Raw genomic sequence first — 103,693 nt, 5'->3', positions numbered from 1 at the left:
ACCCGTGGCTTCTCCGAGGCCGCCTTTGTGGAGGTTGCGGACATCATTGCCGAAACCCTCATCGCAGGTACCCAGGACAACCATGAGGCAGCCCTGGCCGCCTTGAAGGATCGTGTGACGGCCCTGGCCAACGCACACCCGCTCTACCCGAACCTCGCCCCGATTGGAGCCTAAGACCATGGTTGACATCCTCCCCGAGCACCCAGATTTCCTCTGGCGCAACCCCGAGCCCAAGTCCTCCTACGACGCCGTGATCGTGGGCGGCGGCGGGCACGGCCTGGCCACCGCCTACTACCTGGCCAAGAACCACGGCATGACAAACATCGCCGTGCTCGAGCGCGGCTGGCTGGCCGGCGGCAACATGGCCCGCAATACCACCATCATCCGTTCCAACTACCTCTGGGACGAATCCGCAGGCATCTACGAGCACTCCCTGAAGCTCTGGGAGCAGCTGCCCGAGGAACTTGAATACGACTTCCTCTTCTCCCAGCGCGGGGTCATGAACCTCGCCCACACCCTGGGAGACGTGCGTGAATCAATGCGTCGCGTCGGGGCAAACCAGCTCAACGGCGTCGATGCCGAATGGATCACCCCCGAGCAGGTCAAGGAACTGTGCCCGATCATCAATATCGGGGATGACATCCGCTACCCGGTCATGGGCGCGACTTATCAGCCGCGTGCCGGCATCGCCAAGCACGACCACGTCGCCTGGGCCTTCGCCCGCAAGTGCGACGAGATGGGCGTGGACATCATCCAGAACTGTGAGGTCACCGGCTTCATCAAGGACGGCAACCGGGTCACCGGCGTGAAGACCAACCGCGGCACCATCAATGCAGGCAAGGTCGCGTTGTGCGGTGCCGGACACTCCTCGGTACTCGCCGAACAGGCCGGATTCGATCTGCCAATCCAGTCTCACCCGCTGCAGGCACTGGTCTCCGAACTGCACGAGCCCGTGCACCCGACGGTCGTCATGTCCAACCACGTGCACGTCTATGTTTCCCAAGCCCACAAGGGCGAATTGGTCATGGGTGCGGGCATCGACAGCTACAACGGCTACGGCCAGCGCGGCGCCTTCCACGTCATCGAGGAACAAATGGCGGCTGCAGTGGAGCTGTTCCCCATCTTCGGCCGGGCACACGTCCTGCGGACCTGGGGCGGCATCGTGGATACCACCATGGATGCCTCACCGATCGTCGCCAAAACGCCCATCGACCAGCTCTATGTGAACTGCGGCTGGGGAACCGGCGGGTTCAAGGGCACCCCGGGTGCCGGCTACACCTTCGCCCACACCATCGCCAACGACGAGCCGCACCCACTGAATGCGGGCTTTAACATTGAACGCTTTGAAACCGGCCATCTCATCGACGAACACGGCGCCGCAGCCGTGGCCCACTAGAAAGGGATCCACACAACCATGATGCTCATCGACTGCCCCTGGTGCGGACCCCGCAACGAGACCGAATACGGCTACGGCGGCGAAGCCCACGTCGCCTACCCGGCCGACCCCTCGGCACTGAATGACAACGAATGGGCCAAGTTCCTGTTCTACCGCAAAAACCCCAAGGGGCTCTTTGCCGAACGTTGGGTCCACGCCGCCGGCTGCCGCCGCTGGTTCAACGCGGTACGTGACACCGTCACCTATGAATTCAAGGCAACCTATAAACCCGGCGAAACCCAACCCATTAAGACGACCAACGCCCCGCCAACCAACGCCTCAGCACCGGGAGGAACCAAATGAGCACCCCGTCTCCACAGCGACTGAGCGCAGAAGCCAGCGCATCCGCCCGGATCGATCGCAGCAAACCAATTTCCTTCAGCGTTGATGGAAAGCAATACTCGGGTTTTATTGGCGACTCTGTGGCCTCGGCAATGCTCGGTGCCGGGCTCAAGGCCTGCGGCCCCTCGCTGTACCTGCAGCGCCCGCGCGGCATCATGAGCGCCGGCGTTGAAGAATCAAACGCGCTCATTAAAGTCGGCGCCCGCTATGCCGGGCACGTGAATGAATCGATGCTCCCGGCCCCGGCAGTGGAACTGACCGAGGGCATGGACGTGACACTGCTTTCGGGCCTGGGCCAGCTTGACCCACGCACCGATGAGGCAATTTACGATCGCAAACACGTACACACCGACGTGCTCATCGTTGGCGCCGGACCCGCCGGCCTGGCCGCGGCCCGCGAGGCCGCCAAGTCCGGTGCCCGGGTGATCCTGATTGACGAGCAGCCCGAGGCCGGCGGCTCGCTGCTTTCGGCCTCCACCGAGAGCATTGACGGCAAGAGTGCAGCCGAATGGATCGCAGAAACCCGTGCGGCACTGGAATCGGCTGCAGAATTCACCTATCTTTCACGCACCACGGCCTTTGGCAGCTACGACGCAAACTACGTTGTTGCGGTCCAACGCCGCACCGACCACCTGGCCGGCGAGCTGGGCGCGGGAGTATCCCGCGAACGCATCTGGCATATCCGTGCCAACCAGGTAGTGCTGGCCACCGGTGCACACGAACGCCCGCTGGTCTTTGAGAACAACGATCGCCCGGGCATCATGCTCGCGGCGGCCGCACGCTCCTACCTGAACCGCTACGGCGTCCTGGTCGGGAACAACATCGTCGTGGCAACCACCAATGATTCGGCCTACGCACTGGTTGAAGATCTTGAGGCTGCCGGTCATTTGGTTGCTGCGGTCATCGATGCCCGCGAAGAGCCCTCGGTGCGTGCCACCGAGCTCTCGGCCCGTGGCATTCGCGTCATCCTGGGATCGGTGGTTGCCAATACAGCTGCCGGATCCGATGGCGCGCTGGCCTCGGTCATCCTCAGCGGCATCGATGCGCAGGGGCAGCTGAGCGGGGAGACCGAGACACTGGATGCAGATGTGCTTGCGGTATCCGGGGGCTGGAACCCGGTGGTACACCTGCACTCGCAGCGCGAACGCCGGCTGGGCTGGAACGAGTCGCTCTCCGCATTCGTCCCGGCACACCCGGTACCCAACCAGCAGACCACCGGTGCCATGAACGGTCGTCTGGAGCTTGCCTCCGCTTTGGCAGAGGGTGCCCGCGCCGGTGCCGATGCGGCAACCGCCGCTGGATTCAGCACCACCGCCGCGGTGCCCAGCGCACCGGTGGAACAACCCTCCCCAACCCGCGCACTGTGGCTGGTGCCCTCGCTTGACGGGGAAGGCGCCGACTACAAGAACCACTTTGTTGACTTCCAGCGCGACCAGACCGTTGCCGACGTTTTACGTTCGGTCGGCGCGGGCATGCGCTCGGTGGAGCACGTGAAGCGCTACACCTCCATCTCCACAGCCAATGACCAGGGCAAGACATCAGGGGTCAACGCCATTGGCGTGATCGCCGCGGCACTGGATATCAATGATGTTGCGGGCATCGGCACCACCGCGTTCCGCGCCCCCTACACCCCGGTGGCCTTCGCCGCATTAGCCGGGCGCCAGCGCGGGGAGCTCTTTGACCCGGCCCGGCTAACCTCCATCCACCCGTGGCACGTGGAACGCGGTGCGCTCTTCGAGGACGTGGGCCAGTGGAAGCGCCCCTGGTACTACCCACAGGCGGGCGAGGACATGGATACAGCTGTCTACCGCGAGTCCAAGGCCGTGCGCGACTCGGTGGGATTCATGGATGCCTCAACGTTGGGCAAGATCGAGATCCGCGGCAAGGATGCCGGAGAGTTCCTGAACCGCATGTACACCAACGCGTTCAAGAAGCTGAAGCCCGGACTGGCCCGCTACGGGCTGATGTGCAAGGCCGACGGGATGATCTTCGATGACGGGGTGACGCTGCGCCTAGATGAGGACAGGTTCTTCATGACCACCACCACCGGTGGCGCCGCGGGCGTGCTGGACTGGTTGGAGGAATGGCTGCAGACCGAATGGCCGGAACTCGACGTCAAGTGCACCTCGGTCACCGAGCAGTACTCGACCGTCGCGGTCGTGGGGCCCAAGTCCCGCGCCGTGCTGGCCAAGGTCGCACCGGAACTTGACTTGGATAATGAGACCTTCCCATTCATGGCTTTCAAGGAAACCACGCTGGCCTCGGGCATTGAGGCGCGGGTTTGCCGCATCTCCTTCTCCGGGGAGCTGGCGTACGAGATCAACGTGCCGGCTTGGTACGGACTCAAGGTCTGGGAAGACGTGGCGGAGGCCGGGGAAGAATTCAATATCACCCCGTATGGCACCGAAACCATGCACGTGCTGCGTGCCGAGAAGGGCTTCATCATCGTCGGGCAGGACACCGACGGCACCGTGACCCCGCAGGACGCCTCGATGGAATGGGTCGTCTCCAAGGTCAAGGACTTTATTGGCAAGCGGTCCTTTGACCGGGTGGATAACAAGCGCGAGGACCGTAAGCAGCTGGTCACGGTCTTGCCAACGGATAAGACCCTGCGTTTGCCGGAGGGAACCCAGCTGGTGAATAAGGGTACCGAGCTGACCCAGTCAGTTTCCCCGGTGCCCATGCAGGGCTTCGTAACTTCCAGTTATGACTCCCCCGCTTTGGGGCGCACCTTTGGCATGGCAATGATTGCCAATGGCCGAGCACGGGTTGGCGAAGAACTCTCTGCCTTTGTCGACGGCCGGCTCGTCGATGTCGTGGTGGGCGAAACCGTACTATTTGATTCCGAAGGGAGCCGTCGAGATGGCTGAGCAAGTTTTGAACGATATTTCAACGTTGCGCACCAGTCCGCTGGCGCATCTTCAATCCGCGCTTGAGCAAGGCTCGGTTTCCGGCGAGCGCGGGGTGAAAGTACGCGAGATCGCCTTCACCACGCAAATTGGGGTGCGTGCCGAACCAGGTTCTGCGGCACATGCGGCAATTGCCGCGGAGCTTGGAATCGCGCTTCCAGAAGGTGTTGGAAGCGTCTGTGGTACAACAGATGGCATCGCCGTGTTGTGGTTGGGACCCGATGAGTTCTTGGCCGTGGCCCCGGAAGGCACCGAAATGGCCGATAGGTTGGTTCGGGCGCTCGGGGACGAACCAGGTCAGGTCGTTGACCTTTCTGCCAACCGGAGCGTGATTGAACTTTCGGGTCCAAGTGCCCGTGCGGTCCTGGAGAAGGGCTGCCCGGCGGATCTTCATCCACGGTCTTTGGCCACAGGCAGTGCAATCACCACGACGCTGGGCCCTGTGCCGTTGCTGTTGTGGAAGACCGGGGAAGAAACTTTCCGGTTACTTCCGCGGGCATCTTTCGCCGATTACACGGCACGTTGGTTGCTGGATGGCATGTTGGAGTTTGCTTCGGCACCCATCGACTAGCAGCGCTAGCTAGACCCATAGCCACCGCGGGCGAGCAGCATTCTTCTCTTGAATAAGAGTCGTTTACTGCTCGCCCGCGGTACGTGGCAAAACTATGCCCCCGATTCCATGGCAACCATATGGCGTCCGGGGGTGCAGTACCTAAGATGAATCAACCTATAGTGCGATTCCTTCATTTCATTTTGCAACGGAGCGATGAATCATGGATACAACTCACCCAGAAGTCGAACACGTCCTGACCATCTCTTGTCCCGAGCGGCCCGGCATCGTTCATGCGGTCACCGGCTTCCTGCTGGAGCAAGGCCGGGACATCGTTGAGCTCAAGCATTTTGGGGATCGGAGAGCCGGGCAGTTCTTCATGCGCATTGATGTTGCCGGAGCCGCTGCCGACCAGCTGACCGCTTCCATGTGCGCCGCTTTTACGCCGTTGGCCGATGAGTATGGCATGAGTTGGACGTTGGAGCCCAAGGGCACCAAGCGTCGGGTGTTGATCATGGTCTCCAAGTTTGATCACTGCCTCAATGATCTCTTACACCGGGCCCGGCTGGGCGAGCTACCCATCGATGTGGTTGCGGTGGTTTCAAACCATTTGGACCATCAGTCCTTGGCTCAATGGCATAAAATCCCGTTCTTCCATGTGCCGGTCACCGCGGACACCAAGCCTGCCGCCGAGGCGAAACTGCTGGAACTGATCGATGAGTTTGATGTGGAATTGGTGGTCCTTGCCCGCTATATGCAGGTACTGAGTGATGATCTCAGCCAAAAACTCAGTGGCAAGACCATCAACATTCATCACTCTTTCCTTCCCTCGTTTAAGGGCGCCAAGCCATATCATCAGGCGTGGGATCGCGGCGTGAAAACCGTTGGAGCTACCGCACACTATGTCAATGCCGAGCTCGACGAGGGACCGATCATCTCCCAGCAGGTGCAGGACGTTGACCACACCTACTCCCCCGAGGATCTGGTGGCCGCCGGACGGGATACCGAATGCAAGGCACTTTCTAATGCAGTGAAGTGGCATTGCGAGGGGCGCGTATTCCTCTATGGGAACCGCACCGTGGTCTTGCGCTAAATCCTTCAGGCAAGTACTAATTTCAGGGCACCGCCGGCACGGATCATCAAGAATCCTCGCTGGCGGTGCCCTTGTCATGTCAAACGAGTTTGTGAAACGTGACCCAACGCCTTGCCTTATACCCCTACCGGGTATAGGTTGCCAGTATGAGCAATCCTCAGCACCATTCAACGCCAGCACCTGAGTCAGGAAGTGACCATGCCCATGACCACGCGGCCATGGGGCTCACCGTCACTGACCACTCGGAAATGGATCACGCCACCATGGGTCATGGCGAACACGGCGGGCACGATGACCACGCAGGGCACGGCGGACACGAAGGCCACGTAGCAATCTTCCGTCGCCTGTTTTGGATCATGCTGGGCATTTCCATCCCGGTACTTGCGTTCAACTCGATGTTCATGTCGCTAATCGGTATCACCTTGCCGCACAACTCCTGGCTTCCATGGATCTCCCCACTGCTGGGCACCCTGATGTACGTATGGGGCGGACGGCCGTTCCTCACCGGTGCACGCGATGAAATCAAGGCCCGCAAGCCCGGAATGATGCTACTGATCTCCCTAGGACTCACCGTTGCACTCCTCTCCTCCTGGGGAGCAAGCCTTGGGATCCTGCACCACGGACTAGATTTCTGGTGGGAACTAGCCCTACTGGTAGTCATCATGTTGCTGGGCCACTGGATTGAAATGCGCTCGCTGGCCCAAACCACCTCCGCGCTGGACTCCCTCGCGGCCCTGCTGCCGGATACCGCCGAACGCATCATTGATGGTGTCGCCGAAGAAATCGCACCGGCTGACCTTGAACTCGATAACATTGTCATCGTGCGCCCCGGCGGCCGAGTCCCGGCCGACGGAGTCATCACCCAGGGCACCGCCGAAATTGACGAATCAATGATCACCGGCGAATCACGCACCGTATCCCGCGGGCCCAATTCCCCCGTCGTCGCCGGAACTGTCTCCACCGACACGGCAATCCGCGTACGAGTTACCGCCATCGGCGCAGACACCGCACTTGCAGGAGTTCAACGTTTGGTCTCCGATGCCCAAGCCTCAAGCTCCCGCGCCCAACGCGTCGCAGACACCGCCGCCGGATGGCTCTTCTGGTTCGCACTCGGTGCCGCAATCATCACAGCAACCGCCTGGACACTACTCGGAGACCCGGACTCTGCGGTCATCCGCACTATCACCGTCTTGGTCATCGCCTGCCCGCACGCACTAGGCCTTGCCATCCCACTGGTGGTTTCGATTGCCACCGAACGTGCCGCCAAGGCCGGAGTACTCATCAAGGACCGCCTAGCACTCGAAGGCATGCGCCAGGTCACCTCGGTACTTTTCGATAAAACCGGTACGCTCACCGTTGGCGAACCAGTAGTTACGCACATCGCTACCATCCCCGGCCACAGCGAAGAACAGGTACTCGCCCTGGCCGCGGCAGCGGAATCCGACTCCGAACATCCCCTGGCCCGCGCCATTCTCCGCGCCGCCAAGGATCGTTCACTCGCCTTTTCCCCCGCCGCCGACTTCCACTCGGCAGCAGCAGAGGGCGTCCGAGCAATGGTTAATGGCATCAAGGTGGGAGTCGGTGGACCGCATATGCTGGCCAACCACAGCCTAGAACCCCTAGCCGCCAGCGAGGCTTGGAAAGCCAGCGGGGCAACCATCCTGCACGTGATAGCCGCGGGAAAGATCATTGGTGCACTGGCGCTGGCCGATGAAATTCGTCCAGAATCCCGTACCGCTGTTGATGCCCTGCACGCCAGAGGCATAGAGGTTGTCATGATCACCGGTGACGCGGCTGAGGTTGCCGAATCGGTGGCACACGAGCTTGGCATCGATAGGGTTTTTGCTTCGGTTCGTCCGGAAAACAAGGCAGCCCAGGTTGCCGCGCTGCAGGCCGAAGGCCAGAAGGTGGCAATGGTTGGTGATGGCGTCAATGACGCACCGGCACTGGCACAGGCCGATATTGGAATTGCCATTGGTGCCGGTACCGATGTTGCTATTGCTTCGGCCGGGGTGATTCTGGCCAGCGATGATCCACGATCGGTGCTCTCGGTCATCGATCTCTCCACCGCAAGCTACCGCAAGATGAAGCAAAATCTGTGGTGGGCAGCGGGCTATAACTTGCTCTCGGTTCCGCTGGCCGCCGGTGTCTTGGCAGGTGTTGGATTTATTCTGCCAATGTCGGTCGGTGCGGTGCTGATGTCGATCTCCACGGTGGTCGTGGCGCTCAATGCGCAGCTGCTGCGTCGATTGGATCTGCGCCCGGAGGTTGTTACCCGCAAAAACAGCGGGAACTAAGCAACATACTCGCTGGCACCTACTCCTCGTGACTGGAGTAGGTGCCAGTGGTGTTTAACTTTGCACTCTTGACCTTGACGTTACGTCAAGAATTATTGTTGAGGCCATGGAGCATTCAATTCAAGAGGTGGCCCGGCTAACCGGCACCACAAGCCGTACGCTGCGGCATTATGCCCAAATCGGACTGCTCGAACCGCACCGCATCGGGCACAACGGTTACCGGTATTACAACACGGAAAATCTGATCCGGCTTCAGCGCATCCTGCTCCTACGTGAACTCGGGCTTGGGTTGCCACAGATCGCTCAGATCCTTGCCAGCCAGGCCCATGAGGCAACGGCACTGGAAACACATCTTGCGCTGCTGCGGGAGGAACAAGATCGAATTTCCCGGCAAATCACCGCTGTACAACACACTATTATTTCACTTCAAGGAAGCGTTAAACTCATGGCACAGAACATGTTTGACGGATTCGACCACACCATTCACCAAGAAGAGGTCGAAGAACGTTGGGGCAAGGACGCCTATGCGCGTTCCGACACCTGGTGGCGCAGACTCGGTGACGAGGGACAAACATCAATGAAAGAACGACTCAAGGAGCTCAATGCTCGCTGGATTCAAGCCGCACATGACCCCTCCGTGACACCCGATTCGCTGCCTGCCCAGGACTTAGCCCAACGCCACGTTGGGTGGCTCACCAGCGTTCCGGGTACCCCCGCGGCAGACCCGGCCGTGGATACCGCCGGCTACATTATTGGCCTTGCCCAAATGTATGTTGCAGATGAACGTTTTGCCGCTAATTACGGCGGAGTCAAGGGGGCAAAGTTTGTCCGCGATGCACTCACACACTATGTTGCATCTCTGAAGTAGGGTGTTGCCCATGGCGATCCAAACACATACCTTGCACTACGACGGCAATATTTTTGGGCTCACCGAGGCCGACCACAAGAAACTGACAAAGATCTATAAGTCGGGGCTTGCCATCAGCGGTGTCCTGTTTTATTTCATTCCCGTAGGCGAAGACTCGGAAGTGGCAATATCCGTGGGCAGCGGGGCTCCCCTGCTGATCCGCAAAACCACCGCGGAATAGGCAACAAGGAGCGCATCGCATCGGTGAAGTATTCCACCGATGCGATGCGCTCCTTGTACTACGCCCGAGCCAGTCGTTTCTTTACAGGTGCGTTGGGGCAAACATTTTCAGCAAGGTTTGCACCACCACCACATTGGGCCCTTCAGCGGCGAAGGATTCGCGCAGGGCGGTTTCCACGTCCTCGGGCTCTACAAGGCGTGCCGGAATACCGAAGGATTCGGCGAGCGCCACGAAGTCCGGGCGGGCCAGCTCGGTGGCAGTTGCCTTGCCGAAGGCACCTTCCATGTATTCGCGCAGGATCCCGTAGCCACCATCATCAACGATCAGCCAGGTGACCGGTGCATTGTGCTGTTTGGCTGTGGCAAGTTCTGCGATCGAGTACATGGACGAACCGTCTCCGGAGACCGCCAATACTCGTTCCTTCAGGCCCAGCGCACCACCGATAGCTGCGGGGAACCCGTAGCCCAGTCCGCCGGCGCCCTGAGCGGAATGGAACTGACCGCTTTTGGCATCCCAGCAGCTCCAGCCCCAGTAGGCGGCAATTGTCATGTCCCAGAAGGTCTGCATGGATTCGGGCACCGCGGCGCGGATATCTGCCATGAATTTTCGTTCCTTGGCAAGATCTTGCGAGTCGAGGCGCGCGGTGATCTTTTCAAGTGTTTCGCTCACTACCTGCGCGGGGCCTTGCCCGTGCCAGTCGGCTTTCACTCCACCTTCGAGGCCGACTAGGGCATCGCGTAGGTAGGCAAGGGCAGCCCTGGCATCGGCGCGGATACCCAAGGCCGGACGATTTGATTCAAGCACTCGTGGTTCGGCATCGATCTGAATCAGGTGACCGCGCGGCTCCAAGGTGAAGTAATTGCTGGTGACCTCGCCCAGCGAAGATCCGACAACAATGAGTACATCAGCATCTTCGAGCAGCTCGGTTGCATACCGGTCCTCGACCCAGGACTGCAAGGAGAGCTCGTGATTCCAGGGGAAGGCACCGTTACCGCCGGGTGAACAGATCACCGGTGCACCAAGGGTTTGTGCAACTGCCAAGAGCTCGGCCTCGGCTCCGGCGCGGCGTACCCCGCCGCCGGCAACAATGACCGGGCGCCTAGCATCCGAAAGCCAACGCACGGCTTCTTCGATAAGTTCAACACGCGGTGGGTGCTCATAGGCTTCGGCCAGCGCATCGACTACGGGTGGAACAAAGACTTCGGCGAGTAATACATCTTGAGGCACCTCAACCCAGACCGGCCCCTGGGGGACAGTGATGGCATCGGCCCATGCGTCTTGGATGGCCGAGGGAATTCCCGAGGCATGGTGAACGGTGCGTTGGGATTTGGTGACGTTGGCTGCCGAGGCCTTCTGGTCATCGAGCTGGTGCAGCATGCCCTTGCGCCGAGCACCGAGTCCGTCCAGTGGGATCTGGCTGGCTACAACAACCATCGGAACGCTCGTTGCGTAGGCTTCCTGCAGCCCGGCCAGTGAGGTCAGTGCGCCGGGGCCGGTGGAGAGGAAGAGGACGCCAACTTCTGAAGTGGCACGCGAGTATCCGTCCGCGGCAAATGCCGAGTTGTTTTCCACGCGGGACGAAACGAAATGAAGATTCGAGCGGGAGAGCGCGTCAAAAAGACCCAGGGCGTGCTGTCCAGGAATACCGAAAACCGTTTTGGCACCGAGTGCCTCAAGGGTTTCAACGACGAGGTCGCCACCATTGCGTTTTGCCGTAGCTGTATTTTCTTGCTGGCTCATGACTGGTCCGCCGCATCGCTTGCACGCTTGTCTGCGATCAGTGAGATCAGGTCGTAGGCGACATGTGAGGCCGCTACACCGGTAATTTCGGCGTGGTCGTAGGCCGGAGCTACTTCGACGATGTCGGCACCGACAATGTTCATTCCGCGCAGGCCACGAATGATTTCAAGCAGTTCGCGGCTGGTAATGCCGCCGGCCTCGGGGGTTCCGGTGCCCGGTGCATGAGCCGGGTCAAGCACGTCGATGTCAACTGAAATATACAGCGGGCGGTTGCCAATGCGATCGCGCAGTTTTTCTACCACCTCGCGCACGCCTTGGTAGTAGACATCCGAGCTGGTCACGATGCCGAAGCCAAAACGTTTGTCTTCTTCAAGGTCTTTCTTGCCGTAGAGCGGTCCACGGGTGCCCACGTGGGAGATCGCCTCGGTGTCGAGGATGCCTTCTTCTACGGCGCGACGGAACGGGGTTCCGTGGGTGTATTCGGCGCCAAAGTAGGTGTCCCAGGTATCCAGGTGCGCGTCGAAGTGCAGCATTGCCACGGGTGCGCCCGCGCGCTCGGAGGCCGCACGCAGAAGTGGCAAGGCGATTGTATGGTCCCCACCCAGAGTGACGAGGGAAGAGCCATCGGCGGTGAGATCCAGTGCGTTCTGCTGGATGGTTTCAATGGCTTCATTGATGTTGAACGGGTTCACTGCCATATCCCCGGCGTCCGCAACCTGAGTTAGCGCGAAAGGGGAGACGTTGAGTGCCGGGTTGTACGGGCGAATCAATCGTGAGGACTCGCGGATGTGGGTCGAGCCAAAGCGTGCACCAGGACGGTAAGAAACACCCGAATCAAAAGGAACACCAATCAGCTTGATATCTGCCGACGGAACTTGGTCTAAACGAGGTAGTCGCGCGTAGGTTCCAAGACCCGCGAAACGAGGGATCTGTGAGGCATCAATCGGCCCGATGTTCCCGTTTTCTTCGATACGGATTTCTTTCAAAACATTCCTCCACGACCGCGCGCTGCCTCCGGTGAAGGTGGCATGCCGCTCAACAATAGTTGCCTAATATGAAACATAGGTTGACCCCCATGCTATTTGCGGTGCGCGTCACAGTCAAGGGGGCTGGCGTGCGAAAGGGCGCCTAATCCCGTGAGTCGAGCATCTGCCGCAGTGCGGCAACATGACCTACATAGGCAATACGACCGTCGCGGGTCAGTGACACGCGCGTATGACTACGGCCAAGTTTGGAAAATTTGTCGATAGAAACATATCCTGCATCACCCAGCTGCTTCAGGTGCTTACTCAACACCGAATCCGCAACTCCCAGGGCATCGCGCAGTTGCGCGAACTCCACCCACTGGACAGGGCCGAGGCTTGCGCAGATCCGCAGCCGTACCGGTGCGTGAATGAGCTCATCAAAGCGCGCTGCGTTAGCTGACCCGCTCATGCGACTCCCTCGCCCGCGCTTCCATTTCGGCGCCGCTCATCCGCACCATCAGAAAAGCTAACACCAGAAATAGCGCAATACCTTTGAGCGCTACCAGCCAAACACTCGCCGGGACCCACCATGCAGATGCCTGCATAACCGCCACCATCAGCAGCGCCCAGCCCATGTACTTCAGCGATTTTCTGGCCAGCGCTCGATTTTTTGGGCGCTGCCGCTTGAGTAAGAAATAGGTGACGGTCAGCGGAATGAACAACGACGCCAGCCACAAGGTCAGGCCCCAGGGCACAACATTGAAAGATGTGAAGACAATGGCAACCACTGCGACAAAACTCAGCAAGAACCATCTGGGAACTTCCGCCCGCTGCGTCATCTCCATGGTGGCACGTTCAATCTCAGCCAGCCCGTCACTCGACCGGTTACCTGCATGCTGCGAATCAGTCATGAGCCAGCCACCACCTTTCCGGGCAACATTGATACGGATAAAGATTTTTGGGGTGTATTAGTGCGCTTGTTCATTTGCATCCTTAATGCGCCAGAGCCGCTCCGCAACCAGCATCTTGTTCATAATGAACCCCAAAACCAGCACGAGCAGCACAAATTTCAACCCAACCTGCCACCACGTGTCGGCGTGCCAGAAATTGGCAAACTGAGTTATCAGCAGAAGGAGTAAAAACCACCATCCATAGGCGGCCGATTGCCCTAACGAGGTTCGCGGCTTGGATGCTCGAGGATACAAATAGAACCAAGTACCAACGCAAAGCACTACCGTGATTAGCCCCAAAGGCACCCAGATCGGAGTTACATGAAAAAGTGCTTGGGCCCCCGAGAAGACGAGAACAATGATTCGCGCGAACCACCGCGGCCCTGCGACCTGCCGCACGCTTTGATTGGCCGCGGCCTCAATATTCTCCAGCGCTATTTTGGCATCTCGCTGTGCATCACTTGGTTGACTCATCAGCATTCAAGACTTTCCATGATGGAAAGTCTTGTCTTTCCGCAGTGGAAAGTCAAGAGCTATGCGGTGACTGGCTTGGCGAACTTTGAGTAGAGGGAGCGATCAGCACCGTAAATTGCCACGGAGAGTCCCACCGAAACCGCTATCGCTTTAATGATAATTTCTTGAGGATTCGCGGGCAGGAAGAATACCTGCGCCGGGCCAGCCAGATAAATAAGGGCAGCCGTCCACAACACATACCAAATGCTCACCGGTGGTCGCAGAGCCTCTGGATGTTTCTTCCGGCGAAGAATCGTTGCTACACCCACGAAGATAACCAGCACGGCAAGAGTGAGCGCACCGGGAATCACTGCGTCCTTGTAGGCCCGCAGAAACGTCAAAGAAATTCCCGAGACGACCCCAAGAATGGTGGCCAACCACCACGGTGCCCACAACTTTTTGGGGTTACCCGCATAGGTGGTCCGGTCATCGGGCTGGGGAATCACAAGTATCGTCCTTCTCGGGCGGGAAAGTCAGGAGATCAAGTTCTCCAATGTTCCGCTACAAAAATAGTTGCTTTTCTGGCAGGTAATGTCAAAGTGGAGCTTGTTAGGCGTATCACAAAAAAATATTTGTTGCGCTGTGGATCAAAGCGGCCCCATAGAGAGTAGCGTTCTCACTCGTGAAGAAACAGATTCGTTCCACAGGACTGGCAAAGCCTGCCCCGAGCAAGGCGCAGGCCTCTAGACTTTCGCGCTGGCTCGGCGACACACAGATCGGCCACGAGAGCACCGTGGATAGCGCGGGCAAGCCGGTAGGCAATAAATGGTGGCAGGTCATGTGTCTCTCGGGGTTGGACTACTTCTCAACCCTCGGTTACCAGCCCGCGATTGCCGCGCTCGCGGCTGGAGCGCTTGCTCCACTTGCAACGCTGATCTTGGTTGCTGTCACCCTTGGTGCAGCGCTGCCCGTATACCGAAGGGTTGCACGCGAGTCACCGCACGGGCAAGGTTCTATAGCCATGCTTGAACGCCTCCTTCCGCATTGGAAGGGCAAGCTCTTTGTCTTGGCCTTGCTTGGCTTTGCAGCAACAGACTTCATGATCACCATTACGCTCTCTTCCGCGGATGCCACTGCTCACATCATCGAAAACCCCATTACCCCCGAGTGGTTTCATGGGCAGCAGGTAATCATTACGCTCATTTTGATTCTGCTTTTAGGCGCCCTCTTCCTGCGCGGATTCCACGAGGTTATCTGGTTGGCGGTAGGCCTTGTAGCAACATATCTGGCACTGAACGTGGTGGTGATAGCTACGGCATTCGTCTCACTGATCCAGAACCCGGCCCCGGTTGATCATTGGTGGCTCAACCTGACAGCAGAGCACAGTAATCCCTGGATGATGATTGCCATTGCCCTATTGGTCTTTCCAAAGCTTGCGCTAGGTCTTTCCGGTTTCGAAACAGGCGTTGCTGTCATGCCGCAGATCCGTTCACGTGCCGGAGATACCGAAACAAATCCACTGGGCAGAATCGCCGGGGCAAAAAAGCTGCTTCTCACCGCAGCACTGACCATGAGTGTTTTCTTGGTGACCTCCTCGATAGTGACCACCATGTTAATTCCGGCACCGGAATTCCAGCCCGGCGGTGCGGCCAATGGACGGGCATTATCGTTCCTTGCCCACAATATTTTGGGTGAAGGTTTCGGCAGTATCTACGACATTTCAACGATCCTGATCCTCTGGTTTGCCGGAGCCTCCGCCATGGCAGGCATGCTCAACCTCATCCCCCGTTATCTTCCACGCTTTGGCATGGCTCCGGAATGGGCAAGAGCAATTCGTCCACTGATCCTTGTGCTCATTGGCGTTGCAGTAGTTATCACTTTGGTCTTTGACGCAAGCGTCGACGCTCAGGGCGCTGCCTATGCGACGGGCGTCTTGGTGCTCATGACCTCGGCAGCGGTCGCCGTGTGTATCTCAGCCAAACGCAAGGGACAACGCTGGCAGGCCATAGGCTTTGGCGCAATTTCGGTGATCTTCCTCTACACGACGGGAGCCAACGTCGTCGAGCGACCCGACGGTATCCGCATTGCCGGCCTGTTCATCGTGGGAATCGTTCTTGTTTCATTGATCTCACGATTCCGCAGGTCCACCGAGCTACGCGCAACATCTGTGTCCTTCGACGAAGCGGCACTCCAGCTCGTGCGTGAGTCTGCGGAAGGGTCGGTACTGCGTGTCATTGCCCATGAACCGGTTCGCATGTCTGCGGCACGTTACCGGCACAAATTAGATCACGCCCGGGTTGCAAGTCATTTGCCCGAAAAATCCAGCGTTGTCTTTATCGAAATCAAGGTTTCCGACTTTTCTGATTTTGCGCAAGACATCTTGGTTACCGGAATCACCCGGCACGGATTCCCAATCCTGCAGGCCAGTGCGCCATCGATCCCCACGGCCATTGCGGCTATAGCCATAGCAATCCGTGATCAGAGCGGGATCATGCCGCATATTTACTTCCGCTGGACCGAGGGTGACCCGGTGCGTAACCTCATGCGCTTCATCTTCTTGGGCCAAGGTGAAATAGCGCCGCTGACCCGCGAGGTATTGCGCGAAGCCGAGCCAGCCGTTGGCAAACGGCCTTGGGTTCATGTGGGCTAGAGAGCTTTAATGGGCCTAGCGCGAGGCAGCCGGGACCAGAGTCCAGGTAACCACTGCGGGCTCGTCGGTGGGATTGATCCAACTATGCGGTTCCCGGCCCGGGAATGTCACGGTATCCCCCGCGTCCAATTCGAAGCTTTCATTGGCAAAAATGAGTACGAATTTTCCGGAAATGACGTGTAAGACTTCAACTTCACAGTCAACCGAATAAAGTTCTTTCTCGCCCTCGCCATGTGGTTCGATGACAGCGCGAATGACCTGTAAACGACGTTCGGAGCGTGCCGTCACCAATTGTTCGACGATTCCCTCGCCGCCCAAGGAGATGCGTGGGGCTTCCGTCAGTCGCACCACATGAGTGTCCGGTTGGCTAAAAAGTTCCCCCACTTCTAGGGAGAGGACCTGGCACAGCGTGACAAGGGATGCGACGGACGGGCTTGTCAGATCGCGTTCCACGCGGGAGAGAAAACCCTTGGTTAGTCCGCTGAGTTCGGCCACCTGATCAATGGTCAGCCGTTGGGCTTGACGAACACTGCGAATACGCGAACCAATGGCTAAGGCAGCATTGCTGGGTTCAACGGGCAATGCTTTCATGGGCACTGTACTCCAAAGATCAAGAACAATTCGGATTTTCCTAGCCTAGTGCAATTGACGTGTTACTCCCCTCACATTAGTCTGTGAGACAACAAATGTTTACTAGCAGGCATCTATTACTTTCTTCCTGCGTCCGTTCCTCCCCAAAGGTCGACCCCTCATGGAATACATCAACGGCAGCATCGTTGCCCTTTATTTGGCAGCAATGCTCATCTTCGGCTGGTGGGGGAAATCCCGCACCAAGAACAGCAGCGACTACCTCGTTGCGGGACGACGCCTTGGCCCCTTCCTCTACACAGGAACCATGGCAGCCGTCGTGCTTGGCGGTGCGGCAACAGTGGGGGGTGTGGGGCTTGGCTACAAGTGGGGAATTTCCGGCATGTGGCTGGTGGTTGCCATCGGTATTGGGGTCATCCTCCTTTCCCTCGTTTTTGCGCCAACACTACAGAAGCTCAAGGTCTTCACTGTCTCTCAGATGTTGACCTTGCGGTACGGAAGCAAGTCTGCAACCAACACCTCGGGCATTGTCATGCTTGCCTACACCCTGATGTTGTGCGCAACCTCAACCAGCGCCTACGCAACGATTTTTGTTGTGCTCTTTGGTTGGGAACGCTGGGTGGCAATCGCTGTGGGCGGTGTCATTGTTGTCATCTACTCAACCATCGGCGGCATGTGGTCAATCACCCTTGCAGACCAAGTTCAGTTTGTCATCAAAACCATCGGTATTTTTGCCTTGATGCTGCCATTCGCGCTGAACGCCGCGGGCGGCATGGATGGAATCCGTGATCGCCTCGGTGAACAGTTCTTCACCTGGAACGGCATTGGCACCCAGACCATCATCACCTACTTTGTGGTTTACACATTGGGCCTGTTGATTGGTCAGGATATCTGGCAGCGTGTCTTCACCGCCAAGACCCCGACCGTTGCCCGCTGGGGCGGTACCGCAGCAGGCATTTACAGCGTGCTTTACGGCGTCGCTGGCGCCATCATTGGCATGGCTGCCAAGGTAGCTTTGCCGGATATTATCGGGGCGGATTCCAATAAGGACGTCGTTTACGCCGAGGTAGCCACACAGCTCCTGCCAGTCGCCGTGGGTGGGTTGGTCCTCGCCGCCGCCGTTGCCGCAATGATGTCCACCGCGTCCGGCGCCCTGATTGCTGCGGCAACCGTTGCACGCACTGACGTCACCCCGTTTGTTGCTAGCTGGTTTGGCAAGGACATCAAGGTCAACAGCAACGAAAATCCGGAACACGATGTGCGGGCAAACCGGATCTGGGTTCTACTCTTGGGACTTGTCACCATCTCGCTAGCCATCATGGTTTCCGATGTCGTTGCGGCACTGACCATTGCCTACGACATCTTAGTTGGCGGCCTGCTTGTAGCAATCCTGGGTGGGCTGCTCTGGAAGCGCGGTAATGGTGTGGGTGCAGCCGCCTCCATGGCCGCCGGAACACTAGTCACCTTGGGCACCATGATCACCCTAGAAATTCGGGCCGAAAACCGTTTTGACGGTGTGTATGCAAATGAGCCAATCTACTTTGGCCTTGTTGCTTCACTGCTTGTTTACGTGGTGGTTTCACTGCTCACCCGACCAACAGACCGAAACGTTATTGCGCATTGGAACGACCGCGTTGCAGGACGCATCGATGTTGAGGGCGCAACCTTTGAAGACGTTGAAGCAGTCTCTTCAACAACACGGTCCCACAAAGCCAAGAATAACTAATAGGTAGCTTGTGGGGGGCAGGGGCGGGGGTCTTTCACACACCACGTGGTGTGTGAAAGACCCCCGCCCCTGCTTTAATCACGAATTTCCTAGCGCAGCTTGCTCAAACGCTCCTAAGCTGAAGCCCATGGACGAATTGAAGAACCAGCTGCACAGTTATCTCACCGCATCACGTGAGGCGGTGCTGTGGAAGGCAGAAGCACTCAGCGATTACCACCTGTCCCGTCCCTTGGTACCCAGCGGAAGTAATATCTTGGGCATCATTCAGCATCTGGCCTGTGTTGAATTCGGTTACTTCGTTGAATGCTTCGGACAGCAGGCCAACGAGCCGCTGCTGACCCAGATCGATGGCAGCGATGACATGGATGCGGATATGTGGGTACCAACGCATATTCCCACCGACGAAATCCTCCAGTTCTACCGCAGAGCCATCAGCCGCGCCAATGAAAACATTCTGGCGCTGGACTTAGACGCCCCGGCAACAGTTTCTTGGTGGGCGGAGGAAAAACGCAACACCACGCTGGGCAGATTGCTGATTCACATGAATGTTGAGACCGCACGCCATGCCGGGCAGATGGATATTATCCGCGAGCTCGTCGATGGGAGCATTGGAGATCGTAAAATTTCACCTAATCTTCCACCCCATGATTCACAAGGCTGGGTAACGTTGCTGCAAAAAATCCAAAAAGCCGCAGATTCGCGGTAACGTAGAACACAGCTTCACGAGATGCGGCGCCAAGCTCCGACTGGCCGCGCACCAACCCCAGGTTCATGGGTGGTTCGGATGAAGAAGCGGTCTTACGTCAATTGGCGTGGACAAGAGCTAGTGAAAGGCCACGTGCCCACGCCATGGATTCTTCCTACCCGGTCCTTCCCCTCCTTGACTTCAACCGTGCAGTCATTGAATTATGTCTAAATAAAACGTGGCGCAGTTTCCACGTCGCCGATCCTCGAGCGGTCAAGCGGGCCCTCGAAAACTCGGTGGGACGCCCATGCTGGAACGAAACAAATAAGTCGCTGCTGGTGCGCACCCCAGAACACGGAAATTCCACCGGATGTACACATTCTTTTAGCCTCATCGAATTCTCCGAAGCACGTCAAGACGCTAAAGTGGTGCGCTGAAGGGGAGTAGTTCCAACCCTCACCAAATATTTGGTGGGAGCGGTGCGTCGACATACTGGCCACAACGTTGTGGCCCGGCAATCCACCTTGCAGACATAGCGTTGTAAGGCGAACGAGACCTTCGGCCCACCCACGGTGGCCCGAGGTTCAACGCACCCAAAATTATTGCTTGATCCTCCCCATCGCGTGGCCTCACGGCCACGAACATCAACAGAGGACGAGATATGACGCTCCAAGCGCCACACCCCACTCCCGCCCAAATCAAACGCTGGCGTAAATATTTGGCCGATGAAATCGCTGAAGGTGCCGTCTACCGCGAGCTAGCAAATAAGCGTACCGGCGAAGAACGCCTGATTCTTTTGGGTCTTGCTGATGCAGAAACCCGTCACGAAGAACACTGGCGCATGCTCTTAGGCGAACACGCTGCCAAGGCTGCACGACCCTCACTGCGCCGCGTCATGCTCCGCTTCCTGGCCCGCCACTTTGGTTCGGTGTTCGTGTTGGCGCTGGCTCAGCGTGCCGAGGGAGACTCCCCCTATGCTGCAGATACCGATGCAACCCGCCAAATGGCAGCCGATGAATTGGTCCATGAAGAAGTGGTGCGCGGTCTGGCAACCCGCGGACGCAACCGACTCTCCGGCAACTTCCGTGCGGCTGTCTTTGGTGCCAACGATGGGCTCGTCTCAAACCTCGCTTTGGTGATGGGCATTGGCGCCACCGGCGTGGCAAGCTCCATGGTGCTCTTCTCCGGCATCGCGGGTCTGCTAGCAGGCGCATTATCGATGGCTGCCGGTGAATTTGTTTCGGTCCGCTCCCAGCTAGAGCTGCTTTCTGCTTCCAAGCCCACCCAGGTCACCCTGGCAGCCGCACCGGACTTGGATCTGGATGCCAACGAACTGGTGCTGGTCTATAAGGCCCGCGGCATGAACGATGAGGATGCGGCACACCGCGCCGCCGAGCGCATGGGAATCTATTCCTGCGACTGCAACCCTTCGTTGTCGTTGTGGCCAGAACGCGAGGAATCCGAACAGGAACGCGAACATGAGGAGATTGGCTCGGCCATGGGCGCGGCTTCTTCCTCATTCTGCTTCTTTGCTTCGGGCGCAGTGATCCCCATCTTGCCGTTCATCTTTGGCATGAGCGGCACCCCGGCCATCATGCTGGCCGCGGCACTTGTAGGTATTGCCCTGCTGCTCACCGGTGGCGTGGTGGGTCTACTTTCCGGTGCCTCGCCGACAAAACGCGGTCTGCGTCAGCTGGCCATTGGTTTGGGCGCGGCGGGAATCACCTACGCGTTGGGGCTGCTTTTCGGAGGAAGCGTAGCCTAGCAAAACTGCTAGCTAGCGGGTCCGATACATTTCTATGTATCGGACCCGCTAGTTAAAAGGAACTAATGGTCCATAAAAGTCCGGCGAGCAAGTTCGGCAGCCCCAATCAGCCCTGCATCCGGACCCAGCTCGGTACCCAACACCCGAGCAAACGGACGGTACCCCCGGCCGCTGAGCGATGCTCTAAACGTTTGTTCGGCTGTCTGCAGTAGTAGCGGTGAGGACGCTCCCAGTCCCCCACCAATCACCATGATTCCAGGGTCTAAGACCGCCGCAAGATTCGCTAACCCCAAGCCCAACCATTGGCCGGCCTCAATGACCAGCTCGCTGCATGCAGCGTCCCCCGCGGTAGCCAACGCACACACCATTTCACCACTCAGCGCATGTGGGTCATTACCGCAGGCCTCACGCAATTGATGACCCACAGCTCCATGCACCGCAAGTAAAGCCCTACCCTCACGTTCCAATGCCCTGCCCGAGGCGTACTGCTCCCAACAGCCCCGGTTGCCGCAGGCACAACGGTGTCCGCCGGGCACCATAACCTGGTGACCAAATTCTCCGGCCATCCCAAAACGCCCGCGCTGCAACTTGCCCTCGAGTACCAAGGAACCACCAATCCCGGTACCCAGATTCACGCACACCATATTTTCTTCACCGCGCGCGGCACCAAAGCAATATTCTGCCCACCCTGCAGCATCAGCATCATTACTCAGCAGTACCCTGCGTCCCAGCGTAAGTTCAAGATTGGCGCGCAACGGCTCTTCGCGCCAGGACAAATGTGGCGAGAACGCGACGGTGCTGCCGGAAAGATCCATCCATCCCGCGGCACCGACACCAACCACCGTGTTTTTTCCCACGGCTCCCAACTGGGCAATGAGTGTGGACACGGTTTCAAGAACCGCGGCCGGGTCAAACCCGGGAGTGGGCAGCTGTCCACGCACCAACACCTGCCCCTTGGAATCGACGAGCCCAGCAGCTATCTTGCTTCCACCGATGTCGATACCAATCGCATAGTCACTCATGCTAGGCCCCGCACACCGGATACTCGTCCGTCGTTGAGGTCAACCAGAATGCTCACCGCCTCGGCAGGATCATCAACGAGATATACGTACTTTTCCATACTCCTGCCACGGGCAAGTTTCTGAAGTAATGGGTAGGCGGGAAGCGTCTCGGTCCAGTGTTCGACTCCCACAAGAACCATGGGGCTAATGCTCCCCTGAGAACCATAGTAATTTTCGCAAGCATCCTGGAAGATTTCTTGTACCGTGCCCGCAGCACCGGGCAAGAAAACGATTCCTCCCGAGGACTTTTCCAACAACACAGCTTCACGTGTTGCATTGGCAAAGTATTTGGCAATGTGGGTGGCAAACATATTTGGTGGCTCATGCCCATAGAACCAGGTTGGGATGCCTAGATTGGGGCTTCCTTGCGGCCAATTGGCCCTGACTTTGGCCGCGGCTCGGGCCCATCCGGTGATAGAAATATCAACGGTTGGTGCCTCGGCAAGAATTTCTAGGGCCTGATCTAATGTTGCCAAGGGCAACGAGGAAAGATAAGCACCGAGGTTTGCAGCCTCCATGGCGCCAGGTCCACCACCGGTGGCTACGGTAAAGCCGGAACCGGCAAGCTCATGGCCAAGCCGTGCAGCGGTTCTAAACCCTTCGCTGCCCCGTTGTTGGGCGTGCCCGCCCATCACCCCAACAATTGGTGCGTGGGACAGATCCCCGGTACTAATCTGTGAATCCAAACGAACCCCAATTGCATGATCATGCAGCGTACTAGCGAGGGCGGCGTTCAGGGCATCATGAGCACCTGCACCATACCTATGCGAAGTCCAGGCGTAAATTCTGGCATCGGGAACCGATTCATAGGAGTTCTGCATGATTCCGGCATAAAGTTCATCCCACGCATAAAGCTCTCCGCGATACGGGTCAAAGGGCAGACCAGGAATTTCGGGGAAGACCAGTGCCCCGCCGCCGCGCATCCTCCGCTCGGTTTTACCTTCAATATCACAACCAAGAAATACCGAGCCCGCCGGGCGCAACTTTTCCAGCACCGCGCTTCTACCGCGCAGGTCAACCGACTGTACGTGCCAGCCATGCATTGATGCGGCAAGCCGTCCCTGCTCCACGGCAAGCACCATTGCGACGCACCTATCAAACTGTTCCAGAGAAGATATTTCAAGAACTCTGGGTAGTGGGCTCAGCGATGGGGTGGTGGTCATGAAACTAACCTAGGCCATTGGTGAGTGCGATTAGGACTAGCAACCCGAATTTTATGCGGTGAGCTGCGCCCCGGTTCGCCGTGGAGCCCCTGCCCATGAAACGATAGGAGGATGACCGATTCTGCTTTCCCCATGATCGATGCGCGAGAAATCCTGCGTGTTGTTGGTGGTTCTGCTTTTACCCGTGGCAAGGATATTGCCACAGATGATTCATTGAGCGAAGTCACGTGGGACCCCGACTCAATGTTGCTCTCTGGCAAATCTAGCGATGCTGAGGCACCCACGTATTCGGTTCATGTCACTCTGGCACACAAAAAAGATGCCTTGGTCATTGATGAGGGAAGCTGCCCTTGTGGGGATGCGCCGAAGTGTAAGCACGTTGCTGCGCTGTTGATTTATTCAAATACCCTGCATTTGCGTGCCAAGGATGTTGTTTTTCATAACACCGCTGCAGTAGTTCCGGCATGGCAGCAGTCTTTACAGACTCTGTTGGCTCCGGCCGCAACCAAGTCGCGCAGGACCTTGGGCACCGTCAGTGCCAAAAATCCATTGGCTCATATGGGTCTGCAATTTGATTTGCAGGACACCACACTCAGCGCTCATCAGCAGTGGGCACCAGGTTCCGGTGTGGGACAGCAAAAGGCAGCCGATCGACGCTGGCGCCTGGGTGTGCGGCCCATGGTACGTACCGGTGCCGAGCGTTGGGTACGCGGAAATTTGCGCTGGAACACCATTAGCTTCAAGACCTTTGGTTTGAATCTTGATGCCGAGCAGCACCGTTGGTTCTGCCAATTCGTTCCCCTGTACAGGGCGAATGGAGAACTGTACTTTGGCGAGGACAACGACTGGTTGTATCTTGATAGCTTCTCTTCTGCTTTGTTGTGGCCGTTGCTACTCGAAGCCAAGAAACTTGGTATTGCCCTGATTGGTATGCGTAGCACCACCCGTGTCACGTTGTTGGATCCGGCCGAAGTTTCAATGGCCGCACTCAACGCGAATGATGCCATCGAGCTGACCCCAAGTCTGCTCATTGGGGATGTTCGAATCCTATTGGATGCCGAATCTGCGGCGGGTTCCATCGGGGATCATGGCGTGTATGCGGCTAATGAGGAACACACCCAAATATTCTTGGGCCGGGTTCCCGGTGGGCTTTCGTCTACCGAACTTCGGATGTTGCATGAACCCGAGCCGGTCATGGTTCCAAAGAAAGAATCCGAGGAATTTTTCGCGCGGGTTTATCCACGACTTGCCCGAAAGATGCGGGTGACAAGCCCCGACACTAGTGTTGAGCTTCCTGCTGTGCTGCCTCCCACGCTCATCTCAAGAATCCGTTATGGATCCAGAGATAACGTCGAGTTAGATTGGGTCTTTGATTACAACGGCTTAGTTGTTGAGGCCGAAGACCGCGACTCGGTGGTAGAAAACGCCTTGGAATCCACGGTTCTGGAGATCCTCAATGATTTTGAGGCGCTGGAGTCCTCCGTACTGAGTCCCAAGCACCTGCAGGGCCTTGATGTTATTGATTTTGTGCGCCGAGTGCTGCCGCAGCTTGAGGAGATTGAAGGGCTGGTCCTTGAAGAAAAGGGGGTCCGCCCGATCTTCCATGAACTCACCGAGGCTCCCGAACTGATTATCACTACCGTGGAATCGGATCGACGCGACTGGTTCGATTTGGGTTTGCTGATCTCCATTGGGGAACGACAGATTCCTTTCGCCGATGTTTTGCGGGCCTTGGCCCGCGGGCAAACCAAGTTGTTGATGCCAGATAAGACCTATTTCTCCTTGGATAACCCGCTCTTTGAGAAGTTGCGTGCGTTGGTTGCCGAGGCCGGTACCCTCCGGGATATGAAGGATCAGGAAGCTGATCTTTCAATCACCCAATATCAGCTTTCCATGTGGGAAGAACTCGATGCGTTGGCAACCCATATTGAAGGGCCCGACGCATGGGCCAGCTCGTTGGGTTCACTAGTTAAGTTGCAGGATGCAGATCCGGCAATTTTGCCATCCGCACTCGAGGCAACGCTACGCCCCTACCAGATTGAGGGCTTCGGCTGGCTCAGCACCCTGTGGAGCAATGGCCTAGGCGGCGTGCTCGCAGATGATATGGGTCTGGGTAAGACCCTACAGACCCTGGCGATGATTTTGCATGCGCACCAGGTGTGGGCGCATCCCGAAGCACATCCAACGCTTCCAGCAGATGCCAAGGTGCGGGCTCCCTTCTTGGTGGTGGCTCCAACATCCGTGGTTTCTAACTGGAAGGATGAGGCCAAACGATTCGCGCCGAGCCTCAAGGTGGCGGCAATCACCGATACCGAGACTCGTGCTATGGCTTCCCTGGCTCAGCTGGCCAAGGATTACGACATCGTTGTCACCTCATATACGCTTCTGCGTCTTGATGCTGACTCGTACGCGGAGATTTCTTGGGCCGGGCTGATTCTTGATGAGGCCCAGTTTGTAAAAAACAAGGCGACCAAGGCGCACCATGTGGCAAGGGATATGCCCGCACGCTTCAAGCTTGCGATCACCGGTACCCCTATGGAAAACAATTTGATGGAACTATGGTCGATCTTCGCCATCGTTTCCCCAGGGTTGTTCCCTTCCGCCGTGCGTTTTGCCGAGAATTATCAACGTCCCATTGAACGTCAGGGCCTCGATGAGCCGCTCTCCCGTTTGCGTCGACGTATCCGTCCCTTCATGTTGCGCCGTACCAAGGATGCGGTGGTTACCGATCTGCCGCCGAAGCAGGAACAGGTGCTGCAGATTGAACTGTCACCTGAGCACCGCAGGATTTATGAGACGCATCTGAACCGTGAACGTCAGAAGGTGTTGCGCCTCGTCGATGACATGGACAAAAACCGCTTCACGATCTTCCAATCACTAACCCTGTTGCGTATGCTTTCGCTTGATGCCTCGCTGGTCGATGAGGAGTACGCGAACGTCCCGAGCGCCAAGCTCGATGTGCTCTTTGAACAGCTTGAGGATGTCATTGCCGAGGGTCACCGCGCGCTGATCTTCTCGCAGTTCACTTCCTTCCTGAAGAAGGCGGCCGAGCGTTTAGATGCGGCTGGAGTTCCGTACGCCTATCTTGATGGGTCCACACGTAAGCGTGCCGAGGTCATTGACTCGTTCAAGTCGGGTCAGGCACCGGTGTTCTTAATTTCGCTGAAGGCTGGCGGGTTTGGATTGAACCTCACCGAGGCGGATTATTGCTTCCTGCTTGACCCTTGGTGGAACCCTGCCGCCGAATCGCAGGCGGTTGACCGTGCCCACCGTATTGGTCAGACCCGTAACGTGATGGTCTATCGGATGGTCGCTAAGAACACCATCGAAGAGAAGGTTGTTGCCCTGCAAGATTCGAAGCGTCAGTTGATTTCTTCGGTCATGGATGAAGGTGCCGGGTTCGGTAAGGTGCTCAGCGCAGACGACATTCGCGAGCTACTGCGCTAGATCCTAGGATCTAGTCCGCGTTACAAAGGGGTGTAGTTGTTTGAGAGGAAATATCTCAAACAACTACACCCCTTTGTGCTATCTGGCTAGGGAACTAACATGACTTTAATGGCTTTGCGTTCATCCATCGCCTTGTAGGCCTCTGCGGCCTGCTCCAACGGCATCACTGCATCAAACACCAAGCCGGGGTTGATGGTGCCGTCCAAGACGTCCTCAAGCAGTTCTGGCAGGTAGGCACGCGTGCTCGCTGCTCCGCCCGCTACCGAAATGTTCTTGGAGAACAAAAGCCCCAGCGACAAGCCCTCCTTCCCGTGTGGGACACCCACAAATCCCAAGGAGCCACCGGGACGAACACACGCTAAGGCTTGTTCCATTGATTCTGCGGTACCCACGCATTCAAGTACCGAATCGGCAAGCACTCCTCCAAGTAGTTCACGCACTTTCTGGGCGGCTTCGGCTCCGCGTTCGGCGACAATGTCTGTGGCGCCAAATTCTTTGGCCAACTCAGCGCGATCCGCATGCCGAGACATAGCAATGATGCGTGTGGCACCCAAGCGTTTGGCTGCCAGCACCCCGCTAAGTCCAACGGCTCCATCACCAACGACCACCACGCTGCGTCCCGGCTCTACCCGGGCACTAACCGCAGCATGATACCCGGTTCCACAGACGTCAGAGAGCGCAAGCAGGGACTTGGATAGTTCTTCATCGGGGTCACTGATACCGGGTACCACCACGAGTGTCCCATCTGCGTTGGGAACGCGCACGAACTCGCCCTGAGCACCGTCAACAGGCAAACCGTTCTCATCTTTGCCTCCCCACGGGGCACGATGTTCACACGCTACCTGTACCCCGTGACGGCAGGGTGGGCACTGCCCACAGCTGTTGGCCCAGGGAGCCACAACAAAATCGCCGCTCTTCAAACTGGCGACTGCCGAACCAATCTGAGTAACAACACCGATGAACTCGTGTCCCATACGTCGGGGCTCGTTGACTTGGTTGACGCCACGATAGGGCCACAAATCCGAGCCGCACACACAGGCAGCACTAACCTTCACAATGACATCCGTGTCAGCTAAAAGCGACGGGTCCGGGGCGTCCTGCACGCGGATGTCCTTAGTTCCGTAAATGAATGTGGCGCGCATAATTCCTCCGCAATATCGGCTTAAATATTCTCCTCCAGACTACGCTCAAGTGATGACTGAACACCCAGTGCCTACGTTGCTAGCCAGCTTCACAACAAGCCAAGTAAACGCCGTCTTCAGCACAATTCACAGGTGCGGTTCAGCGCACTAGATTGGGCTTCTGTTTCTTCCTGATCGACGACGCTGTCCATCGGTAAAGACGAGAAAACCCAACAGAAGATTTCACGATGCAATAATCATTTTTCAAAACCCCACTTGCGAGACTTCCGTCACATTGCTAGTCTCCTAATCACGCCCTAGGCGTCCTGGATCAGCAGACAGGCATAACTGAGCTGGCATTTATCTCTCCTCAACGGAAGGAATGTCAGTCATGAAACCCACGACTGCACTTTGGATCAAAAACCCCCAAGGAATCCTCAGCGATTCGGACGCCGGCAACGGCATGGTCATCAGCGGCGGTGAAATCATCGAGCTCGTCCCAACGGGAACCGAGCCAACCACCGCCTATACCGAGTCCTTCGACGCCTCAAACCACGTGGTAACCCCGGGGCTCATCAACACCCACCATCACTTCTACCAAACTCTCACCCGTGCCTGGGGCCCGGCGGCCAATGCTCCTCTCTTCCCCTGGCTGCAAAACCTCTACAAGGTTTGGGCACGGCTCACACCCGAGGCCTTGGACTCTGCGGTGCGTGTGGCCTTGGCCGAGCTGCTGCTCTCCGGCTGCACCACCGCAGCCGACCACCATTACCTGTTCCCCGAGGGCATGGATGATTCGATCGACATCGAAGTCGCTGCGGTGCGTGACTTCGGGATGCGCGCCATGCTGACCCGTGGCTCCATGACCCTTGGAGAAAAGGACGGCGGGCTGCCCCCACAATCCACGGTCCAGGACCTAGACACCGTATTGGCCGATAGCCAACGACTCATCGAGCGTTACCACGAGCGTGGAGCCGGGGCCCAGATTCAAATAGCTCTGGCGCCCTGCTCACCTTTCTCCGTCACCAGCCAGGCCATGAGCGAAAGTGCCGCACTTGCCGCGGCACACGATGTCAGGCTGCACACCCACCTAGCCGAGACCCTCGACGAGGAAGCCTTCTGCCTTTCCACCTTCGGACTCCGCCCGCTCGACTATCTAGAAAGCGTCGGATGGCTCGGCCCGCAGACGTGGCTTGGCCATGGCATCCATTTCAACGATGCGGAGATCAAACAACTCGGCGCGGCCGGCACGGCCGTCGCACACTGTGCCACCTCAAACATGCGACTTTCCTCGGGGATCGCCCGCGTCTTGGAACTTGAGGCAGCCGGGGTTCCGGTGGGGCTGGGCGTCGACGGGTCCGCATCAAATGATGGATCAAATATGATTCTCGAGGCTCGGCAGGCCCTCTACCTGCAACGGCTGCGCTACGGTGCCGATGTACCAGTGGAACGTGCGCTGGGCTGGGCCACTCGAGGTTCGGCCCGTGTGCTGGGCCGTGAAGATATCGGTGTGATCGCGGTGGGCATGCAGGCGGACCTAGCCTTTTTCAAGACAGATGAACTGCGTTTCTCCGGCAGCCACGATCCGTTGGCCTCGCTATTGCTGTGCGGGGCCGACAAGGCCGACCGGGTTATGGTCGCTGGCCATTGGCGCGTGATTGATGGAGCTATCCCGGGGCTCGATCTACCGGAACTCATCCATCGTCACCGAGCTCATGCTCGTACCCTGGTCGATGTTTCGGCGCCCATCCCCTCGTTCAGCTAGTCAGACTTTGGAGGTTTCACCATGTCAACCATGCGTAATTCAGCTTCGACTCGAGAAAAAACACGATCCACACGACCCGAGGATGAACGACTCCCCCTGCTGCAGAACCTCGGGTACGGGCTGCAACATGTACTGACAATGTACGGCGGCATTATCGCTCCGCCGCTGATCATCGGCACCGCGGCGGGCCTCTCCGAAGCGGAAATCGGCGTCTTGATTGCTTCGTGCTTGTTCATTGGCGGGCTTGCCACCATCTTGCAAACCGTTGGAATTCCCTTCTTCGGCTCCCAGCTTCCATTAGTCCAAGGCGTCTCCTTCGCCGGGGTAGCAACCATGATCTCGATCTTGGAGGGCGGCGGAAATATTCGAACAATCTTCGGCGCCGTGATTGCGGCTTCGGTGATAGGCCTGCTGATCACCCCGATCTTCTCGCGTATCATCAGGTTCTTCCCTCCCGTGGTTGCCGGTACCGTCATTACAACCATCGGTTTAACGCTGATGCCGGTGGCAGCCGGGTGGACGATGGGTGGAAATGCTAAGGCTGCCGACCATGGCTCGGTCGCCAACCTCGGTTTGGCCGCGCTCACGCTGCTCTTCGTTCTGGTCTTCTCAAAAATCCCGGTGGCCGCAATCTCCCGGCTATCGATCTTGCTGGCCATGGTCGCCGGAACCGTTGTCGCCGCACTGACCGGCATGGCCGATTTCAGTTCCGTATTCTCCGGTCAGATCTTCGCCGTCCCTACGCCATTCGCGTTTGGTATGCCCGAATTCCAGTTCGCAGCTATCGCCTCGATGGTGATCGTCATCCTGGTCACCTTGACCGAAACGTCCGCCGATATCATTGCGGTCGGTGAAATCGTGGAGACTAAAACCGATGCCAAACGCATTGGTGACGGCCTGCGGGCGGACATGATTTCCAGCGCTATCTCACCAATATTCAATTCATTCACGCAAAGTGCCTTCGCACAAAACGTTGGACTCGTAGCCATCACCGGCGTCAAGAGTCGATTCGTTGTCACCGCAGGTGGCGGGATCCTGATCGTCCTAGGACTCTTGCCAATTCTGGGTCGCTTCGTCGCTGCCATCCCCACTCCGGTGTTGGGCGGTGCCGGAATTGTGCTTTTTGGAACTGTAGCTGCGTCGGGGATCCGCACTCTTTCTACGGTTAAATACGAAGGCAATATGAACCTTGTCATCGTCGCCACCGCCATCGGTTTCGGCATGTTTCCGATCGTCGCACCCAATATCTACGATCAGTTCCCCAGCTGGTTCATCACGATCTTTCACTCCGGGATCAGCTCGTCGGCAATCATGGCCATCTTGCTAAACCTATTGTTCAATCACCTGAAACTCGGCAAGAACAAGCCAGTTTCAGTGATGGCCGAGGCCAGCTCCCGCAGGGTCTCTTCCCTCTTGTTGGAGTCCTTGCACGATGGCGACCATATGGCGGACGGAAAGCTGTTCGATGGTAAGGATCGGGAGGTTCAGTGCGATAAATAGCAGGTGCCGACAATGGCCGGAAGCACCGCCGGGTTCATGACATCGTGTGTCGAACACCCCGGCGGTGCCTTGCCTCAACGAACACAGTTCATCTAGGCTTGCAGATAGCTTCACGAATTCTGACTGCCGCAAGGCAAGGCTCCGACCAGTCAGGTACCAACCCCATAGTTGCACGGTGGGTGGTTCGGATGACGAAGCGGCCTATTGGACGATTCTGTTCGGTGGGCAAGGACAACGCTTCAAAGGACGTGTGCACATTATGTACAGCCCCACCATCAATACAATTTCCGCCAATCCGCTTCCACGCTTTACCGGTGACTGGATCACCGCATGGATCAATCTGGATCCGACCTCCGGCTTGCTGCATATCGGAGCCGGACCCGAAGAATGGTTGCTAGAAGCCATTGCCCCGGACAAGCTTGAGGCTGCCTTGAGATCTTCGGGAGCCAGCGAAGCCGAGTTCAATCCCGAGCTTTTGGTGCTCATGATCCCCGGAGCGCACGAGCAAGCAGGTAGCTCGTTCTTCCGGCTGCGTGGTTAGCCCACACCACCGTTTTAACGACCGATGGCGGCCGTCCCTTGCTACCTAAGTAACAAATAACGGCCGCCATCGGCGGTGCGCTCTAAAGATTTAGAGAGCTGCGAAAACTTCGCGAAGCAGTGCTGCGGTTTCGGACGGGGTCTTGCCGACCTTGACGCCTGCGGCTTCGAGTGCTTCCTGCTTGGCCTGTGCGGTACCCGAGGAACCGGAGACGATGGCGCCAGCGTGGCCCATGGTCTTGCCCTCGGGAGCGGTGAAGCCAGCCACGTAGCCAACAACCGGCTTGGTGACGTGTGCCTTGATGTACTCGGCTGCACGCTCTTCGGCGTCGCCGCCGATTTCACCGATCATGACGATGGCCTTGGTTTCCGGATCCGCTTCGAATGCCTCGAGGGCGTCGATGTGGGTGGTACCGATGACCGGGTCGCCGCCGATGCCGATGGCGGTGGAGAAGCCCAGATCGCGCAGTTCGTACATCATCTGGTAGGTCAGGGTGCCGGACTTGGAGACCAAGCCAATCGGGCCCTTCTGGGTGATGTTGGCTGGGGTAATACCAACCAATGCTTCACCCGGGGTGATGATGCCTGGGCAGTTCGGGCCGATCACGCGGGTGATCTGCTTGCCGTTTGCATCAACCTTGGACTGGGCAAGTGCCCAGAACTCGGCCGAATCCTGTACCGGCATGCCTTCGGTGATGACTACAACGAGGCCGATTTCGGCTTCGATGGCTTCAACAACTGCATCCTTGGTGAACTTCGGTGGTACGAAGACGATTGAAACGTCTGCACCGGTCTCGGCCATGGCTTCCGCCACGGTGCCGTAAACCTTGATTTCCGTCTCACCGTGGGTCACGGTGGTGCCGGCCTTGCGGGCGTTAACGCCGCCAACAATGTTGGTGCCAGCCTTGAGCATCAGGGCGGTGTGCTTGGTGCCTTCGCCGCCGGTGATGCCCTGAACGATGACCTTTGAGTCCTTGTTAAGGTAAATGCTCATTTTCGCGTATCCCTCTACTTCGCTGAGTTGGCGAGCTCGGCAGCCTTGTCGGCGCCTTCGTCCATGGTTGCTGCCAGGGTGACCAGCGGGTGGTTGGCTGCTGCAAGAATGCGGCGACCTTCCTCCACGTTGTTGCCGTCAAGGCGAACAACGAGCGGCTTGTTTGCAGCGTCGCCCAGGGTGTTCAGTGCGCCAACGATGCCGTTTGCCACTGCGTCACACGCGGTGATGCCACCGAAGACGTTGACGAACACGGACTTGACCTGCGGGTCGTTCAGGATGACGTCAAGGCCGGAAGCCATGACCTCGGCCGAAGCGCCGCCGCCAATGTCAAGGAAGTTAGCCGGCTTCACGTTGCCGTGGTTTTCGCCAGCGTAAGCAACAACGTCAAGGGTCGACATAACCAGGCCGGCACCGTTGCCGATGACGCCAACTTCGCCGTCAAGCTTCACGTAGTTCAGGCCAGCAGCAGCTGCCTTGGCTTCGAGCGGGTCGGTATTTTCCTTGTCGTCGAGCTCTTCGTGGTGCGGGTGGCGGATCTCGGAGGCGCTGTCGTCAAGGGTGACCTTGCCGTCAAGTGCAACGATGTCGCCGCCGCCGGTGAGAACCAGCGGGTTGACCTCTACCAGGGTTGCGTCTTCCTTCTTGAAGACGTCCCAGAGCTTGAGGATTGCCGAAGCTACCTGAGCGGTCAGTTCCGGTGCGAAACCGGCAGCTGCAACGATTTCGTCGGCCTTGGCCTGATCGATGCCAACGGCCGGGTCAACGGCGATACGGGCTAGAGCCTCGGGACGCTCAACAGCGAGTTCCTCGATCTCCATGCCACCTTCTACCGAGCACATGGCCAGGTAGTTGCGGTTTGCGCGATCTAGCAGTACCGAGAAGTAGAACTCCTCGGCGATGTCTGCACCCTGAGCGATCATGACCTTGTTCACGGTGTGGCCCTTGATGTCCATACCGAGAATGTTGGTTGCGTACTCAAATGCCTCATCGGCGGTCTTTGCGACCTTAACGCCACCGGCCTTGCCGCGGCCACCGACCTTTACCTGGGCTTTAACAACCACGACGCCACCGATTTTCTCGGCGGCAGCCTTGGCTTCTTCAGGAGTGTAGGCAACGATGCCGGCCAGCACGGGTACACCGTGCGACTCGAACATATCGCGCGCCTGGTATTCATACAGGTCCACGGGCTTGTGTCCTTCTTGTCGAAGTCTATGCTGACTCGAAGACGCGTCAAGGCAAAACCATAATCGCGCCTCAGAGGGGAGCACCAGGACCCGAAAACAGGCCTAGTGCCCCTTCAGACTAACGCGTTCCCACGCAATGACACAGTTCTACAATCGGTAGAGCGCATAAGTGTGCCCTAGCCGACACCCGCGCCGTCTCATTTGAACTATGATGCGACTAATCGAGCCTAGTCAGCGGCGCGTATCGCAGTAATAGGCGTTTTTCGGAGTCATTGAACTTCACCTTGGCCACCGTCTTGTCACCGACACCTTCAAGCGCCAGCACAACACCCTGACCAAAGCTGCCATGCGAGACCTTATCCCCCACGCTCAGGGCAATAATTTCCTTGTTTGGTTGTACCCGCGCGCTCCCCTTGGCAGCGCGTGCCGTGGGAGCAGTACGCAGCGTGTGCTCTTCGGCTGCACCGCTGAGCCGAGTGTTACTTCGCTCCGACCTACTTGAGGAAGCAGCACCCCAATACGATCCGGATTCGTAACGGCTCGTTGCAAAGTTTTTACTGCCACCGAACGAGTCGAAGGAAGGACGTTTGGTTCCTTCACGCTTCCAGTCGAGTAATCCTGCAGGGATTTCTTCAAGGAATTGGCTTGCCGGGTTGTACTGGGATTGCCCCCACAGGCTGCGGTATTCGGCACGCGTGAGATAGAGCCGTTCGCGGGCACGGGTGAGCCCAACATAGGCGAGTCGGCGTTCTTCGGCGAGTTCTTTCTCATCGGTAAGTGAGCGTTGGTGCGGGAAGATTCCATGCTCCATGCCGGTGAGGAATACCACCGGGAATTCAAGGCCTTTAGCCGTATGCAGGGTCATCAATGTGACAAAACCTTCACGGGCAGCCATGTTTGCTCCCTCATCATCCACTGGTGCCTCGGGAATCTGATCCGCGTCGGCAACGAGGGCAACCCGCTCGAGGAAGTCGGTGAGCGTGCCTTCGGGGTTTTCCTTCATGAAGTCGCGCACCACCGCCACCAGCTCGGCAAGGTTTTCCACGCGCGATTCATCCTGCGGGTCATTGGAGCCACGCAGCATTTCCAGGTATCCAGTTTGTTCCAGTACCGCTTCGAGGGCTTCGGCAGGACCGGAGCCTTCGGCGACAACTGCTAGGTCATCGATGATCTTGACGAAAGCTCCGACCATGTTTTGTCCGCGGGTACCCAAGCCCGGCGCCTCATCTGCCCGGCGCAATCCTTCCATGAAGGAGATGCGTTCACGTTCTGCGAATGCGGCAACCGAGAATTCGGCCCGGTCTCCAATGCCACGCTTGGGCTCGTTGAGGATCCTGCGCACGTTGATGTCATCTTCCGGATTCATCAAGACTCGCAGGTAGGCAAGTGCGTCTTTAACTTCTTTACGGTCGTAGAAGCGAGTGCCGCCAATGACCTTATATTTTAGATCGACCCGCATGAGTTGTTCTTCAAGGGATCGGGATTGGGCATTGGTGCGATAGAAGATCGCAACATCTCCTGGTCGAATATCTTCTTCATCGTTCAGTCGCAAGATCTCATCGGCGATCCAGCGGGCCTCATCGGATTCGGATTCACCGACGTATCCAATGATTTTTTCGCCATCACCTTCCGCGGTCCAGAGACGTTTTTCCGGGCGGTTCGGGTTGCGCTTGATGACTTCATTGGCTGCGGAAAGAATGGTTTGAGTGGAACGGTAGTTCTGTTCAAGTTTAATGGTTTCTGCATCCGGGTAATCCTTGGAAAATTCCACGATATTGCGGATATCTGCCCCACGGAATGCATAAATCGATTGGTCGGAGTCGCCAACTACCGTCAGTTCCCCGCCGGGGGTCGGACCATCGGGTCCGGTAAGTTCGCGTACCAACGCATATTGGGCGTGGTTTGTATCTTGGTATTCATCGACCATGACATGGCGGAAACGTCTGCGATAGTTATCCGCGAGTGCCGGGAACGCCCGGAAGATGTTCACCACGTGAGCGATCAGATCATCAAAGTCCAGTGCATTGGCTGCTCTGAGCCGTTCGGTGTATCCGCGGTAGACCTGGGCGACGGCACGGGCGAACGGGTCGTTCTCCGAGATTGTTGCCGAGTAAGATTCTTCATCAATGAGTTCGTTTTTGAGTGCCGAAATTTTGTGGGCAATAGATTTTGGGGTGAATTTCTTAGGGTCAAGCTCTAATCCCTTGGCAATCAATGTGATCAGGCGCAACGAATCGGCCGAGTCATAGATTGAGAAGCTGGATTTAAGTCCGGCCGCGGATGCTTCGCGACGCAAGATACGCACACACGACGAGTGGAATGTTGAAATCCACATCTTTTTGGCCGTTTCATCCCCTACGAGCGCCGCAATGCGCTCACGCATTTCTGCGGCAGCCTTATTGGTAAAGGTAATAGCCAGGATCTCGTGAGGCCTTGCCCGCCCGGTGGCCAGTAGATAAGCGATTCGGTGGGAGAGCACGCGCGTTTTGCCCGAACCGGCCCCCGCAACAATCAGCAGTGGGCTTCCAGCATGCTTAACCGCCTGCTCTTGTTGCGGATTGAGGCCACGTAAGAGTTCGGCAGCATCGGGCAGGAGCTGAGGTTGAGCGGGGGCGACGAAGTCATCGAAAAGAAAATCCATGATGAGCCCTAGTCTACGTCGCCGATCCGACGCCTTGGCCGGGAGCCGAACGAGAACAGGCATAATTAGAAGCATGGCCAAGTCACGCAAGACCAAGAAGTCCAAACAGTACAACCGTCCGGCTCCTGTGGCACCGGTAGTGAATGATTCCACCGAACGCACCCCCGAAAAAGCACAGAGTAATGGAAACATCATTCTTGTCGCGGGCATTGGCGCTGCAATCATGCTCTTCTGGTATTACCACCTGCTGACGCTTAATCAGATGACGGATCTGTCCAACGGCCTGATGATGCCTGATCAGATGATTGGCGGTTACGGGGTTGAACACATCGAGGCCTTGCGTGCTGGGATGGATGAGAACGCGGTCGGACAGCTCAATTACCTACACAAGACCGCAGGATTACTATTCCCACTCTTCTTGTCGCTGATCACCATGCTTGCAGTAAATCTAAACACCGCCCGCGGTGCTATCCGTTGGGCACTATGGTCGGTTCCGATGATCTTTGCGGTCACCGACCTTTGGGAAAACCGCGCAATCGATGCGCTATTCACCGGGGTACTGGATCCCGCAGCAGTGCAGTTGGCTTCGACGCTGACCACCGTGCGCTGGATCTTCCTCTTTGCAACGCTTGCGATTCTAATCGGTGTGCTAATTGCTACGTTTGTGAAAACATTTAGGCAGAAATGGGATGATTCGAAACAGGGACTACTCTAGGACTCGGCCCTCATAAATTCCGTTGCGCCTTGAGGCACGTGGAGACACGTTTCAAACTCTTCGTCGAAAACCGTTAGGATTGATACGGTTCGTTTCGACGAAGCACGCCTCTGTAGCTCAGCTGGATAGAGTAACCCTCTCCTAAAGGGTAGGTCGCAGGTTCAAATCCTGTCAGGGGCACCAACAAAATGACTCGCTTATGCGGGTCATTTTTCTTTTCCGGGCGCCTCACCCAACCGGAGCCTTCCCCTCGTGCCGCCGTTGGGGTCAGCGTTCCGTGCTCCGCCGACAGCGAAAAATTGTGTGGAGTGTACATTTCATGTCCAACAAATGAGATTAGAGATCCCTCATTCGTCAAGGATTGTGCACCTGTCATTGACTGCTTTCACCCAATGGTTGAGCTTCGGGTTGCAGCTTTTCGATATCCACAAAGACTTTAGCGTTGCCCCACCGCGGTTGCTGCCGCTTCAAGGATTCTACCGATCCCCTGCTGACGACAATTATCAGTCCTCTGTTTGGAGGCACTCAACGCAGGAATGAAAACAATACATATTGCGGTACTTTTTCCACACACTTTCCGCGTAGCGAAATTCAATTATCCCCTTGTGGATTTCTGTGATTCAAATTACATTATTCTGAAGCAGTCAACCCAAGAGCGCATTTTCATGATGAGGGGAACTTTCGATGAAACGCAGCAGTAATTCCAGAAAGCCAATATCGGCTTCGGCACCCAAAAAGCAGCCAATTTATAAATCTCTTTTTTTCCAACTTGGGATAGCAGTTGTCGCCGGCGTACTTATTGGCCACTTCTGGCCGACGCTCGGCACGGCACTTCGCCCGTTGGGCGACGGCTTCATCATGTTGATCAAAATGATCATTGCACCGCTGATCTTCATGGTTATCGTTACGGGCATTGCCGCAGTTGGCGATGTCAAGGCGGTAGGTCGTGTGGGCGTCAAGGCACTGGTTTACTTCACCGGAGCCACGGTCTTTGCCTTGGTTTTCGGACTGATTGTCGGCAACATCGTCCAACCCGGAGCCGGGCTAAACATTGACCCCTCAACACTTGACGGTGGAGCAATCGCGGAAAAGACAGGTGAAGCGAAGGATGCCGCAAGCTTCATCCTCGGAATCATTCCGGTCAGCATCATCGGTGCCTTCGCAGATAACATCCTGCTACAGGTCCTCTTCTTCTCGGTCTTCTTTGGCGCAGCAATCGTTGTTGTTGGTCAAGAACGCTGCGCCCCATTACTGAGCCTTTTCGAGATCATCCTTGAGCTGATCTTCAAGATCATGAGCTGGGTTATGAAGGTTGCTCCACTTGGCGCACTCGGCGCCATGGGCTTCATTATTGGTCAATACGGAATTAGCACGCTGGGAACCTACGCAAAACTCATCGCGGCTTGCTATGTAGCCGCAGTGCTCTTCATTGGCGTGCTCTTCCTCGTCGCGTGGTTCACGGCACGGGTCCCGCTGTGGCAGTTCATCCGTTACACCCGCGAAGAGTTCCTCCTAGCCATCGGTACCGCATCAACCGAATCGGTCATGCCACGCATCATGACCAAACTGACAAATGCTGGCTGCTCTCGTGCAACAACCGGACTCGTGGTCCCTACCGGCTACTCATTCAACCTCGACGGCGCGGCAATCTACCTTTCCATCTCGCTGCTCTTCCTGGCCCAGGCCTTCGGCCACGATCTAACCTTCGGCCAGCAGCTCGGCGCACTCGGCGTCCTGCTGCTGACGTCAAAGGGCATGGCCGGTGTACCGGGCTCATCCTTCCTGGCCCTCTCAGCTACCGCGGCCGCCCTAGGAATCTTCCCGGTGGCAGGTGTCGCACTGCTCCTGGGCGCCGACCGCATCATGGATTCCATGCGCGTGGCAGTGAACCTGCTGGGCAACTGTGTAGCAACGTTCGTCGTGGCTAAATGGGAAGGACAGTTCGATCGCGAATTGATGCTCCGTGCCTTCGCTGGAGAAATCACCAACGAAGACAGCGCGCTGATGCTCGGCCAAGAAGAAGAATTCCTACGTGACGAGGCAGCCCGCATGGCAGATGGCGAAGCCCCAGCTCCCAAGTTCGGTGGCGGCCCGGCCCGTGATTCGTTGCCAACGATTGGTATGAATCATGCTGAGCGTCTCATGAGCCTAGACGCTCAGGGACACCGTTCCGAGTAGTTACGACGCTTAAACTCAAACGCCGGCAGATCTGAAACCACTGAAGTCGATTCAGATCTGCCGGCGTTTTGTTTGCGCCAATCACAACAATCTTCAGCTGAGTCGGTCCGTCGGCTCGGGGTTCTTCTCGGTTGCCGAAATCATCAGCAACGCAAGTAATCCAATGCTTGAAAGTAGCCACAGGGGGAATCCGCCGATGTCTCCTGAAGCATTAGCTTTACTCCCAAAAGAGAGCAGAAGACCGGCCGTGATAGCCGACGCACATCCCAGTAGCCCAACGCCGAACAAGAATTCTTTGCTTCGACCATTCCGACCGATTTTCAGAATAAGAAAAGTGAGAGTTGCTGCAAGGGCAGAAACTATTGCTATAACGTGCCCCCAGACGTAGAAAGATTCGGCACGGGGAATTAGTAACACCCCGATGAAGGCCAACGCCGCAAATGCTGATGGGAGGGCCTTCAAGACCGTAAACCTATCGCCCGTTGGGGCTCCTGCGACGCTGCTCATCTCTACTCCTGTGGCTAGGGTTGATGAAAGTATATGCGGCTCTCGTGGTGCGCTACGTTGTTGCAGCTTCACATGGGTGAAATCTAACTAAGAATGAGAATCGGGCTGTCTCGGTAACGGCAGCTGCACTGGCGTCTTTCCCGTTGCGGGCCATTGCGTTCCTGATCGGTGACGAGCACATCATGGTTTTCATCCGCGTAGCAGTGGTTCTACCGGTCAACTGAGTTGCAACATGCGTTGTACATGGAAGGGCCAGACAGCTGCTCGCTTGCCAACCATTGGCCTGAAACACCCGAACATCTCATGCAAATCGATGGCGGGGGACACAACTCCGAGTAATTCAGCAAGCAAATCAAAAGTGCTCGCGGCAACGATTCATTCTTCGACGTGGATTCGCAGCCTTCAACATTTTCCGTCAAGCAGAACGAAATTCGAGAACTCTCTCACTGAGCAACTTGATGCCCGCTCAATGATGGTTTTGGCTACTCTTCTGGACCGAATCTTGTTTCAACGCTGCTATCGTCTTCCCCAACGACCAATACGGTGAGCTTATCGACGCCCTCGGTGCTATGGGCCTTGCCATTGATCTTGAGGCTCATATTTGAGGACACAAAATCGATGCCACTCATTGTTGGGGTGTCATAGGTATTGTTTTGCCATATTCCCGGCACCAGCTTCACTACGAGTTCGCCGCGCGCCGGTGCACTCACGGATTCGACATAGGCGTGTGGATCCGTCGGGATACACGAGCGATAATCCGAGAGCTTTTTGATCCTCTTTCCACACAAGGATTCATAAGTGTCATTCATCGCGTCGAGCCATTGAACATATTTCTCGTTGGCCCAAGCGTCCAAGTCAGATGGATCTGCACCGGTTCGTGCCCGAGAATATGAACCCGTCCTACTCCCGTTAGCAGTCTGCACGGTGACTTTTTCAAGCTCTGGGGAATCCTCACCAATGCTTTCAAACATGATCAGCCCCATGGTGCGCAGCTCATCGGTTGCTGTTTCGTAGCGTTGCGCCGAACCATCCTGATTGAATTTATAGGAGTTTGCGATGGTTATGCGAAGATGTCCTGCTTCGGTGGACTCCCATGAGTCGATCAAATTGTAGGGATACAAGAACCCCTTCACCGATTTGATTCCAGAGTTAGCCACCCAAGCTTCTATTTTGGAATCCGCCCAGGGCTGGCCAATAGCTGATGGGCCCGGCTTAGCTAGGGTTTCTTGAGTCTCGGAAGTATCCCCGACCGTGGAACGGGCGCTGGAACTCGGTGAAGCTGGGGAAGCCGTTTCGCTGGTGAGATCGCTTTGGTGCGCGGGGGCCGAGGAACAACCAGACAGGAGAGCTGCTATAAGAGCGGCACTGAGAACCAGACGAAGTTTCAATGGTTTCCTTACACGGGACTTTGTCAAACACACCAGTAAATGTGCAGGGCTGAAGCCGGACTAAGGAAGCTCACAATTAACAAAAGGTGCCGCTGACCGGTGGTGTGGGATAACTCCCATTACATCCCACGTCACCGGTCAACGGCGTTAGAAGTGGCTCCCCAGCCGCCGACCTGCCGTTCCCCCACACATCAAAATTGCGGATAGTCGAGACCTTCACGCAAACAACGGTGGGCAGTTCGGTTGCTACCAACTCCTACGAATATCTAATGGCATTTGAAAAACTTTGTCAACCGAGTCACTTTATTAAGTCAAAGGGTTACTTCGACACGCGCCGAAGCAACCCCTTGACTTAGTTTTAGTACCTTTTAGCGCAGAAGAAGTGCTGCAGCCTTCGGCGATAGTGTTGCGTCCATGATTGCGCAGGCTCCACCGATCGCACCGATTTCATGTCCAAGAACAGAAGAACGGACCTCTACTCCATGAACGTTCTTGGAGCTGAAGCGTTCATTGATAACTTCACGCACTCCCTCGAGGCAGTACCCGCCAACCTCAGTCCACAGTGGACCGGCGAAAATGACCTGCGATACGTCAAGAGCGTTGCAGAGCTGACCGGCAACCTGGCCAACCTTATCCATGCAATCACGCATCAGATTTGCGGCATTTTCATTGCCACCGTCTGCCATCTTCACGATCTCATTCATGCCCTCGGCGCGTTCCTCTGGAGTTCCGTCATCGGGAACACTCAAGATCAGACCCTTGGCCCGTGCCTTCTGAGCAACATGGTTAAACGCAAGTGAGGCATGCAAGCAATCGTTACGGCCACAGTCACAGGCCTGAGCCACAACACCTGTTGAATAATGCCCAATTTCTCCGGCATTGTTGCTTACACCGCGGTGGATGTCTCCGTTAAGCACCATACCCGCACCGATTCCGGCACCCACGTACATGAGAATGAAGTTGTCACGGCCCGCGTCATTTCCCTTCCACAATTCGGCAATTGAGGCCGCAATTGTGTCTTTTTCGAGAATGACTTCTAGGTTCAGCATGCGGTGCAGTGGTTCAACCACATCGACGTCGGTCCAGCCATCGAGCAGTGGCGGGTCAATCATGACCCCGCGCGCACGGTCCAATGGGCCAGGTGCAGCAACTCCCACACCAATGACGTTGGCTCGAGGCATTCCGGATTCCGCAATGATTTCGTCCACGGTACGAGCCATGGTTTCAAGAGTTTTCTCCGGAACCTCTACCGGTGGAATATCCAGACGGCGGGAGAATAGAATTTCCCCGCGCAGGTTAAGCATCACCACTGTAATAACCCCGGGATCCAAATGAATTCCGATGGAAACCATGCGGTTAGCTTCAAGCTCGAGAACCGTACGTGGTTTACCCGGACCGGAAACAATGGTTCTATCTTCACGAACTAAACCATCGTCAAGCAGACGACGCACAACGTTTGAAATCGTTTGAGGTGAAAGTCCTGTGGAACCTGCGAGTTCGACTCTGCTTACCCCGTCGACAGCGCGACGAATCGATTCAAAAATTACTGCTTGGTTGAAATCCCCGAGTCGCCCTAAATTGGTGCCCCGCTGCATCAAATCTCCATTTGTAGATCCATAAGTGATCCCCCGTCGGCTAATCCCTCACATTCGACTGTCCCAAAGCCAAACTAGATTAACCGCTTAATTCTTGGGTGGACCGATACCCCTCAGGTACGTTCACGCACTTTGATGATCCTGATAGCAGTCCCCCAAAGCACGTTATCACCATCGCCTGTACTTTTAACTGTTGTTAAGCTCAAGATGTGCCAAAGATTCTAACTATTGCCGCAATGCGGCTCCTTGACCCCAGCGGACGCATCCTTCTGGTGCGCAAACGAAACACCGTCATGTTTATGCAGCCAGGTGGAAAATTGGAAGTGGGCGAAGATCCCCACGATGCCGTCATTCGAGAGATCGAAGAGGAACTAGGGCTACAGCTTCCCCCGGGCCAGGTTCACTTCCTTGACCAATGGCGGGGGCCTGCGGCCAACGAGTCAAATACTGACATCCATGCTTATCTCTACACCGCGACAACGGCTCTAACCCCAGTGGCACAGGCAGAAATCGAAGAAATCTTATGGCAAGACCCGGTGGCGGCGCTACAACGAAACGATATTGCACCGCTGCTGCGCCACCACGTGCTACCCCAATTAGTGGCCGGCCCCGGAATTCAATAAGCTACTGCGCAAATTGCGTCTCATGTAGTTCCGCGTAGCGCCCATGTGCGGCAAGAAGCTCGGTATGGGTGCCACGCTCAACAATCCGGCCCCCCTCAACCACAAGAATCTGGTCCGCCGAGCGAATTGTCGAAAGCCTGTGCGCAATCACCAATGCGGTTCGACTGGCAAGCGCTTCAGCCAGGGCCGCCTGAACCGCAGCCTCGTTCGATGAGTCAAGTGCCGCTGTTGCTTCATCCAGGATCACTACCTGAGGAGCGGCAAGCAGCAGCCGTGCGATGGTCATGCGTTGGCGTTCACCACCGGAAAGCCTGTAACCGCGTTCCCCCACCACGGTATCCAGTCCGTCGGGAAGTGCAAGGATAGTTTCTTTCAAGCGAGCACGTTCAAGCGCCTGCCAGATCTCGGCGTCCTCGGCCTCCGGGTTGGCAAGATTGAGGTTCGCTCGAATGGTTTCGTGGAACAGGTGACCGTCTTGGGTCACCATTGACACCGTTGAACGCAAGGAATCAAGTTTCAGTTCACGGATATCGGTTCCGGCAAGTTCCACGGAACCGGAATCCACATCGTAGAGCCTGGACAGTAGCGAGGCAATTGTCGATTTTCCGGCACCCGAGGAACCGACAAGCGCAACGGTAGTTCCGGCAGGGATCTCAAAGCCGATGTCATGAAGTACCGTTTCTCCACCTCGAGTATCAAGGACGGCAACATCCTCAAGCGAGGCCAAGGAGACCTTGTCCGCACTTGGGTAGGCGAAAGAAACACCCTTGAACTTCACACCAACCGGGCCCGGTTCCAAGATACGTGCATCGGGCGCGTCCTTAATCAAAGGATCCAAATCAAGAATTTCGAAAACTCTGTCAAAGCTCACCAACGCGCTGGTTATTTCGACCCGTGCATTGGCAAGCGCCGTGAGCGGTGAGTACAACTGAACCAGCAGCATGCCCAAGACAACGACGTCGCCCGCGGCAAGTTCACCACGGGTTGCGTAGAGGCCACCAAGACCATAGACGAGGGCCAGCGCCAGAGCGGCAACAAGGGTCAGCATGGTGACAAAGAAGAACTGACGCATTGTCATCTTCACCCCGATATCACGCACACGTCCGGCACGCATGGCGAACTGACGGGACTCTTCTGCCGGGCGGCCAAAGAGTTTGATCAAGGTGGCACCGGGAGCAGAAAACCTTTCGGTCATCTGCGTGCCCATTGCCGCATTATGATCGGCTGCTTCCCTACGCAGGTGAGCTAGGGTGCGACCAAAACGACGTGCCGGGAACAGAAATATGGGCAAGAGGACAAGGGCCGCCAAGGTGACCTGCCAGGAAGTCGAGAACATGACGCCGGCGGTAAGCACCAGGGCAACAACGTTTGAGACTAACCCCGAGAGGGTTCCGGCGAATGCGGCCTGAGCCCCAATCACATCATTGTTCAGGCGGCTTACCAGTGCACCGGTGCGAGTTCTGGTGAAGAAGGCTACCGGCATTTTTTGTACGTGGTCGAAGACAGAAGTACGTAAATCGAAGATGATTCCCTCACCGAGCCGGGAAGAAAACCAGCGAACGATCAGGGCAAACACCGCACTAAAGATTGCTACAACGCCAATCATCACGGCAATTTTCAAGATTACGGAAGCATCTTGGCCCGCAACAATTGCATCGACAACGCGCCCGGCAAGTACCGGTGTGATGACGGTGAGCACCGCGGCGCAGACAGAGAAGAAAACGAAGACCAAAAGTTGTTTCTTATAGACTCCGGCAAAGGCCAACACCCGTCGTGGTGTTGTTGGCGCATAGGCTTTGCCTTTTTCTTGTCCCGACATCCGCCACAGCGAATTCCAGGCAGCGTTTTCCATACTCATGAAGTGTTCTTCTCATCCTGCTATAGCCATCCATGCGATGCCGGGATTCCGGTTGCATGTCAATGACCGATCATAGTCTGCGGTGCTAACTGCCCACAGAGGGTTCAACCATCTCCGAGCCCAGTTGCTTCCCGGGTTCCGGGGTCCCCCACACGGGGCACAACACTTCGCGGAGTTACAACGTAGTTATTGCGGTGCCCGCTGTTGCAACGCTGATACCCGTGCAGCGTGCCTTGCCTCGACAGCATGGTGGCTAGATATTAAACGCAACAGGTGTAGGCCCAAATTTTGTGGGCCTACACCTGCCTAGCTTGCTTAGGAGTTCAATGTTGGTCCGGGCTGCATGGTGTGCGGTACAAAGCGCACCGTCATGGCCTTGAATCCCGGGGTGTTTGAATCACGTGCCACGAGATCACGGTGCACCAGCGCATTGGCTTCGGGGAAGTACGCCGCAGCGCAGCCCTTGGCCGTGGGGTAGGAAACGAGCCTGAATTTATTAGCCCGGCGTTCGGTTCCTTGGAACGTCGAAATAACATCAACCATTGACTTATCCTCAAGCCCCAATTCAACAAGGTCATCGGGGTTGATCAGGATGACACGGCGACCGTCCTTGATGCCGCGGTAACGGTCATCAAGACCGTAGAACGTGGTGTTGTACTGGTCGTGGCTGCGCATGGTCTGCAAGATCAGGTGACCAGCCGGCGCATGCAATGCCTCGAATGGTGAGACGGTGAAACGTCCCTTCCCAATGTCTGTGGCAAAGGATCGCGAATCCCGTGGTGGGTTAGGCAAAACAAAACCGTTGCGGCCTCGCACTCGCTTATTGAAATCTTCAAAGCCGGGAAGGACACGGGAAATATGATCGCGGATCACATCATAGTCATCGGCCATGGCCTTCCAGTCAACGATGTGATCCTCACCAAGAATCGCGGTGGCCATTCGGGCCACAATGACCGGCTCGGATAACAGGTGCTCGGAGACCGGTTTGAGACGCCCCTGGGTTGAATGAATGACTGACATTGAGTCTTCAACCGAGAGGAACTGTGGTCCGCCCGAGTGCTTGTCATCCCTGTCGGTACGTCCCAGAGTCGGCAAGATCAATGAGGTCTGCCCGTGCACCACGTGGGAGCGATTGGGCTTGGTAGAAATATGTACCGTGAGTTTGGCACGCTGCATACCCGCTTCTAGCGCCTCGGTTTCCGAGTTGGCCAGGGCAAAGTTTCCACCCATGGAAACAAACACATCGACTTCGTCTTTTTCAAAGGCGTCAAGTGCATCGGTTGAGTCGTAGCCGTGCGCACGCGGAGAATCGATCTTAAACTCTGCATCCAGGGCACGCAATAGTGCTTCGGTTGGCTTCTCCCAGATACCCATGGTCCGATCACCCTGGACGTTTGAATGTCCACGCACCGGGCAGGCACCGGCACCGGGCTTGCCAAAGTTACCCTGCAACAAGAGCAAGTTGATGATTTCTTTGAGTGTTGGCACCGAGTGCGGTTGCTGGGTAAGTCCCAAAGCCCAGCAGATGATTGTTGCCTTGGATTTGATCAGCAATCCGGCGATCTCGGTGATTTGAACGCGGCTCAGACCCGTGGCTTCTTCGGTGGCTTCCCAATCGAGCTCGGCACGTGCGGCCTTGTACGCTGCAAAACCATCGGTTACCGATTCCACGAATGCGTGGTCAACGACCGAGCCCGGGTTTCGTTCTTCCTCGGCAAGCAATAGGTGGCCGAAGGCCTGAAAGAGTGCGAGGTCACCGCCGACCTTAATCTGCAGGAAATCACTTGAGATATCGGCGGATTTGCCCAACATTCCGCTGACGGTCTGCGGGTCCTTGAAACCAAAGAATCCGGCTTCCGGCAGCGGATTCACCGCAACGATGCGTGCCCCACGCTTGCGGGCGTCGGCCAGCGAGGAAAGCATCCGGGGATGGTTGGTGCCCGGGTTCTGACCAACAACAAAGATCAGTTCTGCGTGTTCAAAGTCTTCAAGTGAGACGGTGCCCTTACCAATACCGATGGTGGGGTTTAGCGCCGAGCCCGAGGATTCATGGCACATATTTGAGCAGTCGGGCAGATTATTGGTGCCTAGGGAGCGTGCCAGCAGCTGATACATGAATGCTGTTTCATTTGCTGTGCGTCCGGAGGTGTAGAAAACACATTTATCGGGGGTTGTCGCATTGACATGTTCACCGATGGTTCTAAATGCCTGCGCCCAGGTGATTGGCGTGTAGTGGCTTTCACCGGCGCGGATGATCATTGGTTCGGTAATGCGTCCCTGCGAGCCAAGCCAGTATTCGGTCTTATCGCTCAAGATATTGATGGGGTGTTCGGCCCACCACTGAGGTGTCACGGTCCGGGCGCTGGCCTCTTCGGCAACTGCCTTGGCACCGTTTTCACAAAATTCTGCGGGTTTACGTGGACCGGTAATCGATTCTGGCCAGGCACAGCCCGGGCAATCGAAGCCACCGCGTTTGTTAATGAGCAGCATTGAACTCAGGGTTCTGCTGACCCCGGCCTCGGCAAATCCACGTTCCAGTGAGACCATGACTGCCTTGACGCCGGCGGCACTTCGCTTGGGTTCGGTGATCTTCAGATCATCTTCGTTGATGTCTTGGGTTGGGGCCGGGCGATGCATGTCGTTCCTCCACGTCAACTGAGATTTATGCGCTTCAACCGCGAGCGGTAGCTCGCCATAGATCAACGCATGCTGGCCTCAGGTGCTAAGTATGCGTTCAGCATGAGTGTATAGGTTTACACTACTACCGCGGGAGAATGCGGCAAGGGTGAGTCCGGATTCCTCGGCAAGCTCAACTGCAAGAGAAGAAGGGGCACTGACGGCGCTCAACACGGGAATTCCCGCCATCGCTGCCTTCTGGACAAGCTCGAAGGATGCCCGCCCGGATACCTGCAGGACCATATTTTCCAACGGGAGCATGCCATCGCGCAATGCAGCTCCAATGACTTTGTCCACGGCGTTGTGACGTCCAACGTCCTCGCGGAGTAACAACAGCTCACCATCGGTGCTAAATAGCCCGGCAGCATGAACCCCACCGGTGCGTTCAAAGAGGTGTTGTGCCACGCGTAGTCGCTCGGGCATGGCCAAAAGGACTTCAAGCTCGACCCGCCCGGTATCCGGAGGCAAGGTAAATGCCGATTTTTTGCGTACCTCGTCGATCGAGTTGGTGCCACAGATCCCGCAGGCCGAGCTTGTCACGACGTTGCGTGCCTGTGAAAGATCCGGAGTCTGGGCACCGAAGCCAAGCTGCACCTCAATGACGTTGAAGGTTTGCATCCCATTTTCATCTGTTCCCGCGCAATAACGCATGGATACCAGGTGCTCGGGCCGGGCGATGATTCCTTCGGCCAGCAGGAAGCCAGCGACTAAATCGAAGTCATCTCCGGGGGTACGCATCGAGGTGGTGAATGCGGTATGCCCGAAGCGGATCTCCAGTGGTTCTTCGACAGCGAGTTTCTCTTCGCGGATTCTTCGAGGTCCATCCAACGTGGCGCGGACGATACGCCGTCGTACAATTTTTCGTCCCATAACTATATCCTTAGCCTTGCCCTACAACGTCCGTGGTTTACGGAATATATTCTCGTGGTTTTACAGGCTTTCGGCTACCACGGTAACTCAAGATATGTCACCGGGTTTCCGGCTTCTACCCCTGCCGGAGGAATCACCAATATTACCTGTGCACCGGAAAGCCCGCGCAACATTGCCGATCCCACATGCTCGGCCCGAATCAATTCATCGGGTGAGTGAGGGCTTTGACTAGGCACCCAGCTGGCCGGGATGAGCCTGTGGCGGCCGGGTAGCGCTGGCATTGACTGAGCACTAATTGCGGATCTGACGGGAGCCAGCGCCACACCATTGGCCCCGCGCAAGAATGGGTCCAACACAGTAGTTACAGCCATCAGTGCCGCCAAGGGATTCCCTGGCAGGGCGATGAGCACGCGTTGATCGCCAAGTGTTGCAACCATCGTTGGATGGCCCGGGCGCATCGCAATTGCTGAAATAGTTTCTTCCCCACCGAGGTTCTGTGCCGCACGGCGAATGAAGTCCCGAGCAGAAAAACCGGTTCCCCCGGTGGTGAGAATGATCTGTGCTTCCCGTGCCTGAGGAGAAGACAGCGCTTGAATGGTTTCTTCAAGAGTGTCGCCAATGCGTGCCGAGCCGATTGCTCGACCCCCTAAAGATTCAATGATCAGTGGTAATACCGGAGAGAAACCATCTCGGACCTGGCCCGGGCTGGGTGCACCGTGGGTGATGACTTCATCGCCGGTGTAGATGCAGAAGACAGTTGGTGGTGTGCTGACCAAAAGTTCGTCATATCCTGCAACTGCCGCTGTTGCCACTACACCTGCACGTAAGGTGGTGCCCCGTGGAGCAAGGATGTCTCCTGCCACTGCTTCGGTTCCCGAAGGGCGAATATCTGCGCCAGGACGTGGTGTGCGCTCGCAAGTAAGCACCGATTCTTGTTCAGTGACATCTTCGCTGCGCAGGATCAGTTCTGTGCCCTCGGGGATCAGCGAGCCGGTGACTACAGCCAGGGCTTGGCCGGGGGTTAGTGAAGTACCTGTTCCTTTTGCGGGGTTGACGGCGTGGTCATTGATGATGGTCCAAGGTCCGGGTCCCGCCGCGGCGTAGCCATCCATGGCGGAGGTTGCGCAATGTGGGATTGGGTATTTGGCAATGATGTCCTGGGCAAGTATGCGGCCCCCAGCATGATGCAAGGCAACGCTTTCCGAGGACGGCGTGATCCTTTGACCTAGGGTGTGGGCCTCGGTGCGTGCCTGCTCCCAGCGGTGGTCGGTCATTTACGCTCCGGTCGTATCTGCCGCTAGATGCTTTTTAAGCACGTCTCGGACCAGAACATCTGCAGATTCCATGGCGTGCTGTTCGGTGGCCTGGCCGCGGCCCACCGCTAGTCCAGCCGCATAGCCGGAAATAAAGGTGGTCAGGGGCGCTGCCGGGCGCAGTACCCCATGGGCAACAACACCGGCTAGGGAAAGCACCTTATCGATATTTACCTGCGTATCGCTCAATTCGAAGGCGGCTAGTACTTCTCCGACCCATGGTTCGAGTTGTTCTGCAGGCATATTCTCTTCTCCTTTAGTGCTCACCGCTTTGCACGATGATTCCATGTTTCCCGGCGTCCGAGAGGGTATCGATATCGCTAAAATCAACATCGGGAAGTTTCAGGCGTTCCATCTGCACTGTAGCAAGTAGACGCATCATCGACGCATTTTCCAAACTTCCATGAGCCGCGGAGGCTTCCTTGATGGCCTCACGCAGCACGGAGGTCCTAATGGCGCAGGAAAGCGTCTGCAGTCTCCCTGTTGCGTCCTGTGGCACCCATGCATCGATTCTTGCCGTGGAGGTGCCCGCCATGGCAAGAAGCTGTGCCACGACTGGGGCGGGGTCCAAGAGGTCCGAGGCGAGCACCACCGTTACATCCGTGGAGCTGATCGGCCATTGGGCTTCTTCTTCATCCGGTCCGTCATCAAGTGCTGCGCGTCCTGCCGCCACTGCCGCCGCGGGACCGGCATAGCTTGGGTATTCCCGGGTGATCACCACGCGCTGAGTTTCTGGTGCGTTTTCCATGTAGCGTGCCACAGCCTCGGCAAGTGCGTGGGCGCCGACTACCGCGATGCATTGCGCTTCATGCACAGCGTTCAAAGAATGTTCAAGCAGCGTTTCACCGTGGTGTTCGAGCAATGGTTTGCTGACGCCTCCCATGCGTGAACCCCGACCACCGGCAACGATGATTGCATCAAATTTCAAGCTGCGCTCCGAAGAAATGGGCTCCAAGCTTCTGCTGGGCGGTCAAGTTCGGTAATGAACCATTGCGGGCCACGTGGTTTGCTTGGGGCAAATCGTAATTTCCATCCCAACTGTGCCAGTGTTCTATCCGCCTTGCGGCTATTGCATCCGTGACATGCCGCAACGAGGTTCTCCCAGCTGTCTTCACCGCCCAAAGAACGCGGAACAATGTGATCGATGGTGCTGGCGTTGCGTCCACAATATGCGCATCGGTGGGAGTCCCTGCGCAAAACTCCGCGGCGGGAAACCTGAACATTCTTGACGTAGGGAATGCGCACATAACGAGTTAAGAGGATCACCGTGGGGCGCGGCATGATGTGGTTGGGCCCAATCACCGGGTCGCGTTCGTCGGCGGCTAATACCGTGGCTTTTCCCGTGAAGACAAGTAGCAGTGCCCGGCGGAAGGTCACTACCGCCAGTGGTTCAAATCCTGCATTCAGTACTAGGGTTCGCATTCTCGCGTCCTTAGATCCAACCCGGCGCATGAGAGGGACCCGTTGATGACGGAATCCCTCACGCGGCGCACATGGCTCTCAGCTTTGGCTCCTTGTTGTAGCCTAAGACAAAAGTTATGGATTCTGCGCGGTTTTGGGTTAAATTAGTCCAAATTTCATGGGAATTATTTCTGTTCGCTGACTCTTGAGCGCTTTTTGTTCTGCGTTTTGGGTGTCGCTGGGTAAATTGCCGGCGCACGCAAAAACCCCGCCAGCCCAAGTGGGGTGGCGGGGTTTTTGAAAAAGAATGCTTACTTGGCCAGGGTGTAGTAGCCGAAGAGCGGGTTGCGTGAAACGCTGTGAATGATGGTGCCCGTCTTAGGGTTCTGTGCACCGATCATCTTGCCACCACCGAGGTAGATGCCTACGTGACCGCCACCGTTCTGGAATACCAAGTCACCAGGCTTCGGGCTGCTGGTGCGAACGAACTGACCCGAACCACGAATTGCGGAGGTGCCGCGTGCAATATTGATGCCGTGCTTGGCGTATACGTACTTGACGAAGCCCGAGCAGTCCCAACCCGAGGGGGAGTTTCCGCCCCAAACGTAGGGCGAGCCAACGTACTTGGCAGCAGTTGCCGCGATGCCCGAAAGGCTTGCAGTGTTAACCGAGTCGCTCTTCGGTGCAGCCGTCTTGGTTGCTGTCGAAGTCGATGCGCTGTTGCGGTTGGCGCGAGTCACCGGTGCGAAGGCATCGTTCGATGAGTTCGAAGTAGTGGTGCGAGCCGAGCTCGAGGAAGTTGAAGTGCTGCGAGTCTGTGTTGCTGCGCTGCGGGTGGTGCGAGTCTGTGCTGCGGTACTACGCGGGGTTACCTCGTTAGCAACTGCAATGACTACCGGAGCCGGAGCCGGCTTGGAGGTGAACGCTGCGCGTTCGATGTCCAGGTTCTTCACCTGGGAGGCGGAGACCGAAACGGCCTTCACTGCCACGCGCTCTGCGGAAAGCCCTTCAACAGGGACCGAGGACGCTTCGCGATCGGCCGCTTGCCCGGGGACACCCAGGGTAAGCACTAGGCCGGATGCTGCTGCGATAACGGCTGCCTGACGGCCAACCGATCCAGCGTTCGAGGCAACTGCCTTCGAAATCGATTCAAGGGGGTTCGTACGAACCGGGGTCGCGCGGTGGCGCCCTACTACTTGACGTGTTGACACGTTGTTGCCTCTCCTGATGCCTACGAGGTGAGCTGTCGGGTTCGAGTGGGAGTCACTCGGCAACCGATCCCCTTGCGGGTCCGGGCACTTAACCCCAAGGCTTTCTAACTTCGAAAACCGGAAGGTGGGTCCCCCGCCACTGCCATAAATTTTTGAACGGACACCATGTGGTGGCAGTGCTCGGCACTCCGCATGGCGGTAATCGGGGCTGTGTCCCGATTACATTTCTACAATATATGAAGCAAGTCTAAATGTCACGTTATGATCACGGATTGGTGACATTCTTTGTTACAACTGGCGTTTAGAGCCAGCCGGCGGGGTTAACCCACTTGCCGTTAACGATGACTTCTAGGTGCAGGTGGCAGCCGGTGGAGTTACCCGTGGTGCCCACCAGTGAAAGGACTTCGCCTCGCGAAACCTTCTGACCAACGGAGACCTTCAGGGCCGAGTTGTGGTTATAGCTTGTCTCCAAGCCATTACCGTGATCGACCTTCACGCGCTGTCCGGAGTGTCCCGCCCATTCGGACTGTACAACGGTTCCCGCGGCAACTGCCTTGACCGGGGTTCCGCACGTGGCACCGTAATCAAGACCGTTGTGAATCATGTAGCCAGGGCCCGTCGGGTTCTTGCGATGACCGTAGCCGGAGGTCAGACGAACCGAATCCAGCGGCTGTGACAAGGATCCAGGAGTTTGAATCTTATTGACATCGCCCCCGGCTGCCGTCATCACGGAAGCCAGTTTGTCTTCCTTGGTGAACTTGCTGGTTACCGAGGCGCGCTCAATCTTCAGATCGTCCGAGGCCGGGGCCTTGACATCAACAACTACCGACTGAGCCACGCGCTCTGATTCAACGGGCGCATCTTCCACGTCCTGGCTCGGGCTGGCTGCTGCCAGAGCGAGACCGGAAACGGCTGCGACAGCGGCAATCTTGTGGGAGAAGCCCATCTTGGTGCGCTTGGGACGTGGCGCGAACTTCAAGACATTGTTCAACTCTTCGGACTCAACCACGACACTTGGTGTGGGAATCTGCTGAATTGGTGCTTCGAGGATCTCGGTTGCGGCGATTGCAGCAAGATCCGGGGCGGAGCCATAACGCAGGCTAGCTTCAAAGCGGCGTCCAGTGTAGCTTGACGTTGCTTCGGTTGCCAGATCCGGAACTACCTGCAGTGCGCGGCGTCCGCTGCGTCGGGTAGGAGCTTCACTAGCCAACGCTGCGTCGACGATGTGTTCCATTGGGCCTGGCTGTGGCGAAGCGTCAACGGGCCCGGTCGCACAGCGGCGTCCGGATGTGTACTGCTGTGTCAAAAGACAACCTCTCATGTATCGCCTGCGAAGTTAGCTGTCGGATTCGAGTCATGAGACTAACTCGGCCGAGCCCACAGTGGCGGACTCAGCTTCACCCCGAGATCCATGGTTTAGAACCATGAAACGGTTGAATGGGTCCTCCGCCCTTACCGGTGATCTTTAGTTCAGAATCCGCCGGTAAGGTTATGCGAACCAGATCTGAACCGGGTCATCTATATATGACCCAAAGAAAAACCCTACGGGTTTTGCTCCAAAGTTACAATTCCGTTATCTATCCATGCGTCGGACAAATACATGGGCGCTGACTTCGGTGGGAAGCTCCAGGGCTCCTTCGATGCCTTGAACCCGGACTAACACGTAATCTTCGGCGCGTTCCAGCGTGACTAGGGCTCCTGGGCGAATGCCGCCCTCATCGAGCTGCACCAGCAGTTCCGGATCCACCTGGATGGTCTCGGCAAGACGCTCCACGAGTACCGGACCGCTATTACCGTCCAATAGCGCCGCATCGAGATTTTGAACACCAATGCTGATTTCGGACAATTCCGGACCTCCCAGAGCCTCAAGCCCGGGGATCGGATTTCCGTAGGGAGAAACCGAGGGCTGACCCAGAAGCTTGTACAAACGTTGCTCCACGCGTTCACTCATCACGTGTTCCCAACGGCATGCTTCATCGTGCACATACTCCCAATCAAGACCGATAACATCTGCAAGCAGACGTTCGGCAAGACGGTGCTTACGCATCACTCCGGTGGCAACTTCGCGGCCTCGTACCGTGAGTTCAAGGTGACGGTCCGTTGTTACAACAACAAGTCCATCACGCTCCATGCGAGCAATGGTTTGCGAAACTGTGGGACCCGAATGTCCCAAACGTTCGGCAATGCGGGCACGAAGTGCAGTGATTTCTTCCTCTTCGAGCTCCAAAATGGTGCGCAAGTACATTTCGGTTGTATCGATCAGGTCTGACACGTCTGCCGCTCCTGCAAGGGTTGGTTTAACACGGATTTACTACCTTCTCCACTCTACCCGCAGCGCAGTGAGGTACCCGACACGTTGTTACCTCACCCCGACGCAGCACTGTGTGTTCCATCGCTTTGGCATGCTTTTTGCCCTGCTTATCAGCCAACTGACGTTAATAATGACGTCTTGTTTTTGCGCAATTGGTGACCTGATGCGGGATTATTGTTCTACCGGCATCCCGCGCAACTCCCCTCCAGCGCGTCGGCATGCCCGATGAGTGAACCTAAGCCTTTTATGAGGAGCAACATGAGCACCGGCCTGACCATTCCAGAAAACCTCCTGCCAGTAGACGGGCGCTTTGGTGCCGGTCCTTCAAAGGTCCGCCCCGAACAGGTCCAGGCGTTGGTGGAGGCCGGCAGCGCGTTGCTTGGCACCTCACACCGTCAGGCACCCGTGAAAAACCTTGTCCGTGACATCCAGGAGGGCCTGAAGACTTTCTTCGATGCATCCGAAGACTACGAGGTAGTCCTTGGTGTTGGCGGCTCGACTGCTTTCTGGGATATCGCAACCTTCGGACTTGTCCGCAATAAGGCCCAGCATCTTTCTTTTGGTGAGTTTGGTTCCAAGTTCGCCGCTGCGACCAATAAGGCACCGTTCCTAGCCGAGTCCTCGATCATCACCTCCGCTCCGGGTACCCACCCGGTACCTGTGGCCGAGGCAGGAGTCGATGTTTACGCCTGGCCGCAGAATGAAACTTCCACCGGTGTTGCGGCACCCGTACACCGCGTCGAGGGCGCGGACGCCGATTCGCTTGTTGTTATTGATGCAACCTCGGCAGCCGGTGGATTGAACGTTGATGTTTCACAGGCAGATGTTTACTACTTTGCCCCGCAGAAAAACTTCGCATCCGATGGCGGACTGTGGATTGCGCTCTTCTCCCCCGCCGCAATTGCGCGCGCCGAGGAAATCGCTGCTTCCGATCGCTGGATCCCGGATTTCTTGAATCTGAAGACAGCTATTGATAATTCACGTCTGAACCAGACCTACAACACTCCTTCACTCTCCACGCTGGTATCACTGAACGCACAGGTTCAGTGGCTCAACGCAAATGGTGGTCTCGCGTTTGCCGCGGCACGCACCCAGGACTCGGCATCCCGCATCTACGACTGGGCCGAGGCTTCGAGCTTCGCAACCCCGTACGTGGTGGCCCCCGAAGAGCGTTCAAACGTCATTGCAACAATCGATTTTGATGATTCTATCGATGCTGCTGCAATCGCCAAGACCCTGCGTGCCAACGGTGTTGTTGATGTTGAGCCGTACCGCAAGCTAGGCCGCAACCAGCTACGTATCGCAACATTTGTTTCAATCGAGCCGGCAGATGTTTCTTCCCTCATCGAATGCATCGAGTATGTACTTGCCAACAAGTAACTAGCTCCTCCACGCTTGCGCGTAGGGGTTCTATATTTCATGGAGGGCAACGATTCAAAGGGGATGGGAGCAGTGTTCCCATCCCCTTCGTTTTACGGTGAAATAAAGCGGTCGGGGCTTACGAATGAAAGTTCATCGCAAGCCCCGACCCAGCTATAGTCGACTAGTCCACCGGTGGACTAATCGCATGTCTCCAATATGGCTTAGCCTTTGCCTTCTTCAAGTTCTGCGGATTCAAGAAGTTCATCGGCTTCGTCCGCTTCCCCGGTTTCTGTAGTGTCGGGCGCATCAAGGTCTTGCTCCTGTGCGGCTACAGATTCTCCGGTGCTGCCATTTAGTGCCTCTTCGCGAGCTTCGCGCTCGGCATCCAACTCCTCGGGGCGAACCCGTTCGGCCCAGGGAACCCAAGCCGGAGCCAGCAAGGCATCTTCACCGGGCAAGATTCCTACCTCGCACACGGTGATGTCTTTGGCCTGAGCACGCGGCACGCGTGTCAGAGTTGCAAACCAGCACCAGCCTTCGTAACCGGGCTGCAGCGTAACAAATCGGTGCGTTACCAACCGATCGCCATCACAAATCACATCGACATGCTCGCCAATGGTTGCATCCTCGGTGATTGCCAGCAGAGCTGTGCGCGCACGGTCTTTTGCTGCTGCAAGTGTCTCGTCAAGCTTTGGTTTGCGGGCCATGATTTTAGGCATCCAGATCGTCGGCCACGGCGCGTAGCACTGAAGCTACCTTTGCACCGTGGGATTTCTCCGGGTAGCGCCCCTTGCGCAACCCGTTTGATACCGAGTCAAGGACCTTGATGAGGTCCTCGATCAGGATCGCTGTGTCTTCGGCGGTCTTACGTTTGGCTCGAGCCACCGATGGTACTGCTTCCAAAATACGTACGCTCAGCGCTTGGGCGCCCTTGCGTCCTTCGGCAATTCCAAACTCCATGCGGGTACCCGCGCGCAGCTCGGTCACCCCAGCGGGCAGCGCGGAGGCATTGATGTATACCTCTTCACCCTCGTCAGTTACCAGGAACCCGAACCCCTTTGAGGGTTCGTACCATTTCACTTTGCCGGTTGGCACGTCTTGCTTACCTCGTTCTTACATCGCTTGGGCACCGCTGGGACTCGCGCCCACAACGTCCACATCTGGTAGTTCCCATCCCAAGTTCCCGGGTCCTTATCTAAGGGTCAACGGTGAAATCCTGGAACGGTCAAGTCTGTTCTTCTAGGGTACGACATTCACGACCTAGGGCCTGCCCACCTGATGTGTAGCTGCCATTGTGGCAAGGGAACTTACTGGCTGTAGCGTTATAAGGGTGAATACCACTGCAAACACCCCACTGATCCAACGCGCATTGACCTTTATTGCCGGGGGGCTGGCCATTATTTCGCTTATAGCCCTAACCATTATCTTGATTCAATACGCGCTTTCCGTTGCCTTGTCACCAGCGGTACTTGCCATTGGGCTCTACGGATTGCCCCTTGCCTTCATCTTGCTGATGGTGATTTTATTTCTTAGTTTTCGTGAGCGTCGCAAAAACTAGCCCACCCACCATTGGGTGAGTATTCATACCCGTTGCATTCCGGCAGGATGGATCACGCACTCAAGGTACTCACAGGATTCTTACAGGCAACGGTTGCAAACTAGAGTCCATGAATGCCAAGACTCCCGAAGCCAAGCTGCTGGTCGTCGATGACGAGCCAAACATCCGCGAATTGCTCTCCACCTCCCTGCGCTTTGCAGGATTTGAGGTTGTAGCTGCGGCAAATGGGCGCGAAGCCTTGGCCGCAGTTGAAAAAGAATCACCCGACTTAGCGGTGCTCGATGTCATGCTCCCGGACATGGACGGGTTCACCATCACGCGCCGACTGCGTGCCGCCGGAAAACACTTCCCGGTTCTCTTTCTCACCGCTCGCGATGACACCGATGACAAGGTCACCGGGCTGACTGTGGGCGGGGATGACTACGTCACCAAGCCTTTTAGCCTCGATGAAGTTGTTGCACGCATCCGTGCGGTGCTTCGCCGTACCCAGCCGGCCGAAGAAGATACAGCGGTAATCCGCGTCGATGACCTTGAACTCGATGATGACGCGCACGAGGTCCGCCGTGCCGGAGAAGTCATTGATCTTTCCCCCACCGAATTCAAATTGCTGCGCTACTTGATGATGAACCCCAACCGGGTGCTTTCCAAGGCCCAGATCCTTGACCATGTCTGGGAGTACGACTTCAATGGGGATGCCTCAATTGTTGAGTCCTACATTTCTTATCTGCGTCGCAAGATCGATTCACGCCCTGAATGGCCATCGCTGATTCAGACCAAGCGCGGCGTTGGGTATTTGATGCGCACCTCCGATCGTCGCTAAGGGAAGGTAATTTTCAGTGCAAGGTATGCGTCGCTTTTGGCGGCAGGTTTCGCTGCGCACCAAGCTAGTGGCGCTCATGAGCTCACTGATGATTGCTGGCATCATTGTCACGGCCATTGGTTCGGCGCAATCGTTGCGCCTAATGCTCACCGCTCAGGTCGATTCCGAGCTCAAGACCAGCACCCGAGCCATCACCTCCACGATGCTCAATGACTACACGGAGGTGGCCCCGCTGAATCTTGCCATTGCCGGATTCGATAGGTTCTATGGGGTCATCCTCGATGATCAAAACGCTCAGGTCTACCTGATGCCACGCAAGCAAGATTCAGCGCAGAAACCTCTTGACGCTCCGAAGCTAGACCCCGGCGACCTTGAGCGCCTACGCGACGATATTTCCGCGTCAATTACGGTACCCGGAACGCTACCCAACTCGGCCGGATGGCGCATGCGCGTCTGGCCGCTCAAGGGCAGCAACAACGACATTTTCTATGCCTTGCCCATGGATTCGGTACGCAATACCGTGGATAAGGCCGCAATGTTGGTGCTCTCCACCGGCATGCTGGCAACCCTACTCATGTCAATGATCGCTTATGGGATCACCACCCGGGCCCTGCTGCCGTTGCTACGCGTTGAACGCACAGCAGCAGCCATTGCCGCTGGAGATCTCTCCCGCCGTGTTGAGGATTATCCGCCCGAAACCGAGGTGGGTAGGCTTTCACGATCACTAAATGCCATGCTCTCGCATATTGAGCATGCCTTCCGTGGCAGGGCCGCCTCCGAGCGCAAGATGCGCCGCTTTATTCAGGATGCCTCACATGAGCTGCGCACCCCGCTGGTGACCATTCAGGGATACTCGGAGTTCTATAGGCAGGGCGGGCTTGAAGACCCGGAGATGCTCAAGATAGCCATGGGCCGGATCGAAGCCGAGTCAAAGCGTATGGGTCAACTTGTTGAAGACCTATTGACCCTAGCGCGTTTAGATGAACAGCGGCCCCTAGAACGTAAACCAGTGGATCTGTTGCTACTGGCCGGGGACACAGTTGAGGATGCTCGGGTGAATGCCACTGATCGACGCGTGCGCCTTGTAGGACTCGATCAGAATTCCCCGCCACGCCCGGCACCCACCAGCGGAGATGAGGCGCGGCTTCGTCAGATTGTTGCAAACCTTATGACAAATGCCTTGCGTTATACCCCTGAGGGAACCGATATTGAGGTTGCTGTGGGAGTTAAGCCGGTGATCGATGGCAGGTCTGATGCGGTGCTTGAAATTCGCGACCACGGACCTGGGATCTCCGAGGAAGACGCCGATAGGGTCTTTGAACGTTTCTATCGTTCCGATTCCTCGAGGCAACGTGAAACCGGTGGAACGGGCTTAGGACTTGCCATTGTTGCTGCAATCGCAGCTCAACACGATGGCTCCATCAGGCTCAGTCAAACCCCCGGCGGCGGTGCCACCATGAGTATCCATCTCCCGTTTGTTCCTGCCGAGCCTGATACAGATATAGATGAAGACGAAGATGATAATTCTGCGCAGGATTTCTAAACCCTTTCTTCCACGCTAAGTTATCCACAGTCCGCCGTATGCACCGCACACGGCGGACGTAGTGTTTCTACCCTTGGTATCAGGAATGCAGCCTTCCTGCATTTCCGTTTTTTCGCTGAGAGCAGGAGCAAAAATCATGAGCACTTTCGCCACCAACACCAATGACATGGCCGCCAAGTCAATGTCGGTACAGTCAACCATCGAACGAGTACGCGCAGAGGTCAATGCAATGACCGCTTCCCTGCAGGATTTGCAGGGCACCTGGCAAGGCGCTGCCTCGGCAAATTTTCAGTCGGTGGTTGTCGACTGGCGCAACACACAGATTCGTGTCGAAGAATCGCTAAACGCCATCGGTACCGCGCTGAATCGTGCCTCATTACAATACGAAGAGGCAGAAGCCGCAAACGCTAGCCTCTTCACTTACTGATCCTTTCCTCCGCCGCGCAGCGGAGGAAAACGTGTGTGGGCCCGTTACCTAGGCGTAGGAGGTTTAGTGTTGGAACGTGGCAATACTAATCGATCCTCCCTTGTGGCCGGCCCACGGCACAATTTTCTCTCATCTGGTCTCGGACCAGTCGCTTACACAATTACATGCCTTTGCGCAGGCTCAGGGACTGCCCGAGCGCGCCTTTGACCGAGATCATTATGATGTTCCGCAAAAACGCTATGAAACGCTCATAGCCGCCGGGGCGCAGCCGGTGAGCGCTACCGAGTTGGTGCGCCGGTTGGTACGCTCCGGATTGCGGGTTCCGGCCCGCGAACGCCCCGAACGCCTTGACGCCGTCTTACGTGCTCGCTGGAATGCGCTGTTACCCAATACCCAAGACTTGGGCGAAGACCTTTTGGCGCGTTGGTCCCAGGGCCACCGAAAATATCATGACCGGGCGCACCTTCTTGCGGTGCTTACAGGTCTCGACGCACTCACCGGGACCACCGAGAAAAGCCCCGAGCATCGGGGGATCTATCTTGCGGCGTGGTTTCACGATGCCGTATATCAGGGTTTAGCAAGTGATGAACGAGAATCGGCAAGCCTGGCACGCGAGCTCCTAACCGATGCGGGGTTGGCCACCGAGCTGAGTGCGGAGGTCGCGCGACTTGTTGAGCTGACCATCAAGCATGATCCTGCCCCCGATGATCTTCCCGGACAGTTACTCTGCGATGCAGATCTTGAGGTTTTGGCAAGGGCCCCGGGGGCTTATAAGCGCTATGCCGCGGCGGTGCGGGAAGAATACGCGCACGTTTCCGATGCGGCGTTTGCCGCGGGACGATCCACGATCTTACGTGAGCTGCTGGCCACTACTTGGTTGTATTCAACAACTCGGGCTCGTGAATTGTGGGAAAGCGCGGCGCGGGAAAACATCACCCGGGAACTTAGCGAGCTTGCCATGCTCATCACGCCACATCCGGGATCAAACAACACCTAAGACATTACTTTTAACGCAACGAGCCGCGGAGCCAACTCCCTCCCATGCTAGGAGATAATCGGTTCCACGGCTCGCGTTAGCTAAGCGCTAGATGCTTGGTGCAAAGGGGGGATTAGAATCCGCCCATGCCGCCCATCTCGTCGCCACCCGGTACTGCTGCGCCGGCCGGAACCGGCTTGTCAGCAACAACGGCTTCGGTGGTGAGGAACAGGCCAGCGATCGAGGCTGCGTTCTGCAGCGCAGAGCGGGTTACCTTGACCGGGTCATTCACGCCGGCTGCCAGCAGGTCGACGTACTCGCCGGTTGCTGCGTTCAGGCCGTGACCTGCAGGCAGGGACTTGACCTTGTCCGCAACAACGCCCGGCTCCTGGCCGGCATTGAAGGCGATCTGCTTCAGCGGTGCTTCGATGGCAACGCGTACGATGTTCGCACCTGTTGCTTCGTCACCGGTCAGCTCGAGCTTAGCGAATGCGGCAGCGCCGGCCTGGATGAGGGCTACGCCGCCACCGGCAACGATGCCTTCTTCAACTGCAGCCTTGGCGTTACGCACGGCATCTTCGATGCGGTGCTTACGTTCCTTGAGCTCAACCTCGGTTGCGGCACCGGCCTTGATGACTGCAACGCCGCCGGCCAGCTTGGCCAGACGTTCCTGCAGCTTCTCGCGGTCGTAATCCGAATCGGTGTTCTCGATCTCGGCGCGAATCTGGTTCACGCGGCCCGCGATCTCCTCGGCGTCGCCAGCACCCTCAACGATGGTGGTCTCGTCCTTGGTGACAACAACCTTGCGGGCGGAGCCCAGCAGGTCGATGGTGGCGTTTTCCAGCTTCAGGCCGATTTCTTCGGAGATGACCTGGCCACCGGTGAGGATGGCGATGTCGGCAAGCATTGCCTTGCGGCGGTCGCCGAAGCCCGGTGCCTTGACGGCGACGGACTTGAACAGGCCACGGATCTTGTTCACGATCAAGGTTGCAAGGGCTTCGCCCTCGATGTCCTCGGCAATGATCAGCAGTGGCTTGTTGGACTGCATGACCTTTTCAAGGATGGAAACCATGTCCTTGACGTTGGTGATCTTCGAGTTGACGATCAGGATGTACGGATCCTCGAGGACCGTTTCCTGACGCTCGTTGTCGGTCACGAAGTACGCGGAGATGTAACCCTTGTCGAAGCGCATGCCTTCGGTGAGTTCAAGTTCGAGGCCAAAAGTGTTGGACTCCTCGACGGTGATAACACCTTCCTTGCCAACCTTGTCCAGTGCTTCGGCGATCAGTGCGCCAATTTCCGGGTCACCGGCGGAGATCGATGCGGTGGCAGCGATTTCTTCCTTGGTTTCGATTTCCTTGGCGGAAGCCAGCAGCTCGACCGTGACAGCCTCTACTGCCTTCTCGATGCCGCGCTTCAAGGACAGCGGGTCCGCGCCAGCTGCAACGTTGCGCAGGCCTTCCTTGACCAGTGCCTGAGCCAAGACGGTTGCGGTGGTGGTGCCGTCGCCTGCGACGTCATCGGTCTTCTTGGCAACTTCCTTGACGAGCTCTGCACCGATCTTTTCGAACGGGTCCTCGAGCTCGATTTCCTTGGCAATGGAGACACCGTCGTTGGTGATCGTGGGTGCGCCCCACTTCTTTTCCAGAACAACGTTGCGACCACGCGGGCCAAGGGTTACCTTGACGGCGTCGGCCAGGGTGTTCAGACCGCGCTCAAGGCCGCGGCGTGCTTCCTCGTCAAATGCAATGATTTTGGCCATAGCGGCTTATGTCCTTTCGGGACGTTCATGCGTATCTACGACCTGAGGCAACGCCCGCGACGGACGAAGATTCTGCGATGCCATAGGGACAACCGCAAAAACTTCTCGCTGCCTTGGTCAAGGACTCACTCAAACACAATCCCCAAACCCGCTGTGTTTGGCTCGAAAAGACGATCCAATTAGCAGTCGGGGTGTGCGAGTGCTAATACAAATCTTGGCACTCAAGCATCCGGAGTGCAAGCTGTGGGCTTAGCCCTGAGCGTAGAACCCTTTATTGGTCCTTAGCGCCAGCTGGTTCCCAGGACCACTGCAACCTTGCCCGGAATATTGTTGGTCTGGATCAATGAGGTAATTCCCAACTCTTCGCCGGCCTTTTCGGCAACAGCCTTGTAGCTAGGATCCGCATAATAAATCGTTGAATATGTGACCTTTTTGGTCCAAGTGTCTGCCGCGACATTTGTAAACCCAGCATTGAGCAACGTGGTGCGCACGGTACCGGCTATTCCGGCACGTTGTGCGCCGTTGAAAACACCAATGGCCTGCGAGTAATCAACTCCCGAGGCATCGGTTGAGGCACTAGCATCCGGCGACTCGGAAGCAGCCGGGTCATCGCTTTCGCTGGGCCCAGCAGACTCGGTCGGATCTTCGCTGGGAGTTGCGGAGCCTTCCCCGGTCGGTTCGCTACCACCGGTATCGGCGCTCGGAGACTGACTTGGCGCGCTGCTGGCACCTGCCACCGGAGGTGGATTGTTGCCACCACCAGTAAGTTTTGGCAAAACGGTAAAGGAGAAGACACCCACTAGCAGGGCTAGCACGCCGAAGACCATCAGCCAGCGTAGGCTCGGGCGCACCCCGCTCGTGGCTGCCGCTGCAGCCCAACCGTTTGCGCGGTGTGAGCCACTGCGGTTGCTGAACTCTGGGACGCGATCAAATTCATCGCGCGGATAGTTGGTCATGCCCGTCCTCGGTGGTGTGTCTTGCTATGGGGGCACGCGCTAGAGTCTGATCGCGGGCGTAACCGAATGCCCAAGCATTCAATGTTAAGTGCGATCATGACCCCAAATCGACCTTTTTTACGGGTCGAGCACGGTGCCTCGTCGTTCGTAGTCTACGCAATCGATTGACCAGCATGGGGTCATACGCCAATGCGGCGTCCGTGTCGATGAGGGTGTTAAGCAACTGATAGTAGTTAGTTGCGGAGATAGAAAACAGTTGCGTAATGGCCTGTTCTTTGGCTCCTGCGTACTTCCACCACTGGCGTTCAAGGGCAAGAATGCGCTGGGAACGCTCATCCAAGTCACTTGATTCGTCAAAAACGAAATCAAGTCCAAGCGCCTCGGTAGGCATGACACACCCTCAACAGTCCAGTTCATCGCCGGGAAACCCCCAACAAATTTGCTTTAGCGTAACTATTCTAACGCGTAAGACGCACGGCTCGACTTGGCCAAAATAGCTGCCCTCAGGGAACAATGGCTGCTATGGACTCAGGAGAAGAAGCACTATTCGAGTTACCGCTAGATCCAGCACAGAGGGCCAAGTTCCCTTTTGCTGAGAGCTTAGAACACGCGGTCAACGAGGGTTTTATGACTGCCGATTGGGCCGAAGCGCTTGCACCGGTAGAAGCAACGCTGCTCGACCTTGCCAAAAACCTTGAGACACGGCGTTTAGCCGGTGAAAGAATACTTCCCGCACCGCAAAATATTCTTCGCGCATTTGCTCGCCCGCTGGCCTCGGCGCGAGTGCTGATTATGGGGCAGGATCCCTACCCAACACCCGGGCATTCGGTGGGGCTAAGTTTCGCCACGGCCCCGAGCGTTCGCCCGTTACCGCGTAGCCTTAAAAACATCTATACCGAGCTAGAAAGCGACCTCGGTATCGCCACCCCGGCGCACGGAGATCTCAGTGCTTGGGCAGATCAGGGTGTGATATTACTCAATCGCGTACTAACAGTTGCGGCAGGCAATGCCGGATCCCATCGGTCCCTGGGCTGGGAAAAAATCACCAATGCGGCAATTAGTGCACTTGTGAACCAGAAAAAACCATTGGTAGCCATCTTGTGGGGCAAGGATGCCCAAACGCTCTCCACAGCGCTGAGAGACACCCCGATCATTGCCACGGCGCACCCCTCACCGCTTTCGGCACGCCGCGGATTCTTCGGTTCAAAACCGTTTAGTCGCAGCAACGAACTACTCGTTGCTCAGGGCGCAGCACCCATCGACTGGGCGCTGCCCCTCAATGCGCGCTAAGCGGACCTAACGTCGGCGAATACCACTGCGTTCCCCACTGACGGTGCTTCCACTGAAGGGCCGAGCCAAGGTATCACCAAAGACCACTCCACCGGCGATGGCCATCATGATGGTGAAGGCAGTAAACATTGCGACCATAGCGCTTGCCATGTCATCCACGTCAAAGACCAGCCCGTACATGGAACGGAAGATCATCAGACCCGGCAGCAGGAAAACAATTGCTGGGGCCGCGAGCACCAGCTGGGGTGCACGCATACGGTGGGCAACGATGCGCGCAGCAAACCCGATGAACGTGGCAACCACCGCAGGCGCGGTCCGATCCCCCATGCCAAGGGCCTGAACCGCAAGTAATATTCCATATCCAAGTAAAGCAATGCCTCCGGTGGCCCAGGCCACCGAGCGGCTTGTTTGCTCGGTTACCGCACCAAGCACCACTGCAACTGCCACAAGAAGTGCCAATAACCACAGAGGATATGAAATCTTCTGAATGTTCACCACATCAAGCTCCGGAGCTCCGGCCATTTCACCGATGACCAGGGCAGCCATAATGCCGGTCAAGATTGCAGCATAACTGAGCCCGGCGGAGAAGAATCTGCCGGCAGCCGTCACTGGGAATCCATTGATCGCATCTTGCAGAGCCGAGACAAAACGTGAAGACGGCAATAACAACAAAATACCGCCGGAAACCACAAGTGCGGGATCTATCGGTGCTTTGAGCGCATGGCCGAGCACAGCGATTGCAGTAACAACAAAGGTTGAGGCGGCAATGGAGAAGAAATCTGGAATTCTCCACCGCGCCGCATATTTCTGGATCTGCCCCACCAAAAGGGCAGTGACAAAGGCGATTGTGGCCCCAATCAGCGAGCCTCCAATAAAGACAACAAAGGCTGCGGCAAAGCCGCCTGCGGCACTCGAGACCATCCAGCGTGGGAAGGGGCGCGGTTGCCTGGAAATTTCCCGGAGCCTATCTACCGACTGCTGCCGCGTCACGCCTCCGGCAATGATGTCCGAGACCAGCTGATGCACCAGGGCTAGACCGGCAAAGTTGTTGGTCCATGACCTGACAACGCGCAGCATCGAGTAAGACTCTCCCTCGGGTGGGGAGAAGTTCAGATGGATCGACTGATTGGTGATGTCAACATCAATGTGTCGCAGTCCTAGGGCAGCTGTTACTGCAATGACACTTGTTTCAACTTCAAGGGCACCTGCTCCATAACGGAACATGGTTTCGGCGAGGTCAAGGGCGAATTCTAGGGTCTTGCGGGCAGAAGCATCCTGGGCAGCGTTGACCTTCGGGTTGGCATATGGAGTGCCCTTGAGTCTGTCGACAATGCTGATGGCTTGGGTCGGAGGAGTATCCGAGGCCAGTAGACGTGAAATCATGCGTCGGGCGGCCGGGTTGGCGCGCGGCGGTAGTGCCGGTGCACCACTTGAAGTGATACCCACCTGCCCGGTTCTAGCATTGATCTTTTTCTGCACTTCGGGCGGCAATTGAACTGGCGCTAACGGCTGCACCGCACGTTTCTTGGGGGCCACCGGACGCTTGGCAGCAGGCTTCTGTTCCTTCTGGGTCTTAGCCATTGGCGTGGGTGCCGTGGCGGAAGTCTTGCCAGATACGGGCTTGGGAAGATGCGTCATTTCCTGCGTTTGTATCCGACGCAGACTCGCCACCTGAGGGTTCGGGTCTTCGGTGGAAGGCACGTCATTTACGCCCTCCCCATCTTTGCTTGAAGACACACTTACTCCCGTCGACTGGCCCTGTTCACACCCACCTTACAGCCGCTTCTTGAGCGATCAATGTACCGGCAACCGGACACACAACTTGACGCTGCTCACTCTCGAACTTTAGATACCTGGGAATAACATTCCGATCGCCTCGGTTGACCAAGAATAGATGCAAAGGTATTTAAATTTTGACAGAACGGAGCCAACTACATGAGCACCCAAAGTACCCCTGACACGCAGTTAGAGATCGGCGTAGAAACCTTCGGTGACATCACCGAAGATTCCAACGGCGTTAAACTGAACCCGGCGCAGGTGATTCGCAATGTCGTGGCCGAGGCAAAGGCAGCCGAAGCCGCCGGGCTAGATTTCTTCGGGGTTGGGGAGCATCACCGCGATGATTATTCAATCTCTGCCCCCGAGGTCGTTCTAGGAGCCATCGCCAGCGTCACCAAGAACATTCGGCTGGGTTCTGCCGTCACCGTGCTCAGCTCCGATGATCCGGTGCGCGTGTACGAAAGGTTCGCAACGGTTGATGCATTATCCAATGGCCGGGCCGAGGTAATTCTGGGCCGCGGCTCCTTCATCGAATCTTTCCCGCTTTTTGGGTACGAACTTACAGACTATGAGCTGCTCTTTGAGGAGAAGCTCGCGCTCTTTGCCAAGTTACGTAAATCGGAGCCGGTCAGCTGGAGCGGTCAGACCCGTTCGGCACTGCGAAACCAGAGCGTTTACCCACCGATTGAAACGGGAAATCTTGATACGTGGGTTGGTGTGGGAGGAAGTCCCGAATCGGTGGTGCGTGCGGGTCGGCACGGGCTACCGCTTTTCTTGGCCATCATTGGTGGCTCCCCCATGGCTTTTGAGCCATTGACGCGTCTATATAAGCGCTCACTGGAAGAATCTGGGCACCAGCCACAGAAGATTGGTGCGCACTTCCACGGTCTGGTTGCCGACACGGACCAGGAAGCGCTGGATCTGCTCTGGCCACACTACAAGATCACCATGGATCGACTGGGTGCCGAACGTGGCTGGCCACCTGCCAGCCGCATGCGATTCGAGGCCTCGGCAGCTGCAAATGGCTCAATGCTTGCCGGTAGCCCCGAAACGGTTGCCACCAAGATCGCAACCTTCGCCAAGGGCTTGGGTCTCTCGCGTGTTGATATCAAATATTCAAATGGCACGCTGCCTCACGAAACCATGATGCGCAGCATTGAACTACTCGGCACCAAGGTCAAACCGATGGTCCTGGAAATGCTCGCCGCATAATCGGGCTTAGCTCACGGTCGATAAGAAAAGCTCCCCTTGCACATGAAAGGGGAGCTTTTCTGCTTCCGTGGTTCTTGGCAGACTCGAACTGCCGACCTCTCGCGTGTGAGGCGAGCGCTCTAACCAACTGAGCTAAAGAACCATATTCGTAGGCTGAGAAACCGTACCGTTCAAGGGTAGCCGAGTGGAGTTGTTGCACCAAATTCTTGGCTACTTCACGGGGCTCATTTATTTGGTGCAAAGATTCGGGGCTGACCACTGGACACCGAGCGACGGATGGACACCGTCAAGGTCCGGAAAGGCGCGGAGAATTTCAGATGAACTTTCTGCGCTTCCAGCACTCCTAGCCAGACAAAATACTGAGAAAAACCCCGGAATCATCAGGAGTTCCTCGTACACGAACACAAATTCTTTGACCTACGATTTCATCCACCGTTTGGGCTGTTGAAACTCGTGTTTACAAGATGCCAAAACATGGGTAATAATTTCTTTTGTCGTTTCCACGACGCTCAAAACTGGGCCCTACAAGGAAGCTGCCGGGAGCCGCCGGCATCGGTCCCCTACCGGCCAAAGAACCGGCCCGGCGTAATTCCGGGAACCCCTTCTTTCGTTCGCTCTTTTTCACTTAGAGGACCGCTCCCAGTGCTTCCAAACATTGAGTATTCCCTGTCATATTCCGTACCCACCGGCACCGAACGCGATGCCCTTTCCGCGTTGACGCTCAACCCCGATGCCCGCTGGCATGACCGCATGGATCATGCCCAGTTCATCGTCACCGCATTACATGAGGGGACTCGTGTGGGTATGGGAATCGTGCACACGGCAGTCACCGCACCAACCCAAGTTGATAAGCCGTTGGAGCTTGGCGCCATGTTTGTGCACCCCGCCTATCGCCGTCTAGGAATCAGGCAGCATATGGCAAGCTCACGCCTGACCTATGCCCTGTCCATGGGTGGAACGCCCATCACGGTTATTGATAACCGCAACGAGGCTTCCTGGAGCTACTATGAGCGCTCGGAAAAGTGGACGCGGGAGCTTGAATACACGGGCTGGTTCACGGGGTTGCCCATGAGCATCTGGGTTTCAACCGAGTCTTCCTGGTACCGCACCAGCCAGGGCCTGCACCCATTGGTTCCTGCCCAGCCAAACACGGTATTGCCGCCCGGACCCATGACAAATCAACGCCTTGGCCATCAGGCTCTTGCCGGACCGGATCAGGACAGCTCGGTTCCTGCCTAAAACCGTCAAAGGCTGGCAGTGGCTCATCGCCAGTCCAAGAAAAAGCCGGTTCCCTCTTCTCCCCTCAAGGAGACTCGGGGGGAACCGGCTTTTAGCATTTAGCCACTAGACTTATGCAATTTCCAGACCGGTGCGCATATCCCCGGTTTCAATGTAACGCTGGTGCCATGACAAGGATTCGGTCAGCAGATGTGGGGTGTGCTTGCCGTAGCTTCCGAACTTGGCGCGGTCAAAGTAGTCCTGCAGCATCGGACGGTACTCGGGAGCCGTGCACTTATCGATGACGACCTGGGCACGCTGCTTGGGCGAAAGCCCACGCAAATCAGCAAGGCCTTGTTCGGTAATCAGGATCATGGTGTCGTGTTCGGTGTGGTCCACGTGGCTGGCCATCGGCACGATGCCGGAGATCTTCCCGCCCTTGGCCGTGGACGGGGACATGAACACGGACAGGTACCCGTTGCGGGCGAAGTCACCCGAGCCGCCAATGCCGTTCATGACATGTGAGCCAACAACGTTTGTTGAATTCACGTTGCCGTAAATATCGGCCTCGATCATGCCATTTAATGCGATACACCCTAGCCGACGCACTAGCTCTGGGTGGTTGGAGATTTCCTGTGGGCGCAGCAAAATGCGTTCACGGTAGAAATCGACGTGCTCGTTAAATTCGTCGATACCGTCGGAGGACAGCGAGAAGGAAGTGGCCGAGGCGAAACCAATGGTTCCGTCCTTGATCAGGGACAGCATGCCATCCTGGATGACCTCGGTGTAGGCCTGTAGACCCTTATAGCCACCACGAGCCAGCCCCGCGAGAACCGCATTGGCAATGTTTCCAACACCGGATTGCAACGGCAGCAGCTTATCCGTGAGCCGGCCAGCACGGATCTCATGATCGAGGAAGTCCAGCAGGTGGTCGGCGATCTGCGCGGAGGTCTCATCGACCGGGGCAAAGGGGCTCAGCCGGTCAGGTGCGTTGGTTTCCACAACTGCAACGATCTTTTCCGGATCGACGCGCAGGTAGGGCTGGCCAATGCGCTGATCTGCGGTGGTCATCTCGATCGGCTTACGGTGCGGCGGAAGTGCGGTGCCGTAGTAGATATCGTGCATGCCTTCCATGGCCGCAGACTGTTCGGTGTTAACCTCAAGGATGACCTTGTCGGCCATGTCCAACCAGGTCTTGTTGTTTCCCACCGAGGAGGACGGGATGAGCTCTCCGTCTGCGGTGATGCCAACTACTTCGATGACCGCTAGGTCGATCTTGCCGTAGAAACCAAACCAGGCGTGCTGGGCCACGTGGGACAGGTGAATGTCCATGTATTCCATCTCGCCCTCGTTAATGCGGCGACGTAGTTCCGGGTCGGACATGTAGGGCAGGCGCAGATCCATGCCACCGGCACGGGCTAGAACACCGTCAAGCTCCGGAGCCGTGGAGGCACCGGTGAGTACGTTGATTTTAAATTCTTTGCCAGCGGCCTGCTCTTTTTCCATCATGGCGGCAAGCGCACCGGGAACCGCCTTGGGATAGCCGGCGCCGGTGAAGCCACTCATGGCCACCGTCATCCCCGGCTTCACCATGCTGGCGGCTTGCTCTGCCGACATTATGAGGTCTAAGAATTTGGAGTGGTGGATCCGATCGTGCACTGCTGCCCTTCCTAAGCTGTTTGACACTCTTTGTAAAAGTGTCATTTGCGCCACTTTAGTAGGGAATCGCGTCACGCGTTGACCAAAATCACCCCCGGGCCCCGAGTTAGGCGGTAGCACGCGGTGAGCCAGCCCGAATTTGCGGTGACTGGCCCCCGGGTTGCGTGCCAACTCCCGCAACTTCTGCAGCGGAGTACGTGACACGAATAGTGTTGCCGCGGCGCCTGCTGCTAGGCCTCCGCTGCTTCCCAAGAGACGAAGAAAGGTGCACCCCCAGATGTTTGGGAATGCACCTTCTCTAGTGATGCCGAGTGTTTCGGCGTCTGCCACTACTTGGCGTCGGCAGCATGTGCCTTGCGGTAGCGGGCGACCATCGTAAACGTCACTACGCTAAGTAGTGCGATCATCGTGAAGGCCGTAATAATGAGTGCCTCGTGACCTGGTGTCATGGTTTTCGTCCTTTCCTTGCGTGACTGCAACTTCGGGCTTCTGGATTTCTCCGAACGTTGCAGTTAGGTTTCCCCTACGTACTGTGCCGAGCGTTCACGGGTGTGACAGCGCTCAGTGTAAGTTCGATGCGCATTGGCATTCGGGATGCGTGCGGCGTACTCCCCCTAGGAGTGCAGCGCTTCGCCGTGCCGGCGTCTTCGAACTCAATCGGTGTTATCCGGGCCGCCGCCGTGCGCCCCTTCCCTAACCGATCTATATCCCTTGGAGTCAGACTGGCGATATCTGCGGTTCATGGACCGCGTCATGGATTTAACGCTCTTCTAGAAACCCTTTAGGAGTTTACTAATTGTAGCATTTTTGTACTAATAAGCAAATTGTGTTGAATAATTCCCTGCTGTACAAGTTCGCTCAGCTCAGGCGCCGAGCTCTGCCAGAAGTACGTGGTCAGTCGAGGCATCGGCTGCCACACTCTTGCCCAGTTCCGCAGCAGCCAGCCGATATGATTCGGTCTCTAAAATCCGGGATGCAACCTTGGCAATTTTTGCCGCCGATGACTTGCGCGAAATCGCAATTCCGGCACCTCGCCTGGTGACCCGAGAGGCGTTCTCGGCTTGGTCTCTGCCATGGGGCAGGATCAAAAGTGGAGTTCCCTCGGCGAGCGCCTTGATGACAGTTCCATGTCCACCATGAGTTATGACGAGGTCAGTGTGGGCCATGATCTGGCTGTGTGCAGCTGCTTCCACGACGCTTACATTAGGCGGAACCCGGATCTGTGCAACATCGATGGCTGGGCCGGTGGTGAGCAGGCCACGTACGGGAAGCTCCCCGAGGGCATCAACGATTCGTTGCATACAGGAGCCGTGATTTTGGAATGTTGAAGACATGGCGACCAATATCAGAGGAAGATCATGCTGCGCAAAATCCCAAGGAGTGTTCGCTGCCCACCACGGATCATCAAGAATCGGACCCGCATAACGGGCATTATCCGGAAGCTGGGCCGGAAAATCGAAAGAGCGCGAGGTAAGTATGAGTTCACGTTTGGCATGGTGCACCTGATCCCAGACCGTAGTTAGCGGTACTAACCCTTGCTGGGTACGCAGTGCATTAATCTGCGGGAGCGCCATGTTGTTGATGAGCCGTCCACCCATAGCGTTAAGCATCGAATCGCGTGTGGCACCCCAGAAACCACGTGCCGGAGCAAGACCCATGGCCAGTGGTGGGAGTCCCTTGGCCGGCATCGGATAAATATTTGGAAGCAAGACGCTGAAATCTACGCCACGGGATTCGGCGGCAAGCATCGCACCAAACGCGTTGAAGGAGGTAACTACCTGATGCGGAATTTCAGATTCTAAGGCGGTAAGCGTATCGAGTAACTGGTCTGCCGCGCGAGCGGTAAACATATGCTCGACTGTCATCCGGGCCTTTTGTCTGGGGCCTACTTTCTTCCAATCTTGAATTTCTCCAAGTGGTTCCCCGCTCCACCTGGTGAATTTTGCCCCGGTGACTACTACCCCTGTTTCCATGCTGGCATCGGCCAGTACCAAAACATCGTGCCCACGCGCCACGAGCCTGCTGACTACCCCTAGTTCAGGGGGGTTGGCCCCGCCGCCATGGGTGAGCGCGAACAAATAGTTATGAACCGTTGGTGCCTGTTCTTGGTTCTCCATGAAGCAACGGTAGACCCGGAGTATCGGCCGTGCCATCCGTGCCAGTACCTGTCTCCTGTGGCGATATAGCTGGCAAGTAGGTAGCGTTCGTCGGATGTTCGACCTGTTCGGATGCGTGTTTGTTGGGTGTTCGGTGCCCCGCAAACAAAAACGGCAGTTACGGAATCCCTCACCCGGATACCGTAACTGCCGATTCTAACCCCCGGGGCAAGCCCACGGGAAGTTTTTAGCTACTTGCGTGCAAGCATGCTTTTGACGGCACCCTCATCCGGGTATGCCGCCTGCGTCCCCTTGCGGGTTGTCGCAAGCGCGGCGCTGACCGAGGCAAAGCTAGCAGCGGTGGACAACGAATCTCCGGCTGCCAAGCGAGCGGCAAGCGCCCCGGTGAAAGCATCCCCGGCACCGGTGGTGTCGATTGCCAAGACCTTGGTGGGAGCAATCCTAAGAATTTTTGAGCCGGAATCGGCAAGTCCGTCAAGGACCACCGAGCCTTCGGATCCTAGGGTGACTACTGCCCGGTCTAGACCGCGCGCGGCAAAGTGTGCCAAGACCGGTTCCCACTCCTGAAGTGGGGCATCCGGTGCGGGAATCTGCTCACCATCCAAGAACTGGGAAGCCTCATGGGCATTGACCAACAAGACATCGGCGAGCGCCGCTAGTTCCGGTGCCACGAGTTCGTACGGTGAGAGGTTCAGCAATACAGTGGCCCCGGCATCGTGTCCGGCTTGTGCTGCTGCCTGAACGGTATCTAGGCCCACCTCTAGGCAGAGGGTGAGTACCGCTGCTTGATCAAACAGTGATTGTGCTGCGCTTACATCGCTGGGGCATAAGGTTCCGTTGGCACCGGCGGAAATCACAATGCTGTTTTCTCCTGCAGCATCTACTGTTACCACCGCTACGCCGGTTTCCACGCCTGCCACCTGGTGTACGGCCCGGGTGTCAACGCCTGCCGCGGCGCAGGAGGCTAGGAGCATTTCGCCGTTGGCGTCCTGACCTACCGCACCAATGATTGAAACCTTGGCACCGAGTTTTCCTGCGGCTACCGCCTGATTGGCGCTCTTACCCCCGGGGTTGACCGTGAACCCTTCACCATGCAGCGTTTCTCCGGGTTGCGGGAGTCGCTGGGTATAGATTGTCAGGTCTGCGTTTAGTGAACCTACAACAATGATGGTTCCGGGTTGGTTGCCTGCATGTTGCATTGCTGCTTACTCCACCTCTGCGTCAACGGGTTTGGGAATCAATAAGGATGCCACGAATGCAGCAACGGTAATGACTAGGCCAACGATAACTACCGTGAGGTAGGACGTGCGTTCACCCAGATTTGAGGTTCCCACAAGTACAGCGGGTAGGACAAGGAAGCTTAGTCCGGCACCCAGGTTGAACGCTCCGGCATTCATACCGGGCAAAAAGCCCGGGTTGCCCGCAGGTGAGAGCACCACGCCCAGGCCATTGAGCATGATATTTGCGGTCCCCGCATACATCATGCCTAACAGGGCGGTGCCAATGATCATCATGGTCAGGTTATTGAAGCCAAAGAACAAGATGATCAGCAACGCGGCAACGGAGCCAAGCATTCCCACCCGAAGGACCAAGTTGTACCCGAAGATGGGGGCCAAACGTCCGGAGATGGGGCCCACGATCCACCCCAAGAGTGCGTAGGGGGTCAGGATCAGCAGCGCCGTCTGTGTGGGGCCCACCCCAAAGCCAACGGGTGCTGCTGCCTGAACGAAGGCCGGAACAATTCCATTAATCACGGCGAAGATGCCGGTCATGGTCAAGGTGGTGGTCAGCAGCGGTGCCCAGGTGGCCCGCTGGCGCAGGTGTTGAATCTGTACCATTGGCTCGGCTACGCGCTTCTCGGTGACCCAGAAGCCGTAAAACGCTGCTGCGGCAACGGCAAGTAGTCCAAGGGAAAGCAGCAATGTTTGGGAGGACATACCGCCAACCAGTTTGGTTGCCTCGTTGAGCGCGGTGAGCAGTGCGCCCACGGCAATGACGATGAAGAACACTCCGCGCCAGTCCATCTTGGTACCGGCTTGGGGTTTGGATTCGCGGGTGAGCAGCAATACCGCAAGGGCAGCTAGTACCGCCAAGACCACCATGAACCAGAAGATGGAACGGAATCCATAGTTCTCAGCCAGGTAGCCGCCCAGGAATGAGTCGACACCCGCCACCCCACCGTTGACCGCAAGGATCAGTCCCATGAGCGAACCATAGCGTTTGGGGTCTTTGACGGCGCTGCGCAACATGAGCAGTGCCAGTGGGACCGTGGGTCCGGAAATGCCCTGGATAATGCGTCCGACAAAAAGCCATTCGATATTTGGTGCCAGTGCCGCAACTACCGAGCCAAAGGCCGTCAGTAGCATCATGATGATCAGGATGCGTTTGCGTCCCACAACGTCCGAGAGGCGGGGCAGGAACAGTGAGAACAGTGCTGCGGTGGTGAAGAACCAGGTCTGCGAGAGGCCAATTGAAGCCTGATCGGTTCCAAGTTCTTTGCCCATGGTGACAAGGGCTGGGCTGAGCATTGAGGCGTTCAGCTGGAATGCCACACACGCTGCCAATAACGCAAAGGTTAGTGCAGCGGCTCCGCCCGCGCCAGCGTTGTCTTTGACCTCTCGGTTCAATGACTTCACCGGGTTCATGCGCCAGCTACCTCTACCTCACCGATGCGCACCAGTGCGTCGGTCACGAGGTTCCAGAAGCGCTCGTGGTCAAGATCCACGGCCACCGAGGTGTGGCAATCGGCCGGGGCCGGAACACGGAAGTCTGCAACCGTCATGCCTAGGGTCAGGGTGCCGGTCAGTTCGATGTTTACCGGAACCTTGCGGGTGGAAACTATGGTGGGGTCAATGACGTAGGCGACGGCACACGGATCATGGACCGGTGGGAAGTCGAAGCCTTGGGCGTCCTTGTAGGTGGCCTTAAAGAAGTCCATGAGTTCGCGCACGAACTTGGCCGGGGAAGTGCCCACCGCCTCGATCTGTGCGACGACTTCGTCGGTGGCCAGCGCCTGGTGGGTCAAATCGAGTCCCACCATGACAACCGGCCACTTCTCATTGAAGACGATGTGCGCGGCTTCGGGGTCGATGATGATGTTGAATTCGGCTACAGGACTCCAGTTGCCCACGTGGTAGCCGCCGCCCATCAATACGACTTCCTTCACGCGCTCAACGATGCGTGGTTCCTTGCGCGCAGCCATCGCAATATTGGTCAACCCGCCGGTGGGGACCAGTGTCACGGAGCCCGGCTCGTGGGCCATGATGGTCTCGATAATCAGGTCTACCGCGTGTCGGGGATCCAGCTCGATGGTCGACTCGGGCTGAGCGGGTCCGTCCATGCCGGACTCACCATGGATGTCTGGCGCGTTTTCGATGGTGCGCACCAGCGGGCGGTCGCAGCCGGCGGCGAACGGAACGCCGGTGATCCCGGCAATGGTGCCCACTGCCAGAGCGTTCTTGGTGACCTTGGCCAGCGTCTGGTTGCCGACCACCGTGGTAACGGCAAGAAGTTCAATGGCCGGGGAGCCGTGGGCCAAAAGGATGGCTACCGCGTCGTCGTGTCCGGGGTCGCAGTCAAGAATGATCTTGCGTGGTGCTGTGTCAGTTGTTGAGTTGCCCATGGTTGTCTCCACATCTTCGGGGATCTGTTCACGCTCGCGCGGACAGGGAACGGGGGGTTAGTGGAAGTCTGGCATCCTTTAACCACTCACGTCAAACGCTTAACCTATGGTCGGGGGTAGAGAACATTAACCGCTTGACCTAGCATGGGCATAGATATCCGCGCCTCGACTAGGATTAAAGCCATGGACTCCCCGGATTTACCCCGCGCCAACACCCATGTCCGACGACGGGTCACCGCCGCAATGGTCGCCGATCATGCGGGGGTCTCAACGGCAACAGTTTCCCTGGTCGCTAACGGAAAAACTCAGGGTAGAGTCTCCGCGACCAACGAGGCTAAAGTTCTTGCCTCAATCAAAGAACTCGGCTACGTCATTGACAGCATCGGCAGCTCACTTTCCCGCGGAGTCAGCACCACCATCATCATGGTGGCCCCCGATATCTCAAACCCCTTCTTTGCCAAGGTTATCGCCGGGGTTCGTTCCGCACTGGGATCCGACTATCAGCTATTGCTTTCGGTCACCGACTCGGGCCAACTCCCCAGTGCCGCAGATACCCGCAGACTTCTTGGATTACGTCCGGCTGGACTACTTGTAGATGCTCCGGACCCCTCATTCCTTGAAGAGCTCTCGGCAACCGGCCCATTGGTTTTGCTAGATGCACCCGGTTTTAGTGATTCGGTGCCGGCGGTAAACCTCGACGTTGCCCAGGGTGCGCGCGATTTGGCCGCACATTTGGCCGCGGCGGGGCACCGCAATATCGCCTACATTGATGGCATCACCGGAACCACAACGTTTGCCCTACGGCGTAGCGCGTTTCTTGAGGCTGCGGCCAAGCTCAGCATGCAGGTCCCCGAACATGCCCAGCTGGCGACCACCATCGACGTAGGGAGCACCGCCAATGCCTTCTCCAAGGCCTGGCCCGAATGGAAAAAACAGGGCATTACCGCGGTAGTGTGCGCCACCGACACCCACGCCTACGGCGTGTTGCAGGAAGCACGCGTGGAAGGCATCATCATTCCGAAAGAACTCGCAGTCACCGGCTTTGATGACCTGCCCTATTCGGAGAACAGCAACCCAAGTCTGACAAGCGTGCGACTACCAGCAGAATTGCTCGGACGGCGAGCTGCCGAGCAACTGCTGGCATTGATCAATGGTCAAGAGCTAAATACCGCGCAACTGACACTCGCCAGCGAGCTGATGGTGCGTAGTTCAACGTCTTAGTCGTAATTTTCTAGGCCCTCAGTAGTAGGAACTAGCAGGGCTCAGTTATCTGTTTATTCTCCCGAAAGGACCCGCTCGATGTTCACCGGCCTGAGCGCTTTCCCACTGACCCCACTAAATTCGAGCGGCATCGATGAGTCAGCGTTCGAGACTCTTGTATCTAGACTCGTCTCTGCTCGGGTTGATTCAATCTGCGCGTTGGGATCCACCGGAAGCTACGCTTATCTTGATCGCGCCGAACGTGCCCGAACCGTGGAGCTTGCGGTTGCCACTGCCGGAGGACTCCCGGTCTTTGCCGGCGTTGGTGCGCTGCGCACCCGGGATGTCTTGCACCATGTTGAAGATGCACAGAATCTAGGCGTCTCCGCAGTACTCTTGGCGCCCATGAGTTACCAGCCATTGACCGATGGTGAGGTCTTTGGACTATTTGAAGAAGTCACGGCAAACCTTTCGGTCCCTTTAGTCGTTTACGACAACCCAACCACCACTCGTGTGGTGTTCAGCGATGAGTTACACGCACAGATCGCGTCGCTTCCCGGTGTAGCGTCAGTCAAGATCCCGCCGGTTTCAGCCGACCCACAAGAAGCACATTCTCGGGTTGCTACACTGCGATCCAAACTACCCGCTCATATTTCACTTGGCATCAGCGGAGATATGGTGGCCGCCGAAGGACTCATCGCAGGATGCGATGCTTGGTACAGCGCCATTGCCGGAGTATTGCCCGAACCGTGTGTGGCGATCACACGCGCCGCACAGTCAGGAGAGGCCGATCTGGCGCGAGAACTATCTTCTCGCATGAAACCACTGTTCGATCTCATAGCTCGGTTCGGAAGCTACCGGGTAGCTTCAGCGGTGGCCGAGGAGCTCCAACTAGTCTCTACCGGAAACCTTCCGGCCCCAATCCGGCCCTTGAGCACAACCGCACGAGCGAATGTGTTAATCGCTTTGCAGCAGTTGCAGCAGTTAAAATAGGAAAACAATTCTTAGACTTCAGCCGCCTTTAGGGTGCTGAATTCGCCTACGTTGTGTCAGACGACGGATTTCAGCACCCCAATAATGGGAATTAAAACTCGGTATGGCCGAGGTTTGGAGCCGAAACGAAGGTCACCCGAGGCGCCCTGATTGCGTTCAATTCAAGAATAATTATCTCGTTGCTTCCACTACTAAGCAGTGGGCCCGGGACGTAGAGCGTGCGTTGGGGTCCGCGGACCCAGTACCGTCCCAGACAAAACCCGTTCACCCAAACGATTCCTTTACCCCAAGCACCAATGTCTAAGAACATGTCGGCGGGCTCAGCAACAACAAAGGTTGCGTGAGCGAAGGCCGGCCCTGCAAGTCCCGCAAGTGGCTCCGGCGAAGCTGCCAAGAAGTGTTCGGTCACGGGGGAGATATCAGTTAGCTCAAGGGGCAGCATGCCCCAATCGTTGATTACTTCACCGCTTAATCGCACTTTCCCAATTAGCCCCTTGAATTCGCCGAGCCGAGGACCATAGTTGACTCTTCCTTGGTCCTCAACAAGGATTTCCAAGACCCCAGTCGCACCCCCTGGCAACGCAAGAGCTCGGTCGTGGTTATCACGTGAAAGTGTGCCAATGCCTTGGCCATTCAAGAACACCTGAGCTCGATCGCGTACCTCGCCCACTTCAAGAACTGCCGGGCCGTCGACATTGATATTGCACTTGTACACGCTAAAACCCGAGTAGTGCCCCATTGCATCGGTGCTCTGCGGCCCGTTGCTCGAGAATGTCCATGCACCTAATTTCTCGGCTACATCCCACAGTGTAAGGACCCCCGTGAAAGGGACGCTTAGTTCGGGAGCCGGTTGGGCGCTGCGCGGGGCATCATTTTCAGCAAGCTCCGTGTAGCGCGAAAGCACCTCTTGGAAAGCCCAGTATTTCGGTGTCGGGTTCCCAGCCTCATCCAATGGTGCGTCATAGTCGTAGCTCGTCACGATGGGCTGGTAAACGCCCTTGTCATTGGCTCCGTTACTGAAGCCGAAATTGGTGCCGCCATGGAACATGTAGATGTTCACCGAGGCCCCCAACGACAGCATGGCCTCGAGCTCCGTGGCGGATTGCTCAACATTGGTGGTGTGGTGGTGTGCCCCCCAGTGATCGAACCACCCCACCCAAAATTCCGAACACATCAGCGGCCCGGTGGGCTGGTGGCTGCGCAGCGTGGCCAGCCGCTCGACCGCGCGAGACCCGAACGATCCGGTCTTGTGTAGCCCGGGCAGGCTGCCGTTGGCAAGCATGTCATCCTGCGGCTGATCGACGGTGGTGAAGGGAACCGTGAGGCCAATTTCCCGGTTGATCTTCACGAGCTTCTCAAGGTAGGAGGCATCGGCCCCGTAGGCGCCGTATTCGTTCTCGATCTGGACTAGGGCTATCGGTCCGCCCAGGTGCAGCTGGCGCGGAACCAGAATGGGTGCGAGTTGTTCAAAATATTCGGCCACAGCCGCCATATACACCGGGTCATCGGAACGGATCGATTCAGCGCCGCTGTCAAAGAGCCACGCGGGCAGTCCCCCATTGTCCCATTCGGCACAGATGTATGGACCGGGACGCACGATTGCATGCATCCCCTCGGCGGCCACAAGGTCAAGGAAGCGACCCAAATCAAGGCCATCTTCGGTGTTGAAAGTTCCTTGGGTCGGGGCATGAGCGTTCCAAGCGACATAGGTTTCGATGGTGTTCAGCCCCATTTGACGGGCCTTGCGAATCCGGTCCGTCCACAGATCGGGGTGGACTCGGAAGTAGTGCAGGGCTCCGGAAAGGATTCGATGGGGCCGTCCGTCGAGCAAGAAGTCGTGCTCACCGATGGTCAAAGTGGGCATGGCAAAGAGATCCTTTTCTCACATGGGTTAGGGGGTTGCTGGTCCGCGGGCGGTAACCCGCGGACCAGCACAGACGTGCTACTTGGCTGTAACGGTGAATCCCTGCTGGTTTCCGTACTTAACGCTGGCATCCTGCCAGGCGATGAGTCCGGGGTTCAGGTCACTGTTGGAGCCGTAGGACTGTCCCACGGTGTCATTGAAGATGCTGTTGGCGTAAGTCTGGAATGGTAGGTACGACCAGCCAGGGACAACATCTTTGGCGGCCTGAACGAGAATCTCGTTGATTTTCTGGTCGCCGAAGTACTTGCTTTGCGCGTTGAGGAACTCGGGGTTTTCAAGATCAGCCGTGGTGGAGGGGAATCCGCCGTTTGCCGCGTGGATCTTGGAACCCTCAGGGCCGTTGCTGAACTCAAGGAAGCCATAAGCGGCCGCCTTGTTCTTGGACTGCTTCAGGACTGCATCGCCGCCGCCACCGTTTTCTGCGGAGACCGGCTTGCCAGCCTCATAGGTCGGCATGGGGGCCACGCGCCACTTGCCACTGCCATCGGTGGCACCCGATTCCAAGTTGGCCGGCATCCAGGCACCGATGATGAGCGTTGCGATGCTTCCGTCGGACAGGCCTTTGTACCATTCGTCGCTCCAGGAGGCGACCGGTGCCAGCAGTTTGCCCTCGACCAGTTGGTTCCAGTTCTTGGTCCAGGCTTTGGAGCCTTCGTCCTGTAAGTTGATGTCTACCGTGGTGGGGCCATCAATCTTGTAGGGTTGGCCACCGGCCTGCCAGATCATGCTGGTGGTGAATCCGGCATCTCCGATATCATTGGCGATGTAGGCCTTGGGATCTGCTGCGTGAAGTTTCTTTCCGGCGGCAATGTATTCATCCCAGGTTTCGGGCACGTCGATGCCGTGCTTTTCAAAGACGTCGGCACGGTAGAACATGGCCATAGGACCGGAGTCCTGCGGCAGCGCGTAGATGCCATCGTTGATGTTCACCGATCCCCAGGTTGAGGCGGTGTAATTGGCTTCTAGGTTCGAGGCACCGTAGTCCTTCAAATCGACTAGTGCATCGGAGAGCGCGAACTGGGGAAGTGCCGCGTATTCGATCTGGGCCACATCCGGTGCGCCGCTTCCGGCCTTGATGGCGTTTTGAACCTTGGTGTAGTGATCATTTCCGGTACCAACATTTTCCAGATTTACCTTGACCTTGGGGTATTTTTCTTCGAAGGCCTCAACGATTGGTTCGAGCTGTGGGGCCCAGCCCCAGACCGTCAGCGTCGTCTCGGTTTGCAGGGCTGTGGCGATTTCTTCGGCGCCAACGCCCTGAGCGTTTGCGTTGCCATCCGGGGAGGACCCACCACAGGCGGCGAGGCTGCCGACCAGCAGGCCGGCCGTGAGGACGGTTACCGCACGGCGTAAACGATGATTGATTTTCATGAGTTTGTTGCCTTTCACTTCTTTGCTGATGAGACGAGTGGAACGTAGGTGGAAATGACTCTTGGGTTCTGCTTTGCGGGGATACTGGAGTTTATTTAACGCTTCCGGCGGTCAGACCCGATTGCCAGTAGCGCTGCAGGAAGAGGAACGCGATGATGATTGGCACGATGGTGAGCAGGGAGCCGGTGATGACCAGGTTATAGATGGCATCCCCGCCGGCCGTGGTGGCCTGTGCATTCCAGTTATTCAGTCCCACCGTGAGTGGGTACCAGGTCGATTCGCTGAGCATGATCAGCGGCAGGAAGTAGTTATTCCAGGTCGCTACGACGGTGAACAGCAGGACCGTGACAAAACCGGGTGCCAGCATCCGCAGCGAGATGGTGAAGAAGGTCCTAAATTCCCCAGCACCGTCCATACGGGCTGCCTCGAGCACCTCGGTGGGTACAGCTTCCACGGCATAGATCCAGACGAGGTAGAGGCCGAAGGGGCTAATCAACGACGGGATGATCACGGACCACGGGGTGTTGGTCAGGCCAAGTTCGCTGAACATCAGGAAAGTCGGTACGGCAAGTGCGGTTCCAGGAATTGCCACGGCGCCCAGCACCACGGCGAAGACGGCTCGCTTTCCGGGAAAATCGAACTTTGCTAGTCCGTAGCCGGCCAGGGTTGCCAAGAAAGTGGCGCCTCCGGCACCTACCACCACGTAGAGCACCGTGTTGGCTAGCCAGCGCAGGAATTCGCCATCATTGTAAGTGAGTGTCTGGCCAATGTTGTCCCACAGGGCAAAGTCTCCGGAGAACCACAGACCAAAGGAGCTAAAGAGCTCCGGTTGGGTCTTGGTTGAATTCACAAACAACCAAAAGAGCGGGAGCAACGCGTAGACGGCCATGAATCCCATGACGATGGTCAGCAGGATTGACTTGCGCTTGTGCGTCATACCCTTGCCGGGCTTGCGGCTGAAGCGCGGTGCCGTGCTGGTTTTCATGGGTGTTTCCGTCGGGGTCTTGGGCGGACTCAATTGCAGTGACATGACTTTATGAATCCTTTCGGGAACCGGAGAGCTGGACAATGTAGGCCACGATCATTGTCAGTACGCCCATGATCATGGCGATGGCCGCCGCATAATTGAACTGCTGCCCGGCGAAGGAAAGGTTGTAGGCGTACATATTGGGGGTGAAGAACGAGCTAATGGCGTTGGGGGCCAATGATTTGAGGATGTTTGGCTCATTGAATAGCTGGAAGCTGCCGATCACCGAGAAGATGCTGGCGATGCCGATGGCTCCGCGGATTGAGGGGATCTTTATGTTGCGGATGACGCTGAAGGCTCCGGCTCCATCGATGCTGGCTGCCTCATAAAGTTCGTTCGGGATGGTCTTGAGTGCTGCGTAGAAGATCAGCATGTTGTAGCCGATGAATTCCCAGGTGACGATGTTGCCGATTGCGACAAGTATCCAGTGGTTGGAGAGCGGATCGGGGATCGCCCAGCCGAAGAGCTCGTTAAGGTTTCCCACCAAGCCGAAGCGCGGGCCGTAGATGAAACCCCACATGAGGGTGGCAACCACGGCGGGAACCGCGTAGGGCAGGAAGATTGAGATGCGGAAAAATGAGGCGAAGCGCAGTCGATTACTGTCAATGGCCAATGCCACGGCCAGCGCGACGCCCAGCATGATGGGCACCTGTACTACGAGGAAGACCGCTACCCGACGTACCGAATCCCAGAATTGCGGGTCGGTCATCGCCTGAACATAGTTGGCTCCACCAACAAATTTTGTACCGCCGACCATCTGATCCTGGAAAAGGCTGAGATAAATCGCGTAGAGAACGGGGGCTAGGAAGACTAGGGAAAAGACAAACATGAACGGGCCGACAAAGGCCCAGCCAGTCCACCTTCCGCGGCTCCGCTTTTGCGTTGGTGCCTCGGTGGCGACCGTTGCGTTCAAGGTCGTTGTCATGGGTATCCTTAGTCTCATCCTGATATGTTTACGCAAACATTGTGAAAACAAAAGTAGCATGTTTAGGTAAACATGCAAGAGGAAAAGGGAAAAATGACACTTTCACATTCCAGCTTCCCCGACCTCGGGGACGGAACCGCTACTTCGCACCATGCCCGCACCACGCGAGGCCCCTCGATGGCGGACGTCGCCAGAGAGGCCGGAGTCTCCTCACAGACGGTCTCCCGGGTAGCCAACGGGCTCAGCAACGTCGAGGAATCTACGAAGAAGCGGGTCTTAGATGCCATGGCGAAACTCGGTTACCGGCCCAACCGTGCGGCACGCGCCCTCAAAAGTGGACGCTTCAAATCTATTGGCGTCATCATGTTCACGCTTTCAACCTTCGGCAATATGCGCACCCTCGATGCCATTGCCACGGCGGCATCTCGCGCAGGATACTCGGTCACGCTCATCCCGCTGACCGACCCCACTACCGGCAAGGTCTCCGGCGCCTACCACCAGCTGCGTGAACAACAGGTAGACGGCGTGGTTATTATTTTCGAGGCTCATCTACTGGACCACACGGACATTGAACTGCCCGAGGATCTACCTGCGGTTATCATCGACTCAAATACCGGGTCCGGCTATTCGGTGGTGGACACCGACCAGCAGCAGGGTGCCCGGCTGGCCACCCAACACCTATTGGATCTGGGGCATCATCAGGTCTGGCATATTGGGGGCCCGGCTTCCTCATTCTCAGCTTTGCACAGGGCAGAATCCTGGAAACAGACACTCGAGCAGGCTGGCATCACTCCTCCCGTGGTCACTCACGGCGATTGGAGTGCAGAATCCGGATACCAAATTGGCATCCAGCTCGGCAAAAACACTCAAGTCAGCGCCATCTTCGCAGCAAATGATCAGATGGCGCTCGGAGCCATGCGCGCCATGCATGAATTGGGGCGTTCGATCCCCGAAGACGTGAGCATTGTGGGCTTCGACGATTTAGAAGAATCGGCTTCCTTCTGGCCGCCGTTGACAACCATCCGCCAAGATTTCAACACAGTAGGCCGCCTGAGCATCGAAAACCTACTCAAACAGATCGCTGGGAACACTTCAGTTCGTGATGTCAGCGTTCCTACCGAGCTCATGGTGCGAAAGTCAACGGCTGCCCCCCGGCCGCCGAAAAACGCTGCCGAGTGCAAAGAATAATGCTTAATAGCACCGAAGAATCCCAAAGTGGGGGGAAATTCGCTACCAACACGGCAATATTCCCTACCTAACCTTCTGACACTAATACTTCTGTGGGCACAGCGAACAACTTTGTGCGGGATGGAAACCTCCACCCATTCTCAACGCCCAAAATACGCTACGAACTGATGTGCTCGGCCAGCAATGGCAGCACTGTTGGTTTTGCCTGAAACAACATTTGAGTGCATAGCAGGACAAACTAAGGAATTTCTGGAGCGCAAAGGGCTGTCCCGGCGAGTTGCCAAAGTTACCGTTACCGCAGGCAAAGTAGTTTCTCGATGGGGATAGACACACGGAAGGCGAGTCGTCACAGCTGCCACCCCCCGTGAGTGAACAGAGAGCACTGCCCACAGAATCCCGCTAAAACCTGAAAACCATCGGCACGAAGCTGCCCAATGAGGCAAATTCCAAACCTTTCACTCTAAACGCTGGAGGCAAAAACGTTCGAGCATCCTACACAACATGTGCTGCCGGACCCGCCTTCATACATTATGCTTCGATACTCCCGCTATAGAACGCAGCTCTGTTTCAAACAGACGGCTCATTCACGAGACCCAACAGTATTCCGCTACCTGCGATAGATTCCGAATGACCGTAGTCCTTGAACGGTCGGCGACTAACAACGGAACCGGTGTTTATGGTAAATAACACGCCCGGGTCAGACCTGTCTGGATAATTCTGTCAGATCCAAAAGGAATCATCGGGTCAGCGAAGGAACCAGAAAAGCCGCTACTTCCCTTTGTTTATAAGGGATGTAGCGGCTTTCATTCTGAGCCCCCTGCCGGATTCGAACCGGCGACCCTCGCTTTACAAGAGCGATGCTCTGGCCAACTGAGCTAAGGAGGCGTGCAACTTTTACGTCTTTGAACGCAAGTGCAGAATCAAGCGTAGCCGAGAAATGCCCTGAGTAAAAAACCGAGCAAACTTTTCACCAGGAATTAAGTACCTAAGGGTCGGGTTTTGGATCGCCTAGGCGTTCCAGAACCCGACTCTTAGGTGCATAAAACTCAAGGATTACTTGTTGTTTGCAGCAATCTCGTCATTTACCAAGGCGGTCAGATCCGGGTTAGCGTTCTGATCCCAGGCCTTGCCCTGAACAAAGATGCTTGGGGTTCCACCAATGGCATCGGCACGAGCCGCAGCGTCGGTGAACTTCACGAACGGACGGAATGTTCCCTTTTCAACACAGGTGGCAATGTCCGCACCGTTATCCTTGGCCAGCTGAATCAGTGCATCATTCTTCATTTCGCCCTCTGGGTAGTGAGCGAATAGAGCCTTGGAGAATGCCAGGTAGGAAGCCGGCGCCGAATCTGCAACACAGGCCAGTGCGTTTGCACCCCGTGAGGAGAAGTTAGTTGGCGAACCTGAGTCAAGGAAGGCAACGTTACGGTATTCAACCGTCACATCACCGGCTGCAAGCCAGGTGGCGATCTGATCTGCGTACTCCGTCTCAAACGAAGCACAGTGAACACAGTTCACGTCAACATAGATCAGCAGGTTAACCGGCTCGCCCTTGGCGCTTGCCTTGGTATCGCGCGGTGCCGGGGCGGCTCCCTGGGCTGGCTGCGTGCCGGCCTTAGTAGCGTCCACCGTAATGTTCGAGGTGTCTGCGACAGCCTTATCTGAGGTCAGTACGATGCCACCGGCAGCGTTACCGCCCTTTGGTGCGTTGCCCGCATCGGCCACCTTGCCCGAGTTGTTCTGCAAAATAATTGCAGCAACCAAGGCAATCACGGCCAGCACTGCAACTAGCACACCGAGCTTAATGAACAGTGATTTGCGCTTATCGGCCGCTTCTTGAGCGATGCGCATCTGCTGTGCCTTCTCGCGTGCGCTTGATGTGCGCTCGGCCTTGTTCGGCCGCTGGCTATTCGATGCCATAGGTCAATCGTCCCTTACGTAGGTTTGTACTCCCCCAACGTGACCAGTTTAGGGCACAGAAGCCGCTCTTTTTAGCGTCATAGTGTCGCATACCTCTGCCGACTGTCCTAGGCTCAAGACAAAATAGACGTTCGCGAACCGGAGGATCACCATGCTAGAAGATCAAGATCACGGACTCTCACAAGCCCCCAACACACCGGGGTATGACTTTATTGTTGTTGCAAACCGTTTACCCGTCGATCGGATCGAGGGAGACGAGGGCGCTCCCATGTGGCGACGCTCCCCCGGGGGACTCGTCACTGCCATTGCCCCGATGATGCAGCAAACAGGCGGAGCCTGGGTTGGCTGGCATGGAGCCACCAACGAATCCCTCGCGCCTTTCGAAGATGAGGGCATTCACCTCATTCCCGTCCCGTTAGATGACGATGACCTCGAGCAGTACTACGAGGGTTTCTCAAACTCCACGTTATGGCCGCTCTACCATGACGTAATTGTTCCCCCAGAATTTCACCGTACGTGGTGGGAGAATTACAAAAAAGTTAACAAACGATTTGCCGAGGCCACAGCAAAGGTAGCGAACCTCGGTGCCACGGTATGGGTACAGGACTACCAACTCCAGCTGGTTCCGCAGCTTTTACGTGAAGCACGCCCCGATCTACGTATTGGTTTCTTCAACCACATCCCGTTCCCCTCCCCCGGAATCTTTTCCCAGCTACCCTGGCGCCGACAGATCCTTGAAGGCCTTGCCGGCGCGGACCTTGTGGGTTTCCAGCGCACCGCTGATGCAAGTAACTTCCTGCGCAGCATGCGCCGTTACACCAACCGTTCGGTCAAGGGCACCATGGCCTTACCTGCCTCGGGAATTCAGGGTGGCAGCGCAACAAACAATATTTGCCGCGCCGAGGCCCACCCCATTTCCATTGACACCGCCCAGGTCATGGATCTTTCAAAAGACCCACAAATTATTGCCCGAGCGCATCAGATTCGCGCCGAGCTAGGCAACCCAGAAACTGTTCTTTTGGGTGTTGACCGACTCGATTACACCAAGGGCATCCGGCACCGGCTCAAGGCCTACGGTGAGCTGCTTGCCGAGGGCGATATTCGCGTGGGCCAGGCCTGTCTGGTTCAGGTGGCAAGCCCAAGCCGTGAAAATGTTGATCGCTACGCCCAGCTCAAGGATCAGGTTGAGCTGATGGTTGGCTCGATCAATGGCGAGCACGACACCATGGGACATACCGCGGTGCGCTACCTGCACCACTCCTACCCGCTGCGTGAAATGATCGCGCTCTACCTAGCTGCGGACATCATGCTTGTCACCTCACTCCGAGATGGGATGAACCTTGTAGCCAAGGAATTTGTTGCCGCGCACACTCACGATCATGGAATGCTTGTGCTTTCCGAATTTACCGGGGCCGCGGATCAACTCACCCAAGCGGTGCTGGTCAACCCGCATGACATTGATGGGATGAAGGCCGGGATTCTGCGTGCCGTAAACATGGATAACCAAGAATCGACCCGACGCATGCGCAGGATGCGCAGACACCTCATCGAACACGATGTTGCGCGCTGGTCAAGCACATTCCTCACCGCATTGGCTCAGCCGCTGCCTGTAGATGTCAGCGTCTAAGCGCTTCTTTTCTTTTCGGTACCCCACAGGAAGCAGGTAACGGCCATGGGCCCCCTGTCAGTAGACCTTGCCAATGCCATCGAGGCATTGGTTGATACGCAGATTCTTCTAGTCGCCCTGGACTTTGACGGCACCCTTGCCCCACTCGTTGATAAGCCAGAAGATGCACGACCGCTACGTGCTTCTGCGGAACTTCTCAGCGAGCTCGCCGGACTAGAAACCACTGTCACCGCCCTGATTTCGGGCCGAGATTTAGCTTCCCTGCGTGCTGTGGCCAGCCCTCCGGAACGCACCTTGTTAGTTGGAAGTCATGGCACCGAACGTTGGGCCCCGGAAAGCTTTGGCATCGATGCCGAACATATTGATCTCAATGTTGAGCAAAGTGCCGCTCTCGCCCACGCCACGGCGGTACTTGAACGCATTGTTGAGGGGCACCCGGGATGCAACATTGAATATAAGCCGGCATCGGTTGTTCTACACGTCCGTCAGGCATCAGCCGAGGTGGGCTCGGCGGCCCTGCGCTTGGCTCATGACAAACTCGATGAGGCCTCCGGGATCTGGGCCCTAGATGGCAAGGCTGTGCTTGAAGCTACGGTGCTTTCGGGCACCAAGGGCGAAGGCCTCGACTGGTTGCGTGAGGTAGTGGACGCCTCAACCGTGATTTTTGCCGGGGATGATGTCACGGACGAAGATGCCTTTGCGGTATTACGGCCAGGCGATATTGGAATAAAGATTGGTTCGGGTCATACAAGAGCACAATTCCGTCTTAATGAGCCCGGGGAACTCTCTGCCCTTTTGGAAGCGGTGCTGGATATGAGAAGCTTGTGATTCCATTCACAACGGATCGTCGGGCACGTACCTGCCCGTGGAAGGATTGATGCCTCATGGCTACAGTAACTTTTGACCAGGCCACCCGAATCTACCCGGGAGCCACCAAGCCCAGCGTTGACAAGATTTCCTTGGAGATCGCCGACGGCGAATTCTTGGTCCTCGTGGGACCCTCCGGTTGCGGTAAGTCAACCACGCTGCGCATGCTCGCCGGCCTGGAAGACGTGAACTCAGGTCGTATTCTCATTGGCGACCGCGACGTCACAAACGTTCCGCCCAAGGACCGCGATATTGCCATGGTTTTCCAGAACTATGCGCTGTACCCACACATGACAGTGGGAGACAATATGGGCTTTGCCCTGAAAATCGCCGGCATCGACAAGGAAGAACGCGCACGCCGCGTGCAGGAAGCAGCAAAGCTGCTTGACCTTGAGGACTACCTTGATCGCAAGCCCAAGGCACTTTCCGGCGGCCAGCGCCAGCGCGTTGCCATGGGCCGCGCCATCGTGCGTAGCCCACAGGTCTTCCTCATGGATGAGCCGCTGTCAAACCTTGATGCCAAGCTACGCGTGCAGACCCGTACGCAGATTGCCTCGCTGACCCGCCGACTCGGTGTCACCACCGTGTACGTGACCCACGACCAGGTCGAGGCACTGACCATGGGTGACCGCGTGGCGGTCCTCAAGGACGGATTGCTGCAGCAGGTCGGCACCCCGCGCGAACTCTATGACACACCACAGAATGTGTTCGTCGCCGGCTTCATCGGCTCCCCCGCCATGAACCTGCTGGAACTGCCCGCAGCCGATGGCGGCGTCACCTTCGGCGGCACCATCTACCCGGTGGCCTCGGCAACCCTCGAGGCAGCCACCGGCAACTCGGTAACCTTGGGTGTACGCCCCGAAGACCTGGATCTGGTCGGCGACGGCGCAGGTTTGGCAGTAAACGTCGACGTCGTTGAGGAACTCGGCGCCGATGCTTACGTCTACGGTCATACCATTGTTGGCGGCACCGAATACCAGATGGTAGTTCGCGTCGATGGGCGCAAGCCTCCCTTCAAGGGCGACACCGTTTATGTGCTCCCCAAGGCCGGCCACGTTCACCTCTTCGATACCGCATCCGGCGAGCGCCTTGCCGATGTCAAGGCAGCTGGTGCACACGCAGCCGTTGGTTCCGAGGCCTAAGCTAGAGCTTTGAACGGATTCTTTCCGTGATGTAGTGCCAATGGCGGCCGCATTCATGAATTTGAATGCGGTCGCTTTTGGCATATCAAAAATTCTTAGTTTTCTTCCCCCCGAGCCTCGGAACTTTCCAGGCTCCCCCCATTGCTTTTGACTCAAGGGACGGTTTGAACCACCAATGATCCGCCACACCGCCCACTGGCATGATGAACCAACAAACTATGTGCAGGCAGGGAAATTGCCCCGCGATGCACAGAACCCACCTCCCCAGGCCATTGCAGGGTCACTGTCTATCACTTCTGCCACGGCGGATCCTGCATTACTCGATTTGCCGTGGCATATTTCCCTCGAGGATTGGCCCGCTGACACCCTGGCCCCACTACCGCGCGGTATCTCGCGGCACGTGGTGCGCTTCGCCATGATGGGCGGGGCAGTCATCGCCATTAAGGAAACCGGCGAGCACGTGGCAAGGCACGAATACCACATGCTGCGTAAGCTACGCCGGCTTGCTGCCCCCTGTGTGGAACCCGTTGCGGTGATTACCGGGCGCACTGACCCACAGGGCAATGAACTGGACCCGGTATTGGTGACCCGACACCTGAAATATTCACTGCCCTACCGTGCCTTGTTCTCCCAGAAGCTACGCCGCGATACCCTCACCCGCCTCATCGATGCTCAGGCGCTGCTGCTGGTGCGTTTGCACCTGATCGGTTTCTACTGGGGCGACGTATCGCTTTCCAACACACTGTTCAGGCGCGACGCGGGTTCCTTCGCTGCCTACCTAGTAGATGCCGAAACCGGTGAACTATACCCGGAGCTGTCTTCCGGGCAGCGCGAATATGATCTAGAGATCGCTCGGGTCAATATTGCCGGGGAACTTATGGATTTGATGGAGGCTGGATTGATCGAGGACACCGTCGATCCGGTGGCCACCAGCGAACAAATCCTGCATGCCTACCGTGGGTTGTGGGCGGAGCTCAATGACAAGGAATCCTTTGATCTCTCCGAGCGCTGGCGGGTTGATGAACGGATCCGCCGCCTCAATGAGTTGGGCTTTGATGTTGAAGAGATTAGCCTCAACACCTCCCCCGATGGTGGACAGTTGGTCATTCAGCCCAAGGTTGTTGACGCCGGACACCACACCCGCCGTTTGCTGCGTTTGACCGGACTAGATGTTGAGGAAGGTCAGGCACGCCGCCTGCTCAATGATATGGATGCCTATCGGGCCAAGAAATACCCGGAACAAGATGAAGAACTAGCCGCGGCGCACTGGGTGACAAATGTCTTTGACCGGATCACCGGAGCGATTCCCCCTGAATTCCACGGGAAACTGGAACCGGCGCAGATAGTTCACGAGGTACTCGAACACCGCTGGTATATTTCCGAGGCGCGTGGTTCCAACGTCCCGATGGAGGAAGCAGTTGCCTCCTATGTTGAGGCAGTGCTGCGGCACCGCAGAGACGAGGCCCGCTTGATGTTGGACGAAGATTCCGAGGGTTAGGAACACTCGAGGTTTTATTGGTGCTCCGCTGGGCAAGTATCTGCCGGGGCACCAATACCTTTGGCTACACTTTTAGGTTTCGTACTGCAATTCCCACTGATCAGCATCCGATTCCCCTAGTGTTGGACTAGCGGCACACCATAGAGGTGCCAACACGACAGGGCAGGGAGTACTACATGTTGAGGTGGTTGGGACTTGCAGGCGAGGACTCATCGGAGCCGATTCCTTTCTGGGCAGGGGTTTCGCTGCGCACCAGAATTTGGGTAGGCCTTGGCTGGCTACTGGTCTCAGTTGGTTCCTTCTTCTGGGTGAATTCATTACTTCCCGCTCTCGAGAAACCCGCAAGTGCTATCCCCTTGCTCGTAGCCGTATTGGTCTTTGCTGCGGGTTCGTCAATGACCGAGCGTTCCTTGGTGCGCATACGCTCGACCCATAGCTGAGTACGGCCTCTGGCCGCTAGGCTTGAAAACATGAGGCCTTCAATGGATGAACCCGCGCAAAGCTCAACGTCGTCCACTAACGATGCGCCTTATGAGCTTCAACCCGTAACCCATATTTCTTCCACCGGTCAGCAGTGGTGGCGCCGTGCGGTGATCTATCAAATTTATCCTCGGTCGTTCAAGGATTCCACGGGTTCTGGTATGGGCGACCTCGCTGGTATTACTGCAGAACTTCCCAAGATCGCGGCCTTGGGCGTTGACGCCATCTGGCTTTCCCCATTTTTTCCCTCCCCACAGCACGACGCCGGCTATGACGTCTCCGATTATCGGGGAGTTGATCCACTTTTTGGCACCATGGATGATGCCAAAACACTGCTGAGCACCGCAAAATCACTGGGCTTGCGGGTCATTATCGACATTGTTCCCAATCATTGTTCTAGCGAACATCATTTGTTCAAGGCAGCGCTGGTTGCGGCCCCCGGATCTCCCGACCGTGAAATGTTCCATTTTGCCGATGGGCTCGGTGAAGACGGGAACACCCCACCGAATAATTGGCAATCGCTCTTTGGCAGCTCGGGCTGGACACGTGTCTCGAACCCTGATGGTGCTCCCGGGCAGTATTATTTCCATCTCTTTGACGCGACACAACCGGACTTCAACTGGCGAAACCCTGCGGTGCAGAAAGAATTTGAAGATACGCTGCGATTCTGGCTGGATGCCGGAGCCGGTGGTTTTAGGATCGATGTCGCCCACGCAATGTTCAAGAAGTTGGGCTTGCCCGATTGGGGTGGAGCACCAGATGGTACACCGCGGCCAGGATTCCCCTTTGCCGATGCACCAATGTTCGGTCAGCCGGAATTACATCACGTTTTTGCTAGATGGCGTGAGATCTGTGATGAATACCCCGATGAACCTGTCTTGTGTGCCGAGGCGAACGTGCGCCCACTCTCGCGGCTTGCCGATTGGGTTGCCCCAGGGCAGATGCATCAGTCGTTCAACTTTGATTTCCTGCGCACACTGTGGGACCGCGATGCCTTGGCAAGCGTTATTTCCGATTCCCTGGCGGCCTTTGATTCGGTTGAGGCTCCCACCACCTGGGTGCTTTCCAACCATGACGTTTCCCGGCATGCAAGCCGTTTTGGTTTAGATGGTGTGGCGTTGGATCTTGGGGATGGGATTGGCCCCCGGGATCCACAACCGGATATGGGGCTGGGGCTGGCACGAGCTCGAGCGTCAACGCTATTCATGCTGGGTCTACCCGGTGGGGCATACCTCTATCAGGGTGAAGAGTTAGGGCTCGGGGATCACACAACGCTCGAAGATCGGTATCGTCAAGACCCAACATTCCTGCGCACCGATGGTGCGCGCATTGGTCGTGATGGCTGCCGAGTGCCAATCCCTTGGGCTCATGATGCCCCTGCCGCAGGGTTCTCCCCCAGTGGCCAATCATGGCTTCCACAGCCGGCCGGGTGGGAAGAATTTTCGCGTGATCTACAGGAGCAAGATCCTCATTCGACGTTGCACTTGTATCACAATGCGCTAAGACTACGCAGCGAGCTTGGATTAGGGCTAGGTTCCCTGGCGTTCTATGCGAATCCTAAGCTACCCGAGGTGTTAGCGATCCGTAACGGGAACACCATCAATGTGCTTAACCTTGGGAATAGCCCTGTGGCATTGCCCGCCGGCGAACTCTTGTTGTTCTCTTCCCCCACCGGAGAGGACTACGCAGCTCAAGGGTTGCTCGAAGCCAATGCCGCTGCATGGTTGCGTGCATAACTCCGCAACTCGGGCGAGCTTTGCTTCAAATCTTCGAATGTTCAATCGAACCAAAGCTCGCTCTAGATCCCATCCTCAACGTGCGTGACACTCCTCTCGCGCAGCCGAATGATCCCGCTGCACCACCGTAAGCAGAATCCAGTAGGAATGCCCCCCCGGACACCAGATGCGCAAAAAATCGGCAACCAGCATGCAAGAAACCAGCTGCACCACATAATGCCATCCGGCCCACACCGACATACGGTGCTTCCAGTTCACAAGATCCATGTGTCAGATTCACGGTGTACTTCCGACTCCCGGTACACACTTGAAAAGTAAGAACTCAATCCCAGGTATGGGCAATCCCAACGCTATTCCAAGCACCGCTCCAGCGGCAAAGACACCAATCAGCGGTGCCCCCCGGTCTTCGCCACAGACGAGCTGATGGTTTCGGTTGCCGTCACTATCAGGGCCAACACAAGGATCGCAAGCTCCGGTGTGCTGCGCACACTGCCTAGGAAGACACCCTGCTGCAGAGGCCGCGGTTCCCACCAGCTCAGCGGCACCGAGATCAATGATTCGGGCCCGCAAGGTGCCTTGGTGCCTACTGCCAACGACCAAAAGCACCCCCCGAGCGCCGCGAGGACTCCGGTATCCGGGAACCGAGCATCATGAAAATAGTTGTGGCACGGCAAATGTCACTCCCGCACTGATCATGCGCAGGAAACCAATTTCCTTCCTATTCCAGCTCAGCGCACCGCGCAGAACTTCGTGCCCCACCGCGGCAGCGGTTTTATACACGCTTGGCAGCACGTCCCTCGCGAGCCAAGAGCCAAATGAGATAGATACCGCCAATGCTCACGGTCACCACACCCACTGGCAATTGCACGGGGGCAAAAATACGTTGCGCTACAAGGTCACTGGCAACCAATAACAGCGCTCCCATGCAGGCCGCTGGGGCCAACCGCATTCCGGCAGCTTTGTTCAGCCGTTTAGCAAGCTGCGGTGCCACCAGGGCAACAAAGGCAATGGGGCCAGCAACTGCGGTGGTTGCGGCCGTCAGCAGCACCGCCAGCACAATCATGCTCAGACGCACGGGCTCCACCCGCACCCCCAGTGCGATTGCCGCGTCGTCTCCCATTTCAAGCATGCCCAGTTGTCTTCCGCCGGCCAGCGTGAGGCCAAGGACCGGGATGATTGCACCGAGCGCCGGGAGTAACACCTGCCAGCTGACCCCGTTCAGGGTTCCGGCGCCCCAGACGGCGGCGGCCATGGCCACCTCAATTTCCGCGCGGAGCACCAACCATTGGTTGAGTGCTGCAAGCATTGCAGAAATACCGATACCCACAAGGATGAGCCTGAACCCGTGCGAGCCGCGCCGCCAAGCCAATAGATACACGGCAAGGGCGGTGAGTAGGCCACCGGCGAGCGCACCTAATGAGGTAGCTAAAAAGCTGCCACCCACTAGGGTCAGAGCCAGCAAGGCGCCGGTATAGGCGCCGGTGGAAAATCCAATGATGTCCGGGGATCCCAGTGGGTTGCGGGTGAGGGATTGGAACACCGCGCCGGCAACGCCAAGTGCCGCACCAAAGAACAGTGCGGCGATGGTGCGCGGGGCACGCCATTGGAAAACAATGGTGTTTTCCAGTCCCTCGCCCTGCCCCAAAAGTACTCCAAGCACCTTGCTTGGACCCATCGGATAGTCACCGCTGCCAATGCTCAGCAGCGCAAAAATCAGCGCGATGACACCCAGGGTGATGCATAGTAAGGCTTCGCGGCCCAGCCTTTTGTTGCGTCCGGGCTCACGGGCTCGTGTTGATGCGCGTCCTAGCAGGCTCATACCGCCACCGGTTTCTTGCGCCTAGCCAACATGATGAGCACCGGTGCCCCAACGAAGGCGCAGACGACTCCTGCCTCAAGTTCGCCGGGAATGATGATCCGACCAAGCACATCGGCAAGTAGCAAGATGATCGGGGCAAGTACTGCGGTGTAGCCAAGCATCCAGCGTGCGTCGGACCCGGAGAAACGCCGGGCCAGGTGCGGGGCCATCAACCCCAGGAAGCTAATGGCACCCACCGCTGCGGTGGCGGCACCGGCAAGCACCGTGACGGCCAAGAGAATCAACACCCGCGCCCTGCCCACCTTGTAGCCAAGGGCCAGGGCCGTGTCATCACCAAGGGCCAAGGCGTTGAGTGAGCGTCCGGTAAATAGTGTGAGGATAAAGCCAAGGCCAACCGCGAGGCCCAAGGGGACGAGGACCTCGCTCGAGCGGCCTTCGAGTGATCCGATGGTCCAGGCACGTAGCTGGTCAAAAGCGGCCGGGTGCACCAGGGCTAGCGCCGTTCCGATTCCGGAGAGCACCGCGCCCAGCGCGACCCCGGCAAGTACCAACCGGACCGGGTCGCTGGAACGGGAGCCGGCCATTCCCACCAGATATACGGCCCCGGTGGCGAGCACCGCCCCAGCAAAGGCGAACCATACGTATCCGGTGAAACCGTTGATGCCAAAGGTTCCCACGGCAATCACGATGGCCAGCGAAGCCCCAGCATTTACCCCGAGGATTCCGGGTTCGGCAAGCGCATTGCGGGTCATTGATTGGACAAGTGCCCCGGCTACTCCCAAGGCGCTTCCGGCAAGGATCCCTAGGAGGGCCCGTGGGACTCGTGAGTCACGAATAATTGCGTGATCGGCAGAATCGTTGGGGTGCAGCAATGCCTGTAGCACCGTGCTCAGCTCAATGGGTTTGGATCCAATGGCCAGCGATGCAACGGCCAGCAGCACCAGAAGGATGAGAAAACCAAGTATTAGTGATGCGTGTCGCATTTTTTGCGTCACCCCCAGGCTCGAAGGCATCCCCCCACGGCTGGATGCGGATACCGCTGCCCCCTCGAGGGTTGCGCTAAACACCGGATTGGCTTGGGTGTTTTCAGGTTCTTTAGGCCTGGTGGCGGGAGTGCCCACGGTCTGCCCCCTTCATCTCGAACCGTTCAACACTACCGCGAAGTATCCGTCTTTGACTGCAACCTTTCACCCCATGCCAAGGCAAAGGCAACAACATTAGGTTACATTTGTGTAGTGAAATTATTCTCTTCCCCACGTAAGGCCCGCTTTGGCGTGGCAAAGACAGCCGCTGCACTAGTGATGATCGCGCTGACCGCAGGCTGTGCGGCAGGTGGTGCCACCGATACCGCGGCAGGTAATTCCGATGTTGCGGTTGGCGGGGAGCGCTTCTCCACGGCGGATGAGGCAACCGCCAAGTTCGGCGCCAACGTGGCCCCCGGCGTTTTCCCACGCACACTGACTCATGCCAATGGCACCACCGAGATCGCCAAGAAGCCCGAGCGTGTTGTGGTGCTGGATACCGGCGAACTCGACGCGGTACTTTCGCTGGGTATCACCCCGGTGGGCATCCCTTCAACCGAGGGCGCTAACTCAATCCCCAGCTATCTTGCCGATGCCGTCAAGGACGCCAAGACCGTTGGCACCATCCAGGAATTGAATCTAGAGGCTGTTGCGGCACTGAATCCGGATCTGATCATTGGCTCGCAGCTACGCGCCGATAAGCTCTACCCGCAGCTGGCCCAGATCGCCCCGACCGTCTTTTCCATCCGTCCGGGCTTCCCCTGGAAGGAAAACTTCCGTCTCGCCGGCGCAGCACTCGGCGAGGAAACCAAGGCCATCGAAGTACTCAATGCCTACCAGGACAAGGCAACTGCGCTAAATAAGGATGTTGCAGGGGATCCAAAGATCTCACTTTTGCGCTTCATGCCGGAAAAGACCCGGCTGTACGGCAATGCGTCGCTGATCGGCGTCATCTTGAAGGATGCTGGGTTCTCCCGTCCGGAGAACCAAAACATTGATGATCTTGCCAAGGAGATCTCCTCGGAGAACTTGGCCGAGGCGGATTCGGACTGGATCTTCTACACCTCTTACGGCACCCCAGAGGCCACCGGTGAGAAAGCAGCCCTCGAGGGTCCCTTGTGGAACAAGCTCGAAGCAGTCAAGGCCGGCAACGTACAGCGCGTGAACGACGATGTCTGGTTCTTGGGCCTAGGCCCCACCGGAGCCTCGCTTGTGCTCGAAGACTTGCGCGGCTACCTAGTGAAGTAAGCACGGCGCGCATACCTAACTCTGTACCGGCGGGAGCCTTGACACAGTCAAGGCTCCCGCCGGCTTTTAACACTTTCTACCAAAATTACGGCTCGGCCGGGGTCTAAGCCGTGGCGACCACGACTCTGCCCCACTGTCCGAAAAGTGCATTTCATCCACGGCAAAAGAACCTGACATTCGTGGCAGAGATGGCTCGATTGATCGCGGAAAAAATTCGTTTCGTGTAGCTATTTCCCTTGCAACACATGGCCTGTAGCATTTTGCCCGCGGCCACCATGTAATGCACGGCCGCCCGGCGGGCCTACTCCGAACCGGCAACATTGATCCTGAAAGGGAATGGCCATGCAAAAACTCAACGTCAACCTTTGGATGTCGGGAACCGGTGGGGAGGCCGCGGCATTCTACGCAGATGCTTTGCCCGATGCCACAACACAAGTCGTGGCACGCTATCCCACCGAGGGCTTACTTGAATTTCAAAAGCCGCTGGCCGGTGAACCGCTAACGCTCTGGGTTACGGTACGCGGGCAGAAGTTCACGCTGATCAATGCCGGAGAAGATTTCACACCCAATCCATCCATCTCCCTGATGCTGAACTTCGACCCCTTGGACTACGACGGCAACCTCGAGGCAGCGAAGGCGGATCTGGACGCCACGTGGTCCAAGCTCTCGCAGGGCGGGGGCGTGCTGATGGAATTGGGTGAATACCCCTACAGCGCGCGCTATGGCTGGGTGCAGGACAAGTACAACGTCTCGTGGCAGCTGATTCTTTCGGATCAAGAAGGCGATCGGCGCCCATTTTTGATGCCAACTCTGCTTTTCGGTGGCGCCGCACAGAATCGTGCGGGTGAAGCAATCGACTACTACGAGGACGTCTTTGGCGCACGCGCCGGAATGCTCGTCGCCTACGATGAACCGACCGAAGCTGCCAGCGCCGGCGCGGTAATGTTCGCCGATTTTGCACTGGAGGATGACTGGGTCAGCGTCATGGATTCCGCGGTCCCGCAGCCCTTCACCTTTGGCCCCGGAGTGTCACTTGAGTGGCCATGTGATGGTCAGGCGGAGCTGGATCGCCTCTGGGATGCACTCACTGCAGTGCCGGAAGCCGAACAGTGTGGCTGGCTTACCGACAAGTTTGGGGTGAGCTGGCAGATCGTACCCAGCAACATGGATGAGCTCATGTCCCGGCCCAACGCCTTTGAGCACCTGATGGCCATGAAAAAGCTGGTCATCGACGAGTTCTAGGACATACAGGCCCCTTGAGTAAGGGACGAGAAGCTGGGTTAAATGGGACGAGTCCGCAGAAAACTTATGTTCTCTGCGGACTCACATTGGTCGGGATAACAGGATTTGAACCTGCGACCTCGTCGTCCCGAACGACGCGCGCTACCAAGCTGCGCCATATCCCGATGATGTACCAACGAGTAAAAAGTTTACCTACAATTGGCCTCAACACCTAATCGGCGCAATCCCTTGGTTGATCACACGATGGCTTTACCCGGATTGAGCAATCCTTGCGGATCAAAGATTGCCTTAATCTTGCGCTGAAGTTCAATGACCTCCGCGGATTGTTCCCAACTCAACCATTCACGCTTCACGGTTCCTACGCCGTGTTCACCGGTAATAGTGCCGCCCACGTCAAGCGCCGCCCTAATCGACTCTTCAAGTGCTTTATCAAGCCGCTGAACGCCGGTGGGCCCATCTTCGGGGTTTACCCAGAAGGTTGGATGCAGGTTCCCGTCGCCGGCGTGTGCCACGATGCGAACCATCACATCGTTTTTTTGGGCAATCTCGTCGAGCGTGCGCATATAAGCAACCATTTTCGAGCGTGGCACAGCAATATCCTCACCAACTCGATAAGCATCATCCTGACCGTCCCCACGGCTTGCCCGGCGCATCTCGATGAGCTTGATGGCTTCGGGATCTGCCTCGGGGCTCACCCGTGCACCAAGGCCCTCGAGTGCGTTACGAACAATCTCCGCCTCAATCTGCGCTCCGTGACCGTCGGTACGCACCAGGAGCATTGCACCGCCCAAGGCGCTGAGGTCGGATCCATATTGTGCATCAAGTACGCGCATGGTCCCAATATCCAAAAGCTCAAGGATTGCCGGCTGGACGCGAACTCGAGCAATGGCCAGAACTCCCGCAGCCGCCTGCGCCACGTCGGTAAAGACCGCGGAGATTGAGCAGGTCTTTTCGCTGAGGTAACGCAGCCGCACCGTCACCGAGACGACGATCCCTAAGGTTCCTTCGGAACCGACCAACAGCGAGGTTAGGTCATATCCGGCCACACCCTTGAAGGTGTTGCGACCCGTTGAGATGAGCGTGCCGTCGGCAAGTACCACTTCAAGCCCCAGCACCGAGTCCGTGGTGACTCCATATTTGGCGCAGCGCAACCCACCGGCATTGGTGGCAACGTTGCCACCAATCGTTGATTGCTGGTAGCTGGCCGGGTCCGGAGCGTACATTAGCCCGTACTTGGCCGCTGCGCTGTTGAGGTCTGCATTGATGACTCCTGGCTCTACCACCGCTACCTCATCCTCGGCACGGATCTCCAGAATCCTATTCATGCGCTCTAGTGAGAGTACGATGCATCGGGTAATGCTGTGTGCGCCGCCAGAAACGCCAGTGCCCGCCCCGCGTGGCACAACGTGCACTCCCGCTGCGGTGGCCAGCCTCAGGGCCGCCTGCACGTCCTCCACGCGCTCGGCATAGACAACTGCTACCGGCGGCATGATCCCCACAAGCTTGCCGAAATCATGGCTGTTTGCTGCAAGCACCTGCGGATCACTGCTCACCGCTCTTGGGCCGATCTCGCGGATAAGCTCTTGGATCAAAGTTTCGTCGCTGTATGCCAGGCTCATGCCAGCACCTCGTGTTTCATTTTAGTTGCAAGTTTGATTCGCGGGACCCAAACTGACTACTCAAGTGGCGTATCAGAGCTGGGCACCCATAAACCGAGCATAGTACTCAATAACCTCGCCCCAACGTTCATAACGCTCATATTGCGCCTTGCCTGCCGAACCGCGCGCCCATCCTTCGTGGCGCAGTCCTACCTCTGTACCGGTTCCCGCTTCGGCGAAGGTGAATTCCAGACGGGTCGATGGAGCACTTTCCATGCCGAGCGAGAAATTAATGACAATTCGTTGAGACATCTCGAAGTCGATAATTTCACCCCACAGATGCTGGTCTCCGTCCTCGGATTCTTCGATCATTTGTCCCTGGGAAAATGAAATATGGGATCCGGAGCCAAAGTGTGAGTACACACCTAATGGCCACCATAGATGCAGATAGTCGGTGAAGCCTTCGAAGGCTTGGTCAGCGTGAACGGGGACGAGCACCGAGTGAATATGCGCCGGCAGACCTTCACCACCGCGATCGTCATCTTCCGATGGGGCTGCATGCGAAAAAATTACGTCCATGCTTTAACAGTATCCTCAATGAAGATGGCTTGTTGGGGGGTGGTTAAACATCAGAACCCCCAAGCATTGGCTTGGGGGTTCTGGGACATTTATGTCCGGCGGTGACCTACTCTCCCACACCCTCCCGAGTGCAGTACCATCGGCGCAGTGGGTCTTAGCTTCCGGGTTCGGTATGGGACCGGGCGTTTCCCCCACGCTATGACCGCCGTAACTCTTTTACCACACAATCCTTATTCAGGCTGCTGGTAGCTTTAGTGAGTCACAGCAATGCTGTGGTTCTTCAATAAGAAACTATACACAAGGCTCACGCCCATGGCTAACCAATTCCTTGAACTTGCTAGGTGACTGTGCCCACAGTCGTCCGTAGGCATCACCTGTAGATGACCACGAGTCGCTTATTCTTGGCTTTTCCGCCCTAGCTAACCAGGAGCAATTCCCCCAGTGCTGGTGTCGCGATAATTGACGCCTAAAATGTGCATATTCGGTACGCCGTGCATAATGCGATAAAGCAAAAGTTTTTCTACGAGTGGGTCACCAAGAGCCTCCCGGCTCGTAGTACTCAGGTTCGTGGCTGGTTCCGTGCTCAAGGGTGTTCATGGGTGGGTGGTTGGTTAAACATCAGAACCCCCAAGCCTTGGCTTGGGGGTTCTGGAACATAAATTATGTCCGGCGGTGACCTACTCTC

At 57.0% G+C, this 103,693-nt stretch carries 88 protein-coding genes, 4 tRNA genes, 1 rRNA gene, 1 pseudogene and 4 riboswitches; of the genes and pseudogenes, 42 read left to right on the top strand and 52 right to left on the bottom strand.

What is annotated here, in order from left to right:
* The 9 genes and pseudogenes from CQ018_RS20630 to CQ018_RS17205 all read left to right on the top strand — a co-directional run.
* Nucleotides 1–174, top strand: a pseudogene (locus CQ018_RS20630) (serine hydroxymethyltransferase); the annotation flags it as partial.
* Between the two features lie 4 nt (nucleotides 175–178).
* Nucleotides 179–1,396, top strand: coding sequence for a sarcosine oxidase subunit beta family protein (locus tag CQ018_RS17240; protein ID WP_105551249.1), 1,218 nt, complete (start codon nucleotides 179–181; stop codon nucleotides 1,394–1,396).
* Between the two features lie 18 nt (nucleotides 1,397–1,414).
* Nucleotides 1,415–1,738 carry a sarcosine oxidase subunit delta gene (locus tag CQ018_RS17235; protein WP_105551248.1) on the top strand — a complete coding sequence of 108 codons (324 nt, stop codon included), beginning with the start codon at nucleotides 1,415–1,417 and terminating at the stop codon, nucleotides 1,736–1,738.
* Nucleotides 1,735–4,647: a sarcosine oxidase subunit alpha family protein gene (locus CQ018_RS17230; protein WP_105551247.1), complete on the top strand. Its 2,913-nt coding sequence runs from the start codon at nucleotides 1,735–1,737 to the stop codon at nucleotides 4,645–4,647. Before CQ018_RS17235 ends, CQ018_RS17230 begins: the two co-directional genes overlap by 4 nt.
* Nucleotides 4,640–5,257 carry a sarcosine oxidase subunit gamma gene (locus tag CQ018_RS17225; protein WP_105551246.1) on the top strand — a complete coding sequence of 206 codons (618 nt, stop codon included), beginning with the start codon at nucleotides 4,640–4,642 and terminating at the stop codon, nucleotides 5,255–5,257. Before CQ018_RS17230 ends, CQ018_RS17225 begins: the two co-directional genes overlap by 8 nt.
* A gap of 202 nt (nucleotides 5,258–5,459) precedes the next feature.
* Nucleotides 5,460–6,329 (top strand): formyltetrahydrofolate deformylase, encoded by an 870-nt coding sequence (purU, locus tag CQ018_RS17220; protein ID WP_105551245.1) that lies wholly within the window; start codon nucleotides 5,460–5,462, stop codon nucleotides 6,327–6,329.
* Between the two features lie 146 nt (nucleotides 6,330–6,475).
* Nucleotides 6,476–8,626, top strand: a complete 2,151-nt coding sequence (locus CQ018_RS17215) for a heavy metal translocating P-type ATPase (RefSeq protein WP_105551244.1) — start codon at nucleotides 6,476–6,478, stop codon at nucleotides 8,624–8,626.
* Between the two features lie 106 nt (nucleotides 8,627–8,732).
* Nucleotides 8,733–9,494 carry a TipAS antibiotic-recognition domain-containing protein gene (locus tag CQ018_RS17210; RefSeq protein WP_105551243.1) on the top strand — a complete coding sequence of 254 codons (762 nt, stop codon included), beginning with the start codon at nucleotides 8,733–8,735 and terminating at the stop codon, nucleotides 9,492–9,494.
* Nucleotides 9,495–9,504: 10 nt separating this feature from the next.
* Nucleotides 9,505–9,714: a hypothetical protein gene (locus CQ018_RS17205; protein WP_105551242.1), complete on the top strand. Its 210-nt coding sequence runs from the start codon at nucleotides 9,505–9,507 to the stop codon at nucleotides 9,712–9,714.
* A gap of 81 nt (nucleotides 9,715–9,795) precedes the next feature.
* Here CQ018_RS17205 and CQ018_RS17200 read toward each other — a convergent pair whose 3' ends face one another.
* The 6 genes from CQ018_RS17200 to CQ018_RS17175 form a co-directional block, all read right to left on the bottom strand.
* Nucleotides 9,796–11,454: a thiamine pyrophosphate-binding protein gene (locus CQ018_RS17200; RefSeq protein WP_105551241.1), complete on the bottom strand. Its 1,659-nt coding sequence runs from the start codon at nucleotides 11,452–11,454 to the stop codon at nucleotides 9,796–9,798.
* Entirely contained in the window at nucleotides 11,451–12,440 is a 990-nt protein-coding gene (gene speB / locus CQ018_RS17195; protein WP_105551240.1) for an agmatinase, read from the bottom strand. Before speB ends, CQ018_RS17200 begins: the two co-directional genes overlap by 4 nt.
* A 142-nt stretch (nucleotides 12,441–12,582) precedes the next feature.
* Complete coding sequence (locus CQ018_RS17190) at nucleotides 12,583–12,888, bottom strand: transcriptional regulator (RefSeq protein WP_105551239.1); 306 nt, start codon at nucleotides 12,886–12,888, stop codon at nucleotides 12,583–12,585.
* Entirely contained in the window at nucleotides 12,872–13,330 is a 459-nt protein-coding gene (locus tag CQ018_RS17185) for a hypothetical protein (protein WP_105551238.1), read from the bottom strand. Before CQ018_RS17185 ends, CQ018_RS17190 begins: the two co-directional genes overlap by 17 nt.
* Before the next feature lie 57 nt (nucleotides 13,331–13,387).
* Nucleotides 13,388–13,849 (bottom strand): hypothetical protein, encoded by a 462-nt coding sequence (locus CQ018_RS17180; protein ID WP_105551237.1) that lies wholly within the window; start codon nucleotides 13,847–13,849, stop codon nucleotides 13,388–13,390.
* A 53-nt stretch (nucleotides 13,850–13,902) separates the two neighbouring features.
* A complete protein-coding gene (locus CQ018_RS17175) occupies nucleotides 13,903–14,328 on the bottom strand; it encodes a hypothetical protein (protein WP_219844079.1) in 426 nt (141 codons plus the stop codon).
* Nucleotides 14,329–14,660: 332 nt separating this feature from the next.
* Here CQ018_RS17175 and CQ018_RS17170 point away from each other — a divergent pair, with 332 nt between their 5' ends.
* The gene (locus tag CQ018_RS17170; RefSeq protein ID WP_105551257.1) at nucleotides 14,661–16,472 is read left to right on the top strand and encodes an amino acid transporter; all 1,812 of its coding nucleotides are present in this window, start codon (nucleotides 14,661–14,663) and stop codon (nucleotides 16,470–16,472) included.
* 15 nt (nucleotides 16,473–16,487) lie between these two features.
* Here the strand turns inward: CQ018_RS17170 and CQ018_RS17165 are convergent, their stop codons facing one another.
* A complete protein-coding gene (locus tag CQ018_RS17165; protein ID WP_105551236.1) occupies nucleotides 16,488–17,063 on the bottom strand; it encodes a cupin domain-containing protein in 576 nt (191 codons plus the stop codon).
* A gap of 160 nt (nucleotides 17,064–17,223) precedes the next feature.
* On the opposite strand from CQ018_RS17165, the gene CQ018_RS17160 reads away from it, so the two are divergent.
* From CQ018_RS17160 to CQ018_RS17145, 4 genes are all read left to right on the top strand, one after another.
* A complete protein-coding gene (locus tag CQ018_RS17160) occupies nucleotides 17,224–18,786 on the top strand; it encodes a sodium:solute symporter (RefSeq protein ID WP_105551235.1) in 1,563 nt (520 codons plus the stop codon).
* Nucleotides 18,787–18,913: 127 nt separating this feature from the next.
* Nucleotides 18,914–19,492 (top strand): DinB family protein, encoded by a 579-nt coding sequence (locus tag CQ018_RS17155; protein ID WP_105551234.1) that lies wholly within the window; start codon nucleotides 18,914–18,916, stop codon nucleotides 19,490–19,492.
* 12 nt (nucleotides 19,493–19,504) lie between these two features.
* A riboswitch (SAM riboswitch) is annotated at nucleotides 19,505–19,615 on the top strand.
* A 20-nt stretch (nucleotides 19,616–19,635) separates the two neighbouring features.
* Nucleotides 19,636–19,908 (top strand): hypothetical protein, encoded by a 273-nt coding sequence (locus tag CQ018_RS17150; protein ID WP_105551233.1) that lies wholly within the window; start codon nucleotides 19,636–19,638, stop codon nucleotides 19,906–19,908.
* A gap of 224 nt (nucleotides 19,909–20,132) precedes the next feature.
* Nucleotides 20,133–21,236, top strand: a complete 1,104-nt coding sequence (locus tag CQ018_RS17145; RefSeq protein ID WP_105551232.1) for a VIT1/CCC1 family protein — start codon at nucleotides 20,133–20,135, stop codon at nucleotides 21,234–21,236.
* A 62-nt stretch (nucleotides 21,237–21,298) separates the two neighbouring features.
* Here CQ018_RS17145 and CQ018_RS17140 read toward each other — a convergent pair whose 3' ends face one another.
* Both CQ018_RS17140 and CQ018_RS17135 read right to left on the bottom strand, forming a co-directional pair.
* Nucleotides 21,299–22,258, bottom strand: a complete 960-nt coding sequence (locus CQ018_RS17140; protein ID WP_105551231.1) for an ROK family protein — start codon at nucleotides 22,256–22,258, stop codon at nucleotides 21,299–21,301.
* A complete protein-coding gene (locus CQ018_RS17135) occupies nucleotides 22,255–23,460 on the bottom strand; it encodes an LOG family protein (RefSeq protein ID WP_105551230.1) in 1,206 nt (401 codons plus the stop codon). The genes CQ018_RS17140 and CQ018_RS17135 overlap by 4 nt, the downstream gene beginning before the upstream one ends.
* Before the next feature lie 111 nt (nucleotides 23,461–23,571).
* Between CQ018_RS17135 and CQ018_RS17130 the strand changes: the two genes are divergently transcribed.
* The gene (locus tag CQ018_RS17130; protein ID WP_105551229.1) at nucleotides 23,572–26,907 is read left to right on the top strand and encodes a DEAD/DEAH box helicase; all 3,336 of its coding nucleotides are present in this window, start codon (nucleotides 23,572–23,574) and stop codon (nucleotides 26,905–26,907) included.
* 86 nt (nucleotides 26,908–26,993) lie between these two features.
* Here CQ018_RS17130 and CQ018_RS17125 read toward each other — a convergent pair whose 3' ends face one another.
* Complete coding sequence (locus CQ018_RS17125) at nucleotides 26,994–28,049, bottom strand: zinc-dependent alcohol dehydrogenase family protein (RefSeq protein WP_105551228.1); 1,056 nt, start codon at nucleotides 28,047–28,049, stop codon at nucleotides 26,994–26,996.
* Nucleotides 28,050–28,410: 361 nt separating this feature from the next.
* Between CQ018_RS17125 and CQ018_RS17120 the strand changes: the two genes are divergently transcribed.
* The 3 genes from CQ018_RS17120 (at nucleotide 28,411) to CQ018_RS19935 (ending at nucleotide 31,834) form a co-directional block, all read left to right on the top strand.
* A complete protein-coding gene (locus CQ018_RS17120) occupies nucleotides 28,411–29,793 on the top strand; it encodes an 8-oxoguanine deaminase (protein ID WP_181149966.1) in 1,383 nt (460 codons plus the stop codon).
* A 21-nt stretch (nucleotides 29,794–29,814) separates the two neighbouring features.
* The gene (locus CQ018_RS17115; protein ID WP_105551226.1) at nucleotides 29,815–31,293 is read left to right on the top strand and encodes a nucleobase:cation symporter-2 family protein; all 1,479 of its coding nucleotides are present in this window, start codon (nucleotides 29,815–29,817) and stop codon (nucleotides 31,291–31,293) included.
* Between the two features lie 108 nt (nucleotides 31,294–31,401).
* Nucleotides 31,402–31,531, top strand: a riboswitch (SAM riboswitch).
* Between the two features lie 21 nt (nucleotides 31,532–31,552).
* A complete protein-coding gene (locus CQ018_RS19935) occupies nucleotides 31,553–31,834 on the top strand; it encodes a hypothetical protein (RefSeq protein WP_146111944.1) in 282 nt (93 codons plus the stop codon).
* A 90-nt stretch (nucleotides 31,835–31,924) separates the two neighbouring features.
* Here the strand turns inward: CQ018_RS19935 and sucD are convergent, their stop codons facing one another.
* From sucD to pcrA, 3 genes are all read right to left on the bottom strand, one after another.
* Nucleotides 31,925–32,827, bottom strand: coding sequence for a succinate--CoA ligase subunit alpha (gene sucD, locus CQ018_RS17110; protein WP_105551225.1), 903 nt, complete (start codon nucleotides 32,825–32,827; stop codon nucleotides 31,925–31,927).
* Nucleotides 32,828–32,841: 14 nt separating this feature from the next.
* Nucleotides 32,842–34,014, bottom strand: a complete 1,173-nt coding sequence (gene sucC, locus CQ018_RS17105; protein WP_105551224.1) for an ADP-forming succinate--CoA ligase subunit beta — start codon at nucleotides 34,012–34,014, stop codon at nucleotides 32,842–32,844.
* 217 nt (nucleotides 34,015–34,231) lie between these two features.
* A complete protein-coding gene (gene pcrA, locus CQ018_RS17100) occupies nucleotides 34,232–36,655 on the bottom strand; it encodes a DNA helicase PcrA (RefSeq protein WP_105551223.1) in 2,424 nt (807 codons plus the stop codon).
* A 73-nt stretch (nucleotides 36,656–36,728) separates the two neighbouring features.
* On the opposite strand from pcrA, the gene CQ018_RS17095 reads away from it, so the two are divergent.
* The 3 genes from CQ018_RS17095 (at nucleotide 36,729) to CQ018_RS17085 (ending at nucleotide 39,548) form a co-directional block, all read left to right on the top strand.
* Nucleotides 36,729–37,370, top strand: a complete 642-nt coding sequence (locus CQ018_RS17095) for a hypothetical protein (RefSeq protein ID WP_258142681.1) — start codon at nucleotides 36,729–36,731, stop codon at nucleotides 37,368–37,370.
* Nucleotides 37,371–37,476: 106 nt separating this feature from the next.
* Nucleotides 37,477–37,553, top strand: a tRNA-Arg gene (locus CQ018_RS17090).
* Between the two features lie 501 nt (nucleotides 37,554–38,054).
* Complete coding sequence (locus tag CQ018_RS17085) at nucleotides 38,055–39,548, top strand: cation:dicarboxylate symporter family transporter (RefSeq protein ID WP_105551222.1); 1,494 nt, start codon at nucleotides 38,055–38,057, stop codon at nucleotides 39,546–39,548.
* A 93-nt stretch (nucleotides 39,549–39,641) separates the two neighbouring features.
* Here CQ018_RS17085 and CQ018_RS17080 read toward each other — a convergent pair whose 3' ends face one another.
* From CQ018_RS17080 to CQ018_RS17070, 3 genes are all read right to left on the bottom strand, one after another.
* Entirely contained in the window at nucleotides 39,642–40,055 is a 414-nt protein-coding gene (locus CQ018_RS17080; protein ID WP_105551221.1) for a hypothetical protein, read from the bottom strand.
* 482 nt (nucleotides 40,056–40,537) lie between these two features.
* The gene (locus CQ018_RS17075; protein ID WP_258142680.1) at nucleotides 40,538–41,212 is read right to left on the bottom strand and encodes a hypothetical protein; all 675 of its coding nucleotides are present in this window, start codon (nucleotides 41,210–41,212) and stop codon (nucleotides 40,538–40,540) included.
* 599 nt (nucleotides 41,213–41,811) lie between these two features.
* Nucleotides 41,812–43,038, bottom strand: coding sequence for an ROK family transcriptional regulator (locus tag CQ018_RS17070; RefSeq protein ID WP_105551219.1), 1,227 nt, complete (start codon nucleotides 43,036–43,038; stop codon nucleotides 41,812–41,814).
* Between the two features lie 209 nt (nucleotides 43,039–43,247).
* On the opposite strand from CQ018_RS17070, the gene CQ018_RS17065 reads away from it, so the two are divergent.
* Entirely contained in the window at nucleotides 43,248–43,661 is a 414-nt protein-coding gene (locus CQ018_RS17065; protein WP_105551218.1) for an NUDIX domain-containing protein, read from the top strand.
* Nucleotide 43,662: 1 nt separating this feature from the next.
* On the opposite strand, the gene CQ018_RS17060 is transcribed toward CQ018_RS17065, so the two are convergent.
* From CQ018_RS17060 to CQ018_RS17015, 10 genes are all read right to left on the bottom strand, one after another.
* The gene (locus CQ018_RS17060) at nucleotides 43,663–45,519 is read right to left on the bottom strand and encodes an ABC transporter ATP-binding protein (RefSeq protein WP_105551217.1); all 1,857 of its coding nucleotides are present in this window, start codon (nucleotides 45,517–45,519) and stop codon (nucleotides 43,663–43,665) included.
* A gap of 315 nt (nucleotides 45,520–45,834) precedes the next feature.
* Nucleotides 45,835–48,156 carry an FdhF/YdeP family oxidoreductase gene (locus CQ018_RS17055; protein ID WP_181149964.1) on the bottom strand — a complete coding sequence of 774 codons (2,322 nt, stop codon included), beginning with the start codon at nucleotides 48,154–48,156 and terminating at the stop codon, nucleotides 45,835–45,837.
* Between the two features lie 78 nt (nucleotides 48,157–48,234).
* A complete protein-coding gene (gene fdhD / locus CQ018_RS17050; RefSeq protein WP_105551216.1) occupies nucleotides 48,235–49,065 on the bottom strand; it encodes a formate dehydrogenase accessory sulfurtransferase FdhD in 831 nt (276 codons plus the stop codon).
* Nucleotides 49,066–49,139: 74 nt separating this feature from the next.
* Nucleotides 49,140–50,339 carry a molybdopterin molybdotransferase MoeA gene (locus tag CQ018_RS17045; protein WP_105551215.1) on the bottom strand — a complete coding sequence of 400 codons (1,200 nt, stop codon included), beginning with the start codon at nucleotides 50,337–50,339 and terminating at the stop codon, nucleotides 49,140–49,142.
* Nucleotides 50,340–50,621: a DUF6457 domain-containing protein gene (locus CQ018_RS17040; RefSeq protein WP_105551214.1), complete on the bottom strand. Its 282-nt coding sequence runs from the start codon at nucleotides 50,619–50,621 to the stop codon at nucleotides 50,340–50,342.
* A 13-nt stretch (nucleotides 50,622–50,634) separates the two neighbouring features.
* Entirely contained in the window at nucleotides 50,635–51,306 is a 672-nt protein-coding gene (locus CQ018_RS17035) for a molybdenum cofactor guanylyltransferase (protein WP_105551213.1), read from the bottom strand.
* A complete protein-coding gene (locus CQ018_RS17030; RefSeq protein ID WP_105551212.1) occupies nucleotides 51,303–51,800 on the bottom strand; it encodes an HNH endonuclease in 498 nt (165 codons plus the stop codon). Before CQ018_RS17030 ends, CQ018_RS17035 begins: the two co-directional genes overlap by 4 nt.
* A 290-nt stretch (nucleotides 51,801–52,090) precedes the next feature.
* On the bottom strand, nucleotides 52,091–52,990 hold the full coding sequence (locus CQ018_RS17025) for a C40 family peptidase (protein ID WP_105551211.1): 900 nt from the start codon (nucleotides 52,988–52,990) through the stop codon (nucleotides 52,091–52,093).
* A gap of 3 nt (nucleotides 52,991–52,993) precedes the next feature.
* A riboswitch (cyclic di-AMP (ydaO/yuaA leader) is annotated at nucleotides 52,994–53,163 on the bottom strand.
* A gap of 128 nt (nucleotides 53,164–53,291) precedes the next feature.
* Entirely contained in the window at nucleotides 53,292–54,224 is a 933-nt protein-coding gene (locus CQ018_RS17020; protein WP_258142679.1) for a M23 family metallopeptidase, read from the bottom strand.
* A 75-nt stretch (nucleotides 54,225–54,299) separates the two neighbouring features.
* Nucleotides 54,300–54,482: riboswitch (cyclic di-AMP (ydaO/yuaA leader) on the bottom strand.
* An 81-nt stretch (nucleotides 54,483–54,563) separates the two neighbouring features.
* Complete coding sequence (locus tag CQ018_RS17015) at nucleotides 54,564–55,262, bottom strand: metal-dependent transcriptional regulator (RefSeq protein WP_105551209.1); 699 nt, start codon at nucleotides 55,260–55,262, stop codon at nucleotides 54,564–54,566.
* 297 nt (nucleotides 55,263–55,559) lie between these two features.
* Here CQ018_RS17015 and serC point away from each other — a divergent pair, with 297 nt between their 5' ends.
* Nucleotides 55,560–56,681 carry a phosphoserine transaminase gene (gene serC / locus CQ018_RS17010; RefSeq protein ID WP_105551208.1) on the top strand — a complete coding sequence of 374 codons (1,122 nt, stop codon included), beginning with the start codon at nucleotides 55,560–55,562 and terminating at the stop codon, nucleotides 56,679–56,681.
* A 203-nt stretch (nucleotides 56,682–56,884) separates the two neighbouring features.
* On the opposite strand, the gene CQ018_RS17005 is transcribed toward serC, so the two are convergent.
* Together CQ018_RS17005 and CQ018_RS17000 are read right to left on the bottom strand one after the other, a co-directional pair.
* Entirely contained in the window at nucleotides 56,885–57,370 is a 486-nt protein-coding gene (locus tag CQ018_RS17005; protein ID WP_105551207.1) for a DUF3027 domain-containing protein, read from the bottom strand.
* A 4-nt stretch (nucleotides 57,371–57,374) separates the two neighbouring features.
* Nucleotides 57,375–57,758, bottom strand: a complete 384-nt coding sequence (locus CQ018_RS17000) for a cold-shock protein (RefSeq protein WP_105551206.1) — start codon at nucleotides 57,756–57,758, stop codon at nucleotides 57,375–57,377.
* A 235-nt stretch (nucleotides 57,759–57,993) separates the two neighbouring features.
* Here CQ018_RS17000 and CQ018_RS16995 point away from each other — a divergent pair, with 235 nt between their 5' ends.
* The 5 genes from CQ018_RS16995 (at nucleotide 57,994) to CQ018_RS16975 (ending at nucleotide 62,008) form a co-directional block, all read left to right on the top strand.
* The gene (locus CQ018_RS16995) at nucleotides 57,994–58,221 is read left to right on the top strand and encodes a hypothetical protein (protein WP_105551205.1); all 228 of its coding nucleotides are present in this window, start codon (nucleotides 57,994–57,996) and stop codon (nucleotides 58,219–58,221) included.
* Between the two features lie 109 nt (nucleotides 58,222–58,330).
* On the top strand, nucleotides 58,331–59,041 hold the full coding sequence (locus CQ018_RS16990; RefSeq protein ID WP_105551204.1) for a response regulator transcription factor: 711 nt from the start codon (nucleotides 58,331–58,333) through the stop codon (nucleotides 59,039–59,041).
* 25 nt (nucleotides 59,042–59,066) lie between these two features.
* Nucleotides 59,067–60,584, top strand: coding sequence for a HAMP domain-containing histidine kinase (locus tag CQ018_RS16985; protein WP_258142678.1), 1,518 nt, complete (start codon nucleotides 59,067–59,069; stop codon nucleotides 60,582–60,584).
* Nucleotides 60,585–60,720: 136 nt separating this feature from the next.
* Nucleotides 60,721–61,011, top strand: coding sequence for a WXG100 family type VII secretion target (locus tag CQ018_RS16980; protein ID WP_105551202.1), 291 nt, complete (start codon nucleotides 60,721–60,723; stop codon nucleotides 61,009–61,011).
* Between the two features lie 76 nt (nucleotides 61,012–61,087).
* Nucleotides 61,088–62,008, top strand: coding sequence for a DUF4031 domain-containing protein (locus CQ018_RS16975; RefSeq protein ID WP_105551201.1), 921 nt, complete (start codon nucleotides 61,088–61,090; stop codon nucleotides 62,006–62,008).
* 112 nt (nucleotides 62,009–62,120) lie between these two features.
* Here the strand turns inward: CQ018_RS16975 and groL are convergent, their stop codons facing one another.
* From groL to CQ018_RS16960, 3 genes are all read right to left on the bottom strand, one after another.
* The gene (gene groL / locus CQ018_RS16970) at nucleotides 62,121–63,749 is read right to left on the bottom strand and encodes a chaperonin GroEL (protein WP_105551200.1); all 1,629 of its coding nucleotides are present in this window, start codon (nucleotides 63,747–63,749) and stop codon (nucleotides 62,121–62,123) included.
* A 281-nt stretch (nucleotides 63,750–64,030) separates the two neighbouring features.
* Entirely contained in the window at nucleotides 64,031–64,705 is a 675-nt protein-coding gene (locus tag CQ018_RS16965; protein ID WP_105551199.1) for a LytR C-terminal domain-containing protein, read from the bottom strand.
* A gap of 94 nt (nucleotides 64,706–64,799) precedes the next feature.
* Entirely contained in the window at nucleotides 64,800–65,096 is a 297-nt protein-coding gene (locus tag CQ018_RS16960) for a DUF3263 domain-containing protein (RefSeq protein WP_105551198.1), read from the bottom strand.
* 131 nt (nucleotides 65,097–65,227) lie between these two features.
* Between CQ018_RS16960 and CQ018_RS16955 the strand changes: the two genes are divergently transcribed.
* Complete coding sequence (locus CQ018_RS16955; protein ID WP_105551197.1) at nucleotides 65,228–65,995, top strand: uracil-DNA glycosylase; 768 nt, start codon at nucleotides 65,228–65,230, stop codon at nucleotides 65,993–65,995.
* A gap of 6 nt (nucleotides 65,996–66,001) precedes the next feature.
* Here the strand turns inward: CQ018_RS16955 and CQ018_RS16950 are convergent, their stop codons facing one another.
* Nucleotides 66,002–67,732: a threonine/serine exporter family protein gene (locus tag CQ018_RS16950; RefSeq protein ID WP_258142677.1), complete on the bottom strand. Its 1,731-nt coding sequence runs from the start codon at nucleotides 67,730–67,732 to the stop codon at nucleotides 66,002–66,004.
* Between the two features lie 198 nt (nucleotides 67,733–67,930).
* Here CQ018_RS16950 and CQ018_RS16945 point away from each other — a divergent pair, with 198 nt between their 5' ends.
* Nucleotides 67,931–68,986: an LLM class flavin-dependent oxidoreductase gene (locus CQ018_RS16945; protein ID WP_105551195.1), complete on the top strand. Its 1,056-nt coding sequence runs from the start codon at nucleotides 67,931–67,933 to the stop codon at nucleotides 68,984–68,986.
* Nucleotides 68,987–69,054: 68 nt separating this feature from the next.
* Here CQ018_RS16945 and CQ018_RS16940 read toward each other — a convergent pair.
* Nucleotides 69,055–69,128, bottom strand: a tRNA-Val gene (locus tag CQ018_RS16940).
* 500 nt (nucleotides 69,129–69,628) lie between these two features.
* On the opposite strand from CQ018_RS16940, the gene CQ018_RS16935 reads away from it, so the two are divergent.
* Nucleotides 69,629–70,225: a GNAT family N-acetyltransferase gene (locus CQ018_RS16935; RefSeq protein ID WP_181149962.1), complete on the top strand. Its 597-nt coding sequence runs from the start codon at nucleotides 69,629–69,631 to the stop codon at nucleotides 70,223–70,225.
* A gap of 111 nt (nucleotides 70,226–70,336) precedes the next feature.
* Here CQ018_RS16935 and CQ018_RS16930 read toward each other — a convergent pair whose 3' ends face one another.
* The 5 genes from CQ018_RS16930 to CQ018_RS16910 form a co-directional block, all read right to left on the bottom strand.
* The gene (locus tag CQ018_RS16930) at nucleotides 70,337–71,863 is read right to left on the bottom strand and encodes an acetyl-CoA hydrolase/transferase family protein (protein ID WP_219844078.1); all 1,527 of its coding nucleotides are present in this window, start codon (nucleotides 71,861–71,863) and stop codon (nucleotides 70,337–70,339) included.
* Nucleotides 71,864–72,726: 863 nt separating this feature from the next.
* On the bottom strand, nucleotides 72,727–73,980 hold the full coding sequence (locus tag CQ018_RS16925) for a nucleotide disphospho-sugar-binding domain-containing protein (RefSeq protein WP_105551253.1): 1,254 nt from the start codon (nucleotides 73,978–73,980) through the stop codon (nucleotides 72,727–72,729).
* Between the two features lie 230 nt (nucleotides 73,981–74,210).
* On the bottom strand, nucleotides 74,211–75,179 hold the full coding sequence (locus tag CQ018_RS16920) for a ribokinase (RefSeq protein ID WP_105551193.1): 969 nt from the start codon (nucleotides 75,177–75,179) through the stop codon (nucleotides 74,211–74,213).
* Nucleotides 75,180–75,185: 6 nt separating this feature from the next.
* Nucleotides 75,186–76,625, bottom strand: coding sequence for an MFS transporter (locus tag CQ018_RS16915; RefSeq protein WP_105551192.1), 1,440 nt, complete (start codon nucleotides 76,623–76,625; stop codon nucleotides 75,186–75,188).
* Nucleotides 76,622–77,602: a nucleoside hydrolase gene (locus tag CQ018_RS16910; protein ID WP_105551191.1), complete on the bottom strand. Its 981-nt coding sequence runs from the start codon at nucleotides 77,600–77,602 to the stop codon at nucleotides 76,622–76,624. Before CQ018_RS16910 ends, CQ018_RS16915 begins: the two co-directional genes overlap by 4 nt.
* A gap of 183 nt (nucleotides 77,603–77,785) precedes the next feature.
* Between CQ018_RS16910 and CQ018_RS16905 the strand changes: the two genes are divergently transcribed.
* Nucleotides 77,786–78,823 (top strand): LacI family DNA-binding transcriptional regulator, encoded by a 1,038-nt coding sequence (locus CQ018_RS16905; protein WP_258142675.1) that lies wholly within the window; start codon nucleotides 77,786–77,788, stop codon nucleotides 78,821–78,823.
* Between the two features lie 78 nt (nucleotides 78,824–78,901).
* A complete protein-coding gene (locus CQ018_RS16900; RefSeq protein ID WP_105551190.1) occupies nucleotides 78,902–79,795 on the top strand; it encodes a dihydrodipicolinate synthase family protein in 894 nt (297 codons plus the stop codon).
* 91 nt (nucleotides 79,796–79,886) lie between these two features.
* Here the strand turns inward: CQ018_RS16900 and CQ018_RS16895 are convergent, their stop codons facing one another.
* From CQ018_RS16895 to CQ018_RS16880, 4 genes are all read right to left on the bottom strand, one after another.
* Complete coding sequence (locus CQ018_RS16895; RefSeq protein WP_105551189.1) at nucleotides 79,887–81,659, bottom strand: beta-galactosidase family protein; 1,773 nt, start codon at nucleotides 81,657–81,659, stop codon at nucleotides 79,887–79,889.
* Between the two features lie 78 nt (nucleotides 81,660–81,737).
* Nucleotides 81,738–83,090, bottom strand: coding sequence for an ABC transporter substrate-binding protein (locus CQ018_RS16890; RefSeq protein WP_105551188.1), 1,353 nt, complete (start codon nucleotides 83,088–83,090; stop codon nucleotides 81,738–81,740).
* A 91-nt stretch (nucleotides 83,091–83,181) separates the two neighbouring features.
* The gene (locus CQ018_RS16885; RefSeq protein WP_258142682.1) at nucleotides 83,182–84,027 is read right to left on the bottom strand and encodes a carbohydrate ABC transporter permease; all 846 of its coding nucleotides are present in this window, start codon (nucleotides 84,025–84,027) and stop codon (nucleotides 83,182–83,184) included.
* Between the two features lie 97 nt (nucleotides 84,028–84,124).
* Complete coding sequence (locus CQ018_RS16880; RefSeq protein WP_105551186.1) at nucleotides 84,125–85,042, bottom strand: carbohydrate ABC transporter permease; 918 nt, start codon at nucleotides 85,040–85,042, stop codon at nucleotides 84,125–84,127.
* A gap of 93 nt (nucleotides 85,043–85,135) precedes the next feature.
* Between CQ018_RS16880 and CQ018_RS16875 the strand changes: the two genes are divergently transcribed.
* Nucleotides 85,136–86,230 carry a LacI family DNA-binding transcriptional regulator gene (locus CQ018_RS16875; RefSeq protein WP_105551185.1) on the top strand — a complete coding sequence of 365 codons (1,095 nt, stop codon included), beginning with the start codon at nucleotides 85,136–85,138 and terminating at the stop codon, nucleotides 86,228–86,230.
* 811 nt (nucleotides 86,231–87,041) lie between these two features.
* Here CQ018_RS16875 and CQ018_RS16870 read toward each other — a convergent pair.
* Together CQ018_RS16870 and CQ018_RS16865 are read right to left on the bottom strand one after the other, a co-directional pair.
* Nucleotides 87,042–87,115: transfer RNA gene (locus CQ018_RS16870), tRNA-Thr, on the bottom strand.
* 168 nt (nucleotides 87,116–87,283) lie between these two features.
* Entirely contained in the window at nucleotides 87,284–88,150 is an 867-nt protein-coding gene (locus CQ018_RS16865; protein ID WP_105551184.1) for a thioredoxin domain-containing protein, read from the bottom strand.
* A gap of 151 nt (nucleotides 88,151–88,301) precedes the next feature.
* On the opposite strand from CQ018_RS16865, the gene CQ018_RS16860 reads away from it, so the two are divergent.
* The 6 genes from CQ018_RS16860 (at nucleotide 88,302) to CQ018_RS16835 (ending at nucleotide 95,500) form a co-directional block, all read left to right on the top strand.
* Complete coding sequence (locus CQ018_RS16860) at nucleotides 88,302–89,777, top strand: trehalose-6-phosphate synthase (RefSeq protein WP_105551183.1); 1,476 nt, start codon at nucleotides 88,302–88,304, stop codon at nucleotides 89,775–89,777.
* A gap of 45 nt (nucleotides 89,778–89,822) precedes the next feature.
* Nucleotides 89,823–90,605, top strand: a complete 783-nt coding sequence (otsB, locus tag CQ018_RS16855; RefSeq protein ID WP_105551182.1) for a trehalose-phosphatase — start codon at nucleotides 89,823–89,825, stop codon at nucleotides 90,603–90,605.
* 56 nt (nucleotides 90,606–90,661) lie between these two features.
* Complete coding sequence (locus CQ018_RS16850; RefSeq protein WP_105551181.1) at nucleotides 90,662–91,786, top strand: ABC transporter ATP-binding protein; 1,125 nt, start codon at nucleotides 90,662–90,664, stop codon at nucleotides 91,784–91,786.
* A 175-nt stretch (nucleotides 91,787–91,961) separates the two neighbouring features.
* The gene (locus CQ018_RS16845; RefSeq protein ID WP_105551180.1) at nucleotides 91,962–93,284 is read left to right on the top strand and encodes a DUF4032 domain-containing protein; all 1,323 of its coding nucleotides are present in this window, start codon (nucleotides 91,962–91,964) and stop codon (nucleotides 93,282–93,284) included.
* 176 nt (nucleotides 93,285–93,460) lie between these two features.
* Nucleotides 93,461–93,724: a hypothetical protein gene (locus tag CQ018_RS19930; protein ID WP_146111943.1), complete on the top strand. Its 264-nt coding sequence runs from the start codon at nucleotides 93,461–93,463 to the stop codon at nucleotides 93,722–93,724.
* Nucleotides 93,725–93,754: 30 nt separating this feature from the next.
* Nucleotides 93,755–95,500, top strand: a complete 1,746-nt coding sequence (locus CQ018_RS16835) for a glycoside hydrolase family 13 protein (protein WP_105551178.1) — start codon at nucleotides 93,755–93,757, stop codon at nucleotides 95,498–95,500.
* A gap of 386 nt (nucleotides 95,501–95,886) precedes the next feature.
* On the opposite strand, the gene CQ018_RS19925 is transcribed toward CQ018_RS16835, so the two are convergent.
* The 4 genes from CQ018_RS19925 to CQ018_RS16825 are packed head-to-tail and all read right to left on the bottom strand — an operon-like array spanning nucleotide 95,887 to nucleotide 98,440.
* Nucleotides 95,887–96,093: a hypothetical protein gene (locus CQ018_RS19925; RefSeq protein WP_146111942.1), complete on the bottom strand. Its 207-nt coding sequence runs from the start codon at nucleotides 96,091–96,093 to the stop codon at nucleotides 95,887–95,889.
* A 55-nt stretch (nucleotides 96,094–96,148) separates the two neighbouring features.
* Complete coding sequence (locus CQ018_RS20625; RefSeq protein ID WP_258142674.1) at nucleotides 96,149–96,280, bottom strand: hypothetical protein; 132 nt, start codon at nucleotides 96,278–96,280, stop codon at nucleotides 96,149–96,151.
* Nucleotides 96,273–97,319, bottom strand: a complete 1,047-nt coding sequence (locus tag CQ018_RS16830; RefSeq protein ID WP_105551177.1) for an iron chelate uptake ABC transporter family permease subunit — start codon at nucleotides 97,317–97,319, stop codon at nucleotides 96,273–96,275. Before CQ018_RS16830 ends, CQ018_RS20625 begins: the two co-directional genes overlap by 8 nt.
* Complete coding sequence (locus tag CQ018_RS16825) at nucleotides 97,316–98,440, bottom strand: iron chelate uptake ABC transporter family permease subunit (RefSeq protein WP_258142673.1); 1,125 nt, start codon at nucleotides 98,438–98,440, stop codon at nucleotides 97,316–97,318. Before CQ018_RS16825 ends, CQ018_RS16830 begins: the two co-directional genes overlap by 4 nt.
* Before the next feature lie 180 nt (nucleotides 98,441–98,620).
* Here CQ018_RS16825 and CQ018_RS16820 point away from each other — a divergent pair, with 180 nt between their 5' ends.
* Both CQ018_RS16820 and CQ018_RS16815 read left to right on the top strand, forming a co-directional pair.
* On the top strand, nucleotides 98,621–99,589 hold the full coding sequence (locus CQ018_RS16820) for an ABC transporter substrate-binding protein (RefSeq protein ID WP_219844080.1): 969 nt from the start codon (nucleotides 98,621–98,623) through the stop codon (nucleotides 99,587–99,589).
* A 342-nt stretch (nucleotides 99,590–99,931) separates the two neighbouring features.
* A complete protein-coding gene (locus CQ018_RS16815) occupies nucleotides 99,932–100,831 on the top strand; it encodes a VOC family protein (RefSeq protein WP_105551250.1) in 900 nt (299 codons plus the stop codon).
* 87 nt (nucleotides 100,832–100,918) lie between these two features.
* On the opposite strand, the gene CQ018_RS16810 is transcribed toward CQ018_RS16815, so the two are convergent.
* From CQ018_RS16810 to rrf, 4 genes are all read right to left on the bottom strand, one after another.
* Nucleotides 100,919–100,995 (bottom strand) — tRNA-Pro (locus CQ018_RS16810).
* A 72-nt stretch (nucleotides 100,996–101,067) separates the two neighbouring features.
* The gene (locus CQ018_RS16805) at nucleotides 101,068–102,450 is read right to left on the bottom strand and encodes an FAD-binding oxidoreductase (protein WP_105551175.1); all 1,383 of its coding nucleotides are present in this window, start codon (nucleotides 102,448–102,450) and stop codon (nucleotides 101,068–101,070) included.
* A gap of 72 nt (nucleotides 102,451–102,522) precedes the next feature.
* Nucleotides 102,523–103,008, bottom strand: a complete 486-nt coding sequence (locus CQ018_RS16800) for an SRPBCC domain-containing protein (protein ID WP_105551174.1) — start codon at nucleotides 103,006–103,008, stop codon at nucleotides 102,523–102,525.
* A gap of 93 nt (nucleotides 103,009–103,101) precedes the next feature.
* A 5S ribosomal RNA gene (gene rrf, locus CQ018_RS16795) occupies nucleotides 103,102–103,218 on the bottom strand.
* Nucleotides 103,219–103,693: the final 475 nt, after the last annotated feature.

The sequence above is a fragment of the Arthrobacter sp. MYb227 genome, from assembly GCF_002975435.1.
Taxonomy (GTDB): Bacteria; Actinomycetota; Actinomycetes; order Actinomycetales; family Micrococcaceae; genus Paeniglutamicibacter.
The sequence above is the reverse complement of the archived record's forward strand: the minus strand, read 5'-3'. Positions and strand labels throughout refer to the sequence as shown.

What these genes read in the sequence shown, in the direction of transcription:
- CQ018_RS19935 (WP_146111944.1), top strand. Translation starts at nt 31,553, where the DNA reads ATGTACAGCCCCACCATCAATACAATTTCCGCCAATCCGCTTCCACGC.
- CQ018_RS16865 (WP_105551184.1), bottom strand. Translation starts at nt 88,150, where the DNA reads ATGGCATCGAATAGCCAGCGGCCGAACAAGGCCGAGCGCACATCAAGC.
- CQ018_RS17185 (WP_105551238.1), bottom strand. Translation starts at nt 13,330, where the DNA reads ATGACTGATTCGCAGCATGCAGGTAACCGGTCGAGTGACGGGCTGGCT.
- CQ018_RS16925 (WP_105551253.1), bottom strand. Translation starts at nt 73,980, where the DNA reads ATGGAGAACCAAGAACAGGCACCAACGGTTCATAACTATTTGTTCGCG.
- CQ018_RS16920 (WP_105551193.1), bottom strand. Translation starts at nt 75,179, where the DNA reads ATGCAACATGCAGGCAACCAACCCGGAACCATCATTGTTGTAGGTTCA.
- CQ018_RS16895 (WP_105551189.1), bottom strand. Translation starts at nt 81,659, where the DNA reads ATGCCCACTTTGACCATCGGTGAGCACGACTTCTTGCTCGACGGACGG.
- CQ018_RS17085 (WP_105551222.1), top strand. Translation starts at nt 38,055, where the DNA reads ATGAAACGCAGCAGTAATTCCAGAAAGCCAATATCGGCTTCGGCACCC.
- CQ018_RS17125 (WP_105551228.1), bottom strand. Translation starts at nt 28,049, where the DNA reads ATGCGCGCCACATTCATTTACGGAACTAAGGACATCCGCGTGCAGGAC.
- CQ018_RS17210 (WP_105551243.1), top strand. Translation starts at nt 8,733, where the DNA reads ATGGAGCATTCAATTCAAGAGGTGGCCCGGCTAACCGGCACCACAAGC.
- CQ018_RS17165 (WP_105551236.1), bottom strand. Translation starts at nt 17,063, where the DNA reads ATGAAAGCATTGCCCGTTGAACCCAGCAATGCTGCCTTAGCCATTGGT.
- CQ018_RS16835 (WP_105551178.1), top strand. Translation starts at nt 93,755, where the DNA reads ATGAGGCCTTCAATGGATGAACCCGCGCAAAGCTCAACGTCGTCCACT.
- CQ018_RS17060 (WP_105551217.1), bottom strand. Translation starts at nt 45,519, where the DNA reads ATGAGTATGGAAAACGCTGCCTGGAATTCGCTGTGGCGGATGTCGGGA.
- CQ018_RS17115 (WP_105551226.1), top strand. Translation starts at nt 29,815, where the DNA reads ATGTCAACCATGCGTAATTCAGCTTCGACTCGAGAAAAAACACGATCC.
- CQ018_RS16830 (WP_105551177.1), bottom strand. Translation starts at nt 97,319, where the DNA reads ATGAGCCTGCTAGGACGCGCATCAACACGAGCCCGTGAGCCCGGACGC.
- CQ018_RS17240 (WP_105551249.1), top strand. Translation starts at nt 179, where the DNA reads ATGGTTGACATCCTCCCCGAGCACCCAGATTTCCTCTGGCGCAACCCC.
- CQ018_RS17145 (WP_105551232.1), top strand. Translation starts at nt 20,133, where the DNA reads ATGACGCTCCAAGCGCCACACCCCACTCCCGCCCAAATCAAACGCTGG.
- CQ018_RS17140 (WP_105551231.1), bottom strand. Translation starts at nt 22,258, where the DNA reads ATGAGTGACTATGCGATTGGTATCGACATCGGTGGAAGCAAGATAGCT.
- CQ018_RS17135 (WP_105551230.1), bottom strand. Translation starts at nt 23,460, where the DNA reads ATGACCACCACCCCATCGCTGAGCCCACTACCCAGAGTTCTTGAAATA.
- CQ018_RS17155 (WP_105551234.1), top strand. Translation starts at nt 18,914, where the DNA reads ATGGACGAATTGAAGAACCAGCTGCACAGTTATCTCACCGCATCACGT.
- CQ018_RS17005 (WP_105551207.1), bottom strand. Translation starts at nt 57,370, where the DNA reads ATGGCCCGCAAACCAAAGCTTGACGAGACACTTGCAGCAGCAAAAGAC.
- CQ018_RS16805 (WP_105551175.1), bottom strand. Translation starts at nt 102,450, where the DNA reads ATGAGCCTGGCATACAGCGACGAAACTTTGATCCAAGAGCTTATCCGC.
- serC (WP_105551208.1), top strand. Translation starts at nt 55,560, where the DNA reads ATGAGCACCGGCCTGACCATTCCAGAAAACCTCCTGCCAGTAGACGGG.
- CQ018_RS16905 (WP_258142675.1), top strand. Translation starts at nt 77,786, where the DNA reads ATGGACTCCCCGGATTTACCCCGCGCCAACACCCATGTCCGACGACGG.
- CQ018_RS16860 (WP_105551183.1), top strand. Translation starts at nt 88,302, where the DNA reads ATGCTAGAAGATCAAGATCACGGACTCTCACAAGCCCCCAACACACCG.
- CQ018_RS17170 (WP_105551257.1), top strand. Translation starts at nt 14,661, where the DNA reads ATGTGTCTCTCGGGGTTGGACTACTTCTCAACCCTCGGTTACCAGCCC.
- CQ018_RS17020 (WP_258142679.1), bottom strand. Translation starts at nt 54,224, where the DNA reads ATGGAACACATCGTCGACGCAGCGTTGGCTAGTGAAGCTCCTACCCGA.
- CQ018_RS16890 (WP_105551188.1), bottom strand. Translation starts at nt 83,090, where the DNA reads ATGAAAATCAATCATCGTTTACGCCGTGCGGTAACCGTCCTCACGGCC.
- CQ018_RS16965 (WP_105551199.1), bottom strand. Translation starts at nt 64,705, where the DNA reads ATGACCAACTATCCGCGCGATGAATTTGATCGCGTCCCAGAGTTCAGC.
- CQ018_RS17080 (WP_105551221.1), bottom strand. Translation starts at nt 40,055, where the DNA reads ATGAGCAGCGTCGCAGGAGCCCCAACGGGCGATAGGTTTACGGTCTTG.
- fdhD (WP_105551216.1), bottom strand. Translation starts at nt 49,065, where the DNA reads ATGGGACGAAAAATTGTACGACGGCGTATCGTCCGCGCCACGTTGGAT.
- CQ018_RS16815 (WP_105551250.1), top strand. Translation starts at nt 99,932, where the DNA reads ATGCAAAAACTCAACGTCAACCTTTGGATGTCGGGAACCGGTGGGGAG.
- CQ018_RS17230 (WP_105551247.1), top strand. Translation starts at nt 1,735, where the DNA reads ATGAGCACCCCGTCTCCACAGCGACTGAGCGCAGAAGCCAGCGCATCC.
- CQ018_RS17070 (WP_105551219.1), bottom strand. Translation starts at nt 43,038, where the DNA reads ATGCAGCGGGGCACCAATTTAGGGCGACTCGGGGATTTCAACCAAGCA.
- otsB (WP_105551182.1), top strand. Translation starts at nt 89,823, where the DNA reads ATGGGCCCCCTGTCAGTAGACCTTGCCAATGCCATCGAGGCATTGGTT.
- CQ018_RS17215 (WP_105551244.1), top strand. Translation starts at nt 6,476, where the DNA reads ATGAGCAATCCTCAGCACCATTCAACGCCAGCACCTGAGTCAGGAAGT.
- CQ018_RS17200 (WP_105551241.1), bottom strand. Translation starts at nt 11,454, where the DNA reads ATGAGCCAGCAAGAAAATACAGCTACGGCAAAACGCAATGGTGGCGAC.
- CQ018_RS16845 (WP_105551180.1), top strand. Translation starts at nt 91,962, where the DNA reads ATGATCCGCCACACCGCCCACTGGCATGATGAACCAACAAACTATGTG.
- CQ018_RS17150 (WP_105551233.1), top strand. Translation starts at nt 19,636, where the DNA reads ATGGATTCTTCCTACCCGGTCCTTCCCCTCCTTGACTTCAACCGTGCA.
- CQ018_RS16960 (WP_105551198.1), bottom strand. Translation starts at nt 65,096, where the DNA reads ATGCCTACCGAGGCGCTTGGACTTGATTTCGTTTTTGACGAATCAAGT.
- CQ018_RS16985 (WP_258142678.1), top strand. Translation starts at nt 59,067, where the DNA reads ATGCGTCGCTTTTGGCGGCAGGTTTCGCTGCGCACCAAGCTAGTGGCG.
- CQ018_RS17040 (WP_105551214.1), bottom strand. Translation starts at nt 50,621, where the DNA reads ATGCCTGCAGAACAACTCGAACCATGGGTCGGAGAAGTACTAGCCGCC.
- CQ018_RS17030 (WP_105551212.1), bottom strand. Translation starts at nt 51,800, where the DNA reads ATGCGAACCCTAGTACTGAATGCAGGATTTGAACCACTGGCGGTAGTG.
- groL (WP_105551200.1), bottom strand. Translation starts at nt 63,749, where the DNA reads ATGGCCAAAATCATTGCATTTGACGAGGAAGCACGCCGCGGCCTTGAG.
- CQ018_RS17045 (WP_105551215.1), bottom strand. Translation starts at nt 50,339, where the DNA reads ATGACCGACCACCGCTGGGAGCAGGCACGCACCGAGGCCCACACCCTA.
- CQ018_RS16900 (WP_105551190.1), top strand. Translation starts at nt 78,902, where the DNA reads ATGTTCACCGGCCTGAGCGCTTTCCCACTGACCCCACTAAATTCGAGC.
- CQ018_RS17190 (WP_105551239.1), bottom strand. Translation starts at nt 12,888, where the DNA reads ATGAGCGGGTCAGCTAACGCAGCGCGCTTTGATGAGCTCATTCACGCA.
- CQ018_RS17095 (WP_258142681.1), top strand. Translation starts at nt 36,729, where the DNA reads ATGGCCAAGTCACGCAAGACCAAGAAGTCCAAACAGTACAACCGTCCG.
- sucD (WP_105551225.1), bottom strand. Translation starts at nt 32,827, where the DNA reads ATGAGCATTTACCTTAACAAGGACTCAAAGGTCATCGTTCAGGGCATC.
- CQ018_RS17055 (WP_181149964.1), bottom strand. Translation starts at nt 48,156, where the DNA reads ATGCATCGCCCGGCCCCAACCCAAGACATCAACGAAGATGATCTGAAG.
- pcrA (WP_105551223.1), bottom strand. Translation starts at nt 36,655, where the DNA reads ATGGATTTTCTTTTCGATGACTTCGTCGCCCCCGCTCAACCTCAGCTC.
- CQ018_RS17120 (WP_181149966.1), top strand. Translation starts at nt 28,411, where the DNA reads ATGTCAGTCATGAAACCCACGACTGCACTTTGGATCAAAAACCCCCAA.
- CQ018_RS17160 (WP_105551235.1), top strand. Translation starts at nt 17,224, where the DNA reads ATGGAATACATCAACGGCAGCATCGTTGCCCTTTATTTGGCAGCAATG.
- CQ018_RS16875 (WP_105551185.1), top strand. Translation starts at nt 85,136, where the DNA reads ATGACACTTTCACATTCCAGCTTCCCCGACCTCGGGGACGGAACCGCT.
- CQ018_RS16850 (WP_105551181.1), top strand. Translation starts at nt 90,662, where the DNA reads ATGGCTACAGTAACTTTTGACCAGGCCACCCGAATCTACCCGGGAGCC.
- CQ018_RS17205 (WP_105551242.1), top strand. Translation starts at nt 9,505, where the DNA reads ATGGCGATCCAAACACATACCTTGCACTACGACGGCAATATTTTTGGG.
- CQ018_RS16990 (WP_105551204.1), top strand. Translation starts at nt 58,331, where the DNA reads ATGAATGCCAAGACTCCCGAAGCCAAGCTGCTGGTCGTCGATGACGAG.
- CQ018_RS16885 (WP_258142682.1), bottom strand. Translation starts at nt 84,027, where the DNA reads ATGACGCACAAGCGCAAGTCAATCCTGCTGACCATCGTCATGGGATTC.
- CQ018_RS17235 (WP_105551248.1), top strand. Translation starts at nt 1,415, where the DNA reads ATGATGCTCATCGACTGCCCCTGGTGCGGACCCCGCAACGAGACCGAA.
- CQ018_RS17225 (WP_105551246.1), top strand. Translation starts at nt 4,640, where the DNA reads ATGGCTGAGCAAGTTTTGAACGATATTTCAACGTTGCGCACCAGTCCG.
- CQ018_RS16910 (WP_105551191.1), bottom strand. Translation starts at nt 77,602, where the DNA reads ATGGGCAACTCAACAACTGACACAGCACCACGCAAGATCATTCTTGAC.
- CQ018_RS16820 (WP_219844080.1), top strand. Translation starts at nt 98,621, where the DNA reads ATGATCGCGCTGACCGCAGGCTGTGCGGCAGGTGGTGCCACCGATACC.
- CQ018_RS16945 (WP_105551195.1), top strand. Translation starts at nt 67,931, where the DNA reads ATGAGCACCCAAAGTACCCCTGACACGCAGTTAGAGATCGGCGTAGAA.
- CQ018_RS16800 (WP_105551174.1), bottom strand. Translation starts at nt 103,008, where the DNA reads ATGGACGTAATTTTTTCGCATGCAGCCCCATCGGAAGATGACGATCGC.
- CQ018_RS16915 (WP_105551192.1), bottom strand. Translation starts at nt 76,625, where the DNA reads ATGAACCCGGTGAAGTCATTGAACCGAGAGGTCAAAGACAACGCTGGC.
- CQ018_RS19930 (WP_146111943.1), top strand. Translation starts at nt 93,461, where the DNA reads ATGTTGAGGTGGTTGGGACTTGCAGGCGAGGACTCATCGGAGCCGATT.
- CQ018_RS16980 (WP_105551202.1), top strand. Translation starts at nt 60,721, where the DNA reads ATGAGCACTTTCGCCACCAACACCAATGACATGGCCGCCAAGTCAATG.
- purU (WP_105551245.1), top strand. Translation starts at nt 5,460, where the DNA reads ATGGATACAACTCACCCAGAAGTCGAACACGTCCTGACCATCTCTTGT.
- CQ018_RS17130 (WP_105551229.1), top strand. Translation starts at nt 23,572, where the DNA reads ATGACCGATTCTGCTTTCCCCATGATCGATGCGCGAGAAATCCTGCGT.
- CQ018_RS17180 (WP_105551237.1), bottom strand. Translation starts at nt 13,849, where the DNA reads ATGCTGATGAGTCAACCAAGTGATGCACAGCGAGATGCCAAAATAGCG.
- CQ018_RS16955 (WP_105551197.1), top strand. Translation starts at nt 65,228, where the DNA reads ATGGACTCAGGAGAAGAAGCACTATTCGAGTTACCGCTAGATCCAGCA.
- CQ018_RS16880 (WP_105551186.1), bottom strand. Translation starts at nt 85,042, where the DNA reads ATGACAACGACCTTGAACGCAACGGTCGCCACCGAGGCACCAACGCAA.